Source organism: Nocardia sp. GP40, from assembly GCF_050434125.1.
Lineage (GTDB): Bacteria > Actinomycetota > Actinomycetes > Mycobacteriales > Mycobacteriaceae > Nocardia > Nocardia albiluteola.
This window is the reverse complement of record NZ_JBNPVW010000006.1, coordinates 167,805-281,120: the sequence shown is the minus strand read 5'-3', so window position 1 is coordinate 281,120 and position 113,316 is coordinate 167,805. Positions and strand designations below refer to the sequence as shown.

Annotated in this window: 107 protein-coding genes and 3 pseudogenes (1 of these 110 cut by a window edge); 71 read left to right on the top strand and 39 right to left on the bottom strand. The window is 67.1% G+C overall.

From position 1 onward, the window contains the following. Positions 1 to 117: 117 nt before the first annotated feature. Positions 118 to 1,749 carry an ABC-F family ATP-binding cassette domain-containing protein gene (locus ABH933_RS20235; RefSeq protein WP_215923319.1) on the top strand — a complete coding sequence of 544 codons (1,632 nt, stop codon included), beginning with the start codon at positions 118 to 120 and terminating at the stop codon, positions 1,747 to 1,749. 89 nt (positions 1,750 to 1,838) lie between these two features. Here ABH933_RS20235 and ABH933_RS20230 read toward each other — a convergent pair whose 3' ends face one another. After that, complete coding sequence (locus tag ABH933_RS20230; RefSeq protein WP_429423748.1) at positions 1,839 to 2,444, bottom strand: dihydrofolate reductase family protein; 606 nt, start codon at positions 2,442 to 2,444, stop codon at positions 1,839 to 1,841. 182 nt (positions 2,445 to 2,626) lie between these two features. Between ABH933_RS20230 and ABH933_RS20225 the strand changes: the two genes are divergently transcribed. Beyond that, on the top strand, positions 2,627 to 2,869 hold the full coding sequence (locus ABH933_RS20225) for a helix-turn-helix domain-containing protein (RefSeq protein WP_215920346.1): 243 nt from the start codon (positions 2,627 to 2,629) through the stop codon (positions 2,867 to 2,869). 101 nt (positions 2,870 to 2,970) lie between these two features. Here ABH933_RS20225 and ABH933_RS20220 read toward each other — a convergent pair whose 3' ends face one another. From ABH933_RS20220 to ABH933_RS20200, 5 genes are all read right to left on the bottom strand, one after another. Next, entirely contained in the window at positions 2,971 to 3,930 is a 960-nt protein-coding gene (locus tag ABH933_RS20220) for an MvdC/MvdD family ATP grasp protein (protein ID WP_429423747.1), read from the bottom strand. An 11-nt stretch (positions 3,931 to 3,941) separates the two neighbouring features. Continuing rightward, a complete protein-coding gene (locus ABH933_RS20215; RefSeq protein WP_429455060.1) occupies positions 3,942 to 4,319 on the bottom strand; it encodes a hypothetical protein in 378 nt (125 codons plus the stop codon). 335 nt (positions 4,320 to 4,654) lie between these two features. Beyond that, entirely contained in the window at positions 4,655 to 5,059 is a 405-nt protein-coding gene (locus tag ABH933_RS20210; RefSeq protein WP_308166778.1) for an acyl-CoA thioesterase, read from the bottom strand. 90 nt (positions 5,060 to 5,149) lie between these two features. Next, entirely contained in the window at positions 5,150 to 5,716 is a 567-nt protein-coding gene (locus ABH933_RS20205; protein ID WP_215920340.1) for a TetR/AcrR family transcriptional regulator, read from the bottom strand. A gap of 130 nt (positions 5,717 to 5,846) precedes the next feature. Beyond that, the gene (locus tag ABH933_RS20200; protein ID WP_429423745.1) at positions 5,847 to 8,639 is read right to left on the bottom strand and encodes an aconitate hydratase; all 2,793 of its coding nucleotides are present in this window, start codon (positions 8,637 to 8,639) and stop codon (positions 5,847 to 5,849) included. Between the two features lie 281 nt (positions 8,640 to 8,920). On the opposite strand from ABH933_RS20200, the gene ABH933_RS20195 reads away from it, so the two are divergent. The 8 genes from ABH933_RS20195 (at position 8,921) to ABH933_RS20160 (ending at position 17,914) form a co-directional block, all read left to right on the top strand. Next, complete coding sequence (locus ABH933_RS20195; RefSeq protein WP_429423744.1) at positions 8,921 to 9,448, top strand: DUF6676 family protein; 528 nt, start codon at positions 8,921 to 8,923, stop codon at positions 9,446 to 9,448. Positions 9,449 to 9,907: 459 nt separating this feature from the next. Next, positions 9,908 to 11,278, top strand: coding sequence for an NlpC/P60 family protein (locus ABH933_RS20190; RefSeq protein ID WP_429423743.1), 1,371 nt, complete (start codon positions 9,908 to 9,910; stop codon positions 11,276 to 11,278). A 193-nt stretch (positions 11,279 to 11,471) separates the two neighbouring features. Further along, positions 11,472 to 12,629 carry an AAA family ATPase gene (locus ABH933_RS20185; RefSeq protein WP_308166776.1) on the top strand — a complete coding sequence of 386 codons (1,158 nt, stop codon included), beginning with the start codon at positions 11,472 to 11,474 and terminating at the stop codon, positions 12,627 to 12,629. A 30-nt stretch (positions 12,630 to 12,659) separates the two neighbouring features. Beyond that, complete coding sequence (locus ABH933_RS20180) at positions 12,660 to 13,628, top strand: DUF58 domain-containing protein (protein WP_429423742.1); 969 nt, start codon at positions 12,660 to 12,662, stop codon at positions 13,626 to 13,628. Between the two features lie 230 nt (positions 13,629 to 13,858). Continuing rightward, positions 13,859 to 14,863 (top strand): VWA domain-containing protein, encoded by a 1,005-nt coding sequence (locus ABH933_RS20175; RefSeq protein ID WP_429423741.1) that lies wholly within the window; start codon positions 13,859 to 13,861, stop codon positions 14,861 to 14,863. A 258-nt stretch (positions 14,864 to 15,121) separates the two neighbouring features. Next, positions 15,122 to 15,838, top strand: a complete 717-nt coding sequence (fabG1, locus tag ABH933_RS20170) for a 3-oxoacyl-ACP reductase FabG1 (protein WP_429423740.1) — start codon at positions 15,122 to 15,124, stop codon at positions 15,836 to 15,838. 178 nt (positions 15,839 to 16,016) lie between these two features. Then, on the top strand, positions 16,017 to 16,853 hold the full coding sequence (gene inhA, locus ABH933_RS20165; protein ID WP_429423739.1) for an NADH-dependent enoyl-ACP reductase InhA: 837 nt from the start codon (positions 16,017 to 16,019) through the stop codon (positions 16,851 to 16,853). A gap of 17 nt (positions 16,854 to 16,870) precedes the next feature. Further along, entirely contained in the window at positions 16,871 to 17,914 is a 1,044-nt protein-coding gene (locus ABH933_RS20160) for a ferrochelatase (RefSeq protein ID WP_429423738.1), read from the top strand. Between the two features lie 545 nt (positions 17,915 to 18,459). Here ABH933_RS20160 and ABH933_RS20155 read toward each other — a convergent pair. Next, positions 18,460 to 18,639 (bottom strand): hypothetical protein, encoded by a 180-nt coding sequence (locus ABH933_RS20155; protein ID WP_429423737.1) that lies wholly within the window; start codon positions 18,637 to 18,639, stop codon positions 18,460 to 18,462. A 254-nt stretch (positions 18,640 to 18,893) separates the two neighbouring features. Between ABH933_RS20155 and ABH933_RS20150 the strand changes: the two genes are divergently transcribed. Next, positions 18,894 to 19,649, top strand: coding sequence for a sulfite exporter TauE/SafE family protein (locus ABH933_RS20150; protein WP_429423736.1), 756 nt, complete (start codon positions 18,894 to 18,896; stop codon positions 19,647 to 19,649). Positions 19,650 to 19,658: 9 nt separating this feature from the next. Here ABH933_RS20150 and ABH933_RS20145 read toward each other — a convergent pair whose 3' ends face one another. Next, the gene (locus ABH933_RS20145) at positions 19,659 to 20,414 is read right to left on the bottom strand and encodes a S1 family peptidase (protein WP_429423735.1); all 756 of its coding nucleotides are present in this window, start codon (positions 20,412 to 20,414) and stop codon (positions 19,659 to 19,661) included. 127 nt (positions 20,415 to 20,541) lie between these two features. On the opposite strand from ABH933_RS20145, the gene ABH933_RS20140 reads away from it, so the two are divergent. Then, positions 20,542 to 21,033 (top strand): pyridoxamine 5'-phosphate oxidase family protein, encoded by a 492-nt coding sequence (locus ABH933_RS20140; RefSeq protein WP_429423734.1) that lies wholly within the window; start codon positions 20,542 to 20,544, stop codon positions 21,031 to 21,033. A gap of 18 nt (positions 21,034 to 21,051) precedes the next feature. Here ABH933_RS20140 and ABH933_RS20135 read toward each other — a convergent pair whose 3' ends face one another. Beyond that, positions 21,052 to 21,861 carry a hypothetical protein gene (locus ABH933_RS20135; RefSeq protein WP_429423733.1) on the bottom strand — a complete coding sequence of 270 codons (810 nt, stop codon included), beginning with the start codon at positions 21,859 to 21,861 and terminating at the stop codon, positions 21,052 to 21,054. A 106-nt stretch (positions 21,862 to 21,967) separates the two neighbouring features. Here ABH933_RS20135 and ABH933_RS20130 point away from each other — a divergent pair, with 106 nt between their 5' ends. The 4 genes from ABH933_RS20130 to ABH933_RS20115 all read left to right on the top strand — a co-directional run bounded on the left by ABH933_RS20130 (position 21,968) and on the right by ABH933_RS20115 (position 28,109). Next, on the top strand, positions 21,968 to 22,669 hold the full coding sequence (locus ABH933_RS20130) for a helix-turn-helix transcriptional regulator (protein ID WP_429423732.1): 702 nt from the start codon (positions 21,968 to 21,970) through the stop codon (positions 22,667 to 22,669). A gap of 109 nt (positions 22,670 to 22,778) precedes the next feature. Next, positions 22,779 to 23,153 (top strand): VOC family protein, encoded by a 375-nt coding sequence (locus ABH933_RS20125; RefSeq protein WP_429423731.1) that lies wholly within the window; start codon positions 22,779 to 22,781, stop codon positions 23,151 to 23,153. A gap of 143 nt (positions 23,154 to 23,296) precedes the next feature. Then, entirely contained in the window at positions 23,297 to 23,710 is a 414-nt protein-coding gene (locus ABH933_RS20120) for a response regulator (RefSeq protein WP_429423730.1), read from the top strand. A 49-nt stretch (positions 23,711 to 23,759) separates the two neighbouring features. Then, entirely contained in the window at positions 23,760 to 28,109 is a 4,350-nt protein-coding gene (locus tag ABH933_RS20115) for a HAMP domain-containing protein (protein ID WP_429423729.1), read from the top strand. On the opposite strand, the gene ABH933_RS20110 is transcribed toward ABH933_RS20115, so the two are convergent. The 3 genes from ABH933_RS20110 to ABH933_RS20100 form a co-directional block, all read right to left on the bottom strand. Further along, positions 28,110 to 28,898, bottom strand: a complete 789-nt coding sequence (locus tag ABH933_RS20110) for a hypothetical protein (RefSeq protein WP_429423728.1) — start codon at positions 28,896 to 28,898, stop codon at positions 28,110 to 28,112. 103 nt (positions 28,899 to 29,001) lie between these two features. After that, on the bottom strand, positions 29,002 to 29,358 hold the full coding sequence (locus ABH933_RS20105; protein WP_429423727.1) for an iron chaperone: 357 nt from the start codon (positions 29,356 to 29,358) through the stop codon (positions 29,002 to 29,004). A gap of 9 nt (positions 29,359 to 29,367) precedes the next feature. Continuing rightward, complete coding sequence (locus tag ABH933_RS20100) at positions 29,368 to 29,502, bottom strand: hypothetical protein (protein ID WP_429423726.1); 135 nt, start codon at positions 29,500 to 29,502, stop codon at positions 29,368 to 29,370. Between ABH933_RS20100 and ABH933_RS20095 the strand changes: the two genes are divergently transcribed. The 3 genes from ABH933_RS20095 (at position 29,501) to ABH933_RS20085 (ending at position 31,686) form a co-directional block, all read left to right on the top strand. Continuing rightward, positions 29,501 to 30,331 (top strand): heavy metal-binding domain-containing protein, encoded by an 831-nt coding sequence (locus ABH933_RS20095; RefSeq protein ID WP_429423725.1) that lies wholly within the window; start codon positions 29,501 to 29,503, stop codon positions 30,329 to 30,331. The two genes, ABH933_RS20100 and ABH933_RS20095, sit on opposite strands and share 2 nt — an antisense overlap. 76 nt (positions 30,332 to 30,407) lie before the next feature. Further along, positions 30,408 to 31,220, top strand: coding sequence for a heavy metal-binding domain-containing protein (locus tag ABH933_RS20090; protein ID WP_429423786.1), 813 nt, complete (start codon positions 30,408 to 30,410; stop codon positions 31,218 to 31,220). A gap of 49 nt (positions 31,221 to 31,269) precedes the next feature. After that, positions 31,270 to 31,686, top strand: coding sequence for a hypothetical protein (locus ABH933_RS20085; protein ID WP_429423724.1), 417 nt, complete (start codon positions 31,270 to 31,272; stop codon positions 31,684 to 31,686). A gap of 69 nt (positions 31,687 to 31,755) precedes the next feature. Here ABH933_RS20085 and ABH933_RS20080 read toward each other — a convergent pair whose 3' ends face one another. Together ABH933_RS20080 and ABH933_RS20075 are read right to left on the bottom strand one after the other, a co-directional pair. Then, the gene (locus ABH933_RS20080; RefSeq protein ID WP_429423723.1) at positions 31,756 to 32,571 is read right to left on the bottom strand and encodes a DUF3097 domain-containing protein; all 816 of its coding nucleotides are present in this window, start codon (positions 32,569 to 32,571) and stop codon (positions 31,756 to 31,758) included. Then, on the bottom strand, positions 32,568 to 33,455 hold the full coding sequence (locus ABH933_RS20075) for a LysR family transcriptional regulator (protein WP_429423722.1): 888 nt from the start codon (positions 33,453 to 33,455) through the stop codon (positions 32,568 to 32,570). The genes ABH933_RS20080 and ABH933_RS20075 overlap by 4 nt, the downstream gene beginning before the upstream one ends. Positions 33,456 to 33,522: 67 nt before the next feature. Between ABH933_RS20075 and ABH933_RS20070 the strand changes: the two genes are divergently transcribed. From ABH933_RS20070 to ABH933_RS20030, 9 genes are all read left to right on the top strand, one after another. Beyond that, on the top strand, positions 33,523 to 34,419 hold the full coding sequence (locus ABH933_RS20070) for an NAD(P)H-binding protein (protein ID WP_429423720.1): 897 nt from the start codon (positions 33,523 to 33,525) through the stop codon (positions 34,417 to 34,419). Continuing rightward, positions 34,416 to 35,099 (top strand): SDR family NAD(P)-dependent oxidoreductase, encoded by a 684-nt coding sequence (locus ABH933_RS20065; protein WP_215920279.1) that lies wholly within the window; start codon positions 34,416 to 34,418, stop codon positions 35,097 to 35,099. Before ABH933_RS20070 ends, ABH933_RS20065 begins: the two co-directional genes overlap by 4 nt. A 420-nt stretch (positions 35,100 to 35,519) precedes the next feature. Further along, positions 35,520 to 35,951, top strand: a complete 432-nt coding sequence (locus tag ABH933_RS20060) for an NfeD family protein (RefSeq protein WP_429423717.1) — start codon at positions 35,520 to 35,522, stop codon at positions 35,949 to 35,951. Beyond that, complete coding sequence (locus tag ABH933_RS20055) at positions 35,951 to 37,207, top strand: SPFH domain-containing protein (RefSeq protein WP_429423715.1); 1,257 nt, start codon at positions 35,951 to 35,953, stop codon at positions 37,205 to 37,207. The genes ABH933_RS20060 and ABH933_RS20055 overlap by 1 nt, the downstream gene beginning before the upstream one ends. Positions 37,208 to 37,292: 85 nt before the next feature. Next, positions 37,293 to 38,609, top strand: coding sequence for an ABC transporter substrate-binding protein (locus ABH933_RS20050; protein WP_429423714.1), 1,317 nt, complete (start codon positions 37,293 to 37,295; stop codon positions 38,607 to 38,609). After that, positions 38,606 to 41,482 (top strand): hypothetical protein, encoded by a 2,877-nt coding sequence (locus ABH933_RS20045; protein ID WP_429455059.1) that lies wholly within the window; start codon positions 38,606 to 38,608, stop codon positions 41,480 to 41,482. The genes ABH933_RS20050 and ABH933_RS20045 overlap by 4 nt, the downstream gene beginning before the upstream one ends. Next, positions 41,479 to 43,275 (top strand): hypothetical protein, encoded by a 1,797-nt coding sequence (locus ABH933_RS20040; protein WP_429423712.1) that lies wholly within the window; start codon positions 41,479 to 41,481, stop codon positions 43,273 to 43,275. Before ABH933_RS20045 ends, ABH933_RS20040 begins: the two co-directional genes overlap by 4 nt. 343 nt (positions 43,276 to 43,618) lie before the next feature. Then, positions 43,619 to 43,948: a transglycosylase family protein gene (locus ABH933_RS20035; RefSeq protein ID WP_429423711.1), complete on the top strand. Its 330-nt coding sequence runs from the start codon at positions 43,619 to 43,621 to the stop codon at positions 43,946 to 43,948. 350 nt (positions 43,949 to 44,298) lie between these two features. After that, the gene (locus ABH933_RS20030; protein ID WP_429423709.1) at positions 44,299 to 46,251 is read left to right on the top strand and encodes an MFS transporter; all 1,953 of its coding nucleotides are present in this window, start codon (positions 44,299 to 44,301) and stop codon (positions 46,249 to 46,251) included. A gap of 128 nt (positions 46,252 to 46,379) precedes the next feature. Here ABH933_RS20030 and ABH933_RS20025 read toward each other — a convergent pair whose 3' ends face one another. Together ABH933_RS20025 and ABH933_RS20020 are read right to left on the bottom strand one after the other, a co-directional pair. Then, complete coding sequence (locus ABH933_RS20025) at positions 46,380 to 47,291, bottom strand: serine/threonine-protein kinase (protein ID WP_429423707.1); 912 nt, start codon at positions 47,289 to 47,291, stop codon at positions 46,380 to 46,382. Positions 47,292 to 47,301: 10 nt separating this feature from the next. After that, positions 47,302 to 47,898, bottom strand: a pseudogene (locus ABH933_RS20020) (SAM-dependent methyltransferase); the annotation flags it as partial. Positions 47,899 to 48,038: 140 nt separating this feature from the next. Between ABH933_RS20020 and ABH933_RS20015 the strand changes: the two are divergent. Beyond that, positions 48,039 to 49,076, top strand: a complete 1,038-nt coding sequence (locus ABH933_RS20015) for an alpha/beta hydrolase (RefSeq protein ID WP_429423706.1) — start codon at positions 48,039 to 48,041, stop codon at positions 49,074 to 49,076. Between the two features lie 199 nt (positions 49,077 to 49,275). Here the strand turns inward: ABH933_RS20015 and ABH933_RS20010 are convergent, their stop codons facing one another. After that, positions 49,276 to 49,971: a TVP38/TMEM64 family protein gene (locus tag ABH933_RS20010; protein WP_429423705.1), complete on the bottom strand. Its 696-nt coding sequence runs from the start codon at positions 49,969 to 49,971 to the stop codon at positions 49,276 to 49,278. A 312-nt stretch (positions 49,972 to 50,283) separates the two neighbouring features. On the opposite strand from ABH933_RS20010, the gene mutA reads away from it, so the two are divergent. From mutA to meaB, 3 genes are all read left to right on the top strand, one after another. Then, positions 50,284 to 52,143: a methylmalonyl-CoA mutase small subunit gene (gene mutA, locus ABH933_RS20005; protein ID WP_429423704.1), complete on the top strand. Its 1,860-nt coding sequence runs from the start codon at positions 50,284 to 50,286 to the stop codon at positions 52,141 to 52,143. 3 nt (positions 52,144 to 52,146) lie between these two features. After that, the gene (gene scpA, locus ABH933_RS20000; protein WP_429423703.1) at positions 52,147 to 54,402 is read left to right on the top strand and encodes a methylmalonyl-CoA mutase; all 2,256 of its coding nucleotides are present in this window, start codon (positions 52,147 to 52,149) and stop codon (positions 54,400 to 54,402) included. A gap of 239 nt (positions 54,403 to 54,641) precedes the next feature. Next, positions 54,642 to 55,673, top strand: a complete 1,032-nt coding sequence (gene meaB / locus ABH933_RS19995; RefSeq protein ID WP_429423785.1) for a methylmalonyl Co-A mutase-associated GTPase MeaB — start codon at positions 54,642 to 54,644, stop codon at positions 55,671 to 55,673. 22 nt (positions 55,674 to 55,695) lie between these two features. On the opposite strand, the gene ABH933_RS19990 is transcribed toward meaB, so the two are convergent. The 3 genes from ABH933_RS19990 to ABH933_RS19980 all read right to left on the bottom strand — a co-directional run bounded on the left by ABH933_RS19990 (position 55,696) and on the right by ABH933_RS19980 (position 58,929). Continuing rightward, positions 55,696 to 56,574, bottom strand: coding sequence for an amidohydrolase family protein (locus tag ABH933_RS19990; RefSeq protein ID WP_429423702.1), 879 nt, complete (start codon positions 56,572 to 56,574; stop codon positions 55,696 to 55,698). 9 nt (positions 56,575 to 56,583) lie between these two features. Beyond that, positions 56,584 to 57,606, bottom strand: coding sequence for a nucleoside hydrolase (locus ABH933_RS19985; RefSeq protein WP_429423784.1), 1,023 nt, complete (start codon positions 57,604 to 57,606; stop codon positions 56,584 to 56,586). Between the two features lie 99 nt (positions 57,607 to 57,705). After that, positions 57,706 to 58,929, bottom strand: a complete 1,224-nt coding sequence (locus tag ABH933_RS19980; RefSeq protein ID WP_429423701.1) for an FAD-dependent monooxygenase — start codon at positions 58,927 to 58,929, stop codon at positions 57,706 to 57,708. Positions 58,930 to 59,032: 103 nt separating this feature from the next. On the opposite strand from ABH933_RS19980, the gene ABH933_RS19975 reads away from it, so the two are divergent. After that, positions 59,033 to 59,605 (top strand): TetR/AcrR family transcriptional regulator, encoded by a 573-nt coding sequence (locus ABH933_RS19975; protein WP_429423699.1) that lies wholly within the window; start codon positions 59,033 to 59,035, stop codon positions 59,603 to 59,605. 326 nt (positions 59,606 to 59,931) lie between these two features. Beyond that, positions 59,932 to 60,681 carry a thioesterase II family protein gene (locus ABH933_RS19970; protein WP_429423698.1) on the top strand — a complete coding sequence of 250 codons (750 nt, stop codon included), beginning with the start codon at positions 59,932 to 59,934 and terminating at the stop codon, positions 60,679 to 60,681. A gap of 26 nt (positions 60,682 to 60,707) precedes the next feature. Here ABH933_RS19970 and ABH933_RS19965 read toward each other — a convergent pair whose 3' ends face one another. Then, positions 60,708 to 61,178, bottom strand: a complete 471-nt coding sequence (locus tag ABH933_RS19965; protein WP_429423697.1) for a MarR family winged helix-turn-helix transcriptional regulator — start codon at positions 61,176 to 61,178, stop codon at positions 60,708 to 60,710. A gap of 68 nt (positions 61,179 to 61,246) precedes the next feature. Here ABH933_RS19965 and ABH933_RS19960 point away from each other — a divergent pair, with 68 nt between their 5' ends. After that, a complete protein-coding gene (locus ABH933_RS19960) occupies positions 61,247 to 61,708 on the top strand; it encodes a MarR family winged helix-turn-helix transcriptional regulator (RefSeq protein ID WP_429423696.1) in 462 nt (153 codons plus the stop codon). A gap of 169 nt (positions 61,709 to 61,877) precedes the next feature. Then, positions 61,878 to 63,596: a putative bifunctional diguanylate cyclase/phosphodiesterase gene (locus ABH933_RS19955; protein ID WP_429423695.1), complete on the top strand. Its 1,719-nt coding sequence runs from the start codon at positions 61,878 to 61,880 to the stop codon at positions 63,594 to 63,596. A 76-nt stretch (positions 63,597 to 63,672) separates the two neighbouring features. Here the strand turns inward: ABH933_RS19955 and ABH933_RS19950 are convergent, their stop codons facing one another. Next, on the bottom strand, positions 63,673 to 65,025 hold the full coding sequence (locus ABH933_RS19950) for a cytochrome P450 (protein ID WP_429423694.1): 1,353 nt from the start codon (positions 65,023 to 65,025) through the stop codon (positions 63,673 to 63,675). A gap of 145 nt (positions 65,026 to 65,170) precedes the next feature. Here ABH933_RS19950 and ABH933_RS19945 point away from each other — a divergent pair, with 145 nt between their 5' ends. Beyond that, complete coding sequence (locus ABH933_RS19945) at positions 65,171 to 65,437, top strand: hypothetical protein (RefSeq protein ID WP_429423693.1); 267 nt, start codon at positions 65,171 to 65,173, stop codon at positions 65,435 to 65,437. Positions 65,438 to 65,454: 17 nt separating this feature from the next. Further along, positions 65,455 to 65,922, top strand: a complete 468-nt coding sequence (locus ABH933_RS19940; protein WP_429423692.1) for an NUDIX hydrolase — start codon at positions 65,455 to 65,457, stop codon at positions 65,920 to 65,922. On the opposite strand, the gene ABH933_RS19935 is transcribed toward ABH933_RS19940, so the two are convergent. Together ABH933_RS19935 and ABH933_RS19930 are read right to left on the bottom strand one after the other, a co-directional pair. Further along, positions 65,910 to 66,479 (bottom strand): HD domain-containing protein, encoded by a 570-nt coding sequence (locus ABH933_RS19935; protein WP_429423691.1) that lies wholly within the window; start codon positions 66,477 to 66,479, stop codon positions 65,910 to 65,912. The two genes, ABH933_RS19940 and ABH933_RS19935, sit on opposite strands and share 13 nt — an antisense overlap. After that, on the bottom strand, positions 66,476 to 66,829 hold the full coding sequence (locus tag ABH933_RS19930) for a hypothetical protein (protein WP_429423690.1): 354 nt from the start codon (positions 66,827 to 66,829) through the stop codon (positions 66,476 to 66,478). The genes ABH933_RS19935 and ABH933_RS19930 overlap by 4 nt, the downstream gene beginning before the upstream one ends. Positions 66,830 to 66,972: 143 nt before the next feature. On the opposite strand from ABH933_RS19930, the gene ABH933_RS19925 reads away from it, so the two are divergent. Both ABH933_RS19925 and ABH933_RS19920 read left to right on the top strand, forming a co-directional pair. Further along, positions 66,973 to 67,776 carry a hypothetical protein gene (locus ABH933_RS19925; protein ID WP_429423689.1) on the top strand — a complete coding sequence of 268 codons (804 nt, stop codon included), beginning with the start codon at positions 66,973 to 66,975 and terminating at the stop codon, positions 67,774 to 67,776. A 511-nt stretch (positions 67,777 to 68,287) separates the two neighbouring features. Further along, on the top strand, positions 68,288 to 68,485 hold the full coding sequence (locus ABH933_RS19920; RefSeq protein ID WP_429423688.1) for a hypothetical protein: 198 nt from the start codon (positions 68,288 to 68,290) through the stop codon (positions 68,483 to 68,485). 200 nt (positions 68,486 to 68,685) lie between these two features. On the opposite strand, the gene ABH933_RS19915 is transcribed toward ABH933_RS19920, so the two are convergent. Then, a complete protein-coding gene (locus ABH933_RS19915; RefSeq protein WP_429423687.1) occupies positions 68,686 to 69,459 on the bottom strand; it encodes a TetR/AcrR family transcriptional regulator in 774 nt (257 codons plus the stop codon). Between the two features lie 93 nt (positions 69,460 to 69,552). Between ABH933_RS19915 and ABH933_RS19910 the strand changes: the two genes are divergently transcribed. The 9 genes from ABH933_RS19910 (at position 69,553) to ABH933_RS19870 (ending at position 79,686) form a co-directional block, all read left to right on the top strand. Continuing rightward, positions 69,553 to 70,563: an ATP-binding cassette domain-containing protein gene (locus ABH933_RS19910; protein WP_429423686.1), complete on the top strand. Its 1,011-nt coding sequence runs from the start codon at positions 69,553 to 69,555 to the stop codon at positions 70,561 to 70,563. After that, complete coding sequence (locus tag ABH933_RS19905; RefSeq protein WP_429423685.1) at positions 70,560 to 71,363, top strand: ABC transporter permease; 804 nt, start codon at positions 70,560 to 70,562, stop codon at positions 71,361 to 71,363. Before ABH933_RS19910 ends, ABH933_RS19905 begins: the two co-directional genes overlap by 4 nt. Positions 71,364 to 71,464: 101 nt before the next feature. Further along, positions 71,465 to 71,821, top strand: a complete 357-nt coding sequence (locus tag ABH933_RS19900) for a transposase (protein ID WP_429423683.1) — start codon at positions 71,465 to 71,467, stop codon at positions 71,819 to 71,821. 335 nt (positions 71,822 to 72,156) lie between these two features. Next, on the top strand, positions 72,157 to 73,176 hold the full coding sequence (locus tag ABH933_RS19895) for an amidohydrolase family protein (protein WP_429423682.1): 1,020 nt from the start codon (positions 72,157 to 72,159) through the stop codon (positions 73,174 to 73,176). After that, on the top strand, positions 73,173 to 73,508 hold the full coding sequence (locus ABH933_RS19890; RefSeq protein WP_429423681.1) for a NifU family protein: 336 nt from the start codon (positions 73,173 to 73,175) through the stop codon (positions 73,506 to 73,508). The genes ABH933_RS19895 and ABH933_RS19890 overlap by 4 nt, the downstream gene beginning before the upstream one ends. A gap of 527 nt (positions 73,509 to 74,035) precedes the next feature. Next, positions 74,036 to 74,854 carry an alpha/beta fold hydrolase gene (locus ABH933_RS19885; RefSeq protein WP_429423680.1) on the top strand — a complete coding sequence of 273 codons (819 nt, stop codon included), beginning with the start codon at positions 74,036 to 74,038 and terminating at the stop codon, positions 74,852 to 74,854. 638 nt (positions 74,855 to 75,492) lie between these two features. Further along, positions 75,493 to 75,732, top strand: a complete 240-nt coding sequence (locus ABH933_RS19880) for a hypothetical protein (RefSeq protein ID WP_429423679.1) — start codon at positions 75,493 to 75,495, stop codon at positions 75,730 to 75,732. A 389-nt stretch (positions 75,733 to 76,121) separates the two neighbouring features. After that, the gene (locus ABH933_RS19875) at positions 76,122 to 77,555 is read left to right on the top strand and encodes a family 2B encapsulin nanocompartment shell protein (RefSeq protein WP_429423678.1); all 1,434 of its coding nucleotides are present in this window, start codon (positions 76,122 to 76,124) and stop codon (positions 77,553 to 77,555) included. After that, on the top strand, positions 77,542 to 79,686 hold the full coding sequence (locus tag ABH933_RS19870) for a polyprenyl synthetase family protein (RefSeq protein WP_429423677.1): 2,145 nt from the start codon (positions 77,542 to 77,544) through the stop codon (positions 79,684 to 79,686). The genes ABH933_RS19875 and ABH933_RS19870 overlap by 14 nt, the downstream gene beginning before the upstream one ends. A gap of 106 nt (positions 79,687 to 79,792) precedes the next feature. Here ABH933_RS19870 and ABH933_RS19865 read toward each other — a convergent pair whose 3' ends face one another. Further along, positions 79,793 to 80,464 (bottom strand): aspartate/glutamate racemase family protein, encoded by a 672-nt coding sequence (locus ABH933_RS19865; protein ID WP_429423676.1) that lies wholly within the window; start codon positions 80,462 to 80,464, stop codon positions 79,793 to 79,795. Then, positions 80,461 to 81,447, bottom strand: coding sequence for a D-cysteine desulfhydrase (locus ABH933_RS19860; RefSeq protein WP_429423783.1), 987 nt, complete (start codon positions 81,445 to 81,447; stop codon positions 80,461 to 80,463). The genes ABH933_RS19865 and ABH933_RS19860 overlap by 4 nt, the downstream gene beginning before the upstream one ends. A gap of 168 nt (positions 81,448 to 81,615) precedes the next feature. Between ABH933_RS19860 and ABH933_RS19855 the strand changes: the two genes are divergently transcribed. The 4 genes from ABH933_RS19855 to ABH933_RS19840 all read left to right on the top strand — a co-directional run bounded on the left by ABH933_RS19855 (position 81,616) and on the right by ABH933_RS19840 (position 84,420). Further along, positions 81,616 to 81,981 (top strand): DUF1707 SHOCT-like domain-containing protein, encoded by a 366-nt coding sequence (locus ABH933_RS19855; protein ID WP_429423675.1) that lies wholly within the window; start codon positions 81,616 to 81,618, stop codon positions 81,979 to 81,981. Between the two features lie 169 nt (positions 81,982 to 82,150). Then, entirely contained in the window at positions 82,151 to 82,294 is a 144-nt protein-coding gene (locus ABH933_RS19850; protein ID WP_429423674.1) for a hypothetical protein, read from the top strand. Between the two features lie 208 nt (positions 82,295 to 82,502). Continuing rightward, positions 82,503 to 84,017, top strand: a complete 1,515-nt coding sequence (locus ABH933_RS19845; RefSeq protein ID WP_429423673.1) for a hypothetical protein — start codon at positions 82,503 to 82,505, stop codon at positions 84,015 to 84,017. Positions 84,018 to 84,219: 202 nt separating this feature from the next. Next, a complete protein-coding gene (locus ABH933_RS19840) occupies positions 84,220 to 84,420 on the top strand; it encodes a hypothetical protein (RefSeq protein ID WP_429423672.1) in 201 nt (66 codons plus the stop codon). On the opposite strand, the pseudogene ABH933_RS19835 reads toward ABH933_RS19840, so the two are convergent. Beyond that, a pseudogene (locus ABH933_RS19835) lies at positions 84,417 to 84,895 on the bottom strand (transposase); the annotation flags it as partial. The gene ABH933_RS19840 and the pseudogene ABH933_RS19835 sit on opposite strands and share 4 nt — an antisense overlap. A gap of 169 nt (positions 84,896 to 85,064) precedes the next feature. Beyond that, the gene (locus ABH933_RS19830) at positions 85,065 to 85,691 is read right to left on the bottom strand and encodes a TetR/AcrR family transcriptional regulator (RefSeq protein ID WP_429423671.1); all 627 of its coding nucleotides are present in this window, start codon (positions 85,689 to 85,691) and stop codon (positions 85,065 to 85,067) included. 368 nt (positions 85,692 to 86,059) lie between these two features. Here ABH933_RS19830 and ABH933_RS19825 point away from each other — a divergent pair, with 368 nt between their 5' ends. The 11 genes and pseudogenes from ABH933_RS19825 to ABH933_RS19775 form a co-directional block, all read left to right on the top strand. Further along, entirely contained in the window at positions 86,060 to 87,196 is a 1,137-nt protein-coding gene (locus tag ABH933_RS19825; RefSeq protein ID WP_429455058.1) for an acyl-CoA dehydrogenase family protein, read from the top strand. Positions 87,197 to 87,230: 34 nt separating this feature from the next. Continuing rightward, entirely contained in the window at positions 87,231 to 89,204 is a 1,974-nt protein-coding gene (locus ABH933_RS19820) for an AMP-binding protein (protein ID WP_429423669.1), read from the top strand. After that, positions 89,201 to 89,677, top strand: a complete 477-nt coding sequence (locus ABH933_RS19815; RefSeq protein ID WP_429423668.1) for a MaoC family dehydratase — start codon at positions 89,201 to 89,203, stop codon at positions 89,675 to 89,677. Before ABH933_RS19820 ends, ABH933_RS19815 begins: the two co-directional genes overlap by 4 nt. Then, positions 89,670 to 91,178, top strand: coding sequence for an acyl-CoA carboxylase subunit beta (locus ABH933_RS19810; RefSeq protein WP_429423667.1), 1,509 nt, complete (start codon positions 89,670 to 89,672; stop codon positions 91,176 to 91,178). The genes ABH933_RS19815 and ABH933_RS19810 overlap by 8 nt, the downstream gene beginning before the upstream one ends. A 125-nt stretch (positions 91,179 to 91,303) precedes the next feature. Continuing rightward, positions 91,304 to 92,269, top strand: coding sequence for an LLM class flavin-dependent oxidoreductase (locus ABH933_RS19805; RefSeq protein WP_429423666.1), 966 nt, complete (start codon positions 91,304 to 91,306; stop codon positions 92,267 to 92,269). Next, the gene (locus ABH933_RS19800) at positions 92,259 to 94,022 is read left to right on the top strand and encodes an acetyl/propionyl/methylcrotonyl-CoA carboxylase subunit alpha (protein ID WP_429423665.1); all 1,764 of its coding nucleotides are present in this window, start codon (positions 92,259 to 92,261) and stop codon (positions 94,020 to 94,022) included. Before ABH933_RS19805 ends, ABH933_RS19800 begins: the two co-directional genes overlap by 11 nt. After that, complete coding sequence (locus tag ABH933_RS19795; protein WP_429423664.1) at positions 94,019 to 95,155, top strand: CaiB/BaiF CoA transferase family protein; 1,137 nt, start codon at positions 94,019 to 94,021, stop codon at positions 95,153 to 95,155. The genes ABH933_RS19800 and ABH933_RS19795 overlap by 4 nt, the downstream gene beginning before the upstream one ends. 607 nt (positions 95,156 to 95,762) lie before the next feature. Then, positions 95,763 to 96,200: a transposase gene (locus tag ABH933_RS19790; RefSeq protein ID WP_429423782.1), complete on the top strand. Its 438-nt coding sequence runs from the start codon at positions 95,763 to 95,765 to the stop codon at positions 96,198 to 96,200. A 244-nt stretch (positions 96,201 to 96,444) separates the two neighbouring features. After that, positions 96,445 to 96,897 (top strand): VOC family protein, encoded by a 453-nt coding sequence (locus tag ABH933_RS19785; RefSeq protein ID WP_429423663.1) that lies wholly within the window; start codon positions 96,445 to 96,447, stop codon positions 96,895 to 96,897. A 237-nt stretch (positions 96,898 to 97,134) separates the two neighbouring features. Further along, positions 97,135 to 98,508, top strand: coding sequence for a glucose-6-phosphate dehydrogenase (locus ABH933_RS19780; RefSeq protein ID WP_429423781.1), 1,374 nt, complete (start codon positions 97,135 to 97,137; stop codon positions 98,506 to 98,508). 349 nt (positions 98,509 to 98,857) lie between these two features. Next, positions 98,858 to 99,203, top strand: a pseudogene (locus ABH933_RS19775) (transposase); the annotation flags it as partial. A 699-nt stretch (positions 99,204 to 99,902) separates the two neighbouring features. Here ABH933_RS19775 and ABH933_RS19770 read toward each other — a convergent pair. After that, positions 99,903 to 100,103, bottom strand: coding sequence for a hypothetical protein (locus ABH933_RS19770; RefSeq protein ID WP_429423662.1), 201 nt, complete (start codon positions 100,101 to 100,103; stop codon positions 99,903 to 99,905). Between the two features lie 272 nt (positions 100,104 to 100,375). Between ABH933_RS19770 and ABH933_RS19765 the strand changes: the two genes are divergently transcribed. From ABH933_RS19765 to ABH933_RS19755, 3 genes are all read left to right on the top strand, one after another. Further along, positions 100,376 to 100,870, top strand: coding sequence for a hypothetical protein (locus tag ABH933_RS19765; protein ID WP_429423661.1), 495 nt, complete (start codon positions 100,376 to 100,378; stop codon positions 100,868 to 100,870). Positions 100,871 to 101,172: 302 nt separating this feature from the next. Then, complete coding sequence (locus ABH933_RS19760) at positions 101,173 to 101,625, top strand: hypothetical protein (protein WP_429423660.1); 453 nt, start codon at positions 101,173 to 101,175, stop codon at positions 101,623 to 101,625. Between the two features lie 168 nt (positions 101,626 to 101,793). Continuing rightward, positions 101,794 to 103,167 (top strand): 2OG-Fe(II) oxygenase, encoded by a 1,374-nt coding sequence (locus ABH933_RS19755; protein ID WP_429423659.1) that lies wholly within the window; start codon positions 101,794 to 101,796, stop codon positions 103,165 to 103,167. Between the two features lie 106 nt (positions 103,168 to 103,273). On the opposite strand, the gene ABH933_RS19750 is transcribed toward ABH933_RS19755, so the two are convergent. From ABH933_RS19750 to ABH933_RS19725, 6 genes are all read right to left on the bottom strand, one after another. After that, positions 103,274 to 103,543, bottom strand: a complete 270-nt coding sequence (locus ABH933_RS19750) for a hypothetical protein (RefSeq protein WP_429423658.1) — start codon at positions 103,541 to 103,543, stop codon at positions 103,274 to 103,276. Positions 103,544 to 103,814: 271 nt separating this feature from the next. Continuing rightward, entirely contained in the window at positions 103,815 to 104,180 is a 366-nt protein-coding gene (locus ABH933_RS19745) for a hypothetical protein (protein WP_429423657.1), read from the bottom strand. Between the two features lie 525 nt (positions 104,181 to 104,705). Continuing rightward, on the bottom strand, positions 104,706 to 105,041 hold the full coding sequence (locus tag ABH933_RS19740; RefSeq protein ID WP_429455057.1) for a DUF3558 family protein: 336 nt from the start codon (positions 105,039 to 105,041) through the stop codon (positions 104,706 to 104,708). A 920-nt stretch (positions 105,042 to 105,961) separates the two neighbouring features. Continuing rightward, positions 105,962 to 106,216, bottom strand: a complete 255-nt coding sequence (locus tag ABH933_RS19735) for a hypothetical protein (protein WP_429423655.1) — start codon at positions 106,214 to 106,216, stop codon at positions 105,962 to 105,964. Positions 106,217 to 106,279: 63 nt separating this feature from the next. Continuing rightward, positions 106,280 to 106,456, bottom strand: coding sequence for a hypothetical protein (locus tag ABH933_RS19730; RefSeq protein WP_429423654.1), 177 nt, complete (start codon positions 106,454 to 106,456; stop codon positions 106,280 to 106,282). 327 nt (positions 106,457 to 106,783) lie between these two features. Beyond that, positions 106,784 to 107,092 (bottom strand): hypothetical protein, encoded by a 309-nt coding sequence (locus tag ABH933_RS19725; RefSeq protein WP_429423791.1) that lies wholly within the window; start codon positions 107,090 to 107,092, stop codon positions 106,784 to 106,786. Here ABH933_RS19725 and ABH933_RS19720 point away from each other — a divergent pair. Genes ABH933_RS19720 through ABH933_RS19710 form a run of 3 tightly spaced genes read left to right on the top strand, consistent with a single transcriptional unit; the run spans position 107,009 to position 109,648 of the window. Next, positions 107,009 to 107,746 carry an IS110 family transposase gene (locus ABH933_RS19720; protein ID WP_429423780.1) on the top strand — a complete coding sequence of 246 codons (738 nt, stop codon included), beginning with the start codon at positions 107,009 to 107,011 and terminating at the stop codon, positions 107,744 to 107,746. The two genes, ABH933_RS19725 and ABH933_RS19720, sit on opposite strands and share 84 nt — an antisense overlap. Beyond that, positions 107,682 to 108,011, top strand: a complete 330-nt coding sequence (locus ABH933_RS19715) for an acyl-CoA dehydrogenase family protein (RefSeq protein WP_429423653.1) — start codon at positions 107,682 to 107,684, stop codon at positions 108,009 to 108,011. The genes ABH933_RS19720 and ABH933_RS19715 overlap by 65 nt, the downstream gene beginning before the upstream one ends. Then, positions 107,987 to 109,648, top strand: a complete 1,662-nt coding sequence (locus ABH933_RS19710) for an IS701 family transposase (RefSeq protein WP_429423652.1) — start codon at positions 107,987 to 107,989, stop codon at positions 109,646 to 109,648. The genes ABH933_RS19715 and ABH933_RS19710 overlap by 25 nt, the downstream gene beginning before the upstream one ends. Before the next feature lie 684 nt (positions 109,649 to 110,332). Here ABH933_RS19710 and ABH933_RS19705 read toward each other — a convergent pair. Continuing rightward, a complete protein-coding gene (locus tag ABH933_RS19705; protein WP_429423651.1) occupies positions 110,333 to 111,415 on the bottom strand; it encodes an NmrA family NAD(P)-binding protein in 1,083 nt (360 codons plus the stop codon). 133 nt (positions 111,416 to 111,548) lie between these two features. Here ABH933_RS19705 and ABH933_RS19700 point away from each other — a divergent pair, with 133 nt between their 5' ends. Beyond that, complete coding sequence (locus ABH933_RS19700; protein ID WP_429423650.1) at positions 111,549 to 112,232, top strand: TetR/AcrR family transcriptional regulator; 684 nt, start codon at positions 111,549 to 111,551, stop codon at positions 112,230 to 112,232. A 212-nt stretch (positions 112,233 to 112,444) separates the two neighbouring features. Here the strand turns inward: ABH933_RS19700 and ABH933_RS19695 are convergent, their stop codons facing one another. Both ABH933_RS19695 and ABH933_RS19690 read right to left on the bottom strand, forming a co-directional pair. Next, positions 112,445 to 112,693, bottom strand: a complete 249-nt coding sequence (locus ABH933_RS19695) for a hypothetical protein (RefSeq protein ID WP_429423649.1) — start codon at positions 112,691 to 112,693, stop codon at positions 112,445 to 112,447. A gap of 414 nt (positions 112,694 to 113,107) precedes the next feature. Next, positions 113,108 to 113,316 carry the final stretch of a LacI family DNA-binding transcriptional regulator gene (locus tag ABH933_RS19690; protein ID WP_429423648.1) on the bottom strand. Its footprint extends 862 nt past the window's final position, so only the last 209 of its 1,071 coding nucleotides appear in the window; the start codon falls outside the window, past its right edge; its stop codon occupies positions 113,108 to 113,110.

Sequence of the window (113,316 nt, the reverse complement as noted above, 5' to 3'; positions counted from 1 at the left end):
CCCGTAGTGGTCTCGGTTACGGCGGCGTGTGCGGAGGATGCGTAAAATCGGTGGTTCTTGTGTGTAGGTGCTGCCCACACTCGAACCACCCACCCGCTTCTGCTGAGGAGACTTGTTGTGATCACCGCGACCGACCTGGAGGTCCGGGCCGGAATCCGCACCCTGCTGACCGCGTCGGGTTCGGCCCTGCGCGTGCAGGCCGGAGACCGGATCGGGCTGGTCGGGCGCAACGGCGCCGGCAAGACCACGACGCTGCGCATCCTGGCGGGCGAGGGCGAGCCCTACGCGGGCACCGTCACCCGGTCCGGCGAGATCGGCTATCTGCCGCAGGATCCGCGCGAGGGCAATCTCGACGTGCTTGCGCGCGACCGGGTGCTGTCCGCGCGCGGCCTGGACACGCTGATTCGCGATATGGAGAAGCAGCAGGCGCTGATGGCCGAAGTCGTCGACGAGGCCGAGCGGGAGAAGGCGGTGCGCAAGTACGGCAATCTCGAGGACCGCTTCTCGGCGCTGGGCGGCTATGTGGCCGAGAGTGAAGCCGCCCGCATCTGCAACAGCCTCGGCCTGCCCGACCGGGTGCTCGGCACCCAGTTGCGCACGCTGTCCGGAGGTCAGCGCCGCCGCGTCGAGCTGGCGCGCATCCTGTTCTCGGCCTCGGACGGCTCCGGCGGCCGCAGTGACCGCACGCTGTTACTGGACGAGCCCACCAACCACCTCGACGCCGACTCCATCACCTGGCTGCGCGGGTTCCTGCAGAACCACGACGGCGGGCTCATCGTGATCTCCCACGACGTCGATCTGCTCGCCGACGTCGTCAACAAGGTCTGGTTCCTCGACGCGGTGCGCGGCGAGGCCGACGTCTACAACATGGGCTGGAAGAAGTATCTCGACGCCCGCGCCACCGACGAGCAGCGCCGGGTGCGCGAGCGCGCCAACGCCGAGAAGAAGGCCGGCGCCCTGCGCCAACAGGCGGCCAAGCTCGGCGCGAAGGCGACCAAAGCCGCTGCGGCACATCAGATGGTGCGCCGGGCGGACCGGCTGCTGGCCGAGCTGGACGACGTGCGCGTGGCCGACAAGGTCGCCCGGATCAAGTTCCCCGAGCCCGCCGCCTGCAGCCGCACCCCGCTGATGGTCAAGGACCTCACCAAGCTGTACGGCTCGCTGGAGATCTTCACCGGCGTCAGCTTCGCCGTCGACCGCGGCAGCCGCGTCGTCGTGCTCGGCCTCAATGGCGCCGGTAAGACGACGATGCTGAAACTGCTTGCGGGAGTGGAGACTCCGACCGCGGGCGGGGTGGAGCCGGGCCGCGGCCTGAAGGTCGGCTACTTCGCCCAGGAGCACGACACCCTGGACGACAACGCGTCGGTGTGGGACAACATCCGGCACGCCTCCCCGGACGCGGGGGAGCAGGAACTGCGCAGCCTGCTGGGCGCCTTCATGTTCTCCGGCCCTCAACTCGAACAGCCCGCCGGCACCCTGTCCGGCGGTGAGAAGACCCGCCTGGCGCTGGCCGGGCTGGTCTCCTCGGCGGCGAACGTGCTGCTGCTCGACGAGCCGACCAACAACCTGGATCCCGTCTCGCGCGAGCAGGTCCTGGACGCGCTGCGCAGCTATGCGGGCGCGGTGGTGCTGGTGACCCACGATCCGGGCGCGGCCGAGGCGCTGAACCCGGAACGGGTGATCATGCTCCCCGACGGCACCGAGGACCACTGGTCCGAGGACTACCTGGAGCTCATCCAGCTCGCCTAGGTGCTCCGGGCCGGTCGGCGCGGCTAGGCGTACCTCCACATTCGCTCCGGCCATGCGCGGTCTGCGGACGGCTTCGCCGACAGCGCCCATCAGGCCTGGGCCAGGTGCTCGCGAGCCTGCTCGTAGCCGCCCTCGCGCGCCTTGCCCGGCCCGTACACGGTGTGCACCACACCGGTCTTGAAGGTGGCCGAGCGCAGCAGCTCGAGCGGCAGCGGGGTGTCCGCCTCGTCGAACAGGCGCGTGCCCTTGCGCATCGCGATGGGGTGCACGAGCAGGTGCAGCTCGTCGATCAGGCCCGCGTTCAGCAGCTGGCGGACCACCGACACCGAGCCGGACAGGCCGATGTCCCCGCCCTCGGTCTGCTTCAACGCGGTCACCGCCTCGATCAGGTCGCCCTCGAGCTGCTCGGAGTTGCGCCAGGTGAATTCGAGCTTGCCGCGCGACACCACCATCTTGCGGATATCGCCGAAATGCTTGGCCATCTCGGAGTCCGGGCCGCCTGCGGCCTCGCGCTCGGGCCAGGCGCCCGCGAAACCCTGGTAGGTGGTGTTGCCGAAGAGCATGGTGTCGGCGGTGCCCATCTGGCCCTGCACGGCCTCGCCCATCTCGTCGTTGAAGTAGGGGAAGTGCCAGTCCTGCGGATCCTCGACGACACCGTCGAGGGAGATGAACAGGCCGGCGGTGATCTTGCGCATCGAATGCTCCTGGGATCGGTCGTGGTGGCTGTGTGCCTGCTATGAGGACGGCGGGAGGCGCCGAAATTTATCGCTGATGTTGATTCCGGACAAATATCGTGAGGTTGGTCACAGGATCCCGTTGATCACTGCATCCTGAATGTCTAGCCTGGAATGAGGCTGCAGGGCGACCGGAGGAAGCCATGAGTGACAGGCCCGCACAAGGGAAGTCCATGTTGGGTAAGGGCACGCGCGTGACGGGAAAGTCGCGGGACCGCTTACAGACCCAGCTCAAGAAGCAGTACGAGGCGGGGGCGAGTATCCGTTCGCTGGCGCGGGAAACCGGCCGCTCGTACGGGTTCATCCACAACGTGCTGGTGGAGTCGCATGTGCAGCTCCGCAGCCGTGGTGGCGCCAACCGTCGCAAGGCCACGGTGGGCACGTAATCTCACGCGGTCCCACACCGAATTCGGTGCTGCCGCAGGAGGATGCGCCGGACGGGGCCGAACGGTCCTGTGGGCGTGGACGTCCGGTTCGTCCGGGTGCCTCACTCCGGGACGACGGCCGCGTCGCCGACGACGAGATAGCTTGCCAGGCTGCGGAAGATCGGCAGTCCCGTCTTGATCTCCAGGTAGGCGAACTGCCCCTGCGGGTTGACCTCGAGGAAGTAGTATTCGCCGTCGATCCCCAGGCGGATGTCCAGCACCCCGAAAACCAGTCCCAGCGCGCCCATCACGGTGGCGATGGACTTGCTGACCGCGGCGGGCAACCGGTCCGGGATGAAGTCGACCGAGGTGTCCAGGCGCGAATCCACGCGCCCCGCACCGGATTGCGAGTCGATGCGCACGGTCCACTCCACGCCGTCGATCCACACCACCCGCAGATCGCACTCCGCCTCGATGTAGTCCTGGAACGTGGTGGGCGCCGAGCGGATCGTGTCGAGGCGATTCAGATCGGCGGGGGTGACCACGCGGGTCTCGGAGAACTCCGCGCGCCCGGTGCCGGTGCGTTTGAAGACGACCGGCCCCGGCCGCGCCCCGACGAAGCTGCGCGCCTCGTCCGGATCGTTGGTGATGAGCGTCTCGGGGATCGTGAAGCCCGAGCGCCGCGCCGTCTCCAGCTGCACGATCTTGCGGGTGGCGGTGCGGTCGGCGCCGGGATCGTTGACCCATACCGCGGGGATCGACCAGAGCAGCCCCTGCAGGAAGCCGTCGCATTCGGCCTGCCGGTAGTCGTCGTCGGCGGTGCGCATGCCCGCGGGTACCACGGCCTGGTGCGGACGGCGCCACCACACCGCGGCGACGTCGTCCAGGCCGTAGATGTGCGACAGCGAGCGCGCGGTGCCGGCGCGGTCGAGCCGGAAACTGCCGCTCTCGCGCGGGAAGTCGCGCATGTCGAGCCGAATCGGGCTGTTACCGTACTGATTTCGCAGCGTCGCAGTCATCGCGTCGGCATGCAGATCGTCGGCCTCGGTGATGATCAGCACCGACCCTGCCGCGCGGGCCATCGACCGACTCCTCAATCGAGACTGTCGCAGGCCATGGCGTCGAGGCTGCCCGCATACGAGAGGGTGTGGCTTCGGGTCATCGCGGCGCCGGTGCCGGACAGGTGCAGCGAGCGGGCCCAGCGTTCGGTCTGACGGGCGAGCTGATCGTCGCCGCGCGCGGGAGAATGCTGCTGCGCCAGCGTCATCGGGCGTTCGGTCAGGTCGATTCGCAGCCGCCGGGTGAAGTCCGCGGTGGCGCCGGCGCGCACTCGCACCCGGACCGGGCGGCCGCCCTGGCCGGTGGCCGGATCGGTGCGGGGGATGTCCGCGCCGGGAGCATCCGCTCCGAGCGGGTCGATGTCGAGCACATCGGCGCGATCGAAGGTCCAGGTGCCCTCGGATACGCGCACACTCACCGCACCCGCCGATTCGGCTATAAGATAGCCTGAAAGTAGCGGAGCGGCCTCGCACTGGTCCGGGCGAAATCCGGTGCGTGGGGGCGCAGAGGGATGGACGATCTCGGGCATAGGGCTGGTCTCCGATCTGCTCGCGGTTTGCCACGGAAGCCGAGCGTGACCTGGATCATATCCCGATCGGGACGCCGTCCGGTTGGCAACGAAAGAATTCCGGTGCGCTGGCATCCCGGCAGCAGCGCCACGGAATGCGCTATCGCCGAAAGTTTTTCGGTTGAGTGCTCAACTCGGGTTGCGATGCGGCGAATCGCCCGAACCGGTCGGCTTGTTGTCTAGAGCCCCAGCACCTCGGTGGACTCCGAGAGTTCGCGGAACCGCTCGATCGGATTCGGCACGAGCTTGCGAGCCGTCAGATCCATCAGCCCGGTGACGACGGTGAACTCCGCCGAGACGGTGCCGTCCAGCTTACGGATCTGCTGGTGCATCCAGAACGCCTTGCCGGTGCCCCATTCGAATTCACAGGTGACGGTGACCTCGTCGCCCAGATGCAGCTCCCGCAGATGCTTCACGGTGGATTCCAGGACCACCGGGCCCAGCCCGTGCTGGAAGAGCTTGTCCGGGACCAGGCCGGCCGCGCGCAGCGCCTCCCACCGCGCGTGCTCGGCGTACTGGTGGTAGACGGCCTGATTCAGGTGGCCGTTGACGTCGAGTTCGTAGCCGCGGACGGTCACGGGCACAGCGAATGTCATACCTTGGCGAACATGCGGCCAATGCCCGGTATTCCGTATCCGGGGTGGCATCCGTCACGATGGCTGGCGGGTCACCGCTCAGGCCTTGCGCCGCACCGAGGCCTCCACGAGATCCAGTACGGCAGTGAGGTTGTCGTTGGCGTGGCCCGAGGCGATGCGAGCGATGAGCCCATCCAGCACCAGGTCCAGATAGCCCAGCAGCACATCGGTCGGCACGTCGTCGCGCAACGCGCCTGCGGCCTTGCGTCGCTCCAGCCGCGCGAGGGTCGCGGCGGTGAGCTCGGCCGAACGCTGGGTCCAGCCCGCGGCGAACTCCGGGTCGGTGCGCAGCCGGCGTGCGATCTCCAGCCGGGTGCCCAGCCAGTTGTACTGCTCCGGATTGGCGAGCATCTCCCGCATCACCTGCACCAGGCCCTGGTTCGCGGCGACCTCGGCCATCCGCTCGGCATCCTCCTGGGCGAGCGCCAGGAACAGCGCGTCCTTGTCCCGGAAGTGATGGAAGATCGCGCCGCGGGACAGGCCGATGGCCTCTTCCAGGCGCCGCACCGTCGCGCCCTCGTAACCGAATTCTGCGAAACAGCGCCGCGCGCCGTCCAGAATCTGGCTGCGCCGGGCGGCGAGGTGGTCATCACTGACCTTGGGCATGGGCTCCTCCAAACCGGGGTGTGGCAAACCCCCGCGCCGCCTGGGCAGCGCGGGGGTTATGACACTAGCGACGAGCGAAGTGCCAGGGCGCCGAAGGGAGTTGGATCCGTCCGGCGCCGTATCCGACGAGTCAGCCGGCGATCATGTTGCGCAGCACGTACTGCAGGATGCCGCCGTTGCGGTAGTAGTCCGCCTCTCCGGGGGTGTCGATGCGCACGACCGCGTCGAAGGTGATCTTGTCCCCGTTTTCCTTGGTGGCGGTCACCTTCAAGGTCTTCGGAGTCGCCCCCTCGTTCAGCTGGGTGATGCCCTCGACGTCGAAGGTCTCGGTGCCGTCCAGCTTCAGCGACGCGGCCGACTCGCCGGCCGGGAACTGCAGCGGGATGACGCCCATGCCGATGAGGTTCGAGCGGTGGATGCGCTCGAACGACTCGGTGATCACAGCCTTGACGCCCAGCAGGCGGGTGCCCTTGGCGGCCCAGTCGCGTGAGGAGCCCGAACCGTACTCCTTGCCGCCCAGCACGACCAGCGGGATGCCCGCGGCCTGGTAGTTCTGCGAGGCGTCGTAGATGAACGCCTGCGGGCCACCGGGCTGGGTGAAGTCGCGGGTGTAACCGCCCGAGACGTCGTCCAGCAGCTGGTTGCGCAGCCGGATGTTGGCGAAGGTGCCGCGGATCATCACCTCGTGGTTACCGCGGCGCGAGCCCAGGGAGTTGTAGTCCTTGCGCTGCACGCCGTGCGAATCCAGGTACTGCGCGGCCGGGGTGCCCGGCTTGATCGGACCCGCGGGGGAGATGTGGTCGGTGGTGACCGAATCGCCGAGCAGCGCCAGCACGCGCGCGCCCTTGATGTCCTCGACCGGGGTCGGTTGCAGCGGCATGCCGTCGAAGTACGGCGCCTTGCGCACGTAGGTCGAGCTCTCGTCCCACGCGAAGGTGTCGCCCTCGGGGGTGTCCAGGCCCTGCCAGCGCGCATCGCCGTCGAAGACGGTGGCGTAGGACTTGGTGAACATGTCCCGGCTGATCGCGGACTTGATGGTGTCGTCGATCTCCTGCGGCGAGGGCCAGATGTCCTTCAGGAAGACGTCGTTGCCGTTGCCGTCCTTGCCCAGGGCGTCGGTCTCGAAGTCGAAGTCCATCGTGCCCGCCAGGGCGTACGCGATGACCAGCGGCGGCGAGGCCAGGTAGTTCATCTTCACATCGGGCGAGATGCGGCCCTCGAAGTTACGGTTGCCCGAGAGCACCGCGGTGACCGACAGGTCGTTGTCGTTGACGGCCTTGGAGATCTGCTCCGGCAGCGGTCCGGTGTTGCCGATGCAGGTGGTGCAGCCGAAACCGCCCACGTAGAAGCCCAGCTTCTCCAGGTACGGCCAGAGGCCGGCCTTCTCGTAGTAGTCGGCGACGACCTGCGAGCCCGGGGCCATATTGGTCTTCACCCACGGCTTGGAGGCCAGGCCCTTCTCGACCGCGTTGCGGGCCAGCAGCGCCGCGCCGATCATGACCGACGGGTTCGAGGTGTTGGTGCAGGAGGTGATGCCCGCGACCACGACGGCGCCGTGGTCAAGCACGAAGTCACCGCGCTCGGGATCGGAGACATTGACCGGCTTGGACGGACGCCCGGTGTTGCCGTTGGCGGCGGTCGGCACCCGAGTGTCGTCGGTTGCGGTGCCCGAGGCGACCGGGTCGCTGGCCGGGAAAGACTCCTCGATCGCCTCGTCCAGCGCGGTGTGCGGGACGGGGTCGTTGGTGTAGTTGCGGATGTCCCGGCGGAAGGCGGACTTGCTGTCCGACAACAGGATTCGGTCCTGCGGGCGCTTCGGGCCGGCGATGGACGGCACCACGGTGCCCAGGTCCAGCTCCAGGTACTCCGAGTACGCGGGCTCGTGGTCCGCGTCGTGCCACAGGCCCTGCTCCTTGGCGTACGCCTCGACCAGCGCGAGCTGCTCGTCGGTGCGGCCGGTCAGGCGCAGGTAGTTGATGGTCTCCTCGTCGATCGGGAAGATCGCCGCGGTGGAACCGAATTCGGGGCTCATGTTGCCCAGAGTGGCGCGGTTGGCCAGCGGCACCTCGGCCACGCCCTTGCCGTAGAACTCGACGAACTTGCCGACCACACCGTGCTTGCGCAGCATGTCGGTGACGGTGAGCACCACGTCGGTGGCGGTGACGCCCGGCTCGATCTCGCCGGTGAGCTTGAAGCCGACCACGCGCGGGATCAGCATCGACACGGGCTGGCCCAGCATGGCCGCCTCGGCCTCGATGCCGCCGACGCCCCAGCCCAGCACGCCCAGGCCGTTGACCATCGTGGTGTGCGAGTCGGTGCCGACGCAGGTGTCCGGGTAGGCCTGGCCGTTGCGGACCATGACGGTGGGGGCCAGGTACTCGATGTTGACCTGGTGCACGATGCCGACGCCCGGCGGGACGACCTTGAAGTCGTCGAACGCGCCCTGGCCCCAGCGCAGGAACTGGTACCGCTCGCCGTTGCGCTGGTACTCGAGGTCGACATTGCGCTCGAGCGCATCGGCGGTGCCGAAGACGTCGAGGATGACCGAGTGGTCGATGACCATGTCGGCGGGGGAGAGCGGGTTGACCTTGCTCGGGTCGCCACCGAGGGCGGTGACGGCCTCGCGCATGGTGGCGAGGTCGACGATGCAGGGCACGCCGGTGAAGTCCTGCATGATCACGCGCGCGGGGGTGAACTGGATCTCGGTGTTCGGCTGGGCCGAGGGATCCCAGTTCGCAATGGCGCGGATGTGGTCGGCGGTGATGTTGGCGCCGTCCTCGGTGCGGAGCAGGTTCTCCGCGAGGACCTTGAGGGCGTAGGGGAGTTTCTCGGTGCCGGGCACGGCGGAGAGGCGGAAGATCTCATACGACCGATCTCCGACCTCGAGGGTGCCCTTGGCGCCGAATGTATCGATGGTCGTCATACGTTCAGCTCCACTCGTCGGTGAGGGTGCCACCGGCGGGGCTGTGCCGGTGGCTTCCATTCGAGGAGCACACTAGCTGCGCGTCCTCACGTTCCGAACTCTAACAGTACGCTTGTCCTGTGAAATGCCCGGGGGCTCTCCGGCGCGGCGTGCCGCCATCCATCATGCCCCGGTCGCGTAGTGTGCACCCAGACCTTTCGGCGTTGCCCAGCGCGTCGATGCGATGACCAGTGTTGGATGCCGGTCGCCCAGGCGGGCGGCCCGACAAGACCGGATGGAAGATGACCGTCACCCTCACAAGGGCATTCACCCCTATGGCCGCGGAGATCCCGCCCAAGGTCGATGTGGACACCGTCATGGTGGATCTGGCGGCCGATCACGTCTCGGTGCCCGAGGGTAAGTACGACCAGGCGGCTCCGCTGCAGGACATCGTCGCCGACGCACGCGCGCACGGCATTCCGCTGAGCATCGTGGTGGTCGAGGGCAATCCGGCGCGCGAATCCGATCTGCGGGACGTGGCCACCGAGGTCGGCAAGCAGGAGCACGGCACGGTCGTGGTGCTCAGCGACAGCTGGGTGGGCACCTACAGCGATCACTTCACCCGGGCCCGCCTGGAGTGGGCCGAGGACAACGCCAAATACACCAGCGGGCACTCCTCGGTCGCCGCGCGCATCGTCGTGGACCACCTCGAGACGGCTGAGCCGGTGTCCTGGACGGCCATCACCTGCGTGCTCCTCGTGGGTACCGCGGTCGCGTGCGGCGGGTTGTACGTCATCAAGGCGCGGCGGGCGGCGCGCGAACAGGGCTGAGCCCTCCGTCTGAACCGGTGCGCGGCGTAGTGCGCCACGACATGCCCTCTTGCAGGCCGTGCCATGCGATGCGCGGCCTCGCGGTTCGGGGATGCGGTATCGGGACCGCGACCCGCCCGAACGTCCGGTCTGTTTTCGCGGGCAAATCCTGTGCTCTATCTGGCTATTGATGGGCAATCGTAAAATTACGCGAATGTGATTCCGTCGTCCTTGTTCTCCTAGGGGCTCGTGTGTCGTACGGTTTTGAATGACACTCTTGGGGAAGAAGTGTCACAAGGGCTTGTAGGTACTGGTGGTGAGCAGAGATATCACTGGTTCCTATGAGGCGATGATGCTCGGCCGTCGCCCCAGGGGACAGTCCAGGTGACGCTTCGTTCCCGGGATCCGCGGTGGATTCGAGGGAGGTGGGTGCGCGTGACCGGCACACGGCGAAGGGGGGCATCCCGGATCGCTCTGGGATTGCTGATTAGCGTCGCGACGTTCGTCGTGGCGGTGCCCGTTGCGGGCGCGGTGCCACCGCCCCCGCCCAATCCCAGCGACGGCGACATCGCCGCGGCCGCGGGCCAGGTCGACGACGGAGTCAACGAGGTCGGTGCGCTGATCAACGACGTCGCCTCGGTCGGCCAGCAGATCCAGCAGCTCGACTCCGTCGTCGCGACCAAGCGCGAGGCCGTCAACAAGGCGCTGGTGGACCTGGAGACCGCGCGCGGCGCGGCCGACACCGCCGCGACCGCCGCGACCAGCGCCCAGCACGCGCTCACCGCCTGCGGAACCGCGCTTATGCAGGCGCGCAACAACTTCGACAAGTTCGCAATCCAGGCCTACGAGAGCCCCGGCTCGAATTCGATGGTCAGCTACCTGTCCGGCGGCGGGAACCCCAGCCAGGCCCTGGACCGGGCCCAATTGCTCAGTGCCGCCTCGAAATCCGCGGATGACGCACTGAACGGCATCCGGCGCGCCCAGGTTCAGCGGGCGAACGCCGACTCGGCCGCGCGCGCGGCCAAGCAGGCCGCCGACTCCGCCGCCGCGGCCGCCGAGGCGAAGAAGTCCGAGGCCGAGGATGCCGTCGCCACCGCCACGGCCGCGGTGGATGCGGAGACCGCCCAGCGGGATGCCCTGACCCAGCAGCGCGACGTGGCCCAGCAGCGCCTGGACGCCGCGCGGCAGCGGGTGTCCGGACTGCAGGGCGAGCGCGCGGCCTACGAGGCCTGGGATCAGCAGCGCCGCGACGAGGAGATCGCCGCCGCTGCCTCGGCCGCGGCCGAGGCGGTGCGCGCCGCCGCCGACGCCGCGGCCCGCGAACGCGCCCAGGAGCTCAACGACGGCCAGAGCTCCCGGACCGAGCTGGACGATTCCCCGCCGTCGCACCGGTCCATGACCCAGCCGTCCCGCCCGGCGGGCAGCGCGGCCCAGCTGATCGAGATCGTGGTGGACCGCGCGATGTCCCAGCTCGGCGTCACCTATGCCTGGGGCGGCGGCAACGCCGACGGCCCGACCAAAGGCATCCGCGACCACGGCGTCGCCGACCGGTACGGCGACTACAAGAAGGTCGGCTTCGACTGTTCGGGCCTGATGATGTACGCCTTCGCGGGTGCGGGCATCTCGCTGCCGCATTACAGCGGGTACCAGTATCAGATGGGCAAGCGGTTGCCGGTCGCCCGGCGGCAGCGCGGGGACATGCTGTTCTGGGGCCGCGGCGGCAGCGAGCACGTCGCGCTGTATCTGGGCGACGGAAAGATGATCGAGGCCCCCGAATCCGGTGACGTGGTGAAGATTTCGGCGGTGCGCGTGAAGGGCATGATGCCGAATGCGGTGCGGCTGATCACCTGAAAGGGCGCTGTCGGCGAAGCCGCCGATAGACGCTGCGCATGGCCGGAGCGAATGCGGAGGTACGCGTAGGGCAATAGAACTCGCAGCCCGGTTGCGGCATCATTTGCCGGAACCTGGAATAGTTGTGGCAGCACGCACAAAGACCAAGGCGAAAGCGGGGAGTTTGGTGACTTCGACGGATGGTGCAGGCGCAGTGGATTCGGTGACGGATACGCCCGAGCCGGCGCCGAACACCCTCGAGCGCGATGTCCAGACCCTGGAGAAGGCGATCTACGAGGTAAAGCGGGTCATCGTCGGGCAGGACCGGCTGGTCGAGCGGCTGCTCGTCGGCGTGCTCGCCCGTGGCCACGTGCTGCTCGAGGGTGTGCCGGGTATCGCCAAGACGCTCGCGGTGGAGACCTTTGCCAAAGTCGTCGGCGGCTCGTTCTCGCGCGTGCAGTTCACCCCCGACCTGGTGCCCACCGACCTCGTCGGTACCCGCATCTATCGCCAGGGCCGGGAGGAATTCGATACCGAGCTCGGCCCGGTCGTCGCGAATTTCGTGCTTGCGGACGAAATCAACCGCGCGCCCGCCAAGGTGCAGTCCGCGCTCCTCGAGGTGATGGCCGAGCGGCACGTGTCGATCGGCGGCAAGACCTATCCGATGCCGGATCCGTTCCTGGTCATGGCCACCCAGAACCCGATCGAGAGCGAGGGCGTGTACCCGCTGCCCGAGGCGCAGCGCGACCGCTTCCTGTTCAAGGTGGTCGTCGACTACCCCTCGCTCGAGGAGGAGCGGGAGATCATCTACCGGATGGGCGTCACCCCGCCGGAGCCCAAGAACGTGCTGCATCCCGAGGAGCTCATCCGCCTGCAGAAGCTGGCGGCGAACACCTTTGTGCACCACGCCCTGGTGGACTATGTGGTCCGGGTCATCGCCGCGACCCGCACGCCCGCCGAATTCGGGCTGAACGACGTCGCGGGATGGGTCGCCTACGGTGCCTCGCCGCGCGCGAGCCTGGGCATCATCGCCGCCGCGCGCGCCGTCGCGCTGATCCGCGGGCGCGATTACGTCGTGCCGCAGGATGTCGTGGAGGTCATCCCGGACGTGCTGCGGCACCGGCTGGTGCTCTCGTACGATGCGCTGGCCGACGAGGTGAGCCCCGACGACGTGATCCGCCGCGTGCTGCAGACGGTCGGACTGCCGCAGGTCGCCGCGCAGGCCAACGCCCCCGCCCCGGCCCAGGGTCCCGCGCCGGCCGTGCCGATGCCACCGGTCGCGGGCCAGCCCGGGCTCTCGCAGCCGGCCATGCCACAGCCGCCCATGCCGCCGGTGCCGAACGGCCAGAGCGTCGGCCAGTCGCAGCGATAGGGCGTGAGGCTGAAGGATTCGGTTGCGCCAGTGACTATTTCCGCAAACGTCCCCTCGCACGCGCCGCCCTCGTTCGCGGCCGGTGCTCTCACCGATCCGCGCCTGACCGCCGCGCTGCGCACCCTCGAGCTGACGGTGCGCCGCCGGCTCGACGGCGTGCTGCACGGTGATCACCTCGGCCTGATTCCCGGTCCCGGGTCCGAGCCGGGCGATGCTCGGCTCTACCAGCCGGGTGACGATGTGCGCCAGATGGATTGGTCGGTCACCGCCCGTACCACCCATCCGCACGTGCGGCAGATGATCGCCGACCGGGAGCTCGAGACTTGGCTGGTCATCGACCTGTCGGCCAGCCTCGACTTCGGCACCGGGGGGTGCCAGAAGCGCGATCTGGTGGTGGCGGCCTCGGCCGCGGTCACTCATCTGACCAGTGGCGGCGGCAATCGTATCGGCGCCATCGTGGCCACCGGCGAGCAGTTGGTGCGCATACCCGCGCGCAGCGGGCGGGTGCACGCGCAGGCGATGCTGCGCCGCATCGCCACCACCCCGCACGCCTCGGACGGCGTCCGGGGCGATCTGCGCGGCGCGATCGAGTCGCTGCGGCGCCCGCAGCGCAAACGCGGTCTGGCCGTTGTCATTTCGGACTTCCTAGGCGACATCGATTGGCAGCGTTCGCTGCGCGCGATCTCGGGCCGCCACGACCTGCTCGGGGTGGAGGTGCTCGATCCGCTGGATCTGTCGCTGCCCGATGTCGGCGATGTGGTGCTGCACGATCCCGAGACCGGCCACACCCGGGAGTTCTCCGTAACCCCCGCGCTGCGAACCGATTTCGCGCGCGCGGCCCAAGCGCACCGGGAACAGGTGGAGGAGGAGTTGCGCAGCTGCGGCGCTCCGGTGATGGCGCTGCGCACCGACCGGGACTGGATCGCCGACGTCGTCCGGTTCGTGTCCGCCCGCCGCCACACGTTCGGCGCCCCGAGCGGGCAGGTGCCCCGACAGTGAACGTAGCGAAGCGGAGTGAACCCATGAGTCAGCGTGCTCTGCTCACGTCGGAGCCGAGCGCCGGCGAGGCGCAGTGAACGTAGCGAAGCGGAGTGAACCAATGAGCCTGCGTGCGATGCGCACGTCGGAGCCGAGCGCCGGCGAGGCGCAGTGAACGTAGCGAAGCGGAGTGAACCAATGAGCCTGCGTGCGATGCGCACGACGGAGCCGAGCGCCAGCGAGGCGCAGTCGTGAGCATTTCTCATTTCACTGCGGCCGTATGGCTCGCGTTCCTCATCGTGGTGGCCGCGATCGCGATCCTGTACGCGATCGTGCAGCGCCGACGCAAGAAACAGATGCTCCGGTTCTCCAATATGGAGGTGCTGGAGCAGGTGGCGCCGAGGCGGACCAATCCGTTCCGGCACGCGCCGATCGCGCTGATGCTGGTGGGCCTGATCTGCTTCACCATCGCCGCGGCCGGGCCGACCGCCCTGCAGAAGGTGCCGCGAAACCGCGCCACCGTGATGCTCACCATCGACGTGTCGTTGTCGATGGAGGCCACCGACGTGACGCCGAGCCGCATCGCGGTCGCCAAGCAGGCGGCCAAGAAGTTCGTCGACGGGCTCACCAACGGCATCAACGTCGGGCTGGTCACCTTCGCCGGGACCGCCTCGGTGCAGGTGTCGCCGACGACGAACAAGGAAGCGGTCAAGGCCGCGATCGACAACATGAAGCTCGCCGAGCGCACCGCGACCGGCGAGGGCATCTTCGCCTCCCTGCAGGCGATCGACACGTTGGCCTCGGTGCTGGGCGGGGCGTCCTCGCCGCCGCCCGCGCAGATCGTGCTGATGTCCGACGGCAAGCAGACCGTGCCGCAGGACACCGACGTGGACAATCCGCGGCACGGCTTCGTCGCCGCGCGGCTGGCCAAGAGCAAGGGGATTCCGGTCTCCACCATCTCGTTCGGGACCACGTGGGGTTCGGTTCAGATTCCCGATACGGACGGTCAAGGCTCGCAAGAGGTCAAGGTGCCGGTCGACGACGCAGCGCTGCACAAGATCGCGGATCTGTCCGGGGGGTCGTTCTTTACGGCGTCGAGCCTGGGCGAACTCACTCACGCGTACGACAAACTTGACGAGCAGATCGGGTACGAGATGAAGTGGGGAGATGCCAGCAGACCGTGGATGATCCTCGCGGGGCTGTTGTTCGCCTGCGGTGTGGTTACGAGTCTCGTAGTGCGCCAGCGGATTCCATAGATCGCACTCGCCTCACAAAGTTGTTGGGTCCGGGGCCACCGTGGAACTTGGATTCGATGCTCGTTCGGTTGCCTGGTGTCCTGACTGCTGACCGGCTGGAGCGGGTCGATCTCTCAGAGGTGCTGCTGGGCCGTGGGCGCATCCCGGTGTCCCCGGATTCGGGACCGATCACGGGCAGGCCCGCCGCATCTGTGGCAGCGGCCGACACCACAACCCCCGGAGTAGGCGATGGGGGTGAGACCCGTTAAGTTGGGCACTATGCCTACAACTTCCAGGTCGGTACTCGTGACGGGCGGCAATCGCGGCATCGGGCTCGCGGTCGCGCAGCGGCTGGCCGCCGACGGACACAAGGTCGCCGTTACCCACCGCGGTTCGGGTGTGCCGGAGGGACTTTTCGGCGTGAAATGCGATGTGACTGATGCAGAATCAGTCGATCGGGCGTTCTCCGAGGTGGAGGCGCATCAGGGGCCCGTCGAGGTCGTCGTCGCCAATGCGGGCATCGTGGACAACGTCCTTTTCATGCGCATGAGCGAGGAGTCGTTCTCGAAGGTTATCGATGCCAACCTGACCGGCGCATGGCGAGTCGCTCAGCGAGCCAACCGCAATATGCTCAAGAACCGGTTCGGCCGCGTCATCTTCCTCGGCTCGGTGGTCGGCCAGATCGGTGCGCCGGCGCAGGTCAGCTATGCGGCGGCCAAGTCCGGTCTGGTCGGCATGGCTCGCGCGATCACACGTGAGGTCGGCAAACGCAACATCACCGCCAATGTGGTTGCGCCCGGCCTGATCGACACCGACATGACCCGCGACGAGATGACCCCGGAGATGCGCAAGACCGCGCTCGATTTCATCCCCGCGGGGCGGATCGGCCAGGCCGAGGACGTCGCGGGTGTGATCAGCTTCCTCGCCTCGGACGACGCCTCGTACATCTCCGGCGCGATCATCCCGGTCGACGGCGGCATGGGTATGGGGCACTGACCTCCCATCAACCCAGATGTGATCGGAATCCGCAGCGCGCCAAGGATTCCTGTCGAGGACGGTAGCGGTGTAAGGCACCGAGCCGTTCGCACGTATTGTCCGGAATGACATTTCGGGACCGTATTTCCGGACGGACCCGCATAATCCACGCAGACTCACCGAGGAGAACCGACAACTCATGGGCGGATTGCTCGAAGGCAAGACCGTACTGATCACCGGCATCATCACCGATTCGTCGATCGCGTTCCACGCGGCGGCGGTCGCGCAGGAACAGGGCGCGAAGGTGATCATCACGGGTATTCCGGAGCGGCTGCGGCTGATCGACCGGATCGCCAAGAGGTTGCCGCAGGAGGTCCCCCCGGCCATCGGGCTCGATGTCACCAATGAGGACGATCTGGCGAGCTTGGCCGAGCGGGTTCGCGAGCATGCGCCCGAGGGCGTGGACGGCGTGCTGCACTCGATCGCGTTTGCGCCGCGCACCCTGATGGGCCCCGAGGCGCTGCCGTTCCTGGACGGCCCGGGCTCGGATGCGGCCAAAGCCTTCGAGATCTCCGCGTGGAGCTACGCCTCGCTGGCGCGCGCGGTGCTGCCCGCCATGAACGAGGGCGGCTCCATCGTCGGCATGGACTTCGATCCGCGCACCGCGATGCCGTACTACAACTGGATGGGCGTGGCCAAGGCCGCCCTGGAATCGGTGAACCGGTACGTCGCGCGGGAGGTGGGTGAGGCCAAGCGGATCCGCTCGAACCTCATCGCCGCGGGCCCGATCAAGACCCTCGCCGCGAAGGCGATCGCCGGTACCGCCACCGACGACGCCAAGCAGCTGAACATGCTCAACACCTACTGGGACGGCGCCTCGCCGATCGGCTGGGACGTGGACGACCCGACGGTCGTGGCCCGGTCCATCGTCACGCTGCTGTCCGACTGGCTGCCCGGCACCACCGGCTCGATCATCTACGTCGATGGCGGCGCCAGCCACAACACCTGGTTCCCCGCGGACTTCGCGGGGAACTGAGCCTGGCGCGGCACACCATGGGATTCGATGCCCTGCTGTTGCTTTCGTTCGGCGGCCCCGAGCGCCCCGAGGACGTGATGCCGTTCCTGGAGAACGTCACCCGGGGCCGGGGCGTGCCGCGCGAACGTCTCGACGAGGTCGCCCAGCACTACCTCCACTTCGGCGGCGTCTCGCCGATCAACGGGCTCAACCGCGACATCATTGCCGCGCTCGAGGCCGAGTTCGCCACGCGCGGAATCGATCTGCCGGTGTATTTCGGCAATCGCAACTGGCATCCGATGGCGGAGGAGACCGTTGAGCGGATGCGGGCGGACGGCATCGGTGCGGCGCTGGTCTTCCCGACCTCGGCCTGGGGCGGATACTCGGGCTGCCGTCAATACGACGAGGACATCGTGCGGGCGCGCGTGGCGGTGCCGGACGCGCCGGAGCTGGTGAAGCTGCGCCAGTACTTCGATCATCCGCTGCTGATCGAGGCATTCGCGGACGCGATTCGCGAAGCGGTGGAGCAACTTCCGGCCGATCGCCGGGATCGGGCCCGGCTGGTGTTCACCGCGCATTCGATCCCGGTGTCCGCGGACGCCGCCGCCGGTCCGCCCGCCGACGGCGGGCAACTGTACAGTCGTCAGGTCGCCGAGGCGGCCCGCTTGTGCGCCGCGGCAACCGGATTCGCGGAGTACGACCTGGTCTGGCAGTCCCGTTCGGGCCCGCCGCAGGTGCCGTGGCTGGAGCCGGACATCGTCGACCACCTGGATACGTTGTCCGGCAAGGGGATCGACACGGTCGTGGTATGCCCGGTCGGCTTCGTCTCGGACCATCTCGAGGTCGTCTGGGACCTGGACAACGAGGCGAAGGAGCGGGCCGCGGAGCTGGGCATGGCCTTCGCCCGCGCCGCCACTCCCGGCGCCGACCCGCGCTTCGCGCGAATGATCGCCGAGTTGGTGACCGAACATCTCGCCGGCGCGCAGCCGCGTCGCTTGGGCGCGGTGCCCGGCTACGGCTGCACCGTGAACGGCGCGGCGTGCGCCGTCGGCTGCTGCGAGCCGCCTCGCCGAACCCGGTAGTCCGGCAGACCTTACGAAACCTTGTGGGGTGAGCGCACGTTGCGGCTCGGGGGAAGTCGAGCCGCAACGCCGACCTTGTTCGAACCGTCCGGTGAACCCACCTCGGGAGCGACCTAGCTGTCCCGGGATCGGTACAGCCGCACTGGCGCCCGCCGCATTGCGGCATCGTACCCGCCGACCGGCTGCTCGGGCAGCGTTGAATCCTCCAGGGGAGGAACGACATTGCCGTGCGTGCCCGGTGCAGGCACGTTCGTGAACGGCGGCCCGGCGGGAAGTCGAGCCGCACCGAGGTTTCCCTGTCGGGGATGCTTCGGTGACGTCGTTACTTTCGTCGGCGCTGCCGCGCTGAACTGTGCAACTCTGTCGGTGTGGAACCTTGTGACATTGCCTGGAACCTTGTGGCACTGCCGAACTTTCAACGTTGCTATCAGCTTATGGACGAGCGACTGCCCGCACCCGAGTAGGCAACTACTCGAATCTCGTTACCCAGTTGTGTCATCGGTACCTGAGTGGCGCACTACTCGGGCCGGGCGCGGGTCGCCGCGCTATTTCGGATTGTCTGATGTACGCGGGCCGGTGCCGCACTTGTGCAGGTTGCAGGGGAGGTAGCCGTTGTCCAGCCCGCTGGCCGGCTGGTAGGTGTCGACGTGTGCCGCGGCCGTGCCCACCCCCGTGATGGAGCCGAGCGTGATGATCGCGGCCGCGGCGGTGAGTGCCTTGCGCATGATGCCTACCTCTCGTCGAGTAGATATCGGATGCGCATTCGGAAAACCACACATAGCTGGCAATTCTCCGAGTAGCCGAGAGTAAACGGGTGCGCGCGCCCGTCCATCGGCCGGTCGTGGCCCCGGGGAGCGCCCGATATTCATGGGATGTTTGAATGAGTGCGGTTCCGTCGAGCCGCTGCCGCACCTCCCGGCGGCGGATCGGGAGTGCGGAGCGGCGGTTCGGTGGAGACGATGAGGGACGGTGGGCGCCGGTGACGGCACTGCAGGCGGGCGAGCTGCTGGGTGTCGGCTTCGCGGCGGGTGTGGTCAGCGTGCTGGTCAGCCTCGCCTCGCTCGTCTCCTATCCGGCCCTGCTGGCGCTGGGACTGCCGCCCGTCGCGGCGAACGTCACCAACACCGTGGCCCTGGTGTTCACCGGGTTGGGTTCGACGGCCGGATCCAGGTCGGAGCTGGCGGGCAAGGGCGGCGTGGTGCTGCGCCTGGGCCTGCTGGCAGCCCTCGGCGGCACGGTCGGCGCGGTGCTGCTGCTGGTCGCGCCGGCCTCGTCGTTTCAGGTCGTGGTGCCGTTCCTGATCGGCGGGGCGTCGGTGTTCCTGCTGGCGCAGCCGCGGCTGGCCCGGATGCGCGCGAGGTACGGCGGCGCGGATCGGCGGCGGTACACGATCGGGCTGCGGGTGGTGCTGTTCGCGGCGGCGATCTATGCGGGATATTTCGGCGCGGCGGGCGGCATTCTGATCCTGGCCATCCTCACCGCCATGTATCCCGGATGGACGCCGCAGCAGGTGAACGCCGTGAAGAACACGGTCGGTATGTGCGCGAACGGCGCGGCCGCGGTGGGATTCGCGCTATTCGGACCGGTGCACTGGGCGTTCGTGCTTCCGCTCGGGCTCGGATTCCTCACCGGGGGCTGGGTCGGGCCGGTGATCGCGCGCCGGTTGCCGAGCGGCGTGCTGCGCGTGGTCGCCGCGACCTGTGGTATCGCGATGGCCGTGAAATTCGCGCTGTGAGGGCGTGATTCAGAAGTCGAGCGCGGGCACGCGGGCGTAGACGCCCGGGAATCCAGCCTCCGCCGCGCCCTTGGCCCACGAGGTGATGCCCGCGAGCGCGCCGTCGATGAGAAGCGGTCCGCCGCTGTCGAATTCACCGGTGTCCGCGGTGGTCGAACCGGCGCAGAAGGCCTTGGCGGGATCGAATTCGGCGCCGTAGGCGGCCGCGCAGGCGGCGTCGGTGACCAGCGGGACGGTGACCGCGCGCAGCAGGGAGTTCGAGAGCAGGTCGTTTTCGGAGGTCGCGCCCCAGCCCACGACCGTGCCCCGGGTGCCGTGCGGTGCGGCGATCCGCACCGTCGGCCGCGCGACCGGGGTGTCCAGGGTCAGGATTGCCAGGTCGTGGTGGAAGCTCAGGTCGCCGTCGAACGTCCCGATCCGGAACTCCGGATCCACCCGGACTGCCCTGACTCCCACGGTGATTCCGTCGCCGTGCGTGAGATCGGTGCGGCCGAAGGTGACGTGCAGCGCGGCCGGGGCGAGCGCCGCGAAGGCCGCGCAGTGCACGGCGGTCAGGACCTTGTCGGGGGCGATCAGCGCGCCCACGCAGTACTGCCCACTCGGGCGCACCGGGAAGGCGGGGGAGCCGATCGCCGCGAGCCACGGATAGGCCGAGGCCTGGACGGGGTGGCCGCCGATCACCGCAGTGGCCGGGCCGGCGGTGACGGTGCCGAGGCCGATCGCCGCGACCGCGGTGACGGCGGCGATGCTCCGAGGAAAGTGCATGGGTACCCGCCCGGTCTATCGAGAACAAAGTCCCGCCCATTCTGTCCCAGCGACGGCCGCCTCGCACAGTGGGGCAGGCGGATTCGGCCGGCGAAATGTGTCGGTGGGCTGCCCTACTCTGGCCCCCATGACCACCTGGAGCGAATTCACCGAGGCAGCCCCGCGTATTTCGACGGTGTTCCAGCGGCGGCACGCGGCGGCCAAGAATCTGTGCCTGCTGGCGACCACGCGCTCGGACGGCTACCCGCGCATCAGCCCGCTCGAACCGATCATGTTCGAGGGCGAGCTGTGGCTGGTCGGCATGCAGGGCACCACGAAATTCCTGGACCTGGCGCGAGATCCGCGGTTCTGCCTGCACACCGCCACCGTCGACACCCAGGTCGGTGACGGCGATGCCAAGCTCTTCGGAGTCGTGCACGATGTCCGCGATCCGGAGCAGCAACGGCGCTGGGCCGAATCGCTGTACGAGGAATCGGGATTCGATCTGCGCGGGGAGAAATTCGATCCGTTCTATGCCGCCGACATCACCGGTGGATCGGCCGTGGAGATCGTCGACGGTCACCTGGAGATCGTGATCTGGAAGCCGGGCGAGGCCGAGCGCGTCGTGGTCAAGCACTGAGCGGGCCCGGCCCCGGAATCAGCTCGCCGCGTGGACCGCGGCCAGGCGTGCGGCGCGGATCGCGTCCCACAGCGGGCGCAGCAGTGTCTCCTGCGCGGCCATGGCGCTGGCCGAAGTCGGCGCCGAGGCCGGTTCGTGCTGCGCGACGGTGAGGATCGCGGCCACGTGGTCGGCGGTATCGAGAATGCGGCGGGCGCGCAAAGGAATCGAGTCGGGGTATTCGTGGCGGGAGTACTCGGCCAGCTCGTCCTCGATCAGCTCGCGGGGATCGCCGCCGCCGGCGTTCACGCCGGTCCGCTGCAGCTGCATGAGGGCGTCGGCGGCATCGCGCACGGCCTGGCGCATCGCGTACTCGGCCTCGCCGAGCGGCATGTCAGGCTCGGAGGTGGCCGGCAGGGGGGTGCGGTAAACCGTCCACTGTAGCGTCTCCTCGTCCACCCAGAGCGGCACCAGGCCCGCGCCGTCGGTGCCCGGCGTGCCGACCAGGATGCCCTCCTCCGCCTCGACCGCGGCGCCGGCGAATTCGGAGCCCGCCGGGAGCCCTCGTACGTCACCGGGCACGGGCAGCACCAGCCGCAGCCGGGCGCCCGGATCGTGAGATTCCTCACGAATGAGCTTGAGCAGCGGCATGATTCCGGCGCCGCTGCGATCGAGCGATTCGCCGCCGGGCCAGGGCAGCCCGGTGTGCCCGCCGGTGACCGGATCGCCCGCGGCGACGAGCTGGCGCGGCGCCCACGCGCGCAGCGCATCCAGCACGTCGTCGGGCGCGCTGCGGCCCGAAAGCCACGCACCGGCCCACACCGTCAGCGTGGCACTGGGAGAACACATAATTCGAGCATAACTGTGCCGTTGCCTGTGGCGCCGTGCGGCCGAGGAGCAAGCTGTCGGTGCCCACGGCTAGGGTTCGGCCATCCGAGCTGCGGAAGGGGAGGGTATGAACCGTACGGACCGGTTATATGCGCTCGTGGAGGAGTTGCGGGCCGTGTCGCCGCGGCGTCGCACGGCGCGGGAGCTGGCCGCGCGCCACGAGGTCAGCATCCGCACGATCGAGCGCGATATCGCGGCACTGCAGCAGTCGGGCGTCCCGATCCACGCGGATGCGGGGCGCACCGGCGGCTACGCGATCGATCGGCGAATGTCGTTGCCGCCGTTGAACTTCTCGCCAGCCGAGGCGGTGGCCGTCGGAGTGGCGTTGCGGCGCATGCACGGTACGCCGTTCGATGCGGCGGGCGCGGGGGCACTGGCCAAGATCATGTCGGCCATGTCGGACGAATCGGCGGGCGCCGCACGGGATCTCGCCGATCGAGTGCGCCTGGTGGAGTCGGCCGACGAGCCGCCTCCCGCGGCCCATGCGGCACTGGTGCAGCAGGCGGTGGTGCGGCGGCGAGTCCTCGAGCTGTCCTACATGGACCGGTTCGGTGCGGTCACCGAGCGCGCCGTCGAACCGCTGCTGCTGATGTGCGGCACCGAGGGGTGGTACCTGGTCGGCTGGTGCAGGCTGCGCCAGGGCAACCGGGTGTTCCGGCTGGACCGGATCACCGCCGCGGCGCTGGCCGAGCCCGCCCCGGCCTCGCGTTCGCTCGGGGATATCGAGGATCTGCCGCCGGAGCGGTTGCTGCGGCCGGTGCGACTGTAGAAAATTCCGGAATTCGTTCGGAAACACCGACATAGGGCTGTCGCGAGGGGCTTCGACACTGATGTGGCGCGGTCATCCCGGCCGGGCACGAAATCGAAGGAGAATTCCGATGGAACCCGCAAACGGCACGGTCACCTGGTTCCAGGTGGGTAGCGCGGATCCCGTCGCGGCCGAGCGCTTCTACGGCAGCCTGTTCGACTGGACCTTCCGGGCGGATCCGGGCAGCGGCGCGGAGTATCAGCTCGTCACCTATCCGGGGCAGCAGGTGCCCAGCGGCGGGTTCGATCGGCTCGACGCCGCGGATACCGCATACGCCGCGTTCTGTGTTCAGGTTGCCGATGTCGGGCAGACCTGCGAGCGCGCGGTGGAGCTGGGCGGCAAGGTGCTGCACCCGGCCGCCACCACGCCGGCCGGTCTGGTCTCGGCCCATCTGCTGGATGCCGACGGCAACAGATTCGTCATCTTCACCCCGGCGCCCCGGTGAGCGTGGGTGGCGGGTCGGGGCGGGCGGCCCGCCACCAGCACTTCATTGCAGGTAGCTCGCTTCCGGCAAAACGTGAAGTCGGCTTGTCAGTTCGTTATTGAAAGCCGATGGTAATCCCTTAGCGGCGGAATACACTGGCGCTCATGTCGGCTGACATCGCGGACGGTCGTACCAGGCTACTGCTGGCGGAGGACCATCCGATGGTGGTGGTGGCACTGCATTCGGCATTCGAGCTGGTCGACGACATCGAGGTCGTCGCTACCACCGGGTCGATCGCGGAGACGGTCTCCACCGCCTCCCAGATCCTTCCCGATGTCATCCTCCTGGACCGCCGGCTTCCCGACGGCAACAGCATCGACGCGATCACAGTGTTGCGCCACGTATCGCCGCAGGCCAGGGTCCTGGTCTTCACCGGGGATGCCGACCGGGACACGCTGAACCGCGTCATCGAGGCAGGTGGCGCGGGCCTGGTGCTCAAGACAGGCCTGTTCGACGACCTGCTCGGCATCATCCGCCGGGTGGCAGCGGGCGAGAACCATTTCGACGTAGATCTGTAACGACGTAGATCTGTAAATACAGACAGGCTCCACACGAAGGCGGCAAGCGATGGCCAGCGACACCCTGACCACGGAACGAGTCAGTAGCAACGATGAGCGCCTGCAGCCGCTGCTCGAGGGTCTCAAGGCGGTTCGCGACGGCGACTTTCGCCGGTACCTGCCCGAGGTGGGCGACCCGGTCCTGGACGAGATCTCCCTGGTGTTCAACGGCATGGTCGACCAGCTCGCGCTGTTCACCACGGAGGTCACGCGAGTGGCACGAGAGGTCGGCACCGAGGGCAAACTCGGTGGTCAGGCGGCGGTGCCCGGGGTCTCGGGCAGCTGGAAGGATCTGACCGATTCGGTCAATGCCATGGCCGACAACCTCACCTCGCAGGTGCGCGATATCGCCGGTGTCGCCACCGCCGTCGCGAAGGGCGACCTGTCCCAGAAGATCACCGTCGACGTCAAGGGTGAGCTGCTGGAGCTGAAGAACACGATCAATACGATGGTCGACCAGCTGTCCTCGTTCGCGGACGAGGTCACCCGCGTGGCCCGCGAGGTGGGCAGCGAGGGCCGCCTCGGCGGCCAGGCGAAGGTGCCGGAGGTGTCGGGCACCTGGCGCGATCTCACCGAATCGGTGAACATCATGGCCGGCAACCTCACCGCACAGGTTCGCGCGATCGCCGAGGTCACCACCTCGGTGGCGAAAGGCGATCTGTCGCAGAAGATTACGGTCGATGCCCGCGGCGAGATCCAGGAGTTGAAGAACACCATCAATACGATGGTCGACACGTTGTCCTCGTTCGCGGACGAGGTCACCCGCGTAGCCCGGGAGGTTGGCACCGAGGGCCGGCTCGGTGGTCAGGCCCAGGTACTGGGGGTCTCGGGCACCTGGAAGGGCCTGACCGAGTCGGTGAACTTCATGGCCGACAACCTCACCGATCAGGTGCGCTCCATCGCCCAGGTCGCCACCGCGGTCGCGAAAGGCGATCTGTCGCAGAAGATCCGGGTGGATGCGCGTGGTGAGATCCTGGAGCTGAAGGACACCATCAATACGATGGTCGACACGTTGTCATCGTTCGCGGACGAGGTCACCCGCGTGGCCCGGGAGGTCGGCACCGACGGGCGGCTGGGTGGTCAGGCCGATGTGAAGGGGGTGTCGGGTACTTGGAAGGGCCTGACGGAGTCGGTGAACGTGATGGCCGACAATCTGACCGCGCAGGTGCGCTCCATCGCCGAGGTCACCACCGCCGTCGCCCGCGGCGATCTGTCGCAGAAGATCAGGGTGGATGCGCGCGGTGAGATTCTGGAGCTGAAGGACACGATCAATACGATGGTCGACACGCTGTCCTCCTTCGCGGACGAGGTCACCCGCGTCGCGCGCGATGTCGGTACCCAGGGGCGGCTGGGTGGTCAGGCCGATGTGAAGGGGGTGTCGGGTACTTGGAAGGGCCTGACGGAGTCGGTGAACGTGATGGCCGACAATCTGACCGATCAGGTGCGCTCCATCGCCCAGGTCGCGACGGCGGTCGCCAGGGGCGATCTGTCGCAGAAGATCACCGTCGAGGCCAAGGGCGAGGTCGCCGCGCTGGCGCAGACGATCAACACCATGGTCGACACGCTCTCCGCATTCGCGGACGAGGTGACCCGCGTCGCGCGCGAGGTCGGCACGGAGGGCATCCTTGGCGGCCAGGCCCGCGTACAGAACGTGGCCGGAACCTGGAAGAGCCTGACCGACAACGTGAATTCGATGGCCGGCAATCTGACGAATCAGGTGCGGTCCATCGCTCAGGTCACCACGGCGGTGGCTCGCGGCGATCTGTCGCAGAAGATCGACGTCGACGCGCGCGGTGAGATCCTGGAGCTCAAGACCACCATCAACACCATGGTCGACACGCTCTCGGCCTTTGCCGCGGAGGTCACCCGCGTGGCCCGCGAGGTCGGCAAGGAGGGGCAGCTCGGCGGTCAGGCCGAGGTCGAGGGCGTGTCCGGCACCTGGAAGCGCCTCACCGAGAACGTGAACGAGCTCGCCGGCAATCTGACGCGGCAGGTTCGCGCCATCGCCGAGGTCACGGGCGCGGTGGCCACCGGAGACCTGACCCGGTCCATTTCGGTCGAGGCCAAGGGCGAGGTCGCCGAGTTGAAGGACAACATCAACGCGATGGTGCAGTCGCTGCGCGAAACGACCCGCACCAACGAGGAACAGGCCTGGCTCAATACCAACCTGGCCCGGATCTCCGGGCGCCTGCAGGGCCATCGCGATCTGTCCGCCGTGGCCCAGCTCATCATGAATCAGGTCACCCCGCTGGTCGGAGCCCAGTACGGCACCTTCTTCTTCATGGAGACCGAGAACGACCGCCCGGTATTGCGCCTGATCGCCGGATATGGGCGCATCGAGGACGGGACGATCTTCTACCTCGGCCAGTCGCTGGTCGGGCAGGTCGCGCAGTCGAAGAAGGCGATCATGATCGATCGGACGCCGCCGGATTACGTGCAGATCTCCTCCGGGTTGGGGTCCGGACGTCCGGCCAGCCTGATCGTGCTGCCGATCGTCTTCGAGGATCAGGTGCTCGGGGTCATGGAGGTGGCCTCGTTCACCAGGTTCACGGTCGTGCAGCGCGACTTCCTGGAGCAGCTGATGGAGACCATCGGCGTCAATGTCAATACGATCATGGCCAGCGCCCGCACCGACACCCTGCTCGGGGAGTCGCAGCGGCTGGCCGGTCAGCTGCAGCAGTCCAACGCCGATCTCGAGGAGAAGGCCGAACTGCTCGTACGCCAGAACCGCGACATCGAAATGAAGAACTTCGAGATCGAGCAGGCGCGGCAGGAGATCGAGGAGCGCGCCCAGCAGATCGCGCTGGCCTCGAAGTACAAGTCGGAATTCCTGGCGAACATGTCGCACGAACTGCGCACCCCGCTGACCAGCCTGCTCATCCTGGCGGGCGTGCTGGCGCAGAACGCCTCGCGCAACCTCACCGAGAAGCAGGTCGAATTCGCCAAGGTGATCCAGTCCGCTGGAAAGGATCTGCAGCAGCTGATCGACGACATCCTCGACCTGTCGAAGGTCGAGGCCGGCAAGATGGATATCCACACCGAGCCGGTGCCCCTGCGCCAGCTGCTGGACTACGTGCAGACCACGTTCCGCCCGCTGACCACGCAGAAGGGTCTGCAGTTCGACGTGGTGGTGGAGCCCGACGCCCCCGCGCAGCTGGAGACCGACGAACAGCGGCTGCGTCAGGTGCTGCGCAATCTGCTGTCCAATGCCGTCAAATTCACCGAGACGGGCACCGTCCGGCTCACGGTGCGCCGATTCGACGAGCACATCGCATTCTCGGTGAGCGACACGGGAATCGGCATCGCCGAGCAGAATCTGGAGACGATCTTCGCCGCCTTCCAGCAGGCCGACGGGACCACCAGCCGCCGCTACGCCGGCACCGGCCTGGGCCTGTCGATCAGCAGGCAGGTCGCGAATCTGCTCGGCGGCGAGATCAGCGCCGAGAGTCAGATCGGGGTGGGTAGTACCTTCACGCTGTACCTGCCGCTGGACACGCAGCCGGAGATCGTCGCCGAATCCCGTGCCCTCCCAGAGTCTTCCGACCGGGTCGTGCTCGTCGTCGAGGATCAGACCGAGCGGCCGCTGACGCGCCTGGTGTCCGGCGTCGTGGCACAGCTGGCCGACACCACCGGTCCGGTCCACCTGGAGTCCGTCGGGACCTCCGAGCAGGCGCTGGCGGCCGCTTCCGGAAGTCAGTGCGTGCTGGTCGATGTCGGTATGGATGGGATGTCGTCGCCGGAGTTCCTGAGCGGGATGAGGGCGGCCATGTCGTCGAAAACCGCTGCGGTGCTGGCCTATGCGGTCGCCGATGCCGACAACGAGGAGGTCCTGCTGACCGAGGCGATCGCCCGGAACAACCAGGTGGAGCTGTTCGCCTCCGCCGACGAGTTCCGCGAGCGGTTCATTCTGCAGCTGACCCATCCGCATTCCACCGAACTGGAGAAGCCGGGCCGGCCCAAACAGTATTCGGGCCTGCGCGGCCGCAGGGTGCTGCTCATCGACGACGACACCCGCAACGTGCTCGCCATCGCCGGCATGCTGGAGCTGAACGGCATGTCGGTGGACCATGCGCCCAACGGCCGCAAGGGAATCGAGGCGTTGCAGGCCTACCCGGAGGTGGACGTGATCCTGATGGACGTCATGATGCCGGAGATGGACGGCTACGCCACCACCGCCGCGATCCGCAAGATGCCCCGGTTCAATCGCCTGCCGATCATCATGGTGACGGCCAAGGCGATGGCGGGGGATCGCGACAAGAGCCTGTCCTCGGGCGCGAGCGATTACATCACCAAGCCGGTCGATCCAGACGATCTGCTGGCCTGCATCGGCCGCTGGGTGGGGGTGCCGACGGACGAGTGATCAGTGCTGCCGAAACCAGTCGAGGCAGTTGTCCCACATCTGCGGTGCCGGCGCATGGCCCAGACCGGGGTGCAGCGTGACCCGGATCCGGTCGCCGTAGCCGGGATAGGTCGTCGAGAGCAGGTCGCGGAATCGGATTGCGCCGTCGGCCGGGACATGTGCGTCGTCGGCGCCGCATTCCACGGTGATTGCGGGCCGATGCGCGTAGCGGGCGGCGTTGGTGATCGGATCGAGGTGATCGTAGAAGAATTCGGCGTACGCGTCGGGCTCGCCGGGCGGGAGCACAGTGTCCGGATCCTGGAAATCGTGCATGCCCGGTCGCAGCCAGTCCGGGGTGGCGATCACGGCGGCGACGGTGCTGATCCTGGTGTCGATGCCCGCGGCGGCGATCGCGATGTCGCCTCCCATCGAGAAGCCGCCCATCTTCACCGTGCCGCGAACTCCGAGATTCGTTGTGGCCCAGTCGATGACTCGGAGGGTGTCCAGGGCCGTCTGGCCGAGGATCGGCCACATGTTCCGGCGGAAATCGCTGAACACCCGGATCGCGAGCTGTTCCGCGGGTTCGAGCCCGCGTTCGCCGTGCTGCCAGGGATCCAGGCTTACTGCCGCGAATCCCGCCTCGGCCAGTTGCCGTAGTTGCGGAGCGACGTCGTCCTTGGTTCCGGTGAACCACGGCAGCCACAGGACGAGATCGCCGTTCGACGTTCCGTCCGCAGGCTCGGCCCACAGCACCGGGATTCCGTCTACGGTGTCGGTGTTGAGCTCCACGTGCCCGTCGGTCATGGTCATCCTTCAATCCTTCGTCGCACGGCAAGACGCCCGAGACCGGCGGCTCCCGCGGACACGATAGCCCAATCCGCCTGCGCGACCAGGAATCTGCCGGACGGGAGGATCAGAGATCGATGCCGGACTCCCGCAGCCGGGTCTCGAGCAGCTTGCGCACCAGCGCCCGCGGCAGTGGACGGTCGGGTGGGAAGTGCAGTGAGCTCTTCGTCATCGTGTATCCAGCGAGACTGTTGGGGAGGGCCGGCAATACCGAGCCGCTGTGCGGCAGATAGCTGAGGTGCTTGGTGAAGGCGGCGAATCCCGCGACGACCTGCCCCTGGACCTTGAATCCGGGCATCCCGTAGGAGATGCATTCCTGTGCCGCGGGGAGCAGCGCCCGGATATCCGAACGGAGCTGCTGCAGCGTGTGCCGTCCGGGCTCGGCCACGTCCGCGAGGTACGCGTCGACATCGCTGGCAACCATTCGGCTACCTTATCGTTCGTGGCCACGGATGACGAACTCACCGGCGGCCGAGACGATGACGGCGGCGCGGCGGGCGCGGGCGTGGAAGGATGGATCGGGATCGGCTCTGCGGGACACCGGGTACTGCGGAAGGGAGTCTCCCATGACGGGCACGGACGGCGCGTGGCTGCCGGACGCGGCGCGTGAGCGGCTGGCCCGCTTCTCGTCCTCCGGTGTGCGCACCTCCCTGCTGTCGGTGGCGGGCGCGGTCGGTGTCGAATCGGTGGGGCTGACGCCGGTCGCGGAGGTCATGGGCTGCATCGTGCAGCAGATCGGATGGACCGGCCTGAGCGGCTACGGCATGAGCGCCGCCTACGGGCTGGGCCAGGTGAACTTCCAGCCGTACGTGGAGGCGCTGTATCGCGGCTACAACACCGCGCTCGCCCGGATGACGGCCGAGGCGGCGGCGATGGGCGCCGACGGCGTGGTGGGGGTGCGGTTGACGCGCAGCCATCTCGGGCAGAGCGCCCAGGAATTCGTCGCCCTCGGTAGCGCGGTGCGGGCCCAGTCCCGGCATCGGCCCACGCAGCCCTTCACCGCCGTACTTCCCGGCCAGGATGTGGCCAAACTGATGCAGTCCGGGTGGGTCCCGGCCCGGATCGGCATCGGAATCGCGGTCGAGGCGCAGTATCTGGACTGGCGCAGCCGCAACCAGATGGGCATTCTGGCCGGCAACACGGAGGTGAGCGGCCCGACCGACCTCATCACCCGGGTTCGGCACCGGGCGCGCGACACGTTCGGCCGCCACGCCGCCGAGACCCAGGCGGACGGGGCGATCGTGTCGGACATCCAGTTGCGAACCTGGGACCAGGAGCTCAACAATGCCGTCCTGCTCTGCGCGGAGTCGAAGGTGTTCGGCACCGCGATATCGAGATTCCGGGACGGCCCACGGCCCGCGCGCAGCAGTGCGCCGACCATCATGCCGCTGCGGTGACGGCGATGATCACACGAGAAACAGAGAGGTGAGCATGACCAGTGCCGATGAGCGCCAGGGCATCCCCGAGGATGCCATGCGCCGCCTGTCCGAGATGCGGCCCGGCCAGAGCACCACATTGTTCACCTCCGATCTGAGCGTCAACGAGTTCCTGCTGGTGCGCGAGGCCGGTTTCCGCCCGCTGGGCATGGTGCTGGGCTCGAGCATCTACCACGTCGGCTTCCAGTTCGGCCGGTGGAACAAGAACCAGGAGCTCGAGACCCTCTCGAACGCGATGTACCACGCGCGGGAACTGGCGATGACCAGGATGGAGGCGGAGGCCGACGTGCTGGGCGCGGACGGGATCGTCGGCGTCCGGCTCGATATCGAGTTCAAGGAGTTCGGCAGCGACCTGGCCGAATTCATCGCGATCGGCACCGCGGTGAAGTACGACCGAGGTGGTGAGGCGGGGGTAAGCATCAACACAGCTGAGCCGGGCAGCTGGCGCAACAATCAGAACAAGCCGTTCACCTCGGACCTGTCGGGCCAGGACTTCTGGACGCTGATTCAGTCCGGCTACGCGCCGCTGGGCATGGTCATGGGCTCGTGCGTGTATCACATTGCGCACCAACGGTTCTGGCAGGCGATGGGCAACATCGGGCAGAACGTGGAGATCCCGCAGTTCACCGAGGCCCTCTACGACGCCCGCGAGCTGGCGATGTCGCGGATGCAGGCGGAGGCGGAGAGCCTGCACGCCGAGGGCATCGTCGGGGTGCAGCTGCTGTCGCTGCCGCATCGCTGGGGCGGGCACACCACCGAGTTCTTCTCCGTCGGCACCGCCATCCGCCCCCTGCGCGCCGACCACCACATCGCCAAACCGCAGCTCGTGCTGCCTCTGGTGGACAGATGAGGGGGGTAGCGGTGGTCATCACGACATCGACTGCCGGCGAGGCGAAGTCGTGACCGGCGGCGAGCTCGGCCCGATGTGGGACATGCACACGATGATCGCCACGCTGCGCGCCGAGCGCAGCGATGTGGAGTCCTACGGTCGTGTCTTGACCAACGTCCTGGGCGACGCACTGCCGGAGGAGATGGTCGAGGTCGAGTATCGGCGCACCATGTCCGACCGGATGAGCGGCAAGCCCGGCCAGGCCGTCGCGGTCCGCGTGCACGCCCCGGAGCGGGAACTGGAGCTGCGTCAAGGCAAGCGCGGCGGCATCGAGGCCGAGGTGCGCAGCGTTGTGCGCGGCGTGGTCATCAGCCGCAAGCAGGTCGGCATCGACGAGTGGCTCCACATCCTCGCCGAGGAGCTGAACACCCTCGCCACCCGCGACGCCGCCGCTCGCAACGCGCTCGCGCGGCTGTTCGACGCCTGAGCCGGTGTGCATGTGAGTGTCGATGCAGTTCAGCCGATTTCGGGCGGCCGCCGGGAGAGATGAAGCGCCTCAGTCGGTTTCGGTGACGAAGTCGATGAGGCGCTCCACCGCGCCCAGCAGCGGGGCCTCCAGGTCGCGGTAGGAATCCACGGCGTTGTAGACCCGGCGCCAGCCGTCCTGGGGTGTGCCCCAGCCCAGGCGGCGGCAGATGCCGGTCTTCCAATCCTCGCCGCGAGGCACGTCCGGCCAGGCCGCGATGCCGACCGCCGCGGGGCGCACCGCCTGCCAGACGTCGACGTACGGATGGCCCGTGACCAGCACGTGCGGCCCGAGGCCGGTGGTCAGCGAGGTCTCCTTGGATCCGTCGACCAGGTGGTCGACCAGCACGCCGACCCGATTACCCGGGCCGGGGCCGAATTCGGTGAGCCGGGCCCCCAGGTTGTCCAGGCCCTCGAGATGTTCCACCACGACGCCCTCGACCCGCAGATCGTGCCCCCACACCCGCTCCACCAGCGCCGCGTCGTGCACGCCCTCGACCCAGATGCGGCTGCCGCGCGCCACCCGGGCACGTAGTCCCTCCACGCGGGTGGAGCCCGAGGCCGAGCGGGCAGGGCGCGCGGGCGCGGCGGCCTTGGGCCGGACCAGCGTGACGGGCCGGCCGTCGATCAGGAACGCCGCCTCCCGCATCGCGAACAGCCGCACCCGCCCGTCGCGATCCTCCAGCTTGACGAACTCCCCGTCGTACGTGCGCTCGAAACCGACCACGGCGCCGCAGAATCCGCTCGCGGCATCCTCGGCCACCAGCTCGCGCTCGGCGCTCACCTGCGGTATCGCGCGCTTGTGGGTGCGGGAATGTCCGGAGTAGATGTCGCCGTAGTCCTTCACCGGTCCGAATGTACCGTGCGCGCACCCTGTTTCGGCGGCGCGGCGTGGCGGCCCGGACCCGCGTCCGTGTTTCGGTCGGAGTCGCGCAGTGCCGTGGTGGCGATGTCGAGGAAGTCGCGCAGCAGCCGGTCGGGCCGGTCCGCCACGACGGCCAGGCAGGTCTCGGCGCTCGGGGCGTCGGTGACGGGCAGGCAGACCAGATCTGGGCGGGAGTAGAACCGCGCGACGCTCACCGGGACCAGCGAGATGCCGTGCCCGGCGGCGATGCGCTCGAATTTCTCCTCAACCGAGGCCGTTCGCCGGCCCGCCGCGTCGAGCATCGCCTCGCCCTCGAGGTCGGCCAGGGTGAGCAAGCGCCGGTGCGCGAGCCGATGCCGGGCGGGCATGCACGCCACCCGGTGATCGCGGCCGATGGGGATCGTGTGCAGGCCGGAGTCGTCGAACGGCCGGCGCAGATAGCCGATGTGGGCCCGGCCGTCGCGCAGCGGCGCGTCCTGCTCCCACCAGCGGGCCGGCAGGACGTCGGTCTCGACGTCCGGGTGACGGGACCCGAACGCCCGGATCGCCTCGGACACATGGAGTCCGTGGGCGAAGGCGATGACCAGCCGCCGCACGGCCCGGTCGGCATCGTGGACCCGCCGCACCGCCGCGTCCACGGTCGCGAGCAGCCCTTGGGCCTCCTCGTAGAGCTGCTTGCCGGCGGCGGTCAGCTCCACGCTGCGGGTGGTCCGTTCGAGCAGGGGACAGTCCAGCTCCTGTTCGAAGGCCCTGATCTGGCGGCTGAGCACCGGCTGCGCGATGTAGAGCTGGGCCGCCGCCCGGCCGAAGTGCCGGTGCTGCGCCACCGCGACGAAGTACCGGAGCTTGCGCAGATCGAGATCCATGCCCTCAGGGTATCAATGTCCGGGAAGGGTATTGGACGCCGCGCGCGGCCGTCCCGAGACTCGAAGCATGATCATCATCACCACTCCCACCGGGCAGATCGGCAGCCGGCTGCTGGAGATCCTGCTCGACGAAAAGCCCACTCCCGATGCGGAACTGCGCGTCATCGTCCGCGATCCCGGGAAACTCCCCGAGCGGGTCCGCGCCCGCGTCGACGTCGTCGTCGGCTCCCACGGCGACCCCGGCGTCGTGGACCGGGCCCTGTCCGGTGCGGACGCCGTGTTCTGGCTGGTGCCGGGGGATCCCGGTGCGCCGAGCCTGGACGCGGTGTATTCCGGATTCACCCGCCCGGCCGCCAAGGCGTTCACCGCGCGGGGCGTCGGGCATGTCGTCGGCGTCTCCTCGCTCGGCCGCGGCACCCCGGTGGCCGGCCGCGCCGGGCACGTGACGGCGTCGCTGGCGATGGACGACCTCATCGGGAGCACCGGCGTGGCCTATCGGGCGCTGGCGAATCCGCCGTTCATGGACAACCTGCTGTGGCAGGTGGTTTCGATCCGCGACGACGGCGTCTTCACCGGCACCGGCATCGCGGACCTGGCCGCCCCGATCGTGGCCACCCGCGATATCGCGGCGGCGGCGGCCGATCTGCTGATCGACCGCACGTGGACCGGTGCGGACGAAGTCCCCGTCGTGGGGCCGGAGGAGCTGTCGCCGGAGGATATGGCCCGCATCATGTCCGGGGTGCTCGGCCGCCCGATCCGGTATGTCCGGCAGTCGCTCGAGGACCTGCGCGCCGGGATGTCCGCGCGCGGGGCGGGCGGGGCGATCGTGCAGGGCTACGTCGACATGGCGCGCGCGGCGAACGAAGGCCTCTACGACGGCGTGCCGCGCACGCCGGGCAGCACCGGCCCGACGACCTTCCACGAATGGTGTGAGCTCGTCCTGGCCCCGGCGGTGCGGGCATGAGCACCGCACTCGTCGTCGGCGCGTCCCGCGGCCTCGGCCTGGGCCTGGCGGCAACCTACGCGCGCCGCGGCTGGGACGTCATCGGCACCGTCCGCGGCGCCGGGCACACCGGCCTGCACGATCTGGCCGCGGCGTCCGGCGGCCGGGTCACCGTCGAATCCCTGGACATGACGGAGCAGGACCAGCTCGCCGCGCTGCGCGACCGCCTCGCCGGCCGCCGGCTCGACCTGTTGTTCGTCAATGCCGCGATCACCCTGGGCAACCTTCCGATCGGGGAGGTCCCGACGGAGATGTTTGTCGAGGTCATGGTCACCAACGCGCTGAGCCCGCTGCGCGTGGTCGAGTCCCTGCGCACGCTGGTCGCGCCCGCCGGGACGATCGGCGTGATGTCCTCGCGCCAGGGCAGCCTCGCCCTGAACGTCAACGGCGGCCACGAGCTCTACCGCGCGAGCAAGTCCGCCCTGAATCAGCTGATGCGCAGCTACGCCGTGCGCCACGCCGACGCCGGGCACACCCTGCTGCTCGTCTGCCCGGGCCATGTCCGCACCGAGCTCGGCGGCGCGGACGCGCCGCTGACGATCGAGGAGTCCATCCCGGGCGTCGTCGACACGATCGAACGTCATCGCGGCGAGCCGGGGTTGAAATTCGTCAACTATCAGGACGAGACGGTGCCCTGGTAGCGGCCGGGTCATCGACTGGCCGGGGCGAATCCTCGGACGACGGGGCTCGGGTGGCGGCCGGAGTCGCTGTGGCGTTGAGGCTTTCGGGATCGAGCGTCTCGGCCGGGCGGCAGGGTCGACACTTCGTGCGACCTTGCGTGGCGTGCAAGCCACGCGGGGTCGCCTCGGGTGTGGATCGGCGGGGAGACGGCGTCGAAACGGTTCGGAGTTGCGGAGGTGGCAGCACTGCACGGAATGCGAAAATGCAATCGCTGCAAGGAATTGCGTGCTCACGGCCGTCGCGTGGCGTGCGGACCGTGCCGGATGGAGTCCGGCCTCGCGATCGAGTCGCCGGGCTCGGCGGTGCGGTGCGCCGGGCCGCGGCGAAATGTCTATGTCGTATACCCCTGAGTGTCGGTGCGGGCGGCTACTGTTGATGACGTGGCCGCAATTGCGTTCTTGGTCGCGGGCATTCTGCTCGCCGCCGCCGAGATGCTCACCGGTGATTTCACGCTGCTCATGCTGGGTGGCGCCGCGCTGGTGACGGCCGGCGTGGGCGGGATCGCGGATACCTCGGCGATCATCGACGCGGTCGTGTTCGGGGTGAGCGCGCTGGTGCTGCTGTTCCTCGTGCGTCCGCTTCTGTTGCGCCGCTTCGCCGTTCCGCCGACCACGCCCACGAATGTGCACGCGCTTCCGGGTAAGACGGCCAAGGTGCTCGAGGCGGTCGACGAGGAGTCCGGCCGGGTGAAGATCGACGGTGAGGTCTGGAGCGCGCGGTCCTTGGACCCGACAGAGCGTTATGCCGAGGGGGAAACCGTGTACGTGATGAAGATCGACGGCGCGCACGCCGTCGTGTGGAAGGGGCCCTAATGGTTGCACTGATAGTCGCCGTAGTCCTGGTCCTGTTGGTCGCGGTGGTGTTGTTCCGTTCGATTGCGCTGGTGCCGCAGGCCGAGGCGGCGGTGATCGAGCGGCTGGGGCGGTACTCGCGCACCGTGTCCGGGCAGCTGACGCTGCTGGTGCCGTTCGCCGATCGGGTGCGGGCCCGGGTGGACCTGCGCGAGCGGGTGGTGTCCTTCCCGCCGCAGCCGGTGATCACCCAGGACAACCTCACCGTGCAGATCGACTCGGTGGTGTATTTCCAGGTCACCAGCCCGCAGGCCGCGGTGTACGAGATCAGCAACTACATCGCCGCGGTCGAGCAGCTGACCATCACCACCCTGCGCAACGTGGTCGGCGGCATGACCCTGGAGGAGACACTGACCTCCCGCGACCAGATCAACTCGCAGCTGCGCGGCGTGCTTGACGAGGCCACCGGCCGGTGGGGGTTGCGCGTGTCGCGCGTCGAGCTCAAGGCCATCGATCCGCCGCCATCGATTCAGGAATCGATGGAGAAGCAGATGAAGGCCGACCGCGAGAAGCGCGCGATCATCCTGACCGCGGAGGGTAACCGCGAGGCCCAGATCAAGACGGCCGAGGGCGCCAAGCAGGCACAGATCCTCGCCGCGGAGGGCTCCAAGCAGTCCGCCATCCTGTCCGCCGAGGGTGAGCGGCAGAGCCGTATCCTGCGTGCCCAGGGTGAACGCGCGGCCGCCTACCTGCAGGCCCAGGGCCAGGCCAAGGCGATCGAAAAGGTCTTCGCGGCAATCAAATCGGGCAAGCCCACGCCCGAACTGCTTGCCTACCAATACATGCAGACGCTGCCGCTCGTCGCGAAGGGCGATGCCAACAAGGTCTGGATGGTGCCCAGCGATTTCGGCAAGGCGCTCGAGGGTTTCGCCCGTAACTTCGGCACCCAGGGCGAGGACGGCGTGTTCCGGTACGAGCCGAGCACCGACGGCGACAGCCCGGTGGCCGAGGACGACACCGACGAGGTCGCCGACTGGTTCGACGTGTCGACCGACCCGGCCGCCGCACGGGCGGTCCGCGCGGCCGAGGCGGCCGCGGCCACCCCGGTCGAGGCGCCGGTGCCGCCGATCGGGGGGCGGAATACGCCCGGGCAGGCGAGCATTTCGCCGCAGCGCACCCCGGCGCAGTTCCAGCCGCAGTATCAGGCACCGCCGCCGCAGCGGCCGAGTCAGGAGCAGACCCGGGGGTGGCAGCCGCCGGAGCCGCCGGGACGGTAACGGACCGGCCCGGTCCGGCGATGTAGCAATCGTCGGACCGGGGGACCGGTGACGGGGTGTACTGCAAGGAAGCGGTATTCGGGGGATGGTTACGCGACGGGCCGTGCTACAGGCCGGATTGATCCTGCCGTTCGCGGGGGCATGCGCGCCGGAGATTCTGCGCGGCAGTTCGGGAGCGCTGCGAATTGCGGTGTCCTGGAGCGGATCCGAACTGGAGGCCTTTCGCGCGGTACTGGACGGGGTGCGGTCCGGTCGCAGCGCGCCGCAGTTCACCGACCCGGTGGAGGTCGTGCCGCTGGGTGACGATATCGATACCGCGCTCACTGCGGGTCGCGATGCGCCGGACATCGTGATGCTGCCTGACGCCGGCCGGATCCAGGATCTCGCGGGCACGACGTTGCGCGCGATGCACGAATCGCTGTGGGCACCGGACGGTGTGCAGCGCTATCCGGATTCGTGGTGGAACGTGCTGTGGCATACCGATCACCGCGCCCGCCAGGCCAGCCTCTTCGGCCTGCCGTTCAAGTCCGCGAACATGTCCCTGGTCTGGTACGACCGCGAGGCGTTTCCCCCGGACGACCCGCCACGGGAGTGGTGCCTGGCGGACTGGTCGCGAAAGGTCGATGAATACGCCCGCGGCGACCGCCGCCTGTTCGCCCTCGGCGCCGCGGACGGCTGGGTGCTGGCGTATCACTTCTCGAACGTGCTGCGCGCGATAGCGCGCGAGGAGTACGAGAGTCTGGCGAAGTGGCCCGCGGGCTGGGATCGGCCGGAGGTGCGAACGACGCTGCATATGCTCGGCGCCATCTGGGGGCACGCACGGGCATTTCCGGGTGGGGTCGCCGATACGCTGCGACGGCAGTTTCCCGACGCCGTGCGAGATGTGTTCCTGTACGGCCGGGCCGCGATGGTGGTGGCACCGGATTATGCGGAACCCATTGTGCGAGACTGCCTTCGGCACACGGGCCGGGGCGAGTCCAGCGTCGGCGTAATGCCGTTTCCGGCCTTTCGGAGGGCCGAGTATGCCGTCGCCCCTCGCATCGGCGGCGGCGACGTCATGGTGGTGACCTCGGCGGCGTCCGAACGCGCCGACGACCTCGTGGCCGCATTGGCCGCCCCCTCGGCTCCGGAGCCGTGGGTCACCCGCTACGGCGGTTTCGTGCAGCCGCGGCTCGATGCACCCGAACCGGCGTCCTACTACGGGGTGTTCGAGCCGGTGCACGCACAGATGAACAGCTGGGACGTCTTCGACTTCGCGGATCTGGCGGGGCCGCGCGGGCGGCGGAACGGGTTGTGGCGCATTCTGACTCGATTTCTCACCGATGTCGGCGGCCACGGGTCCGCCGCCGTGGGTGCGGCCACCGAGCGCGCGATCGGCGATCTGGAGCAGATGTGGCTGTGACGGAACCTGCGACAGGCATCGATCGGATCGAGGCCAACGGTCTGCGCCTGGAGCTGGCGCCCCGCCGCATGTCCGGTGCGCTGGTGAGCGGATGGCAGCTGCGGGGGCTGGCGCCGCTGGTGCTGCAACTGCCGGCGCTGGCGCTCATGCTCCTGCTGGTGGCGCCCGCGCTGACGACGGTATGGCTCGCCGCGGGGCCGCGGCCGCTGGTCGTGGTGTGCTGTGCGGCCGTGGTCTGCGCCGCGTGGACGGTGCGCCGGTTGCACGAGAATCGTTGGCTGCCGCGCGCGTGGGACCTGGTGATGTGGTCGCTGTGGCTGGCCGGCGCGGTGGTCGCGGCGATCGTGGCGGCCGTGCAGCTGCGCTGGGGGCCGCTCGCGTGCTGGACGATCGCGGCCGGGGTCGGCGCGGCGCTGCTGTGGTTGTGGCTGCGGAAATCGGTGGGCCGGTTGCGAACCGTGCTGCTGCCGGCGGTGGTGGGCGTGACGGCGGTGGGGATCCTGTACGGCACCAGCGACGGGATCGAGTCGTACACGATCACCGTGGCCTGGGTGCTGCTCACGGTGCTGATGCTCGGATTGACGATCCTGATCGCGTGGACGCTGCGGCACACCTGGTGGCCGTGGTGGCCGCTGATCGTGCCGTTCGGCGTTTCGGCGTTCGTCGCGGGCCTGGCGGGGCGGCTGATCATCGAATGGTTCGCCGATGGCGTCACGAGCGTGCCGGGGCAGAAGCTCCTCTATGCGCTGATGCTGGGCGGAGCATTCACCTGGGTCTGGTTCGGCGCGCTGTTCGTGCTGGTGCGCGTGGCGATCGCGAGCATCGAGGCCGACCCGGTCCGCAGCAGCGATCTGGCCGCGCTCACCGGCTGGCGGCGCTGGTGGCGGCTACTCGCGCTGTTGAACCCCGTGCTTGTGATCGTCGGACTGGTGGTCACCGTCGCCGCGGCCCGGGTCTTCGACGTCATTCTCGTGGGAGTTCCCGGTCCGCTGCAGTACACATTGGACAGCGTGACCCTGCACTGGTGGTATCTCCCCGCGGCTTCCGGCGGCGACCGCGCTGCCGCCGCCGCATTTTCGCTGCCCCTGGCGGTGCTGGTCGGCCTGCTCGCCTGGCTGCTGCAAATGGGCATGCCGCGCCATCACACCCGCTGGCCCACCCCACCGCGAGCCGCGCTTCCGGTACATCTGCGAATGTCGGTCGACGCGATCCGATACCGCGGCCCGGCGTCCGGCCCCGCACGACGCGGTCTGCTGACTGCGGTCGCCATCGGCGGCGCCGCCGGGGCCCTGCGCATTCTTGCCGCCACCCTGACGACGATCGCGACGGTCGTTCGGCCGAGCGGCCATGCGTCCTGCGATCCTCGGCTTGCCGGTGCTGCACTGTCCAGCGCCGCGCACACCAACGCTGGGTCATATGTCGCTGAGGAGAGCGCCGCCAGGGAAGGCGGGCACAGCGACGTTCAGCTGAGTGTCAGGGTTGGGGGTGCCGTCGGTGAGAGCGGTACCGAAAGCAGCAGTGGGGAAGCGAGTGTCGCACGAATCGGCGGCGGTGTAGTCGGCATCGCCGGCGACGGCAGCGCTGCGGCCGACACCGGGACAGGCAACGCTGGGCATAGCGGTGTTTGGTCGCGTTCCGCTGGGGACCATAGTGCCGAGATGGGTGCGGGCGGCGAGGGCGGCATCGAGAGCGGCAGTGGGGAAGCGAGTGTCGCCCGAAAGGTCAGCGACGAGGCCGGTGTCGGGAGTTTCGGAGGAGGGGTGGATGTTTCGAGTGAGGGCGGTACCGAGGATGGCCGCGCGGCGTCGAATGTCACCGGGGACGGTAGTGGCGGATCGGATGGTGTGAGGTCCGAGGCAGGCATTGCCGCGTACGTGGGTGCGGCGGCGGGCCAGGAGAGGCGTGTCGTTGCGAATGGTGCTGTGGGCGAAGGTGATTGGGCCGTGCGGGTGGCGATCGCGCGAGAAGTCGGCAGGCGTGCGACACGATTGAGTCGGCGGGCGGATGGCATTGGGGCGCAGATCGATTCGCTGAGCGGGCGGATGCGGCGGCGAGTGCTTCCCGTGGGGTGGCAGGCGGGAGGTCTGTGCCTGCGGGTAGGGCTGGTGTCGTTGGTGCTGCTGTTGCCGCTGGCGGTGCTGGTCGTGAACAGCTGGCGCGGGCTCGACGGTCCCGCCCTGGTCGGGCCGGGATCGGTGTGGCGCGACGGCGAGCTGTGGCGCGCGCTGCGGAACACGGCGCTGGTGGCGGTGGTGGCGAGCGTGCTGACCGTGACGGCGGCGCTGCCGCCGGCGTACTACGCTGCCGCGCCGGAGCCGGCATCCGGGCGGGCGGCGTCGTCGGCGCGGGCGCGCTCGCGCGCGGTGATGGGATTGCTGGTGGTGCTCGCGGTGCTGCCCGCGCAGGTGTATCTGGGCCCGATCCGGTCGTACATCACCGATCACGGCCTGGCGGGTACCTCGATGCCGTTGATTCTGGTGCATGCGGCGATCGGGCTGCCGATAGCGATCCTGATTCTGCGCGGCGCGCTGCTCGCACCCGCGGACAGTCCCCTGGCCGAGACGCAGCGGGATCCCGCCAGCGTCGGGTATCGGGTGCGCGGCGTGGCCCGGACCGCCGGACCGGCCGTGGTCGCGGTGCTGGTGCTGCAGCTGGTGCAGGTGTGGAACGACTTCTTCATCGGGCTGCAGGTGCGTGGCGCCGACGCGAGCCCGTGGTCGCTGCTGTTGTGGAGCGAGGCGCGGCAGGTTCACGAGGGCGTGGCGCACCTGGCCGCCGCCGGGCTGCTGTCCTCGGTGCCGCCGGTCCTGCTTCTGCTGCTGACGTGGCGGCGGTTCCTGGTGCCCGGCCTGACCGGAGGCGTGCTGCGATGACCTCCGGCGAGCGCATCGACGGCGCCGAGCCGGGCGCCCCGGAATCCTCGGCCGAGTCCGTCGCGAAATCGTCGGTGTGGCAGGGACTTCTGCGGATCGCGTCGGTCTTTTCCACCTCGATGCTTTTGGAACTTATCAGCAAACTCCTGGAAAAGCAGGTGGGCGAGAGCCCGGCGCTGACTTCGGTCTCCTCCTGGCTGAGCCGCATCGCGGTGCTGCTGGTGCTGGCGGCGGCCGGATATGTGTTGGTGCGCCAGGCAATTCGCACCTGGGAGCACGTGTGGGCACAGCGAGAGCTGCGGCTGACCGCCGACCTGATCTCGCCGGGAGCGCCGGTGCGGTCGTGGCCGAGCGCCATTGGTGCGGAACCGGAACCTCCCGTGCGTCAGGTGAATCGGGATCCGCAGCTGCCCGCCGGCTGCGACGATCGCGTGCTGAAGGTGCTCAGCGCGCTGCCGTTCGACAGGTACGAGACGGCGGCCCTGTACGACCTGGTGTCCGCGGTGCTCACCGCCCGCCAGCGGCTCCCGAAGGACGCGCCCGCGGACCGGAACGGTTCCGCCGCCAGGGAAATCGAGGGGCTCATCGGGGCCGGGATCCTGGCCCGCGACACTCGCGATCGGCTCCGGGTGGTGTGCGTGCTGCCCGCCGACATGGTCGACGGAATCGCGGACGGCCCCGAGTGGGGGGCCGCGCTCCAGACGCTGGTGGGTCATCACGCCGATCGTGCGACCCGATGGGCCGCGGCGCTGGACACCGGCCGGCTCGGCGCCGGCGCACGGCGCTGGTTCGAGCAGGAGGACGCGCATCTCATCGCGCTCATCCGGGACTGCCGCGAGATCGGCCGGAGCAGGCTTTCGGCGGCGGTGCCGGAACTGATCCGGCTGGCCGACGCGCTCGATCGCTGGTACGCCCGCAATGGCTGGAGTGCCGCGAAAGACGGTCTGGCACTGAGTATCGCCGAGATCACCACGCCGGCCGATGAGCCGGTGGAGCACGAATTGGCGCGGGTGCGCCTCGGTGCGCGGGACGTCGAATCGGCGGTGTCGTGGCTGCATCGCTACAAGTCCTCCCTGGTCGCCCGGCGTGACCAGGGCGAGGCGATGCAGCGGTTGCGGGAGGACTGGACCGACGAGGCCACGAGGGTCCGCGCGCTCGAGGGGGCCGCCGCGCTGCTCGAGCGCGCGTGGGGGCGGGTTCCGGCCCGGGATGTCGCGGGGGCGGTCTGCATCCTGGTCGACTTGGCGATCGTGCGCCTGCACCTCGGGAGCCTGGATGCCGCGCGCAACTGCCTGGGGGTCGCGCAGTCCCTGGCCGCGGACGACCGTGATCCCGCGGGGCTGGCCCACGTCTACGAGACGATGGGAGTGCTGCGGTGGCAGCGCGGGGAGGCACGTCGCGCCCTGCACGACTGGCAGCGGGCACTGACCCGCTACCGGGACCTGGATCATGCCCTGGGGATCGCACGCTGCCTGCAGCATCTCGGATCGGCGATGGCCCTGGTGCCCGAGTACGGCGGTCTGCTGCTGAACGGGTCGCCGGGCCGCGGCGAGGTGCTGCGGCAGGCCGGTGGGTGGCTCGCGCACGCCGGGGAGGTGCGCCCGCGGGGCGAGTACGGTGTCCCGGATGCGCCACTGACCGTTGCGGCCCAGGTCAGGGTGCGGGACCGGTTGCTGTCGGAGCCGGGCCTGTTCGATCCGGGGCTGGGCTCGCCGGGCCCGCTGCTGCTCACGGACGTGGACCGCTGGCCGCTGCCCGCGCCCGAGGACGCTCCGGCGCCCGCAGACCGGTGAACCGGGCCCCGCTCTCTCAGCGGTCCGGATCACAATTTCGGTGTGATCCCGAACACATAACGGAACTATAACTACAGGAATGTAGTCCGTCATTTTCGGCAGGTCGTGCGCGGGAACCCGCAAGATCGTCCGACGATTAATATAAATAACTGCTGTTATCTGTACGTGATCTGCGGCGAATTCTCCGTTACCGTCGGTGGCGGCCCGGAACACGGGCTGGAACTCGTATCGTCGAACGCCGGAAACCTGTCCCGTGATACGAGCTTCGAACCCGACATTTTCTGGGGACAGGGCTCGGTGGCGCGATATTGCCGGGTGGTTGGGCGCAGGCAGGGAAAACCATATGTCTCGCAACCGCAAGATCAGCACGCTCGGACTCACTGCCGTCGCCGGCGCCCTCATCGCCGTTCCGTTCGGCCTGACCGCGACCGCGTCCGCGTCCGGTGGCCACAACTGGGATGCCGTCGCGCAGTGTGAGGCCAGCGGTAACTGGGGTGCCAACACCGGTAACGGCTTCTACGGTGGCCTGCAGTTCACCCAGAGCACCTGGAACGCCTACGGTGGCAGCGGCAACCCCGCGAGCGCCAGCCGGGCCGAGCAGATCCGCGTCGCGGAGAACGTGCTCGCAGGCCAGGGCCCCGGCGCGTGGCCCGTCTGCGGCCGCAACCTGTAAGGCGCCGCTCTCAGGGGCAACAACAAGCATCAGCACGGCCCCGCCGTCCGGTTCGTCCGGGTGGCGGGGCCGTGTTCTGTTTCGGCGCGTCAGCCCGTCGGCGCCACCACCGTCGCACTCGCCGTCCGTGCGGCAGGTTGTCGCTAGAAGGTTCTGTACTCGAACTATATCGTCAAGACTTCGCTGTCGCCTCCTGGGGATGGCTGGCCGATCAGCCTCGGTAAGCGTGGGATGACCGGCGATATACGTCCGGTTCAGCGTCCGTTTCGCGATCCTATGCCAGCGGTTACGGGCACATCAATGTTCTGTTCTAGAATGAAAATGTTGCATGTGCGTGCGGGAGGTCTGTGATGTTGTTCGTCGAGTCGGCTCGTCCTGCGTTCGTGCGAGACCATCCGCGGGCGGGGTGGCTCGCGGTGGGGGCGGTGTGCCTGGGCGCGTTCATGGGCCAGCTCGACGCGAGCATCGTCACGCTCACGTTCCCGGCGGTGCAGCGCGAATTCCGGGCGCCCCTGGCTGGAGTGGAGTGGGTGTCGCTGGCCTACCTGCTGACGGTCGTCGGTCTGGTGGTGGCGGCCGGGCGGATCGCCGATTCGATCGGCCGCAAGGTCGTCTATCTGCAGGGACTCGTGGTCTTCACGGCCGCCTCGGCCGCCTGTGCGCTCGCGCCGGGGCTGGGCTGGCTGATCGGATTCCGGGTGTTGCAGGCCATCGGTGCGGCGATGCTGCAGGCCAACAGCGTCGCGCTGGTGGTCACCAGCGTGCCCGCGCGCCGCATGCGTTCGGCGCTCGGCGTGCAGGCCGGGGCACAGGCGCTGGGGCTCGCGCTGGGGCCGGCGATCGGCGGGCTCATGGTCGATTCCATCGGCTGGCGCTGGGTGTACGGGGTGAACGTCCCGGTCGGCATCATCGCGCTGATCGCGGGCCGCTACCTGCTGCCGCGCACCCGGCATCGCGCCGCTCTGACCGAATTAGATTGGCGCGGACTGCTTTTGCTGATCACCTGCACCAGTTCGGCGCTGCTGGCGGTGTCCTCGATCTCGGGCCTTCCGGTCCCCGGCTGGGCGCCCGTCGCGCTGGCGGCGCTGGCGCTGGTCAGCGGGGCGGGGCTGTGGTGGTGGTCGCGCCGGGCGACCGATCCGCTCATCGATCTGGCGATGCTGCGCCCACGTGCGGTCGGCGCCGGGCTGGTCGGGGCGTTCGCGGCATATCTGGTGCTGTTCGGCCCGCTCGCGTTGTTCCCGCAGCTGCACGGCGCGACCGCGGGCAGATCCGGGCTGATCCTGACCGCCCTGCCCGCCGGATTCGCCCTGGCCGCCGTCGGCGGCGGCAAGGTGCTGCCGCCGGACTGGGACGGCCGGCTGCGCGAGCGCCTGGGCGCGGCCGCGGCGATGATCGCGCTGGCCGCGCTGGTGGCGGACACCGCGGCGTGGTGGTCGTTCGCCTGGCTGGGCGTGCTCGGGCTCGGCCTGGGCGTCTTCATCCCGAGCAACAACACCGGCATCATGGGCGCGGTCCCGGCGGGACGCTCGGCCACGAGCGGGGCACTGGTCAATATGGGCCGCGGACTGGGCACCGCGGGCGGCGTCGCCGTGGTTACCCTGGCGCTGCACATGGAGCGCCAGTCCAGCGCACCGTCCGCGGCGCCGCGGCTGGCGCTGATCGGACTGCTGTTCTTCGCGATCCTGGCCGCCGCGTCGACGCTGACCGGGCGCCGGGCACAATCACAGGCATCCGTGCACCGTGAGGAGGCGCCCATGAGTGAACCGCCGGCCCAGCCCGTGGCGGTCCGGCCCGCCGAGGGCGCCGTCGCCGAGGTGATCGCATCCCTGCGCCGGGCGATGCGCCGCGCCGCCCGCGCCGCCGATCCGGGCAATACGCTGTCGGTCGCGCAGCTCGAACTGCTGTCCTGCGTGGCCGAGCATCCCGGGATCCGGCCCGGGCAGGTGGCCCGGCTGTTGCGCCTGGCGCCGAATTCGGTCACCACGCTGGTGAACGGATTGCAGACCCAGCGCATGATCACCCGGGCCCCGGGCGAGGACCGCCGTGCGGTGACCCTCACCCTCACCGAGGACGGTGTCGCGGCCGTGCGCGGCTGGCAGGCGACCAACACGGACATCCTGCGCACCGCCCTGGACGACCTGCACCCGGGCTGGCAGCACCTGCTCGCGGCTGCCATGCCGGCCCTCGCCGAACTCACCCGGGCCATCGATACCCTGGCGGATCCCACACCGGCGCAACGTGACCAGGAGCGCGAGCAACGTGATCCCGAACCCGTGCCGGGCACCGGGAAGGCGGGCTGAGTCCGAATCGAATCCAGGCGGCGACCGCAGATGGAATTTGTTGCTGTGCAGCATGATTCGAGCCGCAGGGTGTTGTCGACCAACGTCGGTGGACCGCCGCACCGACGCCGCGGCGACCGGAATACAGCTCAGTAGTCCGCCGGATCGATGTCACGCAGGGCGCGGGCGATCATCTTGATCGGCTCGGCGCAGGTCGAATACCGCTGATGCGGATCCTTTGCCAGGCATTTGCGCAGAATCGAGCCGACCGCGCAGGGAATCCAGGAGCGGCGGCGCGAGATATCGGGCGGCGGCTCGTGCAATTGCGCGTCGGCGAGCTTGTACCGATTCACCAGCGGGAACGGCGGCTGTCCGGTGAGCAGTTCCGCCGCGGAACAGGCGAGCGCATACTGGTCGGTCGCCGGGCGAACTGGCTCGCCGCGCAACAATTCCGGGGCAGCATATGGCAGCGAGCCGACGATGAAACCCTCCGGGGTGAGTTTGGGCCCGGCGCCGCCCAACCGGCGGGCGGTGCCGAAATCGGAGAGCTTGACCCTTGCCACGAGATCCGGATCGGGATCGTGCGAACCGGCCCGCGATATCGGATCGGCATCCGGCGGCGGCGCCGGAATGTCGCGGCTCACCAGCATATTGGCCGGTTTGACGTCCAGATGCAGCACCCGCATCGTGTGCGAATAGTCCAGGGCGCGGGCGATTCCGGTGAGTACGGCGACGACCATCGCCGGATCCGGATCGGCACGCGGCTGCGGCCCGCGCGCGGCGGCGCCATCGATATATTCGTGCGACGACCACAGCCGCCCGTCGAATTCCCCGTGCGCGAACATCTGCACGATATTCGGGTGGTGCAGTTTGACCGCGACCTCGAATTCGTGGATGAACCGCGCCCGCGCCGAATCCGACTGCCCGGCGGCGGTATTCATGATCTTCAGCGCGACCGGACCCTGCCCGTCGTCGGCCAGATAGACCTCACTGCTCCCGCCTACTCCGAGCTGCGCCGCGATGACGAACCCCGCGAAGCGGTCTCCTGACCTGAATGACACGCCGCACAGCTTAAAGCGGATCGGCCGCGATTTCCGGGGTATCGGTGGCTCGAGGTTTGCGCCACATTCCGGCCCACGCCCAGGCGGGACCGGAATGAGGCTCGACATCGAACAGCGGGACCTCGGCAAGTTCCAGGTGCCAGGCCTCCAGCGTGGATATCCCGGGCGCCACGAGATTGGTTCCGGTGAAAAGCCTTTCGGTCTCGGCCCGATCACGGGTGATCAGGGTGATACCGGACCGCTCGGCGGCACGCGCGGCCGGCTCCGCACCCCGGGGATCGAAATCGGCGGTGAAGTGGCTGATGGCCAGGGAGCTGCCGGGCGCGACCGCGTCCAGCACTCGCGCGATGATGTCGTGGATGCCGTCCGAGTCGCGGAAATACATCAGAACCGAGATCAGCATGATTCCCACCGGCCGGTCGGGATCGATGGTTTCGGTGTATCGCGAATCACGCAGGATCGTCTCCGGATCGCGCAGGTCGGCGTGGATGAAGGTGGTGCGCCCCTCGGGCGTGCTCTTCATCAGGGCCCGGGCGTGCGCGAGCACCAGCGGGTCCTTGTCCACGTAGACGATGCGTGCGGCCGGATCGACCTCCTGGGCCATCTCGTGGGTGTTGCGTGGGACTTGTCACGTCGCGTCTCAGGTATCCCACAGGCTTCGGTCAGCGCTCTCTTAAAGCTCGCCGGAAGGGTATGTGCGTCAGCCGGCGCAGAGCGTCATCCCGCAAGCAGCCCGAAGGAGACGGTGTGCATCTGTCGAAGAAGAGAGCGACCGCGGCGGTCGTCGCCGCGGCGGCCGTGGCCCTGACCCCCGTGGCGGCGGCGGTGCCCGCGGCCGCGGACACGGCCCAGGCCGCGGGCAGCTCCGCCGACGGATCGCACATCGCGTCGGTGCAGGCGCGCGGCCGCAACCTGGTGCTGCAGGTGTACTCCGCGGCGATGCACAAGAACATCGAGGTCGATGTGCAGCGCCCCGCGGACACCTCGGCGCCGGCGCCGACCCTGTACCTGCTCAATGGCGCCGGGGGCGGCCAGGATTCGGCGACCTGGTCGCGCGAGACCGATGTGAGTGGATTCCTCGCGGACAAACACCTCAACGTAGTGACGCCGATCGGCGGCGCCTGGAGCTACTACACCGATTGGCGCGCAACCGATCCCACCCTCGGGCTGAACATGTGGAAGACGTTCCTGACCACGGAGCTGCCCCCGCTGATCGATCGGGCGCTGAACACCAACGGAGTCAATGCGATCGCCGGCCTGTCCATGTCGGGAACCTCGGTCCTGCAGCTGCCGATCGCCGCGCCCGGACTGTACAAATCGGTTGCGGCGCTGAGCGGTTGCGCGCAGATCAGCGACCCGATCGGCTACGACTTCGTCAAGACGGTGGTGTCCGCGGGCGGCGGTGACACGGCGAACATGTACGGCCCCAAGGGCGATCCGATGTGGGCCGCCAACGATCCCTACGTACACGCCGACCAGTTGCGCGGGCTCAACCTGTTCCTGTCCAGCGGCTCCGGCCTGCCCGGCCGCTACGACACCCTCAGCTCACCCTTCCTGCAGGCTCCGGGCCCCGGCGGGCTGGCCAACGAGGTCGCGGTCGGCGGTGCGCTCGAGGCCGCGGTCAACTACTGCTCGCACAACATGCAGACCAAGCTGAACCAGCTGGGCATCCCCGCCACCTACGACTTCGAGTCCACCGGCACCCACTCCTGGGGTTACTGGCAGGACGAGCTCGAGAAGTCCTGGCCGGTGCTCGCGCGCGGCCTGGGCCTGCCGGCGAACTGACCGGCCGCTACGACGTCCCCTGCCTGCCCACGGCGTCGGGAACAACCACGTCGGGCCACACAGAAGCGGCGCTGCGCCGGCGGAACGCCCCCGGCGGAGCGCTGCTCGCACGGAGAACATGCAGCGCAGCGCGCGACGCGGCCGCCAATGGCTCCTGCTTGCGGCATTCGGCGCCGAGGCGCTGCGGGTTCCGGGAGCGCTACGCGTCGGCCGGTTCGGTTACCTGTTCGGTCGCTGCCTCGACCTCGGCAAATTCGCCCGCACCCCAGCGCGCGTCGACGATCAACCCGATCACACCGATGGTGATACAGATCCCGGAGAGCACCAGCAGCGCCGGATGCGTCTTCCCGGTGAGCGCATCGCCCAGGACGACGACGCCGATGGTGCCGGGCAGGATACCGACGACGGTGGCCAGCACATAGGGCAGCATTCGCACCGAGGACAGACCCGCGCAGTAGTTGATCACCGAGAACGGCACGGGCGCGATCAGCCGCAGCGATCCGACCGCGAGCCACCCGCGCTTGGCCAGGCGCCGGTCGACCGCGCGCACCGCGGGGTGGGTCAGCCGCGCGGCGACCTGTTCCCGGTCCAGCGCGCGCACGATCAGCAGCGTGAGGACGGCGCTGACCGTGGTCGCGCCCGCCGCGAGCCCGATGCCGAGCACGGGCCCGAACAGCAGCCCGGCACTCAGGGTGAATACGGTGCGCGGGAACGGAGCGATGGTGACGATCGCGTGCACGAGGAAGAAGACGACCGGGAATAGCGGCCCGACCGAGTGCGCCCAGTCGCGGATCTGCTGCGGGGACGGGTGCGGCGCCAGCAGGGCGAGCACCGCCACGACACCGCACAACACCAGCAGCGCGAGGAATCGCGGATTGCGGAATCTCCTGAGCACCGAGTCAGGCTACCCGCCGGGACCGGTCGCGGGTCGCCCGGATGAACGCGGGGCGGACGTTTGCGAGGCCTGAGCCGCCGGATGGACAACGCATTGCCGAGGGCGGAGGCGCCGGCCTTCGGCGCGCCCGCATGCTCGGGATCTTCCGCGCCGCGGCGGTGCAACAGGTTGAGCGGGACCGAAATCCCAGCAGAATGGGTCTGCGAACGAGGCACACAGCGGTGTGCGAAGGTGATGCGAAGAGTTGGTGACCCATCCCGGCGTCCGGTACAGGTAGAGGTATCGGACTCGAGTGGAAGAGGTACAGCAGCGATGCCGATAGGTTCCGATCCCGGCCCGGAAGTCGTCCCGGGCTATGCCGCATGGCGTAAGGGTGTGGCCGGGGTGCTGGCCAAGCCACGGAGGGTCGAGCCCGCTGAGCTGGGCGAGGAGCCCGAACGCCTGCTGGACACCTCGACCTATGACGGCGTGACCATCGCGCCGCTGTACACCCGCCGCGACGAACTCCCCGAGCAGCCGCTGCCGGGCGAATTCCCCTTCGTGCGCGGCGCCGACGCGACCCGCGACGTGCATCGCGGCTGGCACGTGGCCGCGCGATTCGAGGGCGCGGATGCCGCCGCGGTCAACGAGGAGATTCTGGCCGGGCTGGACAACGGCGTGAGCGCGCTCTGGCTGGGCGCGGGCGAGCGCGGCGTGCCCGTCGAACAGCTGCCGAGGGCGCTGAACGGGCTGCTGTTCGAGCTGGCTCCGCTGGCCCTGGACGCGGGCGCGGACGGGAACGCCGCCGCGTCGCAGCTGTTCTCGATCCTCGACGGTTACCAGGCTCCGCGCCGCGAGGACATCCGCATCTCGCTGGGCCTCACCCCGCTCACCAGCCGTTTCAACGGCACCTCCCACACCGATCTGGACACCGCCGTCGCACTCGCCCAGCAGGCGATCGCGCGCCCGGAATCGGTTCGCGCGCTGACCGTCTGCGGTGTGGCGGTGCACAACGCGGGCGCCTCGGACGCACAGGAGCTCGGCGCGGCCGTGGCGGCGGGCCTGGAGTACCTGCGCGCGCTGACCGGCGCCGGCGTGGACATCGCCGATGCGCTGGGGCAGTTGATGTTCCGCTTCGCCGCCACCGACGACCAGTTCGCCACCATCGCGAAATTCCGTGCCGCGCGGCGGCTCTGGGCGCGGGTGGCGCATCAGCTCGGCGCGCCGGCGTTCGGCAACGCACCGCAGTGGGCGGTCACCTCGGCGGCAATGATGACCCAGCGCGATCCGTGGGTGAACATGCTGCGCACCACCCTGGCCGCCTTCGGCGCGGGCGTCGGCGGCGCCGACTACGTGACCGTGCTGCCCTTCGACGTCGCCCTGCCGCCCGGCGAACTCGATGTGTCGCAGCCGTTCTCGCAGCGGATCGCCCGCAACACCCAGCTGCTGCTGCTGGAGGAATCGCATCTGGGTCACGTGCAGGATCCGGGCGCGGGCTCCTGGTACGTGGAGAGTCTCACCGACGCGCTGGCGGCCAAGGCGTGGGAGTTCATGCAGGAGCTCGAGGCCGCGGGCGGATTCGGTGCCGCGCTCGATTCGGGCCTGCTGGCCGAGCGAGTAGCGGCGACCCGTGCGCAGCGCGATCGCGATGTGGCGCACCGCAAGACGTCGGTGACCGGCGTCAGCGAATTCCCCAATCTTGCCGAAAGGCCGCTGTCCGAGGCCGCGCGCGTGCCGTCGCCGATCGCCCGCTACGGCGCCGCGTTCGAGCAGCTGCGCAACCGATCCGACAGCTATCTGGCCGCCCACGGTGAGCGACCCAAGGCCCTGCTGGTGCCTCTCGGCCCCGTCGCCGAGCACAACGTCCGCGTGACCTTCACCGCGAACGTCCTGGCCTCCGGCGGCATCGAGACGATCAACCCGGGCGCCCTGGAGTTCGCCGGGATCGGTTCCGCGGCATCGGAATCCGGCGCGTTGGTTGCGGTGCTGTGCGGTACCGACGCACGTTACGGCACGGAGGCCGCCGCCGCGGTGGAGCAGCTGCGGGGCGCCGGGGTGACCACGGTGCTGCTGGCCGGGCCGGAGAAGGCGGTCGCCGAACTGACCGGCGCGCACCGGCCGGACGGATTCCTCACCGCACGGATGGACGCGGTCGCCGCGCTGTCCGGCCTGCTGGAAAAGCTGGGAGCGTAGACGATGACCATCAACCATGTGATCGGCAGCTTCGCGGATGTACCGCTGAGCGACGGCCCGGACACCCCCGCGCCGGTCGATGCCGCGCAGGTGGGGGAGTACGTGCGCGCCGCGGCCGAGGCGAACAACTACACGCCCGAGCAGCTGGTGTGGTCGACGCCCGAGGGCATCGACGTGCCACCGGTTTTCACTAGGGCAGACCGCGATGCCATTGTCGCGCAGGGCTATCCGCTCGACAGCGTGCCGGGCATCGCGCCGTTCGTGCGCGGGCCGTACCCGACCATGTACGTGAATCAGCCGTGGACGATCCGTCAGTACGCTGGCTTCTCCACCGCGGCGGACTCGAACGCCTTCTACCGCCGCAATCTGCAGTCGGGCCAGAAGGGCCTGTCGGTCGCGTTCGACCTGGCCACGCACCGCGGTTACGACTCGGACCACCCGCGCGTCACCGGTGACGTCGGCATGGCGGGCGTGGCCATCGACTCCATCCTGGACATGCGCGAGCTGTTCGATTCCATTCCGCTGGACCAGGTCTCGGTGTCGATGACCATGAACGGTGCCGTGCTGCCGATCCTGGCGCTGTACGTGGTCGCCGCGGAGGAGCAGGGCGTCAAGCCCGAACAGCTGGCCGGAACGATTCAGAACGACATTCTGAAGGAGTTCATGGTCCGCAACACCTACATCTATCCGCCCGAGCCCTCGATGCGGATCATCTCCGACATCTTCGCCTACACCTCGGCGCGGATGCCGAAGTTCAACTCGATCTCCATCTCGGGCTATCACATTCAGGAGGCGGGCGCGACCGCCGACCTGGAGCTGGCGTACACCCTGGCCGACGGCGTGGAGTACATCAAGGCGGGTCTGGCCGCGGGCATGGAGGTCGACAAGTTCGCCCCGCGGCTGTCGTTCTTCTGGGCCATCGGGATGAACTTCTTCATGGAGGTGGCCAAGATGCGCGCCGGACGGCTGCTCTGGAGCGAGCTGGTCGCCGAGTTCGAACCCAAGAACGCGAAATCTCTTGCGCTGCGCACACATTCGCAGACCTCGGGCTGGTCGCTGACCGCGCAGGACGTCTTCAACAACGTCGCCCGCACCTGCGTGGAGGCCATGGCCGCCACCCAGGGTCACACTCAGTCGCTGCACACCAACGCCCTGGACGAGGCGCTGGCGCTGCCCACGGACTTCTCCGCGCGCATCGCCCGCAACACCCAGCTGCTGATCCAGCAGGAGTCCAACACGACTCGGCCCGCCGACCCGTGGGGCGGCTCCTACTACGTCGAGTGGCTGACCCATCAGCTCGCGGAGCGGGCCCGCGCCCACATCGCCGAGGTGCAGGCGCACGGCGGTATGGCACAGGCGATTTCGGAGGGCATCCCGAAGCTGCGCATCGAGGAGGCCGCCGCCCGCACCCAGGCCCGCATCGACACCGGGCAGCAGCCGGTGATCGGGGTCAACAAGTATCAGGTCACCGAGGACACCCCGATCGAGGTGCTCAAGGTCGACAACACCCGGGTGCGCGCCGAGCAGAACGAGAAGCTGCGCCGCCTGCGCGCCGAACGGGACGCGGGCGAGGTCGAGCGGGCGCTGGCCGAATTGACCAGGGCCGCCGCGTCTTCCGATGGCGGCATGGACAACAACCTGCTGGCGCTGGCCATCGACGCCGCGCGCGCCAAGGCCACCGTTGGGGAGATCTCCGACGCGCTGGAGAAGGTGTACGGGCGCCATCAGGCCGAGATCCGCACTCTTTCGGGGGTTTACCGCGAGGAGGCCGGAAAGGTGACCAATATCAGTCGCGCGATGGCGCTGGTCGAGGAGTTCGCCGCCGCCGAGGGCCGACGTCCCCGCATCCTGGTCTGCAAGATGGGCCAGGACGGGCACGATCGCGGTCAGAAGGTGATCGCGACGGCGTTCGCCGATCTGGGCATGGACGTCGACGTGGGCCCGCTGTTCCAGACCCCGGAGGAGGTGGCGCAGCAGGCGGCCGACAACGACGTGCACGTGGTCGGGGTGTCGTCGCTGGCCGCGGGCCACCTCACGCTGGTGCCCGCCCTGCGGCAGGCGCTGGCCGATGTCGGGCGTCCCGACATCATGGTCGTCGTCGGCGGGGTCATCCCGCCGGGTGACTTCGACGAACTGTACGCAGCGGGCGCGGCCGCGATCTTCGCGCCCGGCACGGTCATCGCCGACGCCGCGGTGGACCTGCTGCAGAAACTGGCGGCCGAACTCGGACACGAGATCGGCTCCGGCGCGGGCGAATGAATTCACCCGGCGGGAATGACGGTGGTCCGGGGTCCGTCGCATCGACTGCGGGCCACCGTCGTTCCGAACATGCTGACGAGCGGGAACAGGCCGCCCGGGCGTTGTCGCCCGGCGCCGCCCGCGGTGGGGACGAGGGTTCCGGGGAAAGTCGCGTGGCTGAATCCGTTGCGGGGCAGGCGGATCCCGGTGGGCAGGAGTGGGTTCAGGCGGGACATCCGAGGCTGACCTCGACCGCAGGGGTGGGGGCCGCGACGGGGCCGACGGCCGCGGGACCGGCCGGGGCGAAACGGCGCACGATCGACGTCGACCAACTGGCCGACGATGTGCGCCACGGCAAGCGCCCGGGTTTGGCGCGGGCGATCACGCTGGTCGAATCGACCCGCGCCGATCATCGCGACCTGGCGCAGCAGCTGCTGCTGAAGGTCGGCTCGGAGGGGGCCGCGAAGTCCAATCGTGTCGGCATTACCGGTGTTCCAGGCGTGGGCAAGTCGACGTTCATCGACGGCCTGGGCATGTATTTGCTCGGCCGGGGGCACCGGGTCGCGGTGCTGGCGGTGGATCCGTCCTCCACGCGCACCGGAGGGTCGATCCTGGGCGACAAGACCCGGATGGCACGGCTGTCGGTGGAGCGCGACGCGTTCATCCGGCCCTCGCCGACCGCCGGCACCCTGGGCGGTGTCGCCAAGGCCACCCGCGAGACGATCGTGCTGCTCGAGGCGGCCGGGTACGACGTGGTGCTCGTCGAGACGGTCGGGGTCGGCCAGTCCGAGGTGACGGTCGCCAACATGGTCGACGTGTTCTGCTTCCTCACCCTGGCCCGCACCGGAGATCAGTTGCAGGGCATCAAGAAGGGCGTGCTCGAGCTGGCCGACCTGGTCGCGGTCAACAAGGCCGACGGCCGCCACGAACTCGAGGCCAAGGCCGCCGCCCGCGAGCTGCAGGGCGCCATGCGCCTGATTCATCCCCGCGACTCCCTGTGGCGCCCACCGGTTCTGACCATGAGCGGGCTGAACGGTACCGGTCTGGACACGTTCTGGGATACCGTGCTCAAACATCGAGGGGTGCTCACCGAGGCGGGGGAGTTCGCCGAGAAGCGCCGACGTCAGCAGGTCGACTGGACCTGGACCATGGTTCACGACCAGTTGCTGCGCCGTCTGGCGGAGAGCCCCGGCGTGAAATCCCTTCGCGCCGAGGTGGAATCGCAGGTCCGCGACGGTTCGCTGACCCCGGCGCTGGCCGCCGAGCAGATCCTGCGCGCCTTCGACGCCTGAGACCCCCGCGAGCGAGGCTCGTTCAGAGTTCGAACAGCCGCGCGGCGTTGTCGTGGCAGACCTTGCGCAGCCAGTCGTCGCCCAGATCGAGGCGGTCCAGGGCGTACAGGGCGTGGCCGTAGGAATAGGGGATATTGGGGAAGTCGCTGCCGAACAGGATTTGGTCGCCGAGCTCGCTCAGGCGGGCGCGTTCGGCGGTGGGGAAGGGGTCCTCGGATTCGAAGAAATCGGTGAAGTTCATGGTGGTGTCGAGATGGACCTGCGGATATTGCGCGGCGATATCGAGGAATTCGGAGTACTCGGGGGCGCCCATGTGGGCGACGATCAGCCCTAGGCGCGGAAACTGCCGCAGTAGTTCGGCGATCGGCCCGGGACCGGTGAATCTGCCTGCGGTGGGGCCGGATCCGCAGTGAACGAGGACCGGAACTCCGGCCTCGGACAGCATGCCCCACACGGGTCGCAGCAGCGGGTCGGCGGGATGGAAGTCGCCGACCTGGATGTGTACCTTGAAGATCCGCGCACCGGCCTCGATCGCCGATTCCACATAGCCGGCCGCCTCCGGTTCGGGAAAGAATGTCGCGGTGTGCAGGCAGTCCGGTGTCCGGGCGGCGAAGTCGGCCGACCAATCGTTGAGCCAGGCCGCCATCTCCGGCTTGTGCGGATAGACCAGCGAGGTGAAGGCGCGAACGCCGAATCCGCGCAGCGTCTTCAACCGCACCTGTTCCGCGTCGCGGTAGGCGATCGGCCACGGCCGCGCGATGAGCGGTCCGGCCGCGTCGAAGTACGCCCAGACCTTGCGCAGCACCCGGTCGGGCATGAAATGCGTATGGACATCGATGAACCCGGCCAGGCCGAGTCGTTCCCGCAATTCCGTGATGTAGGTGTCGTCGTCGACGCCCATCGAATCTCCTTACTGCCCCGCCGGATAGACCTCGCGGGCGAAATCACCGACCCGGGCGATCAGCCGGTCGAAGAACTCCGCCGGATCGGTGCCGATGACGATGTCCGCGTTGGGTTCCCGGTGCCACATCCGCGCCCAGTCCGCGACCGTGGTGCCGCGGGTGATGGTCCCGCCCAGTTCGACGTCGATCGTCGCGGGCCGGGTCGTCGCGAGGCCGGGATCGAGGGCTACCGCGGCCGCGAACGGATCGTGCATGTGGGCCAGATAGCCCTGATCGTACTGGCGGTGGAATTCGAAGTAGAACCGCACCGCATCGGTCAGATAGCGGACAATCGGATTACTCGCCTTCGAGCGCGTGCCCGGGGTGTCGGATTCGGAAACCTCCTGGCGCGGAACGCTGTCGGCGCGCTCGGCGAGGCGGATCAGATGATGGGGATGCATCTCGATGGTCTCGGTGATGTCCAGCGCGCAGACCAGGGGCCGGCGGTCGGCCGGCGCGGCGGAGAAGGCGTCGAAGACCTCCTTCCACGCCTCCGGATCCACGTGCACGTTCCATTCGTTGGTGGGCGTGGTGTTCCCCGGATGGTTGAACGCTCCGCCCATCACCACCAGACGCCGAAGCAGCTGCGGCAGTTGCGGTTCCAGTCGTAGTGCGAGCGCGAGATTGGTCAGCGGGCCGGTGCACAGCCCGACGATATCGCCCGGATGCTCACGCACCAGATCGACCCACATGTGGGCGGCCGAGCGCGCGGAGAGCGTGCGGCGCGACGGCGGGAACTCGGCGTAGCCGACACCTTGCGGGCCGTGCGTGTCCTCCGTGGTGCGCAGGGGGATCGCCAGCGGTTGCTCCGCCCCGAGGGTGACCTCGATGTCGGGCGCCCGGCACAGGTCCAGCAGGGCCAGGTTATTGGCCGCCACCTGCGGTGCGGGCACGTTACCCGCGGTGGAGGCGATGCCGAGGATCTCGGCCTGCGGGCTCGCGAGGAGATAGAGCAGACCGAGCGAATCGTCGATGCCGGTATCGACATCCATGATGATCTTCTGCGGCACGGGGAAATCCTAATCCGTGGCGTCACCGACATGACACGTGGTGGACGCGCACCGGTCCAGCGGGACCGGTGCGCGGGGGTATCAGTACTCCGGGAGCACGTAGTCCTCGCCCTTGCTGAAGAACATCTTCATCGCCAGCGGCCGCATCGCCCGAGAAAACATGACGCGGTTCGCGGTACGCATCATGGCCTGACCGAATCGGGTATTCGGGGCCATCATCTTGATGCCGCCGCCGGGCAACTGCTTGGCCTCGTCCAGGAACGGGGTCACCCGCTCCTCGTAGCGCCGCAGCGCGTCCGCGAGATCGTTCGGGGTGGAGGCGATCTCACCGGCGAGCACATACGCGCCGACGATGGCCATCGCGGTGCCCATGCCGGTCATCGGCGAGCCGCAGTAGCCCGCGTCGCCCAGCAACGTCACGCGTCCGGCGTTGAGTGAGGGCATATCGATCCGGACGAGCTCGTCGAAGTAGAAGTCCTCGGTGGTGGCCATGGCATCGAGAATTGCCGGGGCGTGCCAGCCGTCGCCGGCGCCGGTCAGGTGCTCGGCGAAGAACCGGTGCTGGGCCTCGACATCGCCGCGCAGGCCCGGAACCGGCTTGTCGGCCCGCACGGTGAGGATGGCCTTGGACGTCGCAGGGTCGTGGTCGGGCCGCAGGCCCACGGTGGCACCGGGCACGAACTGCATCGCGAACCAGCCGGGCCGCACGTTGGGCGGGGTCGGCACGGTGAAGAAGGACATGCAGCCGCCGAGGTAGGTGGCGAAGGTGTCCTCGGGACCGAACGCCAGGCGGCGGGTGGCCGAATGCACGCCGTCCGCGCCGACGACGAGATCGAAGCGTTCGGTGCGGCCGGAGGCGAAATCCACCTCGACGCCCGCGTCGTCCTGGCGCAGCGCGGAGATCCATTCGCCGTAGCGGTAGTCGAGGTCGCCGCCCGCCCCGGCGACCTCGTCCAGTAGCACCTGGTTCAGATCACCGCGGGTGATCTCGATGTCGGCCACCGGTCCCTTGCCGTCGAAGTGCTCCATCGAGAGGTTGGAGAAGGTACGGCCCTTGGCATCGATGTAGCTCATGCCGAGCTCGTTGAGCTGGTACTTGCGGATGCCCGGCATGAGCCCCATCCGCTCGGCGACCTCACGGCTCGGGCCGCGCAGATCCACGGCCTGCCCGCCGGGCCGGGGAGCGGCCGCGCGCTCGACGATGGTGACCCGGATTCCGGCCCGGAGCAATTGCAGGGCAACGGCGTTCCCGGCGATGCCGCCGCCGGAGACGAGGACGTGGGGGGTGTTGGCGGTGCTGCTCATGATGACGGTTCCTTGTCGGTTGGCTCAAACGTCTTAGACAAATGTGCCATATGACTTGCACGTCTGTCTAGTACAAATGTCTGAGACGTTGTAACCTGGGGATATGGGTAATCGGGAAGATCTGCTGGCGGGGGCGCGGAAGGTGATCCTCGAGCGCGGTCTGGCCAAGGTCACCGCGCGCGACATCGCGGGAGCGGCCGGGGTGAGCCTGGCGGCCATCGGCTATCACTTCGGGTCCAAGGACCGCCTCATCGCCGAGGCGGTCACCGAGGGGGTGGGCGCCGAGATCGGCGACGGGATGGACGAGGCGATTCGGGACGCGGGCGAGGGGCGCACGCTGTTCGAATCGATCGAACCGACCTGGGATGCGATGCTGAATGTCGCGTTCGAGTGCCGAGACCAGCTGATGCTCAGCCTCGAGAACGCCGTGAACGTCTCCCGCACCCCCGAATCCCAGGCCTACCTGGCCTCGGCCGCGGACAGCGTCTATCCGGAACTGGCCACGCTGCTGCGCGAGGTGCATCCCGGCCTCACCGCCGCGGAGGCCCGCGCGGTCGGGAAGGTGTATTTCGCGCTGTTCCAGGGCGTCGCACTGCTGTCGCTGGTGGCGCCCAGTGGTGAGATGCTGCGCGGCGAGGATGTTGAACTTGCCGTAAAGGCATTGCACGGCAAGTGAATTCACGAGTCTGTCGACTACGCCGAGAACAGGGCCGCGCCAACGACTGCTGGTCCGGCGTGGCGGATGTGGTCGCGGCAGTTGTTGGGTCGCCAACAGTCCGCGGCGACCGGAGGCTCGATCTCTGCGCCCGGGAAGGGTGCGCGCTCAGCTGACCCTCCCGCGCCTGCCGGACGCTGGATGATCAACCCAACCCCGATGCGGCCGACGCCGCGGTGGGTATTCGCGTCGAGGGTGCCTGTGCGGCGGGTAGTCTCGCGATCGGAGCGACCGTGGACGCGGGGCCCGCGAGAGTATGTCGATCGGCGTGCGGGAGAGGAAGGTTCGTGGCGGGAAGGATCGTCGCAGGGGAGTGGCTGCGTGAGCTGCGCGCGGTGCCCGACCCCCGCGCGGTGCTGGTGTGCTGCCCGCCGGGCGGTGGTTCGGCCAGCGCCTACCGCGAGCTCGCGCGGTGCTTCGACCAGGGCACAGCGGTATTCGCGGCGCAGTATCCCGGTCGGCAGGACCGGCTCGGCGATCCGATGATTCCCGATATCGGGGCGCTCGCGGACCGGATCGCCGACGCGCTGTCCCCGGGTGCGCCGCGGCTGGCGCTGTTCGGTCACAGCATGGGCGCCACCGTGGCCTTCGAGGTGGCCCGGCGGCTGGAGGCGAAGGGGCAGAGTCCGATTCGGCTGTTCGTCTCGGGACGAGCCGCGCCGGATGTGCCGTACTCCCATAGCGTCTCCCGTGCCCCGGACGCCGCGGTAATCGCCGAATTGGAGCGCCTGGCCAACGATCCCGCGTCGGTGGCGATCCTGCGGGCCGAGCCGAGTCTGGCGGCGCTGGTGCTGCCCGCGGTCCGCGCGGACTACGAGGCGGTCGAGACGTACCGATACGAGCCGGGGGAGCCGCTGCAGTGCGGCATCTGCGCGATGGTGGGCGACGCGGATCCCGACGTGACGCCGCCGCAGGCGGGGGAATGGCGCCGCTTCACCACCGGTGACTTCGATCTGGCCACTTTTCCCGGGCGGCATTTCTATCTGGACGAAAAGGTCACCGACGTGGCCGATTTCGTCATCGAACGTCTGGGCTGAGGCTCACGCCGTCGAGACTCCAAGGTTTACGCCCACTGTGCGGCAACGACATCCACGTTCTCGGATACCCGCCGCAGCAGATCGAGTAGCTGCGCGTATTCCTCCGGCGTGATGCCCCGCGTGGTGGCGAGCCGGACGTCGTGGATGCGATCCGCGGCTCGGCCGTGCAGAGCTTGACCGGCCGAGGTCAGCAGGTAGCGCCCGGCCTGGTCGCGCAGCATCAGGCCTCGTTCGCTCAGCGCCGTCGTGTGGGACGCCGCGGCGGCCTCGTCCGCGATGAAGAACGGCTCGAGCGCGCGATTGATGCCGTCCGCATCGATGGGGCCGTGCGCGACGGTGTTGAGCACCTGCCACTCCCGCCGGTCCAGGCTGAATTCTCGCAGCTGAGCGGCCAGATTGTGCTCGAGCCGGTTGTGAATGTGCTTGACCCAGTAGCCGAGCGGCCTGGGGATGCCGGTTTCGTTTCCCGGGTGTGCGGACTGTTCCGATGTGGTCATGGCGAACTCCAAATGGTTGTCATAAGACATATAAATGTAGTTTAGCAAGTGTTTGTAAGATGGCAAGTATGAGCGATAGTGCGTTGGGGACGATCGAGCGCGCGATGGTGGCGATCCGGCGCAGCCAGACCCGCCGGACGTTGAATCGGCTGGGCGCCAAGGGCATTCGAACGGCCGTCGACCCCACCACGTTCGGCGTGCTGGATGCGGTGGAGGGGCGGGCGGATGCCGCGACGGTGGGGGATGTCGCCCAGGCGCTCGGCGTCGACCAGCCGCGCGCCAGCCGCCTGGTCGCCCGTGCGGTGGCCGACGGACTACTACGTCGTGAGGCCGATCAGGGCGATGCCCGTCGCGTGCTTCTTCGCCTGACTCCGAGCGCCCGCGCGGCGCTCGCGGGTGTACACGAGGCTCGGCAGGCCGTCTTCGCGCGCACGACGGCCGGCTGGACGGACACCGAGCGGGACGAATTCGCCCGCCTGCTAGCGAAATTCGTCGAGGACTTCGATCGCGTCGTCAGCGAGTCCGACTGAGCATCGGCGGGCAGATATCCCACGCCCAACTACTGACCAGGCCAACGCAGTATCAGCCCGAAGACCTTCGGACTTACGCGTCTAGTCTGGAAAGATGCGAGGAGTCGGAACCCGCGGTGGTTCCCGTACTCGGGCGCGGGCAGCATCGGCGGTAGCAACAGCGGGCCTGATGTCCTGGACTACGGGGGCATTCTTTTTTGTCGGCGGACTGCTCGCTGCCGCGGTGGCTGCACTGACGGGCGACGGGTTGGGCCCTCGCACCATCGTGTTCGGGATAGCGCTGCTCGCGGTTCTCACTGGCATCCTGCTGTATCTGATGGGTGAGCGGATGCCGGTGCGCGCGCACCCGATCTTGGTCTCGCTCGGGACCGTAATGATCACCGTTGCCATTCATTGGCTTCCCGGCGTCACCGCCGCCGCCACGCTGTCGTCGTTGTATGTCTTCGTCGCCTGCGACGCCGCGTTCTTCTTCAGCAGGCGCATCACCGGCCTGGAGATCGCGTTCGCCGTGGTGTGCTGCATGGTGGTGTTGGGCACTCGCGAGCAACTGCAATGGTGGATCGGGGTGATCCCGGCCGGGGTGACGGTGGTGGTCGGCATGGTGGTCACGATTCTGGCCCGGATGGCCGCAGAAGCCGATATCGATGTGCTCACCGGCCTGCTCAACCGGCGCGGCTTCGAGCGGCTGCTGAACGCCGAGATCGGCAAGGCCGGCCGGCTCGGCCAACGCCCCGCGCTGGTGTTGGCCGAGCCGGACCGCTTCCAGACGAGCAACGGGCACCTCGACCAGCCCACGGGCGATGCGGTGCTGCAGCAGGTCGCTGACACCTGGTGCAACCTGTTGGAGCCGGAACAGACACTGGCCCGGCTCGGTGGGGATCTGTTCGCGGTACTGCTCCCGGACACAACCGAACCGACCGCGGTCGCGCTCACCGACCGCATGCGCGCGGCGACAACCACCGGCTGCTGCGCGGGCGTTACGTCATGGCAACCGGGCGAACCGGCATCTATGCTGGTCAGCCGGGCCGATATGGGCCGATATCGGGCCAAGCAGGCAGGCCGCAACCTGACCAGGCTCGAATCCGGGCAGCGCATCGCCCTGGCTGAGGAGCTGCGCCGTGCCATCGCGGACGACGACCTGGAAGTCCTGTACCAGCCGATCGTCAGCCTGCCCTTCGGTGGCAAGGTGGTCGGCGTGGAGGCGCTGTTGCGCTGGTCCTCGGCCATCGAGCCTGGCCTGAGCTCGAGCGGGGTGATCCGCGCCGCGGAGGAGTACAACCTGATTGCCGACCTGGACCGGGTGGTGCTACACCGGGCCTGTGTGGACGCAGCTTGGCTGCACAGAACTGTCGGCGATCTCGACCTCACGCTGAACGTCAATGTCAGCGGTCTGGAGTTGGCCGACAGCGATTACGCCCACCGGGTACGCAGCACTCTGCGCAGCACCGGCTGGGACGCCGGGCAGCTCGTGCTCGAGGTCACCGAGACGCAGTTGGAGGCCGAGTCACAGAACGCGATCGACAACCTGAACGCTTTGCGGAACACCGGCGTGCGCATCGCCATCGACGACTTCGGCACCGGTTACTCATCGTTGAGCAGGCTGGCGGCCATTCCATCGGACATTCTCAAGGTGGACCGGTCTTTTGTTGCGGCGGTCACCACGGACGTACCCGCGCCGCCGCTGCTCGGGGCGATCAAGGCGCTCAGCAAGGCGCTCGACATGGAGGTCATCGCCGAAGGGGTGGAGAACGCGCACCAAGCGGCAGTGCTCGCCGATCTTGGCGTCTCGCTGGTGCAGGGCTACCGCTACGGCGGCCCTCAGACCGTGCGGGCGATTCTCGACGAACTCATCAAGCAGCGCGGCGCGGCCGCGCACAACGAGCATTGATCATCGACTGTCACCCGGGCCGGGCATCCTGGACCGGCGCGGCAATCCGGGCGGATAGCCGCGCCGGCCTCCGCTGCTACCGTTCGGTCAGTGTGGCGATGACGGGGTATTTGGTGTTCAGCGTCAGCGAGGAAATCGGAGTGGGGTCCGGGTTCTCGACGGTCCACTCGAATCGCCGCGCAATGGTCGCCAGCGCCAGTTGCATCTCCATCATCGCGAACGCGTTACCGATGCACATGTGACCGCCCGCGCCGAAGGGCAGCAGCAGGTTGCGTTCGCGGGCGGCAACGGCGTCGGGAGCGAACCGGTCCGGGTCGAAAGAGTCTGGCCGGCTCCAGAACTCGGGGTGGCGGTGCGCGTGGTAGTAGCTGTAGATCACCGAGGTTCCGGCCGGGATGGCGAAGCCACCGATCTCGTCGTCCTCCTCAGCGCGGCGCTGCCCCATCCACGCCGGCGGCTTGAGGCGCAACACCTCGTCCAGCACCTGCTTGGTGTAGGACAGCGCGGGCAGGTCGGTCATCACCGCGTGCCCGCCGGGTAGCGCGCCGTCGACGCTCCGGTGCAACCGGTTGCGCTGCTCCGGATGCATACTCAGCAATAGCATGGCCGACGTCAGGGCCGACGAGCTGGTCTCGTGACCAGCGAACAGCATGGTCACGACCTCGTCACGTAACTCCTTGTCGGTGAAGCGCTCGCTGGTGTCCTCGTCTTCGGTGTTGATGAGCATGGACAGCAGGCCGCCGTTGTCCTGCTTGCGCAGCTCGCGGATCACCGCGTAGACGACGGTGTCCATCTCGGCGATCGCCCGCCAGAACCGGCGGTGACTCGCCGTTGGAACCTTCAAGGGGACCAACGGCATACGCACGAACCGGCCCAGTTCCACGTTCGCGTTCTCGGCCGCCCGGGCGAAGTCGGCGATGTAGGGACCGTGCGGATCCAGGCCGAACAGCGCGCGCACCACGATCCGGAGGGTGAGGTGGCTCAGCTGCTGACCCAGGTCGACCGTTTGCCCGGTGCGGGCGTACTCGGCCCATTCCGCGCACAGGGCGTCGACCTCGGCCACCATGATCTCGCTCAGCTCGGCGATCTGCTTGTGGTGGAACGCGGGTTGGACCAGACGCCGATTGCGGCGCCAGCGATCGTGGTCGGAAATCGACGCCAGGCCACGACCTGCGAACGGCTCCATCAGGTCGTACATCTGGGTTTCCCGCGTGAAGGTCCGCATACGTTCCTGCAGGATGTACTTGATGTAGTGCGGATGGGTCACCCCGAGCATGGTCCCGTTCACCAGCTGGAAGCGAAAGACGTTGCCGTGTTCAGCCATCGAGTCGGACAGGAACGCAATCGGGTCGTCGACGAAGCGTTTGGTATTGCGAATGCGGCCCCTGACCAACGGAGGAAGCTCTTGGGTGGCAACAGAACTGGACATAACCACTGATTAAAGCCGAGATCGCCCCGGCTCACCCGCAACGGTAAATCCACCGCTCTCAGGACTTCGAGTGGTCGCGATCATCGAACTTGCCCGCAACCGGCATCCAGCACCGGCACTTCTTCCAGCTGGAGGTGGGGACACCTTGGCCGCGAAAATCCGGGCGTCGCTGAGCTACTACCGGCTGTTGCCAGGCCAGGAGCGGTGTGAGGTGCGCCTGCACGACACCACCCTGTACAACTCGCTGTTCCGGTACGACGACACCCTGCTGGTCAATCCGCACATCTGGGGCCAGCCCGCCAGCGCCAACCAGGTGTTGCAGCTCAAACGAATCGACGGAACGAGCTGGTTCGACAACTACACCGAAAGCTTCGACGCCATCTGGGCTGATGCGCAGCCCTGGACCCCTTGAGTGAAAGGTCTGAAGTCATGGGCAGGATCGAGTACTACTACGACCCGGCTGCACCCACACCGAACTCACTGGTCGTGGCCTGTAACCTGCTGGTCACCGACGACCACGGTGCGATCCTGCTGCAGCGGCGCCGTGACACCGGTCAATGGGCGCTGCCTGGTGGGGCGTTGGACTTCGGTGAGACCGCCGCCGAATGCGCCATCCGCGAATGCCGGGAGGAAACCGGCATCACCGCGGAGGTCACGGGATTCCTTGGGGTGTACAGCAATCGGAACCATATCGTCGCCTACACCGATGGCGAGGTCCGTCAGCAGTACGAGAACTGCTACATCGGAAAACCGGTCTCGGGAGAGCCGACGATCAACGACGAGGCCGACGGCGTCGCTTTCGTCATGCCGAAGGATTTGGACGAGTACGACATTCACTCGAGCATGCGTCAGCAGATCGGGGACTTCCTGTCCGGCAACTACCCCTACCTCGGGTGATCGGCAAGTCGACGGTCGATACGCGTTGCAGCGGCGAGGATTTCGGGCTCGGCACGCTGAATGAACCGCCCCACCACCGTATCCGGGCCGTACCGGCTGAGGATTTCCGCGATCCGGGCCGCGGGCGTGGTCGGCTCACCGTCAGGCGTGGTGGTCATGTCCGCGTACGTCAGCGTGTCCACCAGTAGCAGGTTGTCCAGGATCGGGAACTCGGCTTCCAGCTCGGCGCGCAGTCCGCGCTCCTGGGCCTCCAGCAGCGCGAAGGTGTGGTTGGCGACCAGTCGGACCAACCGTTCATCGGCCTGGTGCTCCTCGCGCAGGAAGCGGGCGCCGTCGAGAGGATGGAAGCCGGTCACCGCGATCGCGGGTACATAGCCTATGTCGTGCAGTAGCGCAGAGGCGACCAGGAGCTCAGCATCGTCTGCCGCCAGCGGCGCCAGCCGTGCCGCAGCGCCGGCGAACCCCTGGGTATGAGCCCAGCGCCGCGGAAGAGACTGTGCAAGAAGAGATTCAGCCAGGCGCGACTGCGGAACCTCTGGGAGCGCAGGGGACTTCACTGCTCGCAGTCCGGCTGCTCCTGCAGTTTCCGGTCGGTGCGCTCGAACAGTGCCCGGACACGGGCCTCGGCTGCGGCGATCTCGGCGGCAGTGGGTTCGGCACCGTCACCACCGCGGTGGCGGGCGGCTTCGTCTGCCTGGTAGCGGACTTCAGTCTCGGCGTCGGCCTCCAACTGCCGTACGGCCTCTGCGGCGCGGGCGGCGGCCGCCTCGTCTGGGTGCTCGCGCTCCCAGACGACCGCAGACCGCACACCCTCACCCAGCAGCCGCTGCCGACACGCCTTGGCGATCCACTCCGACAGGTTCTCCCCGGCCGCCTTCCGCACATGCGCGAACAGGACATTGTCCATCCTTGCCGTTCAGCTTCGATCTGGACCAGTTCGGGGGTGGGTGGCGCTGGGAGCGCCCTGAGATGTCGGACGTCGCCGCTATCCTCGGCCCGTTGGCCATGACATCCGATGCACGAGGGGTGTTCGGGCAGTCAGGAGGGGTGATGAGCGGCAATGACATGGTCGTGGAGTTGCTGGCTACCGCAGCGCAGCTGCACGGCTACACGGTCCAGGTGACCAGCGACGGCGAACTGTTTCTCACCGGACCGGCCGGGACCGCCGCGGTCCGGCTCGATGATCTCCTGCGCCGGGCCGCGGCCGCACCGCCACAGGACTGGCCCGCGTTGGCCGCGGACTACCTGGCCACCGACATCGCGCGCCTCGAAGCTGAACGCAAGCTCCCCCTCGAAGCACAGGACTTCGCGACCGGCAAACCGTTGATCCGAACCCGGCTGTACGGCAACGACTTCCGTGAACCACCCGGGAGCGTGTCCAGGGCACTGCCGTGCGGGCTCCTGCAGCGTGTGGTGCTCGATGGTGTGCACACCATGTCCGCGATCACCTACCAGGACTTGGACCGCTGGCCGATCGAAGAAGCCGAGCTATTCGTGCTGGCCGAGCACAACACACTCACAGATGGCCGCGCGGACCTCATCGAACCGGACTTCCCCGACGACGCGCCACCCTGGTACGTGCTCGACGGCGGGGAATACACCAGCGCACACGCGCTCTGGCTGTGCGACTACCCCGTTACGAGCCCCCGCGGCGCCGTATTCGCGATCCCGACACACCTGCGCCTGTACGCCGCACCGATCACCACAGTCACGATCCTGCGCGCAGTCCACGTGCTGGCACAGATATCGGCCCAACGCCATCGAACCGACCCCTCGCCGGTCAGCCCGCACCTCTATCACACAACGGCACCATCACACCGGCTGTCCACGTCGAACTCGACGACACCGCCCTGATCATGACACCCACCATCGAATTCCAGCAGCTACTCAACGAACTCCCCGCTTGAATGCCCCGGCTGCCCCGCTTGCCAGCCAATGACTCACGCGCAGTTGACCATTCACCCTTCTCTAATCTACGCCTCACCGCCGGCAGCCCGGGCGTGATGACAGCAGTCGCCCCTGGGGACGCGAATTCGCAACGCAGAACCGAATCTGGATGCGGATGCGACCGGTGTATCCGTGCGAACCAGGCCCGCACTGCGGTCATCGACAGAACATCTGACCGACCGTATCCGCGAAGCCCGAACCGGGGACATCGCCATGCCGCTGCTGGACGTGGTCGACCGTGTCCACGCCGAACTCGACCACATCCAAGCAGCGGTACCCGGACGATGAGGTACACCGCACTCGGCCCGCATCCGTACCTGCCGGATCTGCCGCCAGTGACCGTTCTCCGGTGCGGACCGGTACCGCGCAGGCGGAGGCCCGAGTTGCTTTGCGAGGCACTGTAATTGCGGTACCTACGATGGCGCCGACGCTGGATGTCGGTGCCGGTTACTACCCTCGCAGCATGCTTCCCGCCACGGCCCTTGTCGCCGACCTCCTCGAAGAGATTGTTCCGCTCGATGCCCTCGAGCGTGAACACATCGACCACACCCGTGCGTGGCTCACATCCACCGATTACATCTTCCGCCGGGTTATCTCAAGTCCAAGAGGGCGCTGACACTGTGACCAGGTTGGACACGTGGAAGACGCTGCCGTTAACGCAGTTCGCTAACTCGTTCAAGCGGAGGCAGTGCAGGCTCTAATCGTTACCGATTCGGGATGATTGATCGCCGCTGTCGAATCCGCCGAGAGAACATGTTCCAGCCTTTCTGTGTGGGCGATCCGGGCGACGGCAGCCGAATGCCGTTATTGCCGATGTCAGGGCGTGTGTTGCGGTGCGGTTCGGCGGTGGGTGATGAGATCGGCGACGCCGTCGAGGATCCGGTCCAGGCCGAAGCTCAGCGCGTGTGTCGGGCTGATTGCCGCGTTGTGCTCGCTGCCCGCCGCCGACCCCACCCGGGATGACACGGGGAACTTGTTGGGGTCGATGAGTCTTTGCAGGATCGGACCGACGATGTCCCACCATTGCGGGTCGGTCGGGTCGGTATTCGAGGTGCCTGCCGACAGGCGTGCGGTGCCGATCACGTGGGTTATGACCAGTGTCAGAACGGAATCCATTTCGATGTCGGTGAGGCCGATGCCCTCGAGTGGGCGCAGTTCGGTCTCGTATTTGATGGTGGTGTTCGGTCCGAGTACCGGCCGGCTACCGACGAGGTCGAGCATCCACGGATGGCGCTGGTAGAGACTCCAGTTGCGTTCGGCGATAAGTTCCATCGCGGCGCGCCACCCGCCGACGGTCCGCGCCGGCTCGTCGGGATCTCGGTAGAGGTCGGCGAGCACCGCGTCGTGCATGAGGTCGAAGAGATCGGTCTTGCCGGGCACATGGGTATAGAGCGACATCGCGCCAACGCCGAGCCTGTCGGCGACCCGGCGCATGGACACGGCGTCGAGGCCTTCGGAGTCGGCCAGGTCGATCCCGGCGGCGACGATCACCTCGACGCTGAGGCCCTTGCGTCCCGGCTTCGGATGCAGGCCCCACAGCAGCGCGAGAGTGCGCGCGGGATCCGCCGGGGCGTCTTTCTGTGATGTCACGGGGAACATTCTCCCTCCGCCTGGCGCTATCGCTGCCATACGCTAACGTACGTCGTACGGTACACTGTACGTTCTATGGCTGGGAGAGTGAATATGCCGATATCGGATGTGGCAATCGACGTCACTGATCTGCGGAAGAGTTATCGCGGGGCCGCGGATGGCACCGGACTCAACGGCATCGACCTGCGGGTTCCGGCGGGGTCGGTGTGCGGGCTGCTCGGTCCGAACGGCGCGGGCAAGACGACGACCGTCCGGATCTTGTCGACGCTCCTGCGGTTCGACTCCGGCGCGGTACGAGTGGCCGGGTACGACGTTCGGCGTGAGCCGCGGCGGGTGCGGGAGCGCATCGGGCTTGTTGGTCAGAGCGCGGCGGTCGACGAGGTGCTTTCCGGGCGGCAGAACCTGGTCATGTTCGGGCGGCTCAACGGGCTCGCTCCGGTGCTGGCCCAGCGCCGCGCGGACGAACTGCTCGAACAGTTCGACCTCGCCGCCGTCGGGCGACGGCCGGTCGGCAAGTATTCCGGTGGTATGCGGCGACGCTTGGACCTGGCGGCGGGGTTGATCGTTTCTCCGCCACTGCTTTTCGTCGATGAGCCGACCGCCGGCCTTGATCCGGCGGCGCGGATGCAGGTGTGGTCGGCCATCGAAGCGCTGGTCGCGGCGGGCACAACCGTGTTGCTCACCACGCAGTACCTGGAGGAGGCCGATCGGCTTGCCGATCGTATCGTGATGCTCTCGCACGGAAGGGTGATCGCCGAGGGCAGTCCCGCCGACCTCAAGGCCCGCGTCGGCACGGACTGGCTGGAGGTCGCGCTCGCCGATCCCGCGGATGCCGAACAGACCGCGATGCTGGCCAAAGCCGTCGCCATCGGCGAGGTGACAGTCGATCCGCAATCCCATATGGTCCGCATCCCCGTCGCGGACCGTGCCACCGCACTCGTCACGATGGCTGTCGCGCTGCGGGACGCGGGCATTGCACCGCACGACATCAACGTGCGACGACCGTCCCTCGACGAGGTCTTCATCCAACTCACCGCGACGAGCCGCGAAGCACGCGCCGAGGTCGGTCGCGAATCCGCCGAGCACGGAAAGGTTTCCGCATGACCATGGTGCAAACTCACAGGACGTCGGCCTTCGGCGACCTCCGGACCATCACCCGCCGCGACTTGACGCATTGGCTGAGCCAACCCGCGCCGATAGTGATCGGTTGGCTCTTCCCGATCATGGTGGTGCTGATGTTCGGCACAATCTTCGGCGGTGCCATCAAAACCCCCGGTGGGGGCCGCTACTACGAGTATCTGATGCCGGGCATGTTCGCGATGGCGATGCTGTTCGGACTCGAATCCACCATGACGGCCATCGCGACCGACACCGCGAAAGGGGTCACCGACCGGTTCAGATCGTTGCCGATGAACGACGCTGCCGTCGTCGGCGGGCGATGCCTCGCCGATCTCCTGAATACGGCGGTCGGGCTGACGGTCGTCGTCAGCACGGGCCTAGCGCTCGGCTGGCGCTGGCACGATGGCCTTCCCAATGCACTCCTGGCAGTAGGATTGCTACTGCTGCTGCGCTTTTCGCTGCTTTGGGTCGGGATCCTTCTCGGTCTGATGGCCAAGGGACCCGAATCGGTCGTCGTCGTTCAGGTACTGGTATGGCCGGTGCTCTTCCTGTCGAACGCGTTCGTCGACACGGCGACCATGCCCAAGTGGTTGGCGGTCATCGCGGAATGGAATCCGTTGTCGGCCACAGCTTCCGCCGTGCGGAAACTGTGTGGCAATCCCGGCTGGGCAGGCGGCGCGTGGATGACACAGCACTCGATCGTGGCGGCGTTGATCTGGCCGCTGCTGATCACCGCGATCTTCCTGCCGCTGTCGGTCCGACGCTTTCGCTCTCTGGGCGACTGAGTCCTTGAATCTGGCCTGGTGTCTCGGCTGACAACGCGCCGAGACACCAGCGTCGTTCCCCCGGGCCGGAGTTTCGTCGGGTCGGATCCAGGTGACGTTGAGTGCGTGTCCCCCAACGCCTCGAAGTGCGCCACCGGGTCCACGCCCGAGTGGAGGGCTGCATCAGAAACGCCAAGGCCACCGGCTTCGCGAAATGGCCCTCACAGTCGCAAGCCATCAACACCGCCTGGCTCGCCGCGGTCGCCCTCGCGATCGACCTGCTCGCCTGGACCCGGCTGCTGTTACTCGACGGCCCCCTCGCCGTCGCCGAACCGAAAACCCTGCGCTACCAGCTACTCCACACCGCCGCCCGCTTCGTGAAACACGCCCGCAAAACCATCATCCGCATCCCCGAAACCTGGCCTTGGGCAACACAACTCGAAACAGCATTCCACTGCGTCCGCGCCATCGTCACCTGACCCACCGGACCCACCAGAGACAGCCCCAGGAAGGAGCTGCCGAAAACCACCCCGGAAAAGTGGAAACCGGGCGCCACCGCAGCCGTCAGGCGGCGAACTCGGCTACCCCGCACCCACCACCACGGACCTCGCTACCCGGCATACGCCAACCCGCTACCCCACAAAAATCGGGGTCAGCGACTCGAAATACGATTGTAAATACCACCGGCGCCACTCGGCTATCGGTATTATCGGTTCAGTGGACTTCGAAGATCGACTCGCTCAAACGGCACAAGTCGCCTGATCCTGTGTATACCAAACGGGGCCAAACCCAAAAGAGACAGAGGAGCCCTTCGGTGTTTCAGCATGATGTCTTCGTCTTCGACAACGTTGTGCACATGTACGACTTGTCAGATGACAACTTGGTTGCTCCTACGTCGGCGGTTGACCGAGCGGGGCAGCTGTGGATCGGGGCGCAGCGTCGGGGTGAGCCGTTTCGACCACTGACCGACTATGTTGGCGCGAACGGGTATGCCCGACGCTGGACGGTTGAGGACCTGGGAAGTCTATTGTTCGACGACGGTCCGACGGACATGGCGATGGCTCAGGCCGTGGTGCTGTACGACGTCTACAAGGACGGATTCGCGCCGGTCCAGGCGCAATATGAGTTCGCCCAGGCGTTTCCTGACCGCGTGATGTTTTGCGGGGGCGTGGACCCGATGTACCCGGGCAAAGCCGGTGCGCTTGCAGAGATGACCCGCCAGGTCAAGGAGATGGGAGCCCGGTCGTTCAAGTTCTACAGCGGGCACGTCGGCGAGCAGTCGTGGCGATGTGACGACCGTGAACTCGCGTATCCGATCTGGGAACACGCTCTTGACCTTGGCATCGAGGTCGTGCAGTTCCACAAGGGCTTTCCGATCACGCGGGCGCCGTTGGACACCTTGACTCCGACCGATATCGAAAGGCCTGCACGGGATTTCCCCGATCTGACGTTCGCTATCCACCATCTGGCGCTGCCCTACTTCGAGGAGTGCGTCTATATCGCCGCGCGCTATCCCAACGTTGTCCTTGTCCTGTCGGGAACGATGCACCTGCCGTTTATCGCCCCTTGGGAATTCAAGATGTACTTGGGCCGTCTGCTGCGTGACGTCGGTTCTGACCGGTTGCTGTGGGGTTCTGAGGCGCCCCTTCTGGGTGACCCGAGGCCGGCGATCGAGTGGTTCTGGAACATGGAGATCGATGAAGAACTGCAGGAGCGCTACGGCTTTCCGCAGATAACCGAGACCGATAAGCGCCGCATCCTTGGACTCAATCAGGCGCGCCTGTTCGGGGTTGATGTTCAGGATAGGACCGCGTCCACGTCCACTGCGTCATGACTGTCGTTGACTTCCCAAGCGTCGAGGCGGTACTCGACGCGCAGGTTCGGCCGCTTCTGCGTATTCACGGCGGAGGCATCGCGGTGGTGGGCGTCTCCGCGGCCGGAGACATCGAGCTGGAATTTGAAGGTGCGTGCCGGGCGTGTGCCCTCAAGACCGTGACGTATGCGATCGCGGTGCGACAGCGGCTCCGCGAGCTTCCCGGTGTACGGGACGTGACGGTTCGCGGCGTCAATCTCTCACGTGCCGCCCTGGACCGGGTCGCCGCTGCGTACTCGGCCCATCCGCTGATGTTCGCAGGCCCGAGACAAGCTATGGAGGATCCGTTGTGATAACTGCTGTCCGCCGGGTGCGGCAGGCAATGGATTTCGGCGGTATGCGTCGTGATGGACAGTGGTGTTTGGTCCCCCATCCTGGTTCTTCGCCGGGATGCCCGCCCGGGAGCGGAGCGGGAGGGCGGGCGCACCGGGCGGCGCGCGCATGCGCGCCGCTCTTGATTCTGTAGAGAGAAATTCGGCAAGTTCTTTTTGGGGAGGTTACCGTTCTCTTTTTCTTTTTCTTTCCTTTTCGGGGGTTTCCCAATCTTCCTGTCTACTACATGACTCATCGAGACTTCCCTTCGGTCGGGCCTTCCGGTCTGGACAGCCCGACCGCAGGGGACCACCTGAGCAGTGTCCCCGGGCCGTTCTTGGATCCCACCAACGCCAGCGGATTGTGGCATTTGTACTCGGCATTGGTCGCCGGAGCGCTCGACGTCACTGCGCGATCGAAAGTACTTAAGAACGACAGATTCCCCGCCCGTTGGATCTCAATAACGTTGTGGTCAACACGAACAACCACGGACGATCAGGAGAATCCCATGCCCTACTTCGACTCACACGATGGTACCCGGCTGCACTACCAGGACTGGGGTACCGGACAGCCGGTGCTGTTCCTCGCCGGCGGCTGGCTCAGCAGCACCTCCTGGGAGCTGCAGATGCTGCCGCTGTCCCGACAGGGACTGCGCTGCCTGTCCTACGACCGGCGTGGACACGGCAAGTCCGACTGGGTCGGGCACGGTTACGACTACGACACCCTTTCCGAGGATCTGGCGGCGTTCCTGGAACACCTCGACCTGAGCGATGTCGTGGTGGTCGCGCATTCCATGGCCGGTGGCGAGATCATCCGGTACCTGACGCGGCACGGCAGCGACCGGATCAATCGGATCATGCTGGTCTCGGCGACCCTGCCGTTCCCGGCTCGGACCGCCGACAACCCGGACGGCGTCCCGAAGGCCATCGCCGATGCGGTGAATGCGGCCCGCGCCGCCGACCGTCCGCTGTGGATGGAACAGAATGCGCAGGCATTCTTCGCAACCCACTTGGGCAACCAGGTGTCTTCCGCGCGCATCGCGTGGATGGTGCAGAAATGCATGGACTGCTCATTGCTGGCGTCCGACGCGATCATGGAGACCATCTTCACCACCGACTTCCGCGCCGAGCTGCGGGAAATCGCGGTACCCACCATGATCATCCACGGTGATGCCGACGCCTCCGCGGCCATCGACATCTGTGGACGCAAGACCAAGGATCTGATCCCCGTGAACACCTACAAGGAATATCCTGCGACCGGTCACGGCATCATGATCACGCACGCGGCACAGCTCAATGCCGACATCGTGGACTTCATCAAGTCCTGACCGATCGCCGGTGTGTGTCAGTCGGAGCAGGCCGAGCCACAGGGGCGGGCCTGCACTCCGGCCACCGCTTTGGGTGCGGCGAGTCAATCACGAATAGTGTTGCGCACCAACGTTATCCGCGGAGTGGTCGGCCGTTTGAGCTTCGACCGCAAGCTCTCCACCGTCGACCGCTGTTCGACGCGGCTCTGGCCTCACCCGTCCCGCCGACACGCAGGAATACCCCGACCGCGGGCGGCCCGGCCTGGGCGGCCTCGCCACCCACATCGACGCCTTCCTCGCCGACCACCCCGCCGCGAGCGTCCGCGAGATCTGGGAACACCTGCTCGACCACCACCACGCCGCGGTCGCCTACACTGCCGTCAACGCCTACGTCGTCGATCGCCGCGGACCCAGCCGACGCCCTGCGCCCGATGCCCTCGATCCCATGATCGTCTGGCTGAACGGAACATTCGGTGCCGGAAAGACCACCACCGCAACAGAATTGACCGTCCTGCTGCCCGGGTCGCGAATCTTCGACACCGAGGAAGTCGGGCTCATGCTCCGCCACGTTCTCGCCTCCGAGATCGTCCGGGACTTCCAGGACTGGCAGCCCTGGCGAGGAGTGGTCGTGGCTGCCGCGACTCAGATCCTCGACTACGTTGCCGGAGATTCCCGTGATGATCGCGGGGTCGGGCGACCGGGTGCTCACCCTGGCCGCTCATCACGCCCGGATCGTCGGATTCACCGGCGGCAAATCAGGGAGCATCGCCCCCGATCCACTCGCGGAGCGTGTCGATTTCGTGCGCAACGCCGCGGGCGACAGATTCGGCCAACTGCAACTCAACCTGACCATCACCGCTGTCCTCGCGACGACCGCGGCATCCCCGATCTGCGGTTGACCCGCAGGGACCGCCCCCGCCTCACAACGAGGAACTGCTCGCTCTGCCAACCGTTCTCGCGGGCTCGGTACCCGCGATGGCCGACCAACTGCGCCATCACCGCGAGCTCTACGGCGTCACCTACACCAGCGTTCAGCACGACCATGCCGACCAATTCGCCAGGGTCATCTCCGAACTCCGCTGATACCGGCCGGCCGTGCGCCTGGGGGTTGATGTGTACTGGAGTGTTCGATTTCGGCCCCTCGTCGTCTGCCCGGTCCTATCATGTTGAGTGGCAAGTCCATTGGACCGCAATTACCGGAAAGCCGTTAGCAGTGCCGGTAGGCCTGGTTATCCCGATTACTTTCGTGTGACACTCTCATTTCACATATTCGATTGGTGGTCGAATCATGCCTGAAATCCCAACGGAACCGACCCCGGAGTTGAACGGGCACAACGGTGTCGGACAACTCAGCCTCAGCACCGCGGCGGCACGCAAGTTGTCGTCAACGACCAAGTCCAAGCCGCAGATGCAAAGCATCACCCCCCGCTGGCTGCTCCAGCTGCTGCCCTGGGTCGAGGCCCGGGGCGGCGCATATCGAGTCAACCGGCGACTGAACTACACGCTGGGCGACGGACGGCTGGACTTCCTCACGACCGGCGACCAGGTACAGGTCATCGCGGCCGAGCTGACCGAGCTCCCGCTGCTGCGGAACTTCGGCGACATCGACGTGCTGGAGGCGTTGGCCGACAGGTTCGTTCAGCACGAATACGACCCGGGGGCGGTCCTGGTCGAGGCCGGCGGCCCGGCTGACGAACTCGTCCTGCTCGTACACGGACGGTTCGCCAGGCTCCGTGAGGGCAAGTTCGGGCACGAGTCGACCCTCGAAATCATGGCCGACGGTGACTATTTCGGCGACGAGGAACTGATCGGTCCCGACGACACCTGGGACTACTCGGTCAGGGCTACCACGACGTGCACGGTCATGGCGCTGCCGAAGGCGGCCTTCCAGGAGGTGCTCGAGCGGTCCGAGGCGCTGCGCGGCCACCTCGACCGGCACCGGACGACCACGGGCAAGGCGCAGAACGTCCACGGCGAGGCGGACGTGGAGGTCATTTCCGGTCATCGCGGTGAGCCGCTCCTGGCCGGCACGTTCGTCGACTACGAACTGAAGCCCCGCGAATTCGAGCTGAGCATCGCGCAAACCATCCTGCGGGTGCACACGCGCGTCCAGGACCTGTTCAACGAGCCGATCGACCAACTCGAGCAACAGCTCCGGCTGACCATCGAGGCGGTGCGCGAGCGCCAGGAATACGAACTGGTCAACAACAAGGATTTCGGCCTGCTGCACAACGCGGACTTCAGCCAGCGCATCTACACCCGCAGCGGCCCACCCACCCCGCACGATATGGATCAGTTGCTCAACACGGTCTGGAAGAACCCCGGCTTCATCCTCGCGCACCCGGAGGCCATCGCCGCGTTCCGCGACGAGTGCAGCCGACAGGGCATCCTCCCGGAGACCATCCACGTCCCGGGCGGCCGGCTCTCCGCATGGCGCGGGGTGCCCATCTACCCCTGCTGGAAGATCCCGATCAGCGAACACCGCACCACCTCGATCATGGTGATGCGGACCGGCGAAACCGATCGGGGCGTCATCGGGCTGCGTAAGACCGGCCTGGTCGACGAGTACGAGCCGGGTCTGAGCGTGCGTTTCATGAGCATCGACGAACGGGCGATCGTCAACTACCTGATCACCTGCTACTACTCGTTGGCCGTGCTGGTGCCCGACGCTCTGGGCGTGCTGGAAAACGTTCAGCTCGGGAGTCCCAATGGTCGCGGCTGAGGCGGACGCCGACCCCTTCACCCGCGCCCGTCGGCTGATCACCCCCGGTCTACGGGCGGCGGCGGACCGGATGAACTGGTCTACGCGCCAGGTCATCGGCTACCACCTCGGCTGGTGGGACGAGCACGGAAACCCGCTGGACGGGGACGGCGGCAAGGCGCTGCGACCGGTGTTGGCGATGCTCGCGGCGGAGGCGGCCGGCGGCACCGCCGAGCGGGCGACCAACGCGGCCGTCGCGGTCGAGCTGGCACACAACTTCTCGCTCTTGCACGACGACATCATGGACGGCGACCGCACCCGCCGCCACCGGCCCACCGCCTGGACCGTCTTCGGGGTGCCCGCCGCGCTCCTCGCCGGTGACGCGTTGAACACGCTGGCGACCGAGGCCCTGGTGGCCGACGGCCCACCGCTTGCCACCGCGGGGGTGCCCCGGCTCAATGAGGCGATACTGCGGATCGACGACGGCCAGGCCGCGGATATGGCCTTCGAGGGCCGCGCCGAGGTGCCGCTGGACGAATGCGTGACGATGGCGCGCGACAAGACCGGCGCGTTGTTCGCCGCCGCGTGCGAGCTGGGCGCCATGTCCGCCGGTGCGTCACCCGAACGGGTCTGGCAGTTGCGCCAATTCGGTGAGCACCTCGGCCTGGTGTTCCAACTGGTCGACGATCTCCAAGGCATCTGGGGTGATCCGGCCGTGACCGGCAAGCCCGTCATGTCCGACCTGCGCGCCCGCAAGAAGTCGCTGCCGGTGGTGGCGGCGCTCAACGTCGGCAACGGCCCCGCGACCCGGCTTGCCGAGCTGTACCTCGGCGACGAGCCGTTGGACGATGCCGCCCTCCAGACCTGCGCCGACCTCATCGCGGAGGCGGGCGCACACGCCTGGGCGCACCACGAAATACAGCGTCACCTGGACCTGGCCCTGGCCTGTCTGCAGGCCGCCAACCCGGAGCCCGCGGCCGCGAGGGAACTGGCGGCTCTTGTTCGGCAACTGAGCATGGGGCCGAGCGCATCGCCCGCCGCGACGCCGGAGCCATACCGGATGCCGACGTTCGAGGGGCTCCGCCAGGCCCGGCTCAGCCCCCACCTGGACACGGCCCGCGCCCATGCCCTCGCGTGGGCCCGGGATATGGCCATGTTCGCGCCGCAGGCCGGCATCCCGCCGTGGACCGAGCAGCAGTTCCGGGTGGAGGACTACCCGCTGCTGCTGTGCCGCATGTTCCCGGATGCTCTCGGGGACAGGGTCGATACGCTCGCCGACTGGTGCACGTGGACGTTCTACGTGGACGACTTCTTCGCCAAGGCCTGCCAACGCACCGGAAATACGGCGCCGATACGGGCTCACCTGGCAAGACTGCGGCAGTTCATGCCGCTCGACCCGACGGCGGCCATGCCGGTGGCGACGAGTCCCACCGAACGCGGTCTCGCCGACCTGTGGTCACGCACCGCGCCCGTGATGTCGCCCGGCTGGCGACGCCGCGCTCGCGAACGCATCGAGGAATGTCTCGGCGGCAACCTCCGGGAACTGCACAACTTCGCCACGGGGCATGCCACCGATCCGATCGAGTACCTGGAACTGAAGCGCAGGACCAACCCCGGTCCGCTGGCCGGGTGCCTGGCCGAATACGGCCAGCCGGCCGAGCTGCCCGACACGGTCGCGGATGCCCAGCCGATGCGTTCGCTGATCGACACCCTCAACGACGCGAGTCTGCTGGTCAACGATATCTACTCCTACCCGCGAGAGGCGGCCGAGGACGCCGAGCCCGCCAATATGGTGCACGTGCTGCGCAAGTTCCTCGGTGGCGATCTCCAGCAAGCGGTGGATACGACGGCCGACCTGGTCCGATCCCGGTTGGATCAGTTCGAGCACGTCGCCGCTGTCGAGGTTCCGACGATGGTCGAGGAGTACGGCCTGAACCCCGCCGAGAGCGCCCGCGTGTTCGACTACATCGAGGTTCTGCGGGACTCGGTCCCAGGCTGGTACGAGTGGTTCACGCGAACCGCGCGCTACCCCCAGGATCTCGAGACGGCGAACCCTGCGGCGGTGACCGCCGCCGAGCCGACCACCCCCCGCCGCCTCGGCGGCCCCACCGGCCTGGGCACTTCCACCGCACGGCGGCTACTGCCCTCGTGAGCCCCGCCCCGCCGGCTCGAGACGGACGCTCGCGATCATCGAAACCAGCATCACCGTCATCAGTTCCAGCACATTCCACGCACCGGGCGGCGGCGCGGACAGCGCTTCAGAGGCAGGCGCGGATCACCGCGTCGGCCAGTAGGTCCATCGGGTCCAGCAGCTCGGAATCCGTTGTGACATACCGGGCCGCGAGTGGGAGTTCCGTGCAGGCCAGCACCGTCAGCGGGACATTCAGTGCGGACAGGGCGCGGTCCAGGTGGGCGGCCGCGCCGAGCGGGTCGGCACGCTTCACCGCGGCGATGGCTCTATCTACTTCTTGCTGCACAGGCTCGGAGGGCACGACCACGTCGACGTCGTGGAGCCGGTTCTGATAGAGGCCGGTAGCCAGGGTGCCGCGGGTGCCGAGCAGGCCGATGGGACCCGCGCGGCCGGTCAGGGCGGATGCGGTTTCGGCGACCATATCGACGAAAGTTGTTCCGGTGTCCGCGATCAGGTTCGGCAGGAAGAAATGTGCTGTGTGGCAGGGGATTGCGATCACGGCGGCGCCGAGGTCGCGGAGTATGACTGCGCCGGAAAGGATCTCTGGGTAGGGATCGGTGCTGCCGTCGAGCACGGCGGCCACCCTGTCCGGCACCGTCGGGTCCGCCCAGATGGCGACCCGCAGGTGGTCCTGGTCACGGGTGGCGGGCGTGCGCGCGATCAGCTTGGCGTAGAACTCCGCCGTGGCCGCGGGACCCATGCCGCCGAGGATGCCGACCAGCGGCCGGGATGCCGTCACTGGAAGCTGGACCGGTAACCGAACAACCCCACGGCCCCGCCGGTATGCACGAACACCACGGTGTCGGGCTCGGCGAACCGCCCCTCGGCGATGCCGCCCAGCAGACCCGCGAACCCCTTGCCCGAGTACACCGGATCCAGCAGGATCCCCTCGGTGGTGGCGAGCAGCCGCAACGCATCGACCATGGATTCGGTGGGAATGCCGTAGCCCTCGCCGACCCAGCGATCGTCCACCAGCACATCCTCGCGGCCGACCTCGGTTCCGATCAGCTCGGCGGTGCGTTGCGCGAGGTCGTGCACCGCATCGATCTGCTTCTGCTCCGGCTGCCGCACGCTGACCCCGAGCACCCGGGCAGGGCTGTGAACCGCACGAAGCCCGGCGACGAGTCCGGCCTGAGTTCCGGTGCTGCCCGTCGCGTGCACCACCCAGTCGACCGGGATCGGCGCGGCGTCCAACTCCAGTGCGCACCCCACGTAGCCGAGCGCGCCGATCGGATTCGAGCCGCCGCCGGGAATCACATACGGCCGGCGCCCCGCGGAGCGCAGGTCGTCGGCGAGAGATTCCATGGCCGCCTGCATATCGGTGCCGGACGGCAGCCTGTCCACGATCCGGGCGCCGAGCAGTTCGTCGAGGAGCACGTTGCCTGAGCGCTCGTACTCCTCGTCGCGCGCCTGACGCCGTTCCAGCAGCAGATGGCACTCCATCCCGGCGCGGGCCGCCGCCGCCGCGGTCTGCCGCGCATGGTTGGACTGGGTGGCGCCCTGCGTGATCAGCACGTCGGCGCCCTGAGCCAGCGCATCGCCGACCAGAAATTCGAGCTTGCGCGTCTTGTTGCCACCGGTGGCCAGGCCGGTGCAGTCGTCACGTTTGATCCACAGATCCGGCACGCGCGGGTGACTCTCGCGCAACCGTGCGGTCAGCCGTTCCAGCGGCTCGAGGGGGGTCGGGAAGTGCCCGAGCGGAAAGCGTGCGAAGCGCGTCATCTGTACCACGGATGCCATCGTGCTGGTCGACGGCGATCGCTGTCCAGTGCCGATCCGCGCCGAACATCTACCGGTGAGCCGATCCAGCTTCGACTATTGTGCGGTGTCTTCTGAACGGCCGCAGGACGGTTTCAACCTGCGAGCCAGCGACATCGACCGGTCCATGGCATGTACCGCGCTGGACAATGCCATGCCGACGGCGAACTCGACAATGCGGAGTATCACTCACGCCTGGAGACCGCGACGAAGGCCAAGACGCGCGGGGACCTGCACGCCGTACTCGGTGATCTGCAGGTCCCGCATCCACTCACCGACCTTCCCGCCGAACCAATCCCGGCCCCACGGAGTGGTAGTGCCGGCCGGGGACTGCATCACGTAGGACGGGAAGCATCTCGTACGGCCCCAGCCCCACAGCCGCATCGAGCACGCCTCGCCCGGACTACACATCGGACGATGCCGCACTACTACAGCATCTCCCCGCCGGATACGACCAAACGAACTGCTACCACAAGGATCCGGCCCCAACCGAGGTAGCGGAGCTGCACTGCGACCCGTACTCCGGTCGCTTGGAGGCGGCGTTCTTCCTCTACGCCGACACCACGACGCTACAACAGGTTACGACGAGGACCGCCAGTCGTCCGCGCATATCGCCTGTGCCGACGGCGCGCTCGACAACGCCTACGCCGCAGGACGATACGAATGCATGCTGTCCCACGGCGCTGGGGTGGTACCGACCATCGAATGGACCTCGAATCAGCAGAATGTTCTCGGGGTCTACTTCGCCTCCAGCCCGAACGGCGCTGCGGGCCTGCTGAATTGGTGGAAGCAGCACAATCGACTCCGCTGAGCCTGGGCGTTCCGGGAGCAGTCAGCGCGTACACCAACGCCAGGTTCGCATCGGCCGCGGCGCCGGGGTCCGGGATGCACCGGCACTCCCGACATCGGCCGGCCGGTCGACACTGCCGGACTTCGACACCTCGGTCCGGTCCCGCACAGCGATCGACCGGCTGATCTCCCGCCGCGACGTTCATGTGCGGGAGAAGACGCTGTGGTGGATGCTGTACGAAACCTGCGCCCGCGCAGAAGAATTGCTACAGGAGGTAAATGTGATGACGCGAGCCGTCGCCGAACAGTCTTCTCCGCTCCTGCACCCGGGGCACGCATTCTCCGCCTGGCTGATCGACACGCTACCCGGCCTCGGTTCTCGTGTGGTCGACGGCTCGTTGTCTGCGTGTTCGTTTACGGATCTGGCGAACCGGGCACTTGCCCTGCTTCCGCCGGCGGCCGACAACGATGTCCGTAGCGCCCGTCGACTGATCGTCGAGTTGGGAATCGTCGGCTCCTCGGTCGCCTCCTACTCTCAGCGAGAGAACCTCGACCTTGCGCGGCGTGATCCGGGATGCAGCCTGGCACGACTCCGCGTCGGCGAAGCGGGAATACCGTTCCGGGCCTATTTCAACACCCTTGTCGCACGGTCAGGTACCGGTCATCCCAACCGGGATGCCTATGCCTCCCTCATCCTCTGGAATGCGCCGCAGATGAGTGCATACCGGGGTAGCAGCCGAATCTGCACACTACCCAGTGTCTTCGACGACGGCCGCATCCGAACATATACCGCAGAAACCGGTGAAGCACTGATCATCGAGCTGTTCAAACGTTGCGAAACCCTCGAGGCGGCCGCAAACATTGCCGTGCAACCGATTTGGGCCGATGGCGCATTCACCATGAGTCGTGATGAGATTGCTGAGCGATTCGCGACGGCTCGCCTGATGCTCGCCGGAGTCCGGCGGCTATTCCTGAATTTCTCTCGGGGCGATGAGCGGGGGGCGTTGTCGGTGGCCCACTTCATCGATGTCTTCCGCCAGTACGCCGTGCATTGGGATCACGGTGACGTCCCGCCCAGCGGGCCGCAGGACGTCCAGTTCATCCTGCGCGACCTGATGACCGGCATCGACATGCCCGGCTATGTGGATCATGTCGAGCGGATACTCGCTGCATTGCTGGCCGACGAGCGACAAATGGTCACGGATGCGGCGGCACAACCTTCGCTGCCCGAAGTCTTGCTGAACGAGGCCGGGCTGTCTCCGCAGCAGTTGGCGGCCCTGCCCGATTCGGAGTTGGCAGCGGTCCTCCGTCGTTACCCGGTACTGGGCGAGTGCTATCTACTCCTCGAGCTCAATGCGCGACTTTCAGCGGCCCACCTGATGGTGGCGAAGAAGTACCTCTACAAGCCCAGCCACCAACGAGACCAGGCCGGAGCGGCGGTCGCGGCCCCCGTCCCGAACGACAAAGGCATCACCGAGTTGCCCGAGTCCGCTCTGGACATGCTCAACCGAGCACGCCGCCGACATCTCCTGTCCGCGATCGGCCGATGGCGCACCGCGGAGGTCGCTGCGATCTGTGGAGCGACCGTCCAGCGCGACATCTCGATAAACGACACCCTCGCCTTGTTCAGGCCCCGGCCAGACCGTCTCCACTCGTCGCCGACCACCCTCACACATCTCATTCCAAGGAAGACCCTGACGGCAAGCGTCGTCGACGGTAGCGGCGCAGCGCCATGTAGGCGTTGATGGTGGCGCAAGTCGATCGAGTTCTATGCCGACGACCTGTGGGCGGTAGTCCCCCAGGTTCTGACCGCGACCTGCAACGGTCAGAACCTGGAGATGGAGGTCGCCGGATTCTGGCGCTTCAGCGGGCAGGTCGGTTTCGCCTAGCAATATCCAGGAGGTCATGGCGTGGGCACGATCAGGCTGCGGTCGGCTACTGCTGCTGATGACGAACTCTGCTCGGATCATCACGGTCGACGGAAACGACGCCGGGGTGCTGGTTGTGAACTATCGAACCAACGAGATCTACTTGGGCCGCATCGAATTACATCCAGACCACCAAGGGGAGGGGTCGGCAGCTACCTCATCCGGCAACTTCTACACGAAGCAGCAATCCGGCACCTACCCTTGGTACTCGATGTTCTGACCGTCAATCCTCGCGCCTACCAACTCTACTGCCGTCTCGGTTTCCACGAAGTCGACCGACACGGGGACAACAACATCAAGATCCGAATGAAGGCCGAGCCGATCACTCCGTGATGCCCAGGCCGCCCAGGATGCCACTTTGTCGGTGATACGTGACACCGTTTCCTTCGATACCGAGGCACCGTAGATTTCGGCGAAGTGCGCCGAAATCTCGCCGGTCGTCAGGCCTTTCGCATACAGCGACAGCACGATCTCATCGACCCTGGTCAGTCGACGCTGGCGCTTTCTGACGATCTGCGGTTCGAACGTGCTGTCGCGGTCGGCTGGCACGTCGATCTGCACGTGCCCGGTCGTCTCCGGCAGCACTGTTTCGGACGGGTTCCGTTGCGCACGTTCGACGTTTCGCGGTCCGTCTTGGTGAACTGTTTGAGCAGCCCGTCCGGCCCGGTCAAAGACAATCCCTGCTTCTGGGCCATCCGCACCAACTTCCTCGTCACCGGATCAAGGGCTGCTGACCCCCTCTTTTCGTCGTTGGCGCCTGCGTGACCGAGGCGGCGTCGTAATCGGTGCCGGTGCTGCGGCCAGCGGGCGGCTGCAGTGCCCGCGCCGGTTCGGGGTAAACCCACAGCCGCCGAGGCCACAGTGTCATACGGTCAACGATATGTCGGCAGACATTGCCGCCAAACCTGCCAGCAGGTAATTGGCGATATGGCTTCCGATATCCTCAGGAGTGCGAGAACCGTTTGGGTCGTACCATTTGTAGACCCAGTTTGCGGCGCCGAGACATGTATTCACGTACAGTGTCGCGTCCACTGGATCTGTCATTGGATAACCGTCATCCCTCAGACGGAGTAGGACGCTTTTGAATATGTCCTCGTATTCATGGCGACTTTGCAGTAGTTTCTCCATCATCGGACGAGGTAGCTCTTCCTCCTCCTCGAAGAACACCTTGTGTATGGCCTGATTCTCGCAAGTGGCGACCACGCGCTGCTTGATGAGCGCGTGTAGTGCATCCGCTGGGTTTTCGACCTCGACTGCTATGTGTTCGGCCTGCTCGACCGACTGCTCCATGACGTCTTCGTACAAGCGGACAAGGATCTCTTCTTTGTTCTTGAAATAGTGATACAGAGTCGGTTTGCTGATGCCGGAGGCATTGGCAATCTCTACCATCGTCGTTCCGCGGTATCCGCCCCTGCTGAATACATCAGCGGCCACAGAGAGCACCTCTTGCCTCCGGGAATCGGCGTTGCTCGGTCGCCCAATTCTCGTCACGTTCCGCTCCTTCTTGCCGCGAACCCAGGCGGTTCTATAGACAGTATCGCCCAACTGGAGCGGCGCGATCGAACGCATGTGTCGGTGGCGTGGGCAAGGCTGCAGCGATCACGGTTGGTGACCTGTCCGACAGCTACGCGCTCCTCATCCCCGCCGGGCTGTGCTGCACGGCGACGGGACGACGCCGGTCGGCGGACGTCGCATATCGCGTGGGACGCTGCCGAACGGGTTGCCGTGTCAGCCTCTGGGATCGCCTCAATGCCATGAAATGGGCAGTGCCCCAGCGATATTGGGCAATCTTATTGCACGGCGGTGAGTATCCGGCTAACGTACTTTACCGACCAGGCGGTAAAGTATTGGATGTGACAATGACGACCCTTGCACCCGAGCACCATGACTTCCAGCTCATGTGCCGACGATTCACCGATAAGAAGGTTCGTCCCGCAGTAGCGCAGGCCGAGGCCGATGGCCACCAGAGCGCGGAGCTCTGGAGGGAGATGGGCGCCGCGGGGATGCTGGGGCTGATGACGCCCGAGGAATTCGGCGGAAGTGGACGCGACGAGGTAGCGGTGGCGATCGTGGCGGAGGAGCTCGCCCGCGCCGCGGGCGGTATCGCGATCGGCCCGATGGTGAGTGCCTACATGGCCGGGACCCACATCGTCGACTACGGCACCGATGCCCACCGACAGGAGTTCTCTGCCGACGTCGCCTCCGGCGAGAAAATCGTCTCGATCGCAGTCACCGAGCCCGGTGCAGGTTCGGACGTCGCTGGAATCACCACTCGGGCGGTCGAAGTCGACGGCGGGTACCGCATCACCGGACGAAAGATGTTCATCACCAACGCCGGACTGGCGGACGTTTTCGTCGTCGGCGCCAAGACCGACCCCGAGGCAGGGCATCGGGGCATCACCACTTTCCTGGTACGGGACGGCGCGGAGGGGCTGTCGGTAGGCCGCCCGCTTCCCAAGATGGGGTGGCGCTCATCCGACACTCGTGAGGTCGTTCTCGACGACGTGTTCGTCCCGAGCGAGGACATCGTCGGCGGACTCAACCGCGGCTTCTACCAGATCATGGGCAAATTCCAGCTCGAGCGAGTTGTGCTGGCCGCGATGGGGGTCGGGCACGCGACCGAAGCCTTTCAGCTGGCGGTCCGCCATGTGCGCGAGCGCTCCGCCTTCGGCGCCCCGCTGCTGGAAAAGCAGTCGGTCCGCCATCGCCTCGCGGCGATGGAGATAGAGGTCGATACCGCCCGAATGATCACGTATCTCGCTGCCGAGCAGTTGCGCGACGCCCATCCCGACGCACCTCGGACCGTCGCCAAGGCGAAGTACCACGCCGCGGTCGCAGCGGCCCGGGTGGTCGACGATGCCGTCCAGTTGCACGGTGGATCAGGCTTCGTGGAGGAGGGCGATATCGCACGCCACCACCGTGACATTCGCATCCTGCGCATCGGCGGCGGCGTCGATGAAGTCCAGCTCGACATCTTGAGCAAGGCATACGCCTGACAGGGCGCAGTCGTCGCTGTTCGAGGAGGAATACATGTCTGACAATTTGAGTGAGCTGATCTCGACACCGCTGCTCCCACTTCGGCCCGACTGGCAGTCGCCCGCCCACAAGCGGGCGGCAGAGCATGCCCGGGCACTTCACGCTGAGGACCCGGACAAGTACTGGGAGTGGGTGGGGCGCCAGCAGCGGTGGCAGCGGCCGTGGTCGACGCTACGGGAAGGAGAATTGGGCGACTTCACCTACTACGCCGGAGGCAGCATCAACGTCGCCGACAACTGCGTCGACCGTTGGGCCGAGGATCCGCGGGCCCGGGACAAGCCCGCGATCATCTGGGAGGGCGAGCCAGGTGACAGTCGAACGGTCACCTACGCCGAACTCGCCGACGAGGTCGGCCGCCTCGCCGCCGGTCTCGCGGCGGTCGGAGTGCGCCGCGGGGATGTCGTCGCGATCTACCTTCCCAACACGGTGGAGGCGTTCGTGGCCGTCCACGCGTGCAACCGGATCGGTGCGATCTACACCATTCTGTTCTCCGGATTCAGCGAGGAGGCAGTCCGATCACGTCTCGAGCAGGCGGAACCGAAGGCCGTCATCGTCGCCGACGCAAGCTACCGGCGTGGGCGCGAGGTGCCCCTGCTCGATACGCTGAGAGCTGCGCGTGCGTCTCTGCCTCAGCAGCCGGTGACGATCGTCCTGGACCGAACCGGGAATGCTCGTGCCTTGACCGCCGATGAGACCGGATATGCCGAGCTCCTCGCCGCGCAGGTCGAGCCCGCGCCCATGGCGGAGATGGATCCCAACGAGCCGGCGTTCCTGATCTTCACCAGCGGCACCTCCGCCAAGCCCAAGGGAGTGGTGCACAGCGTGGCCGGCTTCCTGGTCGGCACCTGGGCGAACGTGCGTTGGCAGGTAGGCCCGGAGGACGACGACGTGTATTGGGTCGCCGCGGACGTCGGCTGGCTCACCTTCCCCATCCAGGCCGTCGTCGGCGGACTCGCCAACGGAATGACCATCGTGTGCTATGAGGGTGCCCTGGACGCACCGACACCCGACCGCTTCTACCGAATCTGTGAGAAGTACGGCGTCACCAAACTTTTGGCGGCACCGACGGTGTTGCGCATGCTGCGGGGACTCGGAGACGCTCTGAACAGCGCTCATCCGCTTCCCCTGCTCGAGCTGGTCACCGTGCAGGGGGAGCCGTTGGACAGCGAGACGTTCACCTGGACCAACCTTCATCTGGGAGGCGGTGTCCCGGTTGTCAACGCTTACGGGCAAACCGAGACGGGTTCGACGTGGACCTATCCGATCCATGGAGTCGACTCGCTCAAGGCGGGGTCGGTAGGCACCCCCGTGCCCGGCCACACGTGTGCGGTCGTCGACGACGACGGCCGGGAGGTCCCGGCCGGAGTCAAGGGAAACCTCGTCATCACCCGGCCGCTTCCGACGCTGGCGCGGTCGGTGTGGCGCGACCCGGCTCGCTACACCGAAACGTACTTCACCCGCTTTCCCGGCTGGTACGCGACCAGCGACGAGGCGGTCGTCGATGCGGACGGTCACCTGTGGGTCCTCGGACGCTCCGACGACGTGATCAACATTGCAGCGCACCGCATCTCGACGATGGAGATCGAGGAAGTCGTCGGAAGCGTTGCCGGCGTGCTGGAGGCCGCCGTCGTCGGGATTCCGGACGCGACCCGCGGCACGGTACCGGTCGCGTTCGTGCGGTTGGCCGCCGACGCACCGGCCGACACCGTCGAGACGATTATCGAGGCGGCTCCGGTACAACTCGGAAAGTACGTCCAGCTCGCCGACGTGTTCGTCGTCGACCAACTGCCACGTACGCGAACCGGAAAGACCATGAGGCGCCTGCTTCGCGATGTTGCCGCAGAGGGGCGGACCAGCGGTGACACCAGCGCGGTGGAGGACCTCGCCGTCCTGGATCAGATCGTCGCCGTGGTCCGCGATTCGAAACGGAAGGCGGATTCGAAACGGAAGGCGGAGGAGAACAAATGAGCGTGCAGCGCCCGACAACCGGAATGTGGTTCGAGGAGCTGAAGGTCGGCACCGTTGTCCAGCATGCGGTGCGACGTACCGCCACCGAGACCGACAACGTCTTGTTCACGACCATGACGATGAACCCGGCGCCGCTGCATCTCGACGCAGCGTACGCAGCGACCACGGAGTTCGGGAAGCCGCTGGTGAACAGCATGTTCACCATGGCGCTGGTCGTCGGACTCTCGGTTCCCGAACTCACGTTGGGCACAATCGTGGCACAGCTCGGAGTATCCGAGGCGCGGTTCCCCGCACCCGTGTTCCACGGCGACACGATCCGCGTGGAGACCACGGTGGTCAGTGCCCGCGAATCCAAGTCCCGGACCGACGCCGGCCTGGTCGTCTTCGAGCACCGTGCCTACAACCAAGACGACACCCTGGTCTGCACATTGCAGCGGACCGGGTTGATGCACAAGAGGCCGACCGATGACTGACCTGAACCCCCTCGCCGACGCGATAGAGACTGCTCTCGACGGGAACGACTCCGAACGCTGGCCGGACAAGATTCCCGTTCGCGACCGGATCGCACTGTTGCTCGACCCGGGTTCGTGGGTCGAGGACGGCTTGCTGGCCAACGCCTTGACCGACGGCATGCCCGCCGACGGTGTGCTGACGGGATTGGGTACCGTCGACGGACGACCCGTCGCGGTTATTGCCCACGACTTCGCTGTGAAGGCCGGGTCGTGGGGCGAACTGACCGTCGAGAAGCAGATCCGCATCCTCGAACGGGCCGACCGAGACCTGCTTCCCGTCTTCTATCTGGTCGACTCCGCCGGAGGACGCCTCACCGATCAGTTCGGTTTCTTCCATGGCAGTCGCGGTGCCTCGCGCATCTTCCAGCTCCAGGTAGCTCTGTCGGGTCGGGTGCCCCAGATCTGTTGCCTGCACGGCCCGTCGGCCGCGGGCGGCGCGTATATGCCCGCTTTCACCGACTGGGTTGGGATGGTGAACGGGAACGCGTCGATGTATCTCGCCTCCCCGCGGGTGGCGGAGAAGGTCACCGGCGAGAAGACCACGCTCGAAGAAATGGGCGGTGCGATGATGCACGCCACGGTTTCCGGGTGCGGTGATGAGGTGTTCGACTCCGACTGGGAGGCGATCGCGGCCGCGCGACACCTGTTGTCGTATCTCCCCGATGACTGGCGCAGTGCTCCCGCGACCGCTGAACCGCGGCTGCCCAGACGCAGCGACTGGCCGGCCGAGTTGATCCCGTCCACCGGCGGCTACGACGTGCGCGATGTGATTGACAGGACGGTCGACGCCGACAGCTTCTTCGAGATCAAAGCCCGGTGGGCTACGGAGATGGTCGTCGGTTTTGCCCGCTTGGACGGTTCCGTCGTCGGAATTGTCGCCAACCAGCCATCGGTACGCAGTGGTGCGATCTTCGTCGACTCCGCCGATAAGGCAGCACGCTTCATCAGCATGTGCGACGCCTACAACATCCCGCTGCTGTTCCTGCAGGACGTTCCGGGATTCATGGTCGGTGTGGCTATCGAAAGACAGGGCATCATCCGACACGGCGCGAAGCTGGTGACAGCCATGGCCAGTGCTGAGGTGCCGAAGATCACCGTCATCCTTCGCAAGGCCTACGCAGCCGGTTACTACGCGATGTGCGCACCTGGTTTCGAACCCCGCGCGACCCTGGCCCTTCCCAGCGCTGCAATCGCGCCGATGTCGCCCGAGGCGTCGACGAACGCGATCTACGCGAAGAAGATCGACGCAATCGACGATCCTGTCGAGCGGGAGCAGTTCGTAGCAGACAAGATTGCGGAGCAAGCGGCAGATGCCGATCTGCTCAACGTTGCCAGTCGACTGATCGTGGACGCCGTCGTACAACCCGGTGACCTGCGTGAGGAGATCGTGAAGCGATTCCGTTCGGCCCGAGGATGGAGTCGCTCGGGAAACCGGCGCAATCACGTCATCAGCCCCGTCTGAGGGTCTTCCCCCGGCCCAGACCTGATGAACACGAATGCCATATCACCCGCACTGTGTTGTCTGCGGCGGCGGACAGTTGCGGCCGAAATCCCGTGGCGCCCCGCCCGAGCAGAGAGGTTAGTCCGATGAGAGTGGGTCTGATGCTGCCCCCGGCGCTGGATCCGGTGCACATCACCGATCTGGCCGTACGCGCCGAAGCGGCCGGGTTCGACTACATATGCTGCGGAGAACACGTGTTTTTCCACGGCCCGGTGCAGAACGCGTTCGTCTCATTGGCCGCCGCCGCGGGCGCCACCGACCGTATCCGCCTGCTCAGTGCCCTGACCATTCTTCCGATGTACACAGCTGCGCTTGCCGCCAAACTGGCGGTCACGTTGGATCGGGTGTCCCACGGCAGATTCGAGATGGGCATCGGGGTCGGCGGAGAATACCCTCCCGAGTTCGAGGCGATGGGAGTTCCGGTCTCCGAGCGTGGCCGCCGCACCGATGAGATCCTCGACCTCCTGCAGCGCCTGTTCGCGGGGGAGAATGTGCAGTTCCGTGGCCGGTACAACTCGATTCCGGGGCTGACGCTCGAACCCGGTCCGGTCCAGCCCGGCGGGCCCGCGATCTGGATCGGTGGCCGCAAGCAGGCTTCGGTCCGACGCACCGCACGATACGGCGACGTGTGGCTGCCCTATCTGCTCGAGCCGGCGAAAGTGGCCCACGGCGTTGCCGCCGTCCGTGAGCAGGCGGCAGCATTCGGCCGCGATCCGGCCGACATCGAGTGCGGGTACTTCGGCTGGACCGTAGTGCATGCGAGAACCGATACCGCACGTGAGATGGCGATCAGCGCGATGTCGGCCACCTACAACCAAGACTTCTCGCCCTTGGCCGACCGATTGCTCGTGGCGGGGAACCCGGAACAAGTCATCGAGCGGATTCGCCGGTATGACGACGCCGGGGCATCCACATTCGTGTTCGCACCCGCATGCGACGTCGCGGACGTCGATGCCACCATCGCTCTTTTCGCCGACGACGTCCTGCCCAGCGTGAGGCGGACAGCGAGTCCTCGGCCACCACAGGATCGGAGATCCAACCATGACCGGTGAGCCCACAATGCAGTACGGGAAGTTCGACAGTGTGCTGGTCGCCAATCGCGGGGAGATCGCTGTCCGGGTGATCCGAGCCGCCCGTGACGAGGGGATCCGCACCATAGCGGTGCACTCCGAGGCGGACTCCGATGCCCTGCACGTGAGGCTGGCGGACGAATCTCACCTGCTGCCCGGCACTCTCGCCAGGGACACCTACCTCAACATCGAACGACTGATCGATATCGCCCTGGCCACCGACGCGCAGGCAGTCCATCCGGGGTATGGATTCCTTTCCGAGAGCGCCGAATTCGCTCGCGCCGTCCTGGAGGCCGGACTCGTCTGGATCGGCCCGCCTCCGCAAGCGATCGAGACGCTCGGCGACAAGGTGAAGGCCCGTGCGGTCGCGCGCAGTGTGGGTGCGCCGCTGGTGCCCGGCACCTCGGACCCGGTCTCATCGCCGGCCGAAGTAGCGGAATTCGTTGCGGCCCATGGGCTCCCCATCGTGATCAAGGCAGCCTTCGGCGGTGGTGGCCGCGGACTGCGTGTGGTTCGAGACGTGTCCCGAATCGCAGATGAGCTCGAATCCGCGACTCGGGAGGCATCGGCAGCCTTCGGCCGAGGTGAGTGTTTCGTCGAGCGCTATCTCGAGCGGCCTAGGCATGTCGAGGCTCAGTTGCTCGTCGACTCTCATGGCAATGCCGTCGTCGTCGGCACCCGAGACTGCTCCCTGCAACGACGCCACCAGAAGCTGATCGAGGAGGCCCCTGCTCCATTCCTCTCGGAGGAGCAGACCGCCACCATCATCGAATCGTCGGTGCGGATCGGTGCCGCCGCCGGCTACGTCGGTGCTGGCACCGTCGAGTTCCTGGTCGGTGCCGACGGAATGATTTCGTTCCTGGAGGTCAATACCCGGCTCCAGGTCGAACATCCGGTCACGGAGGAGACCACAGGCGTCGACTTGGTCAGCGAACAGTTCTCGATCGCGCGCGGTGAATGGCTCCGCATCTCCAGCACCCCGGCACCGCGCGGACACAGCATCGAGTTCCGTATCAACAGCGAGGACCCCGCAGCCGGATTCCGTCCTGCCCCCGGGCGGATCACCGTATGGGACTTTCCTCGGGCACCAGGGCTGCGCCTGGATGCGGGGGTCGATGCTGGCAGCGTGGTCGCCGAGTGGTACGACTCGATGCTCGGCAAGCTGATCATCACCGGCAGGGATCGACGAACCACGCTCGCTCGTGCCCGACTGGCCCTCGACGAAATCCGCATCGAGGGAGTGCCCACCGTTTTGCCCCTCGACCGCAACATCCTCGCGCATCACGATTTCGCCGACACCTTCGCAGTCCACACCGGGTGGATCGAGGAACACCTCGAGGAGCTCGTCGACGTGGCCGGCGATGACGAGGGCGTCGATTCGACATTCGTCGAAGTCCCCATCGGGCGCGATCGTCACCGCATCCACCTCCCCGGTCTTGCTGCACTCGGAGACCGAGCCGCCGAGATCAAGAGCCGGGCCGTTCGTTCGGGCGCCGGTATCGGCCAGGGCGACGTCGCGGTGATTCCCATGCAGGGGACGGTCGTCAAAGTGGCGGTTTCGGAAGGAGATCGCGTCGAGAAGGGCGACCTCATCGCCGCAGTGGAGGCCATGAAGATGGAGAACGCCGTCCTCGCGCACCGGGCCGGTGTCATCGTCGGACTCGCTGTCGCCGTCGGCGACGTGTGCAGTCAGGGCGAGCAGATCTGTCGGATCGAGGCGGACAGCGCCGAATGAGCGGTCCACTCAGCGGGCTGCGAGTAGTCGAGCTCGCAGGTATCGGTCCCGGGCCGCACGCGGCAATGATCCTTGCCGACCTCGGTGCCGACGTGATCCGGGTCGACCGCCCCAACAGCACCGCCGTCGACGTCCTCGATGGAAATCCAGACTATGTGCTGCGAAGTCGGCGATCGGTAACTGCCGACTTGAAGGACTACGCAGATCGGGCCTTCGTGCGGAGATTGGTGGCAGCTGCCGATGTTTTGATCGAGGGCTTCAGGCCCGGTGTGGCCGAACGCCTGGGGCTTGGTCCCGAAGCATGTACCGACCTCAACCCGGGGTTGATCTACGTGCGAATAACTGGCTGGGGCCAGCAGGGAGACAAGGCCCAGCACGCTGGTCACGACATCAATTACATCGCCATGACAGGCGCGCTCGGCGCGATCGGGCGTGCAACCGGAACCCCTGTGCCGCCTCTGAACCTCGTCGGCGACTTCGGCGGCGGCTCGATGTTCGCCGTGGTAGGAGTGCTGGCCGCACTGTACGAACGCACACGCTCGGGGCGCGGGCAGGTGGTCGACGCCGCGATGGTCGACGGTGTCTCGGTTCTGTCGCAAATGATGTGGTGCATGCGAGCATTCGGCCTGTGGTCATCTGAAAGGGGGTCGAATCTGCTGGATGGAGGTGCCCCCTTTTACGACACCTACCGCTGCGCAGACGGTGCATATGTCGCAGTGGGTGCCATCGAGCCGCAGTTTTATCAGGCGCTTCTCGACGGACTGGGACTCGCGGACACCGATCTCCCCCGACAACACGATCGGTCAGGCTGGCCCACGCTGCGTGCAGAGTTCTCAGCGGCGTTCATGTCGCGTACACGGGATCATTGGTGTGCAGTGTTCGAGGGGAGCGACGCGTGCGTCACTCCTGTGCTCATGTTCGACGAGGTTGCGACAGATTCGTACCTCCGCGAGCGGGGCACCGTGATCGAAATCGACGGGGTAATGCAGGCGGCACCGGCACCACGGTTTTCCCGCACCCCCGCGAGAACCCCGCGGAGGCTCGAAGTCGTTGATCGGAAGAGTCTCCTTCGCGAGTGGTCGGACGACGGTCACCGCCACGCCGCCCACGACGGTCACTACGACGACGACTGATTATCCGCGTCGCTCCCGGTGCGATCGGCTGGATCCACTGTCCCACCGAATGCCGGTCCGATGCTGCCAGCCGATCGCTCGGGCCCGACAACACTCGCACGGGACATCAGCCACTGTGACCTGTTTACGCTAGCGGCGGGGAACTCTTGGCCGGTTTATCAATGCGGGCCAGGAGGCCACGGGGATGGCAATGCCGCAGGGACACAGTTGGGCTCCTACTTCGTCGAGCGAAACACAGTGAACACGGGAACCACCTGGTCAGACTCCCCCCGGCTACGCAGCGATCCGGTTGCGTCGGTTGGGGATAGACGCATCGACCGTTGAACGGGCCGGGTGGGGCGGAGCCGCCGTAGTAGTCCGAGGCCGGGAAAGCCGGTCACATGGCGAAGGGCGGCAGCGGTTTTCGAGAAAGGACGGATGCTGCAATGCCGAAAGAGGCGCCACCGAACGGTGACGCCGTGTCGGCCGACCCTGCGGGGCCGCGCCGGCGGGTATCGGAGATGCAGGCCGAGCTTCACCGTTGGGCGGCGGCCGATCGCGGCCCAACACCGTCTACCGCTTCCTGCGGCCCTATCAAGCCACCAAGGCATCGGCTCGGCCGGCAGCGATGCCGCCACCGAACCGAAGATCCGCGCGGTCACCGGCTGGCTCATGCGCGACCCCCAAGACCCTGCCCGACGCCGAAACACAGCAGCTCACCACGATTTTGTCGCACTGCCCCGAACTCGCAGCGACCCGTCGTCATGTCGGCGCGTTCGCGGTCATCATGCGTGACCGTCGCGGCGATCGCCTCCCGGCATGGATCGCGCGCGTCCGCGCCGACGAGTTGCCGGCGCTGCACTCGTTCGTCACCGGCCTCGAACACGACTTCGCCGCCGTCACCGCCGGGCTCACCCTGCCATGGAGCAATGGCCCTACCGAGGGCACGGTGAATAAGCTCAAGCACCAGAAACGCCAGTGCTTTGGTCGGGCCAAACTCGATCTCCTGCGCAAGCACCTGCTGCTCACCCACGCCACCGTCGACCTGCAGACCCCGGCGAAATGATCACGGTTTGTGCGCCAGAAGCCTTCAGCAGGGCAGGCGACAGTCAAGGGTGGGACAATAACACACTACAAATGGGACACAATGGCACCGTACGACGATGTCACCCGCGCAATCGTGGGGCCTTCAGCCGAGGTTTTGCTGCCGAAAGCATTGCATGATGCTGCGGAGATGTCCGGAAGGCATGACAATGGATGATGCTCTACCACACCACCTGCAGAGGGCCTAACTGCAATTGGAGAGATCGATGGACGAAGTACAAGTCGAGCAGCGGAACTATCAGATGCCACCGGTGGAGGGGTTTACGGTCGCGGTCTTTCTCACCGTGGCCGACCTCAAGCGATCCGCCGAATTCTACAAAACGGTCTTCGATGGAGACATTGTGAGCATGGGCGACGGAAACGCACCTCCGTACGTCAAAATCGCCAACACATGGCTCATTCTCAACGTTGGCGGCGGGCCCACACCGGATAAACCGACGGTGACGCTTAGCCCGCCTCCCGATCCCAATCATCTCAGTAGCTTCATGAATATCCGCGTTGCGGACATTCAGGCGTGCTACAAGCTGTGGAAGAGTCGAGGCGCAACGTTTCTCTCGGAGCCCCTAGACAAGTACGGCGAGACGCGATGCTACATCCGCGATCCAGACGGCTACATCATCGAAGTCGGCCAAAGCAAACTCGGCTTCAAGTACGGGTAGAATTGGCTAACGGCAAAGTCGTCGTAATAACGGGCGCATCGCATCGGCGCAAGTCTGGTCGCGCGTACAGCGAAGCCGGATACAACGTCGTTGTCACTGTGCTCTCGATAGAGCCAAGGTTGTGCTCTACCCACAGCCACCCGTCCCGCAATGAGCCGTGAGTGCGGGCAAGGGCAACATTATCAAAACTTGAAAGGCGACCAGGCCATGGTGAATAGCGGAACGGCACCAACGTCAATGATTTTCCTGCTCTACGGAGCCACCGGAGACCTCGCTCGTCGGCTGGTTCTGCCCGCCTTCTACCGCTTGGCCATCGCCGGCCTTCTTCCGGAGGACTGGAGGATGATTGCCGAGGGTCGCGGCGAGGTCACAGATGAGGAGTTTCAAGAAGAAGTGCGAAAGGCCTTGGAGGAGTTCGGACCAAGGCCCTCGGAGGGGCCGTGGGAGGAGGTACGCCGTCGCTTGCGCTTTGCCGGAGGTGGTTTCCGAGCGCATGACCCCGGAACCCTTCTCGGTGTACTCGCGCAAGCGAAGAAGGAGATGGGCGGTCGCCCGCTCTTGATCCATTATATGGCTGTGCCGCCGTCGGCCTTCGGACCCTTTACCGAGGCGATCGGCGCGCACGGTCTCGCTCAGGGATCCCGAGTGGTGTACGAGAAGCCATTCGGGACCTCTCTCGAGTCGTTTCGCCAACTGGACAAAATCGCCCATGAGACGTTCGACGAATCGCAGATCTACCGGATCGATCACTTTCTCGGAAAGGAGGCGACGCAGAACATTCACGTTCTCCGGTTCGCCAACGGCGTTTTTGCGGGTGCCTGGAATAGCTCCCATATCGAGAGCGTGCAGATCGATGTACCAGAGACTCTCGATGTCGCGATGCGAGCAGATTTCTACGACGCGACCGGCGCCATTCTTGACATGTTAGTAACCCATCTTTTCCAGATTGCCGGCGAGATCGCAATGGAGCCACCACACTGTCTCGAACCCGATTGCCTGGGCGAGGCACGCGAGGCTGTGATCGGCTGCTTTCGACCTTTGAATGCCTCAGACGTGGTGGTGGGGCAGTATGACGGGTACCGGGGCACGGACGATGTCCCTCTTGATTCGCGCACCGAGACCTACGTTGCGGCCCGAATGTGGATCGACAACGAACGCTGGGCGGGAGTGCCCTTCCTGCTGCGAACTGGCAAGTGCCTCGCCGAGAGCCGACAGAAAGTTAGTGTGGTTTTCAAGGACGCCGTCCCGGGCCTACCGCGTCAACCACACGACGGAAGCATTCTGGGTTTCGAGATGTCCGGAGATGGGGAGATAGATCTGAGACTCGTCATCAAGCAGCCCGGGGCCCAAATGGCCCTCGGGGTAGGTACAACGGCGCTGCCCCTGGGCTCGGCAAGCGGCGGTCCGCCGCTCCCGGCGTACTCAGTCCTCCTCAACGATGTTCTGATTGGTGACCGCTCACTCTTCACTCGACCGGATGGACTCGAGCACGTGTGGACGGTGGCCGATGGCATCCTGCGGAACAAACCGGAGCCAATTCCGTATGCACGGGGTACGTGGGGCCCACGTGAAGCTGTGGAGTTGGCGCGTCCGCACGCTTGGGTGTCTTAGTTAGCCTGAAGCCACCGACCTGGGTTTCGGGTGGGTCTGCGCGCCGAAGGCGCGCAGACCCACGGGTTGTGGGTGCAGGGTAGCTGCTCGTCTGCCTAGCTTTTCCACTTTATGCCGGTTTGGGTCCGTTGCCAGGCGGGTTGGTCGGATGGTGGCAGAGGTGAACTCCATCGCGTCGCCGGCCCGCAGCCAGCCCTCGCGGACGGTGCCGTCGGGCCAGGTGATGACGGCGTGACCCCAGGTGTGGGGGCGTGGGCGTGGGGCGGCCTTGGTCTTGATTCCGGCCATCCAGCCGATCGCGAAGGTCCGCACCGTCCGGATCCGCAGGATCGCCGAGAGCAGCGGTAGGGCCTACTTTCCCGACTGGCTACTGGAGCGCCGCAAACGCGCCGAACGGGCGCTGACCTCGGTGGTGGCGACCTGCTACCTGCTGAGTGTGTCCACCCGCCGGATGGAGAAGATCGTCGAATCCCTCGGTGTCACAAGCCTTTCCAAGTGGCAAGTGTCGATGATGGCCCGTGACCTCGACGCCCAGGTCGAAGCCTGCCGCACCCGGCCCTTGGATCAGGGCCGTACAAGTTCGTCGCTGCCGATGCGCTGGTGTTGAAGGTGCGCGAGAACGGGCGTGTGGTCAACGTGCACTGCCTGTCGTGACTTCCGGCGAGGACGGGGCCGGCTGGCTGGCGTTCTTCCGTTGGCAGCCCGGTGGGATCTGCCGAATCCTCGAGATAGCCCACACGACCGACATCAACTGGGGGATCAACTGGGGCAACAGGTTCGGTGGCTCGATGCCGTTGCGGGCACCGCGCGAGGGCATCTGGTTTCAGCGTCGGCCGGATCACCGCGCCACATTGGCTACAGCGCACTGTGCGCGGCTTGGTCGGTGGGAACGGCAGGTTGGGTGCGTCGCGGTATTCGATGTCGTGCCCGGCCGCCATCGCAGCGTTCTGGAGCGTGAGCCATACAAGGTGCGCCTGTGCCGCAGCCGGGACGGATTGTTGTGCAGGGGAGGGATTTTCGTCGACGGTCAGCGTCGGTTCGGTCGTGCTGGGGACGATCTCCAGCGCTCTGGATGGCGGGCGGGTCGGTCCGCGATCGCACAAGGTGGTGAGTATGCGCTGGCGTTCCTGCTCGGCCGACTCGGCTAATCGTGTCCGCAGGCTGGTGGGTACCTGCACACCGGCCGCGGTCAATGCGACCTCACGCAGTGGAAACCGATAGGGCCGAAGGGCATCCCCGGTACACGGGGGGAGGTGCTCGACACGGCAAGCGGTCGCGGACTCGGCTGGCGTGTGCCGGGGGTTGTGCGGTGCGCCGACCATCAGCGTGATGGCCGGTTCCCAGGGATCGAACATCCACATCTGCTGAGGGTGATCGGTGTCGTCGAGGACGACTCACGGGGTGGGGCTGTCCGGGTGCCAGAACCAGGCATCGACGACCTCGTTGCGCGCGTAGTCGTGGTGGCGGTGACGCCACTGGGCGTCGGTCACCGGCGAGCGTTGTGCTTCGAGGACGACCCGGTTGCCGTCGGCGAACACCACCTGCACATCGGATCGCTGACCTGACCCCATGATTTCGGTCCGGACCGAAATCATGGGGTCAGGTCACTCGGACTGCGGATCTGCGGCGACATCTGCAGACATCGAGGTAGGTGGGGTGGCCGCCTACGGATGGCACTAGTGTCGCGAACCAGTTTGACCGGCACCAGGACTGTTTCGCAGGCGAAGGTCTCGATTGCGGGGCCGGGAGTTCGCATGTGGTGTCGCACCGCCGCCAAGGCCTCACCTTGCGCCGGGCGTTGGCCAGCCCCTGAGATTGGGGGCTCGGGAAGCCATAACGCCATCCGTACGCAGGACGACAGACTGGCATGAGCCTGAAAGACGTTTCCTTACAACAGTTCACGTTCCGTGCGGGTGTGGTCGCGGCGGTGATGGTGGCCGCGTGGAGCGGGTTCGCCGGGACTGCCGGTGCCAACTCTACCGATCCGGTTGCCCGGTTCACCCCCACCCTCACACGGGTTCCGGGTCCCAACTGTGCCGCGATCATCAATGCCGAGACCGTGCCGCAGCCTCAGTCCGGTGTGTTCGGTGTTCGGGTGAAGATCACGCAGGCCGGGGACTCCTGCGGGGCCTATTACGTCACCGTACATTGGCGGAACGTCAACACCGGCCTGACCAGCGGACAGTCACAACGCATCGAAGGCACCACGGTGGTCGGCATGCCGGACAACGTGATCACCGGCATGGGCATGGCGCCGGGCGCCGGGAAGGTGGAGGCGTCTATCGACACGTACTCCCAGGTCTATCCGCAGAATGTGGGTCTGGAGCACATCGCGGGCCACGCGACGTTCACGCTGGGCTGAGCGCGCGGCGGTTCGACCGAGATCGTGTGCGGGACGGCAGAAGAGGTGCGGCGTGCCTGGTCGCGCTGGGGCACGGGTGGTAGGGATCCGGTCTGTTCGGGTGAACCACTCGTGTGAAGATCACCGGCCTGGATACGGCGATGCCGTCTCCGCACTCGTCTCGTGTATTACACCGGCGGCAAGATCGATTGCACCCTGCTTCCGGATGTGCCGAGTGCAAGCGCGCGCATCGGCTACTTCTCAGATGCTCACCGCGGCGAAGCGATTCAACGATCGGGTGTGGGCGGTCGAAGGGTGCAACGGTGTGGGCCGGCACCTGGCTCATCGCCTGGTCCACGATGGTGAATCGGTGGTGGATGTGCCGGCGAAGCTGTCGGCGCAGGTGCGGGTGTTCGCCATGGGCAACGGGCGCCCGCCGCGACGAACTCGGTTATGCCCGCACCGACACGGTCAACCGGCTGCATCGACTGCTGCTGGAGTTGCTGCCTGGTGGGGCGAAGAAGTTCCTGTCGGCGATGCAGGCCCGCAAGCTGATCGCCACGGTCAAACCACGCGATTCTGCAGGCAAGGTCCGTCGTCGGCTGGCGGTCGAGTTGATCGGCGACCTGGAAACCATCGACCGCGGTTGTCGTCGATCCATTTGTGAAGTGGCGCCGAACCCTCGACGTAGTCGATCGGTTCACTCAGTCGGCAGACGAACACGTCAGTGGTCCTCTCGGAATACCGAGCAGCAGTTCAACTTTGGCCAGGCATGACGCACCGATAGGTGGAGTTATGGCCTACGTCCCTGGTGGGATGCACACGAGCACACCGTTACCCGCGACGACCACACTGGCGCGAGGGTGGCGCACTGACGCTCGCGGCGTGCCGCATCCTCTGACAGGATGCTGGGGATTGCCGCACGGCGAGCGTGGGAGACGGGGATGACGGACAAGACTTTACGGGCCATCGGCGAATTCATGAGGTCGGTGCGGCCGCCGGGGTCCTTCACCGCCCGCCGTACAGCATCGGCCGCGGACCTGGCGATCGAGGTGGAAGGGATTGGTCCGCTTCGGTTTCCGGTGGCATTGACGCAGGCGCTGGAGCTGCGCCGTATCGCCCGCCCGGCCCGTTACGGTCTGGGAGAGCAGACGCTGCTGGATCCGGGCGTGCGCGATACCGGCGAGATTCCCCTCGAACTCGTCACCGTCGACCAGGACCGCTGGCGCCACCGGTTGGCGCCGATTCTGGATGCGCTGCGGTTCGATCTGGGCCTGCCGCCGGATTGCGAGCTCTCGGCCGAGTTGCATTCGATGCTGGTCTACGGACCGCGTCAATTCTTCCGGCGGCACCGGGATTCGGAGAAGTCCGACGGCATGATCGCCACTTTGGTGGTGACGCTGCCGTCGTTTTTCGAGGGCGGGGAACTGGTGGTCGAACATCGCGGGGAGCGGGTGGTCGACCACGGGTCGCCCGGCGAGATCGGCCTCGTCGCGTTCTACACCGACTGCGAGCACGAGGTGCTGCCCGTGACCCTCGGCCATCGAATCTCGCTGACCTACAACCTGATTGCCAGCCCACGCGCCGTCCTGACCGCTGATACCGGCGCGCCGGACCCGGCCGTCGCGGCGCTGGCCGACCAGCTACGCGAGCACTTCACCACACCGGCACCGGGTACGGGTTCGAGGCGACACCTATTGGGCGATCCGGATCTCGAGCTTCCGGACCGGCTCGTCTGCCTTCTGGATCATCAGTATTCCCAACGGGGATTCGGGTGGGATCAGCTCAAGGGCGCCGACGCGGCCCGCGTGCAGGTTCTCCTGGCCGCGGCCGACAGCGTCGGCTACGACACGGCCCTGGCCCTGGCGGAGGTGCAGGAGAACCACAGCAGCGAAGACCTCGCGGACGCGTGCTGGATGTGTGGCCGGCGGCGCCGCTGGGAGCGTGTCGAGGGCAGCTGGGAACTCGTCTGGGATGAGTGGGAGCCCAACGAGTTCTCGGAGGACGAGCCGCTGGAAGAGGAACGTGCCGAGGGTTCCCTGCCCATCGATCACCCCGACCGGATGACACCGGAGGAACTGGGCAGGCCGCACGTCTCGGGTATCACGTTGACGTGGTGGATCAACCGAGCGGGAGAGGTCACGGGACCGGTTACCCGAAAGGTCTTTCCCGCCGAGATATGCACCGATACAACGGAATTGGACCTGCAGCCGTTCGCTGTCGAATCCGAGGGGTTCACCGGCAATGAGGGCAACACGGTGGATCGCTGGTATCGGCGCGCGGCCATCATCGTGCGGCCCCGGAGCGGACCTGTGTAACTCCGTTGGCACGGTGCCATCTGGTTATCAGTCGCGCCTGCGGCGGCGAAACAGGGTCAAGAGAGAGGGTCTCAGAAAGCGTGGCCAAATCTCAGAATGATTGGCCTCAGCGTGGCCAGTTGGCCGTGATTTTGAGATTCTGCTTCCTCCCCGGGCCGACTGGTGGGTGATTTCGCCAGTTGTGTTCCGGGGCAGGAGGGTTCGGGTTGTCGGGTGGAGTGTTGCCGCTGGTGCCGAGATCGGTGCGGTCGGTCGCTGTCGATGCTGCGCTGGTGGCGTTCCGCTGCGCCGACCCGAACTCCTCGTCCGTCTCGATCAGCTCGCGCGGCGATTCCTCGACCAGCTCGGACTGCACGACGAACCACTGCCGTGGCATCCCCGGGTGCCAGATGAGATAGCGAAATCCGTGGCGCTGCACCTGCTGTTGCGCGCCAGGAGTGCGTGGTCGACATGAACAGGCCGTTGTCGCCCAGGTGCGTTCTAAGGACGCCGCGGTGAGTGGTGTGGCGGTGCGCGTGGGTGTGGGCGGCCGTCGGCGTGGTGGCCGCGCGGCTCAGCTCGACACCTACCTCACACTGCTCGATCAGACATGGAAAACACGTGCCGCGCCGTGTTAAGACATGATGGTGATACGTGTGCGAACAACGCTAGCAGCCGAATCCGGTCATGCCGAATTCACTGTGACAGTGCGTGATCGGGTACCCAACTTCGCGTATGCGTTCACGGTCCTGAATATGCTTCGGGACCTGGTGCTGGCAGGATCGTGGATCGAACCCACCTGCATACCGGTTCTTCATCACGTCGCCCCTCTGCGTGCCGTGCTCGTACGCCACCGTGGCCAGGTCGCGCCGGCCGTTGCGGGGTAGGGCGAACTGTCCGCTGGCGGTGGTCGGACGACCGCTCGGATCGATGGTCTCGTATGTCAAGCGATAGGTTTCGACGCCGAATCGGACTGTGCTGGTGTCGAATCTATTGCCTGCCAGTGTGGCCTCGAGGTCGTCGGACGAGTACATGTGCAGATGCTCGGCTTTGACGAGTCGTCCGCGAGTCCCGTCCGGCGGTGTTGGATGTGCCGACTCCGATGAACGATCGCACCCTGTCGTCAGCGCCGAGGTTCCGAGAACCAATGCGGCACCGACAATTCCCGCGGTCAGTCGGATTCTGCGGGCTCGAGGAGTGCGATGGGTCTGGGTAGTCACTACGCAAGCTCATCGTCGAGATACACTCCGGCTCAATCACTCCCGAGGCTGATAAAGCCGGTGGATCTCACCCGTGGGTATGGTGATCCGCAATCTGAGCGGCGATATCGGAATGTCGCCTCCGACGGGACAGCTCAGAAGCAGTAGGGGAATTTGCACGTGGACAGATCGTTGGGGCCGAAGATCGCGGCTATCAGGCCGTTGATCAATACGTCTGCGGCGCCCGAGCCGGTGCTGATTGCGATGTCCTGTGCGCCGACAACCGACGGGGCGGCGACCTTGGGCTGTGCTGCCCCGGCAGTGGCTGGGATCCTTCGTTCGAATGTCCGGTGACGCGGGTTAAGGGAGTGACCTGAGAAGGGCTGCTCCGAGACGGTTCGCTTCGGCGCAGGGTTCGCCTTCGCCGGTCTGGACCCGTGCGTTGCGCACTGTGAGCACGATGCTGCCGAAAGCGGCCGGCGTTCCGGTGTAGCAACCCAGCTTGTTGGTGTCCTGCGCCGCGCGAAACACGACCACATCTCGGCCGTAGTACTGAGTCCTGTGCACGTCGTTGTACCTACCGGAGGCGAGCTGATCGTCCAGGGTGTTCTTGGAGGCGGTGACGACCAGTTCGTAGGACTGATCGGCGGATTGCCACTTGCATATGCGCGCGGCCGGGTTCCCGGCGTCGGCCACACGGCTCTTGGAGGACGTGTTCACACCCGCCGCGCTGAGCGCGGATTCCGACAGCGAGCATGCGTCCCACACGGATTCGGTGGCGGGGGCCGTTGTGGTGGAAGGGTTTCCAACTGCGGTGGTGGGGGGTGCGGTGTTCGCGGGCATTGTGGCGACATCGTCGGCCGGAGCTGGTTGCGGTGTCGCTGATGCCTCGCCGGTATCAGCGGTCGTGGTGGCGGTAAGGGTCGCCGAGACAGGCCCACTCGGGCTCGGCGAGCTGTTCACCGCCGTGCTGCAAGCTGCGAGCAGCATCGCGGCTCCACATGCTATTGACGCGAGACGGCTCCCGGGCGCACCCCAACTCCCTTTCGAGAGTTGACGAACCGTCCACGTTTTCGGACTTATGGTCTGTTCGTCGGATGATCCTCCAACTCCGGTAGCTGAGCTAACTGCTCCCGATAGTTGGGGGTGTGTTCGGGGCAGCGAGGTGATCGCTTTCCGACCGCACGCGAACGGTGTAGGCCGGGTGGCTGAGCCTTGCCGATTCCTGTCGGTGCCTGCTGGCAAGTGTAAATCCTTTCCGTGGCAATCGTTTCCCTGGACGGGTACCGGTGTCGGCGGCGGAACGACTCGGGTGTTCGGTGGCCGATCGGAGGTGTACCCGCGTTGAAATCGTTGTCCGTCACCGTCCTGCGGCCGTTGGGATCACGGTCGCTGCGTGGGCGCACGCCGCCGGGCGGGTCGTCACCCTGGTCCGCCTGAATTTCGTTTCCGGGTCGAGCAGTGGCGTGGTCGTCCGGTGTCAAAGCGCGTCGATCCTCGAATCGGCCCGAACTTCGCGATTCTGGTATCGTGGGTGCGGTCAACGCCACGAACATCGCGTCGACCGCCATCCGCCGTACCCGCCGAAGACTAGCTGGGGTTTCCCTCCAGCCAGGTCAGTGCGGAAGCCCGTTGGGGAAGCAGACAGGACGCCAGATAGTTCCGCAGGCAAGGTTGTTCAGATCGGCCGAACCACTGGCAATTCCGCTGTTTGCGTTCACCTGCGTCTCGCTCGCCTGGGGTCTGATCGGTGTCTCGGCCTGCGCGGGAGCGACGGACATCAGAACGGCACCGGTCAATAGCGCAGCAGGGACGACGACGCGATTTACTCGAAACATTTCAGCCCATTTTCTCGCGTTGGATCCGGTCAAGGAGATGACCTTGATGACCGTATCGAAAGGACCGCCCTGTCCGGAGTTCTGGAGCCGGTTCGGTCAGCAGACTCCGGGCACTTCACCGTGCAGGAGGATTTGAATGAAGCAGTCCAGATTCGCGCTGCCGGTACTCAGACCCGGCGCGGGAGTCGCGTTTGCCTCAGCGGCATTCACCATTGCCGCGAGCATGAGAGTCGCGGCCGCCACGGAAACAACCGCCTTGCGTTTGATGCCCACACTGATCTCCTTGTCCTCGTGCCGAGTCCCGGCGTCCTATGTGACATAGCGCGATCGGTCCGCTGCGGCCGATTCGGGCACGCTCGACTCCGCGTATGCCTCATACCACATGGAAAGACTCTCACATGCAAACATCGACTATTCCTATAGTTGGGAAGTGAAGGTCGCACGCCCCTTCCAGTTGGTTCCGTTCGACAACCCGAGCTCAGGCTGTGATCTTCTGAGTCGGTGGCCGAGATTTTGCGAACTCCGACCGGCCGAGGCGGTCTACCGGTTCTCGCCGTCTCACCTCCCCACGTCCTGTTGAAGTCGACTGCGACATAGACATCAAAGCGTCTGCGACAGAATGGCGCCCTGGAAGGCGAAGCTCCCGCCGGACACCGCGACTGGGAAGAAGGGAGCGTGTGCGTGTCCCGTGAGATCGATTCCGCTGTCTTCCCGCATCTGGATGCGGACCTGCACCGTGTCCGTGATCTGCTCGGGCCCATACAGTTTCCGGGCCGCCCCGAGCTGACCGCACTCACCGACGAGGGCCCCGAGACGTCTCGTCGGATGGTACGCGGCAGCGGCGCGCACCGCCCGGTCGTCTGCCGGGGTCGTGGGACCGGTGAGCAGGTAGTACGACAGCAACGTCAACGTCGGACGTGCCAGCGGGTGGTGTATGTACCCGGTGCGACAGTGAACCTGGCGGCGACCACCTACCGCGGCGCCGGGAAAACCGATGCCCGCGATGCGTACCTGATGGCCGATCAGGCGCGGTTGCGTCGTGAGCTGACGCCGGTCCGGGTGCGGGACGAGTTGATCGCCGAGTTGCGAATGCTGGTGGCTCGCCGGGAAGACTTGGTCTCCAACCGGACCCGTGCAGTGAACCGGTTGCGCGATCAGATACTGGCGATCGGTCCGGCGCTGGAGCGGGTTCTGGATCTGGGCACGAAGGGCCCGCTGGTACTGCTGACCGGTTTTCCGACACCCGCGGTGCTGCGCGAGGCCGCGACTGCGGTGATAACCGAATGGCTGCGAGAGCAAGGCGTGTATTCCGCGGAGCGATTGGCGGACAAGGCCGGACCCTCATCGTTCCAAGATCAGAACACCTGCAACATGATGAACTATCAACCGCCCCTTCGCATCCCGAACGGGTCAATCACCAACTGCGTGCCAGATCGATTTTTCATGTGCCGCCGACATCAGCGCGTCCAAGAGCGCGTGCTCGAGCCAGCGTTTTTCCTTGTTGTCGGCTCTGTGCGGTCGCAGGCCCGCATCGATCACGCGTTGTCGACTGGATGCGCGTGAACTCGGCCGAATCGCGGCGACGCTCGGACAGTGTTGCACCAGTCTGCGATCGCTGGTCACCGTGCACGGCATGGTCGCCGCCGCGCTGGATCGCTGGGGCACCGCCGAGCAGCGCCGCGCCTGGCTGCCCGGGCTCACCGCGGGGGAGGTCGTTGCCGCGCTGGCGGCGACCGAGGCCGGGGCCGGACCGACTTGGCAGGTGTCGCAACAACTTTCGAGGCCGATGGCGCGGACCGTTTGGTGTCCGGACACAAACTGTGGGTGACGTTCGGCCAGGTTGCCGACGTGTTCCTGGTACTCGGCACGGCGGACGGCGGACTGTGCGCCGCACTCGTCGAACGCGACCGTCCCGGCGTCTCCGTGGAGCCGGTCGAGGGCCAGCTCGGCCTGCGCGGCGCCAGGGTGGCCCACAATCGGTTCGACCGCGTGCGGATACCCGCCGCGCAACTGATCGCACCGCCGGGATTCGGCCTGTCCCATGTCGTCGGCACGGCCCTGGACCACGGGCGGTTCACCGTCGCGTGGGGGTGCGTCGGGATCGCGCGAGCCTGTCTCGCCGACGCCGCCGCGCACGCCGCCACCCGCGTTCAGGGTGGTTCCGCGCCCGCCGAGCACCAGCTGATCCGTGCGACGCTCGGCCGCTGCTTGGTGGATGTCGAAGGCGCACAAGCCATCTGCGAGCGCGCGACCGAAGATCGGATCGCCGGATCTGCGCACGCCCTCGTCTCGACCATCGCCGCGAAGTACGCGGCCGCCCATGCCGCGGCCGTGGTCGGTGCGTTCCGGCCGTGTTTCACCACTCCGACGTTCACCACCTTCGTCACGCTGACGATCGGGATGATCGCCGCCCCGACCCGGCGGACTGTGTGCGGCATGCTCACCGCCGCCCGGATGGGTGGCCATCACGCTCGCACGCACCGGTTCTTCGCCACCACCACCTGGAGCCTCGACCAGGTCGGACTGACCATGCTGGGGCTGGTCATCGGCTGGCTCACCCCGACCGGTACGCCGCTGCTCATCGCGGTCGATGGCACGTTGTTCCGGCGCAGCGGCAAGAAGGTGCACGGCGCGGTGTGGGCCTACGACGGCTCCCGCCAGGTCGCCAAGGGACAGGCCAAACTTTCGCGCGGCACCACCTTCGTGGTTGCCGCGGTGGTGGTCGATCTGCCGTTCGCAGACCACCCGATCGCACTGCCGGTGCTGTTCCGGTTATGGCGTCCCGGCGGGCCAACCAAAACGATTCTCGCCCGCGAGCTGATCGGCCGGATCGCCGCCGCGCGCCCCGACCATACCGCCCATGTCGTCGCCGACGGCGCGTATGTGTGCAGCGCCCTGCGGCACCTGCCCGTGAACGTGACATTGACCGCGCCGTTGCCCCGCAACGCTGCCCTGTACGAGGTGCATCCCGACCTGGACAACCCGCCGAATATGCGGGGTCGGCGAGGTCGGCCCCGTACCCAGGGCGCCAGGATCGGCACACCGTCCGAGCTGGCAGCTACCACCGCGGGCGTGCAGATCACGGTGACTCGCTACGGCCGCACTGCCACCGTGACCGTGCACGAACGACGCTGCCTGTGGTACGGCGCGTTCCGCTCCCAGCCCGTCCGAGTGCTGATTGTGCGCGAGCCCCGCCGCCCCGGACTGGCGCTACTGACCACCGACACCACCACTGCGGCAGCCGAACTCATCGCCCGGTATTCCGCCCACTGGTCGATCGAGGTCGCATTCGTCGACGCCAAACACGTCACCGGCGCCGGCGAGGCCCGCAACCGCACCCGGTTGGCGGTGGAGCGCACCGTCCCGTTCGGGATGCTCACCCAGACTCTGGTGATCCTCTGGTACCACCTGGCCGGGCACTCACCTGCGGTCGTCGCCGAGCACCGCACCAAATCCACATTCTGACCGGCAAATTGGGGTGAACTCGCATCAAATGCGTGTTCATAGCTGCAGATTACCGTCATCGGTGCCCGTTGGCGCCAGGGGATCCCAAACGTGACTCGATACTTCCGAGGAGCTTACCCGTCTCTGGCACAGTGGGGCAGTTGGAAGGAATGAGGAAGGGGCGGAAGCGGATTCGATCGACGATCCGATAGAGACAGCACGTGCGGCCCTGGCCGGACATCGCACAACGGTTGTCTCGGCGGGTGGGCACGTCACGGTGGAAACTGGTGCCGATGGCCGGATCCACGCGATCCGGCTCACCGACCGGGCACGACGCGCCGACGCCCGACGCCGGTACACAAACGGGGAAAGGTACTGCGCCGGTTGGCCGCCACCGCAGGCACTCTCGCTCTCACAGCGGCGGTCGACAGCGGAGTTCAGGCCGCCCCATACAACGCCTTCGGATCCCCGATTCGCTGACCGCCTGAACTTGCAGGGTTGGTGAACAGAGCCACGTCGGCCGAACCGTGCGGTGGGGTCACGGGTGCGCGGTCACAAGGGCACCGCATACCACACGCAGCCGCGGCAGACCCTGTACGCGGGCCATTCCACGTACCGCTGACGTTGCCGAGGTTTCGGCGCCACAGTTCGACGGGTCCACCAAATTGGCTGAACCCTGGCTGTAGCACGGGCAGGAACGCAGAACTATGCCCGACTGGTCTCGGTTGATGTGGTGTGTTCGCTGCGCCAGACTGCGGATTGGCCCGAAAGCCTGGGGTACGCGGGCTGCGGGTGCTGCTGGAGTCGATCGAAGCGGTCCAGGTCGTGCATCGGTACGAGACCGGTCAACGTGAAGTTCCAGATTTGGCGGATGAGATTCCCTGCAGTACGCCGGGTTTCCGAGCGGGTCGCGTAGCGGCGAGCGATGGTCAGAAAGTCTTCGGGTTCGACGCCAGCGACATCACGGACGTGGGTGGTGGGGCCGCCCACCTCCCAGGTCCCCAGCGCGGCCTCGAGCGCGTAGTGGCGTAAGCCAGACTCCAAGTACAGGTCGAAACCGAGTCGTTTCGCGTTCACGCGCACGGCCTTCATGAGCATCCGTGGGGGAACATCGATGTGGCGCACCCGTCGGCCCAACGCCTCACCCACGGCGTCGGCGATCTCTGCTCCGGTGAGCAGCGTGGGCCCGGTCGGGCGGTAGGCCCGACCGTCATGACGGTGCGGATCAAGCAGCGCACCCACCGCAACACGGGCAACATCTTCGTTAGAGGGAGGCGCGTTGCGTCCGCCCCCAGTCGGCGCGGGCAGCACGCCCAGCTGGGCGGCCATACCGATGAACTGCAGGTAGTTGTCGGCGAACCAGCCGGGGTCAACCGCGACGTGGGCGGTATCGGGCAGCAGCTCGAACAGCTTGTCGATCAACCAGTGCTGGCGGGTCATCAGCGAGGGATGCTCGGGGCTGGCCAGCCACTGCCCCAGCGCCACCACGGCCTCGACACCCGAGCGCCGCGCGGCCACGGCGAAGGCGATCGCACTGTCGAGTGCATGGGGGTGGTACGGGGGGTTGAAGAACAGCCGGTCGACCCCGTCCACCGCGGCCTGTACCTGCTGAATATCGAATATGTCGGCGACGACCGTTTCGGCGCCCAGAGCCCTTAGCCGGGCGCTGCGCGCATCGTCGCGATGCACCAAAGCCCTTGTCGGCACGCCCTTCTCCAATAATTGGGCGGCGACGGCTCCGCCGATCTTTCCGGTGGCGCCGGTAACCAGCACGCGAGTGGTTGTCATCGGAGTTCCTTTCCGGGTTTGTGTCTTGGTTCGTGGACCTTCGGCTGTAACGAAGTTTCCACTGGTCACATTCCCAGTGTGCTTCGAGATGTGACCATTGTCAACATCGGGGGGGCGTGGCAGCCTGAAAGCCATGAGCAGCACCCACCAACACGTGGTCAACGCCGAGCCGCGCAGGGGCGACAGCGAGCCGCCGCGGCGGAAGTCCTACCACCACGGCGCGCTGCGCTCGGCCTTGATCGAAGCGGGCATCGCACTGGCCCGGGAGGGCGGGCCCGAGCGGGTGATCCTGCGTGAGGCCGCCCGCGCGGCCGGAGTGTCACACTCGGCGGCCTACCGCCATTTCACTGACCGGGACGCGCTGCTGGCCGAGGTATCGAGGTACGCACGAAACGAACTCGCCGCCGAGATGCGCCGACGCGTCAAGCGCGCCAGGGACCCGCGCAAGCGATTGGAAGCGGTCGGCATGGCCTACGTTGATTTCGCACTGGCCCAGCCCGGGCTGTTCCGGACCGCCTTCACCTCGCATCCCCCCACCTCTGAGGCGGAGGTGGCGGATGGCGGTGGGCGCGCTAGCGGCGGGGGCGATGACAGTGACCCATTCGAGATCCTGGGTCAGGTACTGGACCAAGCCGAAGCCGCAGGCCTCATGGACCCACACCGCAGGCCCGGAGCCGAAATTGGCGCCTGGTCAGCGGTGCACGGCCTTGCCAGCCTACTGCTCGACGGGCCGCTACCGGCCAACCCGGCAAACGTCGAATTCGCGCGGGGCCAGGTGCTCACCCTGATCGAGCGGGGGCTGTTGAACGAGGCCTAACTAAACGTATTACTCGGTTGCCCGACCACACATAGCGGTAGTCGTCCGACCCGCCGTGCCTGACCCCGCGGGTCCTGCGGATCGGGTCCGCGCAGCGGGTATCGCGTTCGATGTCTTCGGGCCTCCCCGCCATGAGTGAAACTTCAGCTCCTCCCAGTTGGTCGGTTGTGCGTCGGACATATCGAGATCGCTTCCGTTGATGAGACGTCCGGCTACCGCCGGTTGCGGAGACTTTTCGCGCCACCGCGGAGCTGTTCTTCGAGGTCGTAGATTTCTGTCTTGAGGTTTTCGAGCTTGACGCGGACCCCACTTCGGGCGCCGGCTGCTTCGTCGGTCAACGATTGCCGATCGGGCCAGTCGGCGTTGAGCCAGTCGCGCACATCCGACAGCGCCGAGGCCGCGTTGCGCGCCGCGGCCGCCGCATGGGTGAAGATCTGCTCTTGTGTCGGCAGGGCGCTCACTCGGCTGCTCCGTTGTCGGTCGTGCGGATCGGTTCGCCGATGCCGTCGAGTGCTCGGCGACGGAACTCGCCAGCGAGCATCTCGTCCTCGCGGCGCTGCATCTCGGCGAGCGCTGGGGTGGATGTGATCGTGTTGTGACTCGAACAGTTCGGGTCGGGTCCGGTCGATCATCGCGGGGAGCTCGTCGCCCGGTGCGGGGTGGAGTCTCTGGCCCAGAACGTGCGATCGGTTCGACCTGCGGTGCCGGCAATGCCCGGACCGTGTAGTACTCCGGAGCACCGGATGTGCACGCTGCCGTCCTCGCCGCCGGTGACCGCGGTGCCCTGTCACGGTGAAGGTGCCCTGCACTTGGTTTTTCGAGGGTCGAATCCAGTGGGGTCTGGAAGTCGTTGTTGGTTCCGAGATCCGGTTACGTTATTTCCCCGCCTGTTGCGGCACTGTCGGGTTGTCGTGCTTCGGTGGTGGTGCGGTGGATTGGCGCACGATCAGTTCGACGGGGTCGGTGACGGTTTCGGTGATCGGTTCGGTGGGTTCGCGTTGTGCGAGTAGTTGTAGCGCTCGGTGCCCGAGTTGTTCGAGTGGCATTCGTACTGTGGTGAGGGCGGGCACGAGGTGGCCGGCCA

What these genes read in the sequence shown, in the direction of transcription:
- ABH933_RS20230 (WP_429423748.1), bottom strand. Translation starts at nt 2,444, where the DNA reads ATGCGCAAGATCACCGCCGGCCTGTTCATCTCCCTCGACGGTGTCGTC.
- ABH933_RS20225 (WP_215920346.1), top strand. Translation starts at nt 2,627, where the DNA reads ATGAGTGACAGGCCCGCACAAGGGAAGTCCATGTTGGGTAAGGGCACG.
- ABH933_RS20220 (WP_429423747.1), bottom strand. Translation starts at nt 3,930, where the DNA reads ATGGCCCGCGCGGCAGGGTCGGTGCTGATCATCACCGAGGCCGACGAT.
- ABH933_RS20205 (WP_215920340.1), bottom strand. Translation starts at nt 5,716, where the DNA reads ATGCCCAAGGTCAGTGATGACCACCTCGCCGCCCGGCGCAGCCAGATT.
- ABH933_RS20200 (WP_429423745.1), bottom strand. Translation starts at nt 8,639, where the DNA reads ATGACGACCATCGATACATTCGGCGCCAAGGGCACCCTCGAGGTCGGA.
- ABH933_RS20195 (WP_429423744.1), top strand. Translation starts at nt 8,921, where the DNA reads ATGACCGTCACCCTCACAAGGGCATTCACCCCTATGGCCGCGGAGATC.
- fabG1 (WP_429423740.1), top strand. Translation starts at nt 15,122, where the DNA reads ATGCCTACAACTTCCAGGTCGGTACTCGTGACGGGCGGCAATCGCGGC.
- inhA (WP_429423739.1), top strand. Translation starts at nt 16,017, where the DNA reads ATGGGCGGATTGCTCGAAGGCAAGACCGTACTGATCACCGGCATCATC.
- ABH933_RS20160 (WP_429423738.1), top strand. Translation starts at nt 16,871, where the DNA reads ATGGGATTCGATGCCCTGCTGTTGCTTTCGTTCGGCGGCCCCGAGCGC.
- ABH933_RS20155 (WP_429423737.1), bottom strand. Translation starts at nt 18,639, where the DNA reads ATGCGCAAGGCACTCACCGCCGCGGCCGCGATCATCACGCTCGGCTCC.
- ABH933_RS20145 (WP_429423735.1), bottom strand. Translation starts at nt 20,414, where the DNA reads ATGCACTTTCCTCGGAGCATCGCCGCCGTCACCGCGGTCGCGGCGATC.
- ABH933_RS20140 (WP_429423734.1), top strand. Translation starts at nt 20,542, where the DNA reads ATGACCACCTGGAGCGAATTCACCGAGGCAGCCCCGCGTATTTCGACG.
- ABH933_RS20135 (WP_429423733.1), bottom strand. Translation starts at nt 21,861, where the DNA reads ATGTGTTCTCCCAGTGCCACGCTGACGGTGTGGGCCGGTGCGTGGCTT.
- ABH933_RS20130 (WP_429423732.1), top strand. Translation starts at nt 21,968, where the DNA reads ATGAACCGTACGGACCGGTTATATGCGCTCGTGGAGGAGTTGCGGGCC.
- ABH933_RS20125 (WP_429423731.1), top strand. Translation starts at nt 22,779, where the DNA reads ATGGAACCCGCAAACGGCACGGTCACCTGGTTCCAGGTGGGTAGCGCG.
- ABH933_RS20120 (WP_429423730.1), top strand. Translation starts at nt 23,297, where the DNA reads ATGTCGGCTGACATCGCGGACGGTCGTACCAGGCTACTGCTGGCGGAG.
- ABH933_RS20115 (WP_429423729.1), top strand. Translation starts at nt 23,760, where the DNA reads ATGGCCAGCGACACCCTGACCACGGAACGAGTCAGTAGCAACGATGAG.
- ABH933_RS20110 (WP_429423728.1), bottom strand. Translation starts at nt 28,898, where the DNA reads ATGACCATGACCGACGGGCACGTGGAGCTCAACACCGACACCGTAGAC.
- ABH933_RS20105 (WP_429423727.1), bottom strand. Translation starts at nt 29,358, where the DNA reads ATGGTTGCCAGCGATGTCGACGCGTACCTCGCGGACGTGGCCGAGCCC.
- ABH933_RS20095 (WP_429423725.1), top strand. Translation starts at nt 29,501, where the DNA reads ATGACGGGCACGGACGGCGCGTGGCTGCCGGACGCGGCGCGTGAGCGG.
- ABH933_RS20100 (WP_429423726.1), bottom strand. Translation starts at nt 29,502, where the DNA reads ATGGGAGACTCCCTTCCGCAGTACCCGGTGTCCCGCAGAGCCGATCCC.
- ABH933_RS20090 (WP_429423786.1), top strand. Translation starts at nt 30,408, where the DNA reads ATGCGCCGCCTGTCCGAGATGCGGCCCGGCCAGAGCACCACATTGTTC.
- ABH933_RS20075 (WP_429423722.1), bottom strand. Translation starts at nt 33,455, where the DNA reads ATGGATCTCGATCTGCGCAAGCTCCGGTACTTCGTCGCGGTGGCGCAG.
- ABH933_RS20070 (WP_429423720.1), top strand. Translation starts at nt 33,523, where the DNA reads ATGATCATCATCACCACTCCCACCGGGCAGATCGGCAGCCGGCTGCTG.
- ABH933_RS20065 (WP_215920279.1), top strand. Translation starts at nt 34,416, where the DNA reads ATGAGCACCGCACTCGTCGTCGGCGCGTCCCGCGGCCTCGGCCTGGGC.
- ABH933_RS20055 (WP_429423715.1), top strand. Translation starts at nt 35,951, where the DNA reads ATGGTTGCACTGATAGTCGCCGTAGTCCTGGTCCTGTTGGTCGCGGTG.
- ABH933_RS20050 (WP_429423714.1), top strand. Translation starts at nt 37,293, where the DNA reads ATGGTTACGCGACGGGCCGTGCTACAGGCCGGATTGATCCTGCCGTTC.
- ABH933_RS20040 (WP_429423712.1), top strand. Translation starts at nt 41,479, where the DNA reads ATGACCTCCGGCGAGCGCATCGACGGCGCCGAGCCGGGCGCCCCGGAA.
- ABH933_RS20035 (WP_429423711.1), top strand. Translation starts at nt 43,619, where the DNA reads ATGTCTCGCAACCGCAAGATCAGCACGCTCGGACTCACTGCCGTCGCC.
- ABH933_RS20030 (WP_429423709.1), top strand. Translation starts at nt 44,299, where the DNA reads ATGTTGTTCGTCGAGTCGGCTCGTCCTGCGTTCGTGCGAGACCATCCG.
- mutA (WP_429423704.1), top strand. Translation starts at nt 50,284, where the DNA reads ATGCCGATAGGTTCCGATCCCGGCCCGGAAGTCGTCCCGGGCTATGCC.
- scpA (WP_429423703.1), top strand. Translation starts at nt 52,147, where the DNA reads ATGACCATCAACCATGTGATCGGCAGCTTCGCGGATGTACCGCTGAGC.
- ABH933_RS19990 (WP_429423702.1), bottom strand. Translation starts at nt 56,574, where the DNA reads ATGGGCGTCGACGACGACACCTACATCACGGAATTGCGGGAACGACTC.
- ABH933_RS19985 (WP_429423784.1), bottom strand. Translation starts at nt 57,606, where the DNA reads ATGGATGTCGATACCGGCATCGACGATTCGCTCGGTCTGCTCTATCTC.
- ABH933_RS19980 (WP_429423701.1), bottom strand. Translation starts at nt 58,929, where the DNA reads ATGAGCAGCACCGCCAACACCCCCCACGTCCTCGTCTCCGGCGGCGGC.
- ABH933_RS19975 (WP_429423699.1), top strand. Translation starts at nt 59,033, where the DNA reads ATGGGTAATCGGGAAGATCTGCTGGCGGGGGCGCGGAAGGTGATCCTC.
- ABH933_RS19965 (WP_429423697.1), bottom strand. Translation starts at nt 61,178, where the DNA reads ATGACCACATCGGAACAGTCCGCACACCCGGGAAACGAAACCGGCATC.
- ABH933_RS19960 (WP_429423696.1), top strand. Translation starts at nt 61,247, where the DNA reads ATGAGCGATAGTGCGTTGGGGACGATCGAGCGCGCGATGGTGGCGATC.
- ABH933_RS19955 (WP_429423695.1), top strand. Translation starts at nt 61,878, where the DNA reads ATGTCCTGGACTACGGGGGCATTCTTTTTTGTCGGCGGACTGCTCGCT.
- ABH933_RS19950 (WP_429423694.1), bottom strand. Translation starts at nt 65,025, where the DNA reads ATGTCCAGTTCTGTTGCCACCCAAGAGCTTCCTCCGTTGGTCAGGGGC.
- ABH933_RS19940 (WP_429423692.1), top strand. Translation starts at nt 65,455, where the DNA reads ATGGGCAGGATCGAGTACTACTACGACCCGGCTGCACCCACACCGAAC.
- ABH933_RS19930 (WP_429423690.1), bottom strand. Translation starts at nt 66,829, where the DNA reads ATGGACAATGTCCTGTTCGCGCATGTGCGGAAGGCGGCCGGGGAGAAC.
- ABH933_RS19925 (WP_429423689.1), top strand. Translation starts at nt 66,973, where the DNA reads ATGAGCGGCAATGACATGGTCGTGGAGTTGCTGGCTACCGCAGCGCAG.
- ABH933_RS19920 (WP_429423688.1), top strand. Translation starts at nt 68,288, where the DNA reads ATGGCGCCGACGCTGGATGTCGGTGCCGGTTACTACCCTCGCAGCATG.
- ABH933_RS19910 (WP_429423686.1), top strand. Translation starts at nt 69,553, where the DNA reads ATGCCGATATCGGATGTGGCAATCGACGTCACTGATCTGCGGAAGAGT.
- ABH933_RS19905 (WP_429423685.1), top strand. Translation starts at nt 70,560, where the DNA reads ATGACCATGGTGCAAACTCACAGGACGTCGGCCTTCGGCGACCTCCGG.
- ABH933_RS19890 (WP_429423681.1), top strand. Translation starts at nt 73,173, where the DNA reads ATGACTGTCGTTGACTTCCCAAGCGTCGAGGCGGTACTCGACGCGCAG.
- ABH933_RS19885 (WP_429423680.1), top strand. Translation starts at nt 74,036, where the DNA reads ATGCCCTACTTCGACTCACACGATGGTACCCGGCTGCACTACCAGGAC.
- ABH933_RS19875 (WP_429423678.1), top strand. Translation starts at nt 76,122, where the DNA reads ATGCCTGAAATCCCAACGGAACCGACCCCGGAGTTGAACGGGCACAAC.
- ABH933_RS19870 (WP_429423677.1), top strand. Translation starts at nt 77,542, where the DNA reads ATGGTCGCGGCTGAGGCGGACGCCGACCCCTTCACCCGCGCCCGTCGG.
- ABH933_RS19860 (WP_429423783.1), bottom strand. Translation starts at nt 81,447, where the DNA reads ATGACGCGCTTCGCACGCTTTCCGCTCGGGCACTTCCCGACCCCCCTC.
- ABH933_RS19855 (WP_429423675.1), top strand. Translation starts at nt 81,616, where the DNA reads ATGTACCGCGCTGGACAATGCCATGCCGACGGCGAACTCGACAATGCG.
- ABH933_RS19850 (WP_429423674.1), top strand. Translation starts at nt 82,151, where the DNA reads ATGCTGTCCCACGGCGCTGGGGTGGTACCGACCATCGAATGGACCTCG.
- ABH933_RS19845 (WP_429423673.1), top strand. Translation starts at nt 82,503, where the DNA reads ATGCTGTACGAAACCTGCGCCCGCGCAGAAGAATTGCTACAGGAGGTA.
- ABH933_RS19840 (WP_429423672.1), top strand. Translation starts at nt 84,220, where the DNA reads ATGACGAACTCTGCTCGGATCATCACGGTCGACGGAAACGACGCCGGG.
- ABH933_RS19825 (WP_429455058.1), top strand. Translation starts at nt 86,060, where the DNA reads ATGACGACCCTTGCACCCGAGCACCATGACTTCCAGCTCATGTGCCGA.
- ABH933_RS19820 (WP_429423669.1), top strand. Translation starts at nt 87,231, where the DNA reads ATGTCTGACAATTTGAGTGAGCTGATCTCGACACCGCTGCTCCCACTT.
- ABH933_RS19815 (WP_429423668.1), top strand. Translation starts at nt 89,201, where the DNA reads ATGAGCGTGCAGCGCCCGACAACCGGAATGTGGTTCGAGGAGCTGAAG.
- ABH933_RS19810 (WP_429423667.1), top strand. Translation starts at nt 89,670, where the DNA reads ATGACTGACCTGAACCCCCTCGCCGACGCGATAGAGACTGCTCTCGAC.
- ABH933_RS19805 (WP_429423666.1), top strand. Translation starts at nt 91,304, where the DNA reads ATGAGAGTGGGTCTGATGCTGCCCCCGGCGCTGGATCCGGTGCACATC.
- ABH933_RS19800 (WP_429423665.1), top strand. Translation starts at nt 92,259, where the DNA reads ATGACCGGTGAGCCCACAATGCAGTACGGGAAGTTCGACAGTGTGCTG.
- ABH933_RS19795 (WP_429423664.1), top strand. Translation starts at nt 94,019, where the DNA reads ATGAGCGGTCCACTCAGCGGGCTGCGAGTAGTCGAGCTCGCAGGTATC.
- ABH933_RS19790 (WP_429423782.1), top strand. Translation starts at nt 95,763, where the DNA reads ATGCCGCCACCGAACCGAAGATCCGCGCGGTCACCGGCTGGCTCATGC.
- ABH933_RS19785 (WP_429423663.1), top strand. Translation starts at nt 96,445, where the DNA reads ATGGACGAAGTACAAGTCGAGCAGCGGAACTATCAGATGCCACCGGTG.
- ABH933_RS19780 (WP_429423781.1), top strand. Translation starts at nt 97,135, where the DNA reads ATGATTTTCCTGCTCTACGGAGCCACCGGAGACCTCGCTCGTCGGCTG.
- ABH933_RS19770 (WP_429423662.1), bottom strand. Translation starts at nt 100,103, where the DNA reads ATGATTTCGGTCCGGACCGAAATCATGGGGTCAGGTCAGCGATCCGAT.
- ABH933_RS19765 (WP_429423661.1), top strand. Translation starts at nt 100,376, where the DNA reads ATGAGCCTGAAAGACGTTTCCTTACAACAGTTCACGTTCCGTGCGGGT.
- ABH933_RS19755 (WP_429423659.1), top strand. Translation starts at nt 101,794, where the DNA reads ATGACGGACAAGACTTTACGGGCCATCGGCGAATTCATGAGGTCGGTG.
- ABH933_RS19750 (WP_429423658.1), bottom strand. Translation starts at nt 103,543, where the DNA reads ATGCCACGGCAGTGGTTCGTCGTGCAGTCCGAGCTGGTCGAGGAATCG.
- ABH933_RS19745 (WP_429423657.1), bottom strand. Translation starts at nt 104,180, where the DNA reads ATGTACTCGTCCGACGACCTCGAGGCCACACTGGCAGGCAATAGATTC.
- ABH933_RS19720 (WP_429423780.1), top strand. Translation starts at nt 107,009, where the DNA reads ATGGTACGCGGCAGCGGCGCGCACCGCCCGGTCGTCTGCCGGGGTCGT.
- ABH933_RS19705 (WP_429423651.1), bottom strand. Translation starts at nt 111,415, where the DNA reads ATGACAACCACTCGCGTGCTGGTTACCGGCGCCACCGGAAAGATCGGC.
- ABH933_RS19700 (WP_429423650.1), top strand. Translation starts at nt 111,549, where the DNA reads ATGAGCAGCACCCACCAACACGTGGTCAACGCCGAGCCGCGCAGGGGC.